The sequence below is a fragment of the Sphingobium sp. LSP13-1-1.1 genome (assembly GCF_040676415.1).
In the GTDB taxonomy this organism is placed as follows: domain Bacteria; phylum Pseudomonadota; class Alphaproteobacteria; order Sphingomonadales; family Sphingomonadaceae; genus Sphingobium.
This window is the reverse complement of record NZ_JBEGHU010000001.1, coordinates 230,687-342,932: the sequence shown is the minus strand read 5'-3', so window position 1 is coordinate 342,932 and position 112,246 is coordinate 230,687. Positions and strand designations below refer to the sequence as shown.

Annotated in this window: 102 protein-coding genes (1 of these 102 only partly in view); 52 read left to right on the top strand and 50 right to left on the bottom strand. The window is 61.8% G+C overall.

Annotated elements, in window-relative coordinates; genetic code table 11:
- A protein-coding gene (locus tag MRBLSP13_RS01435; protein ID WP_363752204.1) for a CRTAC1 family protein crosses the window boundary here: on the top strand, nt 1–367 show its end. 1,151 nt of this gene lie to the left of the window's left edge; the window shows 367 of its 1,518 coding nt (coding positions 1,152–1,518); its start codon lies off the left edge, out of view; its stop codon occupies nt 365–367.
- A gap of 335 nt (nt 368–702) precedes the next feature.
- Here the strand turns inward: MRBLSP13_RS01435 and MRBLSP13_RS01430 are convergent, their stop codons facing one another.
- From MRBLSP13_RS01430 to MRBLSP13_RS01415, 4 genes are read right to left on the bottom strand one after another with little or no spacing between them, the layout of a single operon-like run.
- Entirely contained in the window at nt 703–1,311 is a 609-nt protein-coding gene (locus tag MRBLSP13_RS01430; protein WP_363736233.1) for a glutathione S-transferase family protein, read from the bottom strand.
- Nucleotides 1,312–1,369: 58 nt separating this feature from the next.
- Nucleotides 1,370–1,798, bottom strand: a complete 429-nt coding sequence (locus MRBLSP13_RS01425) for a VOC family protein (RefSeq protein ID WP_363736231.1) — start codon at nt 1,796–1,798, stop codon at nt 1,370–1,372.
- Nucleotides 1,799–1,820: 22 nt separating this feature from the next.
- Nucleotides 1,821–2,264 (bottom strand): SRPBCC family protein, encoded by a 444-nt coding sequence (locus MRBLSP13_RS01420; protein WP_363736229.1) that lies wholly within the window; start codon nt 2,262–2,264, stop codon nt 1,821–1,823.
- 15 nt (nt 2,265–2,279) lie between these two features.
- On the bottom strand, nt 2,280–3,047 hold the full coding sequence (locus tag MRBLSP13_RS01415) for a TetR/AcrR family transcriptional regulator (protein ID WP_363752202.1): 768 nt from the start codon (nt 3,045–3,047) through the stop codon (nt 2,280–2,282).
- A 433-nt stretch (nt 3,048–3,480) separates the two neighbouring features.
- Here MRBLSP13_RS01415 and MRBLSP13_RS01410 point away from each other — a divergent pair, with 433 nt between their 5' ends.
- The 4 genes from MRBLSP13_RS01410 (at nt 3,481) to MRBLSP13_RS01395 (ending at nt 8,342) form a co-directional block, all read left to right on the top strand.
- The gene (locus tag MRBLSP13_RS01410; RefSeq protein WP_363736226.1) at nt 3,481–4,086 is read left to right on the top strand and encodes a hypothetical protein; all 606 of its coding nucleotides are present in this window, start codon (nt 3,481–3,483) and stop codon (nt 4,084–4,086) included.
- A gap of 207 nt (nt 4,087–4,293) precedes the next feature.
- On the top strand, nt 4,294–4,479 hold the full coding sequence (locus tag MRBLSP13_RS01405; protein ID WP_363736225.1) for a hypothetical protein: 186 nt from the start codon (nt 4,294–4,296) through the stop codon (nt 4,477–4,479).
- A 317-nt stretch (nt 4,480–4,796) separates the two neighbouring features.
- Nucleotides 4,797–7,151: a TonB-dependent receptor gene (locus tag MRBLSP13_RS01400; protein ID WP_363736223.1), complete on the top strand. Its 2,355-nt coding sequence runs from the start codon at nt 4,797–4,799 to the stop codon at nt 7,149–7,151.
- 105 nt (nt 7,152–7,256) lie between these two features.
- Nucleotides 7,257–8,342 (top strand): phosphotransferase family protein, encoded by a 1,086-nt coding sequence (locus MRBLSP13_RS01395; RefSeq protein WP_363736222.1) that lies wholly within the window; start codon nt 7,257–7,259, stop codon nt 8,340–8,342.
- Between the two features lie 35 nt (nt 8,343–8,377).
- Here the strand turns inward: MRBLSP13_RS01395 and MRBLSP13_RS01390 are convergent, their stop codons facing one another.
- The 3 genes from MRBLSP13_RS01390 to MRBLSP13_RS01380 all read right to left on the bottom strand — a co-directional run bounded on the left by MRBLSP13_RS01390 (nt 8,378) and on the right by MRBLSP13_RS01380 (nt 11,068).
- Nucleotides 8,378–8,869, bottom strand: a complete 492-nt coding sequence (locus MRBLSP13_RS01390) for a VOC family protein (protein ID WP_363752199.1) — start codon at nt 8,867–8,869, stop codon at nt 8,378–8,380.
- Between the two features lie 136 nt (nt 8,870–9,005).
- On the bottom strand, nt 9,006–10,625 hold the full coding sequence (locus tag MRBLSP13_RS01385; protein ID WP_363752197.1) for an AMP-binding protein: 1,620 nt from the start codon (nt 10,623–10,625) through the stop codon (nt 9,006–9,008).
- 14 nt (nt 10,626–10,639) lie between these two features.
- On the bottom strand, nt 10,640–11,068 hold the full coding sequence (locus MRBLSP13_RS01380) for a carboxymuconolactone decarboxylase family protein (RefSeq protein ID WP_363736219.1): 429 nt from the start codon (nt 11,066–11,068) through the stop codon (nt 10,640–10,642).
- A 266-nt stretch (nt 11,069–11,334) separates the two neighbouring features.
- Here MRBLSP13_RS01380 and MRBLSP13_RS01375 point away from each other — a divergent pair, with 266 nt between their 5' ends.
- Entirely contained in the window at nt 11,335–12,561 is a 1,227-nt protein-coding gene (locus MRBLSP13_RS01375) for an amidohydrolase family protein (protein ID WP_363752195.1), read from the top strand.
- Nucleotides 12,562–12,596: 35 nt separating this feature from the next.
- On the opposite strand, the gene MRBLSP13_RS01370 is transcribed toward MRBLSP13_RS01375, so the two are convergent.
- Nucleotides 12,597–13,370, bottom strand: coding sequence for an IclR family transcriptional regulator (locus MRBLSP13_RS01370; RefSeq protein ID WP_363736216.1), 774 nt, complete (start codon nt 13,368–13,370; stop codon nt 12,597–12,599).
- A 156-nt stretch (nt 13,371–13,526) separates the two neighbouring features.
- On the opposite strand from MRBLSP13_RS01370, the gene MRBLSP13_RS01365 reads away from it, so the two are divergent.
- The 4 genes from MRBLSP13_RS01365 (at nt 13,527) to MRBLSP13_RS01350 (ending at nt 17,746) form a co-directional block, all read left to right on the top strand.
- Nucleotides 13,527–14,369 (top strand): IclR family transcriptional regulator, encoded by an 843-nt coding sequence (locus MRBLSP13_RS01365; RefSeq protein WP_363736214.1) that lies wholly within the window; start codon nt 13,527–13,529, stop codon nt 14,367–14,369.
- A gap of 20 nt (nt 14,370–14,389) precedes the next feature.
- Nucleotides 14,390–15,334 carry an MDR family NADPH-dependent oxidoreductase gene (locus MRBLSP13_RS01360; protein ID WP_363736212.1) on the top strand — a complete coding sequence of 315 codons (945 nt, stop codon included), beginning with the start codon at nt 14,390–14,392 and terminating at the stop codon, nt 15,332–15,334.
- Nucleotides 15,335–15,421: 87 nt separating this feature from the next.
- Nucleotides 15,422–16,609 carry an acyl-CoA dehydrogenase family protein gene (locus tag MRBLSP13_RS01355; protein ID WP_133651306.1) on the top strand — a complete coding sequence of 396 codons (1,188 nt, stop codon included), beginning with the start codon at nt 15,422–15,424 and terminating at the stop codon, nt 16,607–16,609.
- 6 nt (nt 16,610–16,615) lie between these two features.
- The gene (locus tag MRBLSP13_RS01350; RefSeq protein WP_363736211.1) at nt 16,616–17,746 is read left to right on the top strand and encodes an acyl-CoA dehydrogenase family protein; all 1,131 of its coding nucleotides are present in this window, start codon (nt 16,616–16,618) and stop codon (nt 17,744–17,746) included.
- A gap of 41 nt (nt 17,747–17,787) precedes the next feature.
- On the opposite strand, the gene MRBLSP13_RS01345 is transcribed toward MRBLSP13_RS01350, so the two are convergent.
- The 5 genes from MRBLSP13_RS01345 to MRBLSP13_RS01325 all read right to left on the bottom strand — a co-directional run bounded on the left by MRBLSP13_RS01345 (nt 17,788) and on the right by MRBLSP13_RS01325 (nt 23,296).
- Nucleotides 17,788–18,234 carry a nuclear transport factor 2 family protein gene (locus MRBLSP13_RS01345; RefSeq protein ID WP_363752193.1) on the bottom strand — a complete coding sequence of 149 codons (447 nt, stop codon included), beginning with the start codon at nt 18,232–18,234 and terminating at the stop codon, nt 17,788–17,790.
- Between the two features lie 10 nt (nt 18,235–18,244).
- Entirely contained in the window at nt 18,245–19,231 is a 987-nt protein-coding gene (locus MRBLSP13_RS01340; protein ID WP_363736208.1) for a phytanoyl-CoA dioxygenase family protein, read from the bottom strand.
- A 111-nt stretch (nt 19,232–19,342) separates the two neighbouring features.
- The gene (locus MRBLSP13_RS01335; RefSeq protein WP_363736883.1) at nt 19,343–20,305 is read right to left on the bottom strand and encodes a 3-hydroxyacyl-CoA dehydrogenase NAD-binding domain-containing protein; all 963 of its coding nucleotides are present in this window, start codon (nt 20,303–20,305) and stop codon (nt 19,343–19,345) included.
- A gap of 5 nt (nt 20,306–20,310) precedes the next feature.
- Nucleotides 20,311–21,144 carry an enoyl-CoA hydratase/isomerase family protein gene (locus MRBLSP13_RS01330; protein ID WP_133651301.1) on the bottom strand — a complete coding sequence of 278 codons (834 nt, stop codon included), beginning with the start codon at nt 21,142–21,144 and terminating at the stop codon, nt 20,311–20,313.
- Nucleotides 21,145–21,184: 40 nt separating this feature from the next.
- Nucleotides 21,185–23,296, bottom strand: coding sequence for a 3-hydroxyacyl-CoA dehydrogenase NAD-binding domain-containing protein (locus MRBLSP13_RS01325; protein WP_363752191.1), 2,112 nt, complete (start codon nt 23,294–23,296; stop codon nt 21,185–21,187).
- Between the two features lie 217 nt (nt 23,297–23,513).
- Between MRBLSP13_RS01325 and MRBLSP13_RS01320 the strand changes: the two genes are divergently transcribed.
- Genes MRBLSP13_RS01320 through MRBLSP13_RS01310 form a run of 3 tightly spaced genes read left to right on the top strand, consistent with a single transcriptional unit; the run spans nt 23,514 to nt 27,720 of the window.
- Nucleotides 23,514–24,668: an acyl-CoA dehydrogenase family protein gene (locus MRBLSP13_RS01320; RefSeq protein ID WP_363752188.1), complete on the top strand. Its 1,155-nt coding sequence runs from the start codon at nt 23,514–23,516 to the stop codon at nt 24,666–24,668.
- Between the two features lie 58 nt (nt 24,669–24,726).
- Nucleotides 24,727–26,067 (top strand): aromatic ring-hydroxylating oxygenase subunit alpha, encoded by a 1,341-nt coding sequence (locus MRBLSP13_RS01315; protein ID WP_363736205.1) that lies wholly within the window; start codon nt 24,727–24,729, stop codon nt 26,065–26,067.
- The gene (locus tag MRBLSP13_RS01310; RefSeq protein ID WP_363752185.1) at nt 26,068–27,720 is read left to right on the top strand and encodes an FAD-binding protein; all 1,653 of its coding nucleotides are present in this window, start codon (nt 26,068–26,070) and stop codon (nt 27,718–27,720) included.
- Between the two features lie 47 nt (nt 27,721–27,767).
- Here MRBLSP13_RS01310 and MRBLSP13_RS01305 read toward each other — a convergent pair whose 3' ends face one another.
- A complete protein-coding gene (locus MRBLSP13_RS01305; RefSeq protein WP_363752183.1) occupies nt 27,768–28,736 on the bottom strand; it encodes a GlxA family transcriptional regulator in 969 nt (322 codons plus the stop codon).
- A 137-nt stretch (nt 28,737–28,873) separates the two neighbouring features.
- Between MRBLSP13_RS01305 and MRBLSP13_RS01300 the strand changes: the two genes are divergently transcribed.
- The 3 genes from MRBLSP13_RS01300 to MRBLSP13_RS01290 all read left to right on the top strand — a co-directional run bounded on the left by MRBLSP13_RS01300 (nt 28,874) and on the right by MRBLSP13_RS01290 (nt 33,198).
- The gene (locus MRBLSP13_RS01300) at nt 28,874–29,692 is read left to right on the top strand and encodes an SDR family NAD(P)-dependent oxidoreductase (protein ID WP_363752181.1); all 819 of its coding nucleotides are present in this window, start codon (nt 28,874–28,876) and stop codon (nt 29,690–29,692) included.
- A gap of 148 nt (nt 29,693–29,840) precedes the next feature.
- Entirely contained in the window at nt 29,841–32,159 is a 2,319-nt protein-coding gene (locus tag MRBLSP13_RS01295; RefSeq protein WP_363736200.1) for a TonB-dependent receptor, read from the top strand.
- Between the two features lie 160 nt (nt 32,160–32,319).
- Complete coding sequence (locus MRBLSP13_RS01290; RefSeq protein WP_363752179.1) at nt 32,320–33,198, top strand: DMT family transporter; 879 nt, start codon at nt 32,320–32,322, stop codon at nt 33,196–33,198.
- Between the two features lie 74 nt (nt 33,199–33,272).
- Here MRBLSP13_RS01290 and MRBLSP13_RS01285 read toward each other — a convergent pair whose 3' ends face one another.
- The 6 genes from MRBLSP13_RS01285 to MRBLSP13_RS01260 form a co-directional block, all read right to left on the bottom strand.
- Nucleotides 33,273–34,226: an SDR family NAD(P)-dependent oxidoreductase gene (locus MRBLSP13_RS01285; protein ID WP_363736197.1), complete on the bottom strand. Its 954-nt coding sequence runs from the start codon at nt 34,224–34,226 to the stop codon at nt 33,273–33,275.
- A complete protein-coding gene (locus MRBLSP13_RS01280; protein ID WP_363752177.1) occupies nt 34,223–35,107 on the bottom strand; it encodes an SDR family NAD(P)-dependent oxidoreductase in 885 nt (294 codons plus the stop codon). Before MRBLSP13_RS01280 ends, MRBLSP13_RS01285 begins: the two co-directional genes overlap by 4 nt.
- On the bottom strand, nt 35,104–35,862 hold the full coding sequence (locus MRBLSP13_RS01275) for an SDR family NAD(P)-dependent oxidoreductase (protein ID WP_133651291.1): 759 nt from the start codon (nt 35,860–35,862) through the stop codon (nt 35,104–35,106). Before MRBLSP13_RS01275 ends, MRBLSP13_RS01280 begins: the two co-directional genes overlap by 4 nt.
- Nucleotides 35,863–35,880: 18 nt before the next feature.
- Nucleotides 35,881–37,230: an aromatic ring-hydroxylating dioxygenase subunit alpha gene (locus tag MRBLSP13_RS01270; RefSeq protein WP_363752174.1), complete on the bottom strand. Its 1,350-nt coding sequence runs from the start codon at nt 37,228–37,230 to the stop codon at nt 35,881–35,883.
- 148 nt (nt 37,231–37,378) lie between these two features.
- The gene (locus tag MRBLSP13_RS01265; RefSeq protein WP_363752172.1) at nt 37,379–38,194 is read right to left on the bottom strand and encodes an SDR family NAD(P)-dependent oxidoreductase; all 816 of its coding nucleotides are present in this window, start codon (nt 38,192–38,194) and stop codon (nt 37,379–37,381) included.
- A gap of 10 nt (nt 38,195–38,204) precedes the next feature.
- Nucleotides 38,205–38,681: a PaaI family thioesterase gene (locus MRBLSP13_RS01260; RefSeq protein ID WP_363736192.1), complete on the bottom strand. Its 477-nt coding sequence runs from the start codon at nt 38,679–38,681 to the stop codon at nt 38,205–38,207.
- 151 nt (nt 38,682–38,832) lie between these two features.
- Here MRBLSP13_RS01260 and MRBLSP13_RS01255 point away from each other — a divergent pair, with 151 nt between their 5' ends.
- The 6 genes from MRBLSP13_RS01255 (at nt 38,833) to MRBLSP13_RS01230 (ending at nt 43,180) form a co-directional block, all read left to right on the top strand.
- Nucleotides 38,833–39,738: a crotonase/enoyl-CoA hydratase family protein gene (locus tag MRBLSP13_RS01255; RefSeq protein WP_363736191.1), complete on the top strand. Its 906-nt coding sequence runs from the start codon at nt 38,833–38,835 to the stop codon at nt 39,736–39,738.
- A gap of 122 nt (nt 39,739–39,860) precedes the next feature.
- Nucleotides 39,861–40,841, top strand: coding sequence for a thiamine pyrophosphate-dependent dehydrogenase E1 component subunit alpha (locus tag MRBLSP13_RS01250; RefSeq protein ID WP_363752169.1), 981 nt, complete (start codon nt 39,861–39,863; stop codon nt 40,839–40,841).
- A complete protein-coding gene (locus tag MRBLSP13_RS01245; protein WP_363736186.1) occupies nt 40,841–41,866 on the top strand; it encodes an alpha-ketoacid dehydrogenase subunit beta in 1,026 nt (341 codons plus the stop codon). Before MRBLSP13_RS01250 ends, MRBLSP13_RS01245 begins: the two co-directional genes overlap by 1 nt.
- A gap of 20 nt (nt 41,867–41,886) precedes the next feature.
- On the top strand, nt 41,887–42,117 hold the full coding sequence (locus MRBLSP13_RS01240; protein WP_013849477.1) for a biotin/lipoyl-containing protein: 231 nt from the start codon (nt 41,887–41,889) through the stop codon (nt 42,115–42,117).
- Between the two features lie 5 nt (nt 42,118–42,122).
- Complete coding sequence (locus tag MRBLSP13_RS01235; RefSeq protein WP_363736183.1) at nt 42,123–42,440, top strand: hypothetical protein; 318 nt, start codon at nt 42,123–42,125, stop codon at nt 42,438–42,440.
- Nucleotides 42,437–43,180, top strand: a complete 744-nt coding sequence (locus MRBLSP13_RS01230) for a 2-oxo acid dehydrogenase subunit E2 (RefSeq protein ID WP_363736181.1) — start codon at nt 42,437–42,439, stop codon at nt 43,178–43,180. Before MRBLSP13_RS01235 ends, MRBLSP13_RS01230 begins: the two co-directional genes overlap by 4 nt.
- 81 nt (nt 43,181–43,261) lie before the next feature.
- Here MRBLSP13_RS01230 and MRBLSP13_RS01225 read toward each other — a convergent pair whose 3' ends face one another.
- Nucleotides 43,262–43,912: a glutathione S-transferase family protein gene (locus MRBLSP13_RS01225; RefSeq protein WP_363736179.1), complete on the bottom strand. Its 651-nt coding sequence runs from the start codon at nt 43,910–43,912 to the stop codon at nt 43,262–43,264.
- Nucleotides 43,909–44,811 (bottom strand): SDR family NAD(P)-dependent oxidoreductase, encoded by a 903-nt coding sequence (locus tag MRBLSP13_RS01220; RefSeq protein ID WP_363736177.1) that lies wholly within the window; start codon nt 44,809–44,811, stop codon nt 43,909–43,911. Before MRBLSP13_RS01220 ends, MRBLSP13_RS01225 begins: the two co-directional genes overlap by 4 nt.
- Before the next feature lie 149 nt (nt 44,812–44,960).
- Here MRBLSP13_RS01220 and MRBLSP13_RS01215 point away from each other — a divergent pair, with 149 nt between their 5' ends.
- Entirely contained in the window at nt 44,961–45,863 is a 903-nt protein-coding gene (locus MRBLSP13_RS01215; RefSeq protein WP_363736175.1) for a LysR family transcriptional regulator, read from the top strand.
- A gap of 8 nt (nt 45,864–45,871) precedes the next feature.
- Here MRBLSP13_RS01215 and MRBLSP13_RS01210 read toward each other — a convergent pair whose 3' ends face one another.
- Nucleotides 45,872–46,732 carry a TauD/TfdA dioxygenase family protein gene (locus MRBLSP13_RS01210; protein ID WP_363736173.1) on the bottom strand — a complete coding sequence of 287 codons (861 nt, stop codon included), beginning with the start codon at nt 46,730–46,732 and terminating at the stop codon, nt 45,872–45,874.
- Nucleotides 46,733–46,844: 112 nt separating this feature from the next.
- On the opposite strand from MRBLSP13_RS01210, the gene MRBLSP13_RS01205 reads away from it, so the two are divergent.
- A complete protein-coding gene (locus tag MRBLSP13_RS01205) occupies nt 46,845–47,480 on the top strand; it encodes a TetR family transcriptional regulator (RefSeq protein WP_363736171.1) in 636 nt (211 codons plus the stop codon).
- 23 nt (nt 47,481–47,503) lie between these two features.
- On the opposite strand, the gene MRBLSP13_RS01200 is transcribed toward MRBLSP13_RS01205, so the two are convergent.
- From MRBLSP13_RS01200 to MRBLSP13_RS01190, 3 genes are read right to left on the bottom strand one after another with little or no spacing between them, the layout of a single operon-like run.
- A complete protein-coding gene (locus tag MRBLSP13_RS01200; RefSeq protein ID WP_363752167.1) occupies nt 47,504–48,664 on the bottom strand; it encodes a thiolase in 1,161 nt (386 codons plus the stop codon).
- On the bottom strand, nt 48,661–49,020 hold the full coding sequence (locus MRBLSP13_RS01195) for a Zn-ribbon domain-containing OB-fold protein (protein WP_363736881.1): 360 nt from the start codon (nt 49,018–49,020) through the stop codon (nt 48,661–48,663). The genes MRBLSP13_RS01200 and MRBLSP13_RS01195 overlap by 4 nt, the downstream gene beginning before the upstream one ends.
- A gap of 5 nt (nt 49,021–49,025) precedes the next feature.
- Entirely contained in the window at nt 49,026–49,796 is a 771-nt protein-coding gene (locus MRBLSP13_RS01190; protein WP_363736168.1) for an enoyl-CoA hydratase/isomerase family protein, read from the bottom strand.
- Between the two features lie 166 nt (nt 49,797–49,962).
- Between MRBLSP13_RS01190 and MRBLSP13_RS01185 the strand changes: the two genes are divergently transcribed.
- Complete coding sequence (locus MRBLSP13_RS01185) at nt 49,963–51,141, top strand: acetyl-CoA C-acyltransferase (RefSeq protein WP_363736166.1); 1,179 nt, start codon at nt 49,963–49,965, stop codon at nt 51,139–51,141.
- 44 nt (nt 51,142–51,185) lie between these two features.
- Here the strand turns inward: MRBLSP13_RS01185 and MRBLSP13_RS01180 are convergent, their stop codons facing one another.
- The 3 genes from MRBLSP13_RS01180 to MRBLSP13_RS01170 form a co-directional block, all read right to left on the bottom strand.
- Entirely contained in the window at nt 51,186–51,869 is a 684-nt protein-coding gene (locus MRBLSP13_RS01180) for an SDR family NAD(P)-dependent oxidoreductase (protein ID WP_363736164.1), read from the bottom strand.
- Nucleotides 51,870–51,934: 65 nt separating this feature from the next.
- Nucleotides 51,935–52,483 (bottom strand): nuclear transport factor 2 family protein, encoded by a 549-nt coding sequence (locus tag MRBLSP13_RS01175; RefSeq protein WP_363736163.1) that lies wholly within the window; start codon nt 52,481–52,483, stop codon nt 51,935–51,937.
- 67 nt (nt 52,484–52,550) lie between these two features.
- On the bottom strand, nt 52,551–54,308 hold the full coding sequence (locus MRBLSP13_RS01170) for an N-acyl-D-amino-acid deacylase family protein (protein WP_363752165.1): 1,758 nt from the start codon (nt 54,306–54,308) through the stop codon (nt 52,551–52,553).
- A gap of 241 nt (nt 54,309–54,549) precedes the next feature.
- On the opposite strand from MRBLSP13_RS01170, the gene MRBLSP13_RS01165 reads away from it, so the two are divergent.
- Together MRBLSP13_RS01165 and MRBLSP13_RS01160 are read left to right on the top strand one after the other, a co-directional pair.
- Nucleotides 54,550–55,197: a TetR/AcrR family transcriptional regulator gene (locus MRBLSP13_RS01165; protein WP_363752163.1), complete on the top strand. Its 648-nt coding sequence runs from the start codon at nt 54,550–54,552 to the stop codon at nt 55,195–55,197.
- A 171-nt stretch (nt 55,198–55,368) separates the two neighbouring features.
- Nucleotides 55,369–57,528 carry a TonB-dependent receptor gene (locus tag MRBLSP13_RS01160; RefSeq protein ID WP_363736159.1) on the top strand — a complete coding sequence of 720 codons (2,160 nt, stop codon included), beginning with the start codon at nt 55,369–55,371 and terminating at the stop codon, nt 57,526–57,528.
- Between the two features lie 75 nt (nt 57,529–57,603).
- On the opposite strand, the gene MRBLSP13_RS01155 is transcribed toward MRBLSP13_RS01160, so the two are convergent.
- From MRBLSP13_RS01155 to MRBLSP13_RS01145, 3 genes are read right to left on the bottom strand one after another with little or no spacing between them, the layout of a single operon-like run.
- Complete coding sequence (locus MRBLSP13_RS01155) at nt 57,604–59,814, bottom strand: molybdopterin-containing oxidoreductase family protein (protein WP_363752161.1); 2,211 nt, start codon at nt 59,812–59,814, stop codon at nt 57,604–57,606.
- A gap of 8 nt (nt 59,815–59,822) precedes the next feature.
- Nucleotides 59,823–60,794: a TauD/TfdA dioxygenase family protein gene (locus MRBLSP13_RS01150; protein ID WP_363752159.1), complete on the bottom strand. Its 972-nt coding sequence runs from the start codon at nt 60,792–60,794 to the stop codon at nt 59,823–59,825.
- Nucleotides 60,788–62,776, bottom strand: a complete 1,989-nt coding sequence (locus MRBLSP13_RS01145) for an FAD-dependent oxidoreductase (RefSeq protein ID WP_363752156.1) — start codon at nt 62,774–62,776, stop codon at nt 60,788–60,790. Before MRBLSP13_RS01145 ends, MRBLSP13_RS01150 begins: the two co-directional genes overlap by 7 nt.
- A gap of 104 nt (nt 62,777–62,880) precedes the next feature.
- Here MRBLSP13_RS01145 and MRBLSP13_RS01140 point away from each other — a divergent pair, with 104 nt between their 5' ends.
- A complete protein-coding gene (locus MRBLSP13_RS01140; protein ID WP_363736153.1) occupies nt 62,881–63,780 on the top strand; it encodes a LysR family transcriptional regulator in 900 nt (299 codons plus the stop codon).
- Here MRBLSP13_RS01140 and MRBLSP13_RS01135 read toward each other — a convergent pair.
- Nucleotides 63,777–64,619, bottom strand: coding sequence for a LysR family transcriptional regulator (locus tag MRBLSP13_RS01135; RefSeq protein WP_363736152.1), 843 nt, complete (start codon nt 64,617–64,619; stop codon nt 63,777–63,779). The two genes, MRBLSP13_RS01140 and MRBLSP13_RS01135, sit on opposite strands and share 4 nt — an antisense overlap.
- Nucleotides 64,620–64,704: 85 nt before the next feature.
- Between MRBLSP13_RS01135 and MRBLSP13_RS01130 the strand changes: the two genes are divergently transcribed.
- From MRBLSP13_RS01130 to MRBLSP13_RS01120, 3 genes are all read left to right on the top strand, one after another.
- Nucleotides 64,705–65,559: a sterol desaturase family protein gene (locus MRBLSP13_RS01130; protein ID WP_363752154.1), complete on the top strand. Its 855-nt coding sequence runs from the start codon at nt 64,705–64,707 to the stop codon at nt 65,557–65,559.
- Nucleotides 65,560–65,715: 156 nt separating this feature from the next.
- Complete coding sequence (locus tag MRBLSP13_RS01125; RefSeq protein WP_363752152.1) at nt 65,716–66,990, top strand: hypothetical protein; 1,275 nt, start codon at nt 65,716–65,718, stop codon at nt 66,988–66,990.
- Nucleotides 66,991–67,394: 404 nt separating this feature from the next.
- A complete protein-coding gene (locus MRBLSP13_RS01120; RefSeq protein WP_363736149.1) occupies nt 67,395–69,968 on the top strand; it encodes a TonB-dependent receptor in 2,574 nt (857 codons plus the stop codon).
- Nucleotides 69,969–70,020: 52 nt separating this feature from the next.
- Here the strand turns inward: MRBLSP13_RS01120 and MRBLSP13_RS01115 are convergent, their stop codons facing one another.
- On the bottom strand, nt 70,021–70,890 hold the full coding sequence (locus MRBLSP13_RS01115; protein WP_363752150.1) for a helix-turn-helix domain-containing protein: 870 nt from the start codon (nt 70,888–70,890) through the stop codon (nt 70,021–70,023).
- 384 nt (nt 70,891–71,274) lie between these two features.
- On the opposite strand from MRBLSP13_RS01115, the gene MRBLSP13_RS01110 reads away from it, so the two are divergent.
- The 6 genes from MRBLSP13_RS01110 to MRBLSP13_RS01085 all read left to right on the top strand — a co-directional run bounded on the left by MRBLSP13_RS01110 (nt 71,275) and on the right by MRBLSP13_RS01085 (nt 78,022).
- Complete coding sequence (locus MRBLSP13_RS01110) at nt 71,275–72,132, top strand: SDR family NAD(P)-dependent oxidoreductase (protein ID WP_363736147.1); 858 nt, start codon at nt 71,275–71,277, stop codon at nt 72,130–72,132.
- Nucleotides 72,129–72,560, top strand: a complete 432-nt coding sequence (locus tag MRBLSP13_RS01105; RefSeq protein ID WP_363736146.1) for a carboxymuconolactone decarboxylase family protein — start codon at nt 72,129–72,131, stop codon at nt 72,558–72,560. Before MRBLSP13_RS01110 ends, MRBLSP13_RS01105 begins: the two co-directional genes overlap by 4 nt.
- A gap of 79 nt (nt 72,561–72,639) precedes the next feature.
- Nucleotides 72,640–74,964 carry a TonB-dependent receptor gene (locus MRBLSP13_RS01100; protein WP_363736145.1) on the top strand — a complete coding sequence of 775 codons (2,325 nt, stop codon included), beginning with the start codon at nt 72,640–72,642 and terminating at the stop codon, nt 74,962–74,964.
- 128 nt (nt 74,965–75,092) lie between these two features.
- A complete protein-coding gene (locus MRBLSP13_RS01095; RefSeq protein WP_363752148.1) occupies nt 75,093–76,055 on the top strand; it encodes a phytanoyl-CoA dioxygenase family protein in 963 nt (320 codons plus the stop codon).
- Nucleotides 76,056–76,170: 115 nt separating this feature from the next.
- Nucleotides 76,171–76,818 (top strand): TetR/AcrR family transcriptional regulator, encoded by a 648-nt coding sequence (locus MRBLSP13_RS01090; RefSeq protein WP_363736143.1) that lies wholly within the window; start codon nt 76,171–76,173, stop codon nt 76,816–76,818.
- Nucleotides 76,819–76,939: 121 nt separating this feature from the next.
- The gene (locus MRBLSP13_RS01085; RefSeq protein ID WP_363736142.1) at nt 76,940–78,022 is read left to right on the top strand and encodes a phosphotransferase family protein; all 1,083 of its coding nucleotides are present in this window, start codon (nt 76,940–76,942) and stop codon (nt 78,020–78,022) included.
- 92 nt (nt 78,023–78,114) lie between these two features.
- Here the strand turns inward: MRBLSP13_RS01085 and MRBLSP13_RS01080 are convergent, their stop codons facing one another.
- A complete protein-coding gene (locus MRBLSP13_RS01080) occupies nt 78,115–79,053 on the bottom strand; it encodes an SDR family NAD(P)-dependent oxidoreductase (protein ID WP_363736141.1) in 939 nt (312 codons plus the stop codon).
- Nucleotides 79,054–79,192: 139 nt separating this feature from the next.
- On the opposite strand from MRBLSP13_RS01080, the gene MRBLSP13_RS01075 reads away from it, so the two are divergent.
- Complete coding sequence (locus MRBLSP13_RS01075; protein ID WP_363752146.1) at nt 79,193–79,948, top strand: tyrosine-protein phosphatase; 756 nt, start codon at nt 79,193–79,195, stop codon at nt 79,946–79,948.
- Nucleotides 79,949–79,960: 12 nt separating this feature from the next.
- Complete coding sequence (locus MRBLSP13_RS01070) at nt 79,961–80,863, top strand: NADP-dependent oxidoreductase (protein ID WP_363752144.1); 903 nt, start codon at nt 79,961–79,963, stop codon at nt 80,861–80,863.
- 35 nt (nt 80,864–80,898) lie between these two features.
- Here MRBLSP13_RS01070 and MRBLSP13_RS01065 read toward each other — a convergent pair whose 3' ends face one another.
- On the bottom strand, nt 80,899–81,690 hold the full coding sequence (locus MRBLSP13_RS01065) for an SDR family oxidoreductase (protein WP_363752141.1): 792 nt from the start codon (nt 81,688–81,690) through the stop codon (nt 80,899–80,901).
- 205 nt (nt 81,691–81,895) lie between these two features.
- Nucleotides 81,896–82,525 carry a TetR/AcrR family transcriptional regulator gene (locus MRBLSP13_RS01060; protein ID WP_363752139.1) on the bottom strand — a complete coding sequence of 210 codons (630 nt, stop codon included), beginning with the start codon at nt 82,523–82,525 and terminating at the stop codon, nt 81,896–81,898.
- A gap of 84 nt (nt 82,526–82,609) precedes the next feature.
- On the opposite strand from MRBLSP13_RS01060, the gene MRBLSP13_RS01055 reads away from it, so the two are divergent.
- From MRBLSP13_RS01055 to MRBLSP13_RS01045, 3 genes are all read left to right on the top strand, one after another.
- The gene (locus MRBLSP13_RS01055) at nt 82,610–83,224 is read left to right on the top strand and encodes an EthD family reductase (RefSeq protein WP_363752137.1); all 615 of its coding nucleotides are present in this window, start codon (nt 82,610–82,612) and stop codon (nt 83,222–83,224) included.
- Nucleotides 83,225–83,235: 11 nt separating this feature from the next.
- Nucleotides 83,236–84,030, top strand: coding sequence for an SDR family NAD(P)-dependent oxidoreductase (locus MRBLSP13_RS01050; RefSeq protein WP_363752135.1), 795 nt, complete (start codon nt 83,236–83,238; stop codon nt 84,028–84,030).
- Between the two features lie 154 nt (nt 84,031–84,184).
- Nucleotides 84,185–85,159: an SDR family NAD(P)-dependent oxidoreductase gene (locus tag MRBLSP13_RS01045; protein ID WP_363736132.1), complete on the top strand. Its 975-nt coding sequence runs from the start codon at nt 84,185–84,187 to the stop codon at nt 85,157–85,159.
- Nucleotides 85,160–85,304: 145 nt separating this feature from the next.
- Here the strand turns inward: MRBLSP13_RS01045 and MRBLSP13_RS01040 are convergent, their stop codons facing one another.
- From MRBLSP13_RS01040 to MRBLSP13_RS01015, 6 genes are all read right to left on the bottom strand, one after another.
- On the bottom strand, nt 85,305–86,540 hold the full coding sequence (locus MRBLSP13_RS01040; protein ID WP_363736131.1) for a cytochrome P450: 1,236 nt from the start codon (nt 86,538–86,540) through the stop codon (nt 85,305–85,307).
- A gap of 119 nt (nt 86,541–86,659) precedes the next feature.
- Nucleotides 86,660–86,977: a 2Fe-2S iron-sulfur cluster-binding protein gene (locus MRBLSP13_RS01035; RefSeq protein ID WP_363736130.1), complete on the bottom strand. Its 318-nt coding sequence runs from the start codon at nt 86,975–86,977 to the stop codon at nt 86,660–86,662.
- Nucleotides 86,978–86,999: 22 nt separating this feature from the next.
- Nucleotides 87,000–88,241 carry a cytochrome P450 gene (locus tag MRBLSP13_RS01030; protein ID WP_363736128.1) on the bottom strand — a complete coding sequence of 414 codons (1,242 nt, stop codon included), beginning with the start codon at nt 88,239–88,241 and terminating at the stop codon, nt 87,000–87,002.
- Between the two features lie 54 nt (nt 88,242–88,295).
- Nucleotides 88,296–88,880: a TetR/AcrR family transcriptional regulator gene (locus MRBLSP13_RS01025; RefSeq protein ID WP_363736126.1), complete on the bottom strand. Its 585-nt coding sequence runs from the start codon at nt 88,878–88,880 to the stop codon at nt 88,296–88,298.
- 73 nt (nt 88,881–88,953) lie between these two features.
- Nucleotides 88,954–90,549 carry a GMC family oxidoreductase gene (locus tag MRBLSP13_RS01020; RefSeq protein WP_363736125.1) on the bottom strand — a complete coding sequence of 532 codons (1,596 nt, stop codon included), beginning with the start codon at nt 90,547–90,549 and terminating at the stop codon, nt 88,954–88,956.
- Nucleotides 90,549–91,682 carry a serine hydrolase domain-containing protein gene (locus tag MRBLSP13_RS01015; RefSeq protein WP_363736124.1) on the bottom strand — a complete coding sequence of 378 codons (1,134 nt, stop codon included), beginning with the start codon at nt 91,680–91,682 and terminating at the stop codon, nt 90,549–90,551. Before MRBLSP13_RS01015 ends, MRBLSP13_RS01020 begins: the two co-directional genes overlap by 1 nt.
- Nucleotides 91,683–91,772: 90 nt before the next feature.
- Between MRBLSP13_RS01015 and MRBLSP13_RS01010 the strand changes: the two genes are divergently transcribed.
- Nucleotides 91,773–92,522 (top strand): enoyl-CoA hydratase/isomerase family protein, encoded by a 750-nt coding sequence (locus MRBLSP13_RS01010; protein ID WP_363736123.1) that lies wholly within the window; start codon nt 91,773–91,775, stop codon nt 92,520–92,522.
- A gap of 24 nt (nt 92,523–92,546) precedes the next feature.
- Here the strand turns inward: MRBLSP13_RS01010 and MRBLSP13_RS01005 are convergent, their stop codons facing one another.
- Together MRBLSP13_RS01005 and MRBLSP13_RS01000 are read right to left on the bottom strand one after the other, a co-directional pair.
- The gene (locus MRBLSP13_RS01005; protein WP_363736122.1) at nt 92,547–93,320 is read right to left on the bottom strand and encodes an SDR family NAD(P)-dependent oxidoreductase; all 774 of its coding nucleotides are present in this window, start codon (nt 93,318–93,320) and stop codon (nt 92,547–92,549) included.
- A gap of 77 nt (nt 93,321–93,397) precedes the next feature.
- Nucleotides 93,398–94,675, bottom strand: coding sequence for an MFS transporter (locus tag MRBLSP13_RS01000; protein WP_363752133.1), 1,278 nt, complete (start codon nt 94,673–94,675; stop codon nt 93,398–93,400).
- Between the two features lie 367 nt (nt 94,676–95,042).
- On the opposite strand from MRBLSP13_RS01000, the gene MRBLSP13_RS00995 reads away from it, so the two are divergent.
- The 3 genes from MRBLSP13_RS00995 (at nt 95,043) to MRBLSP13_RS00985 (ending at nt 98,094) form a co-directional block, all read left to right on the top strand.
- Entirely contained in the window at nt 95,043–95,771 is a 729-nt protein-coding gene (locus tag MRBLSP13_RS00995; protein ID WP_363752131.1) for a TetR/AcrR family transcriptional regulator, read from the top strand.
- A 591-nt stretch (nt 95,772–96,362) separates the two neighbouring features.
- Nucleotides 96,363–97,118 (top strand): SDR family oxidoreductase, encoded by a 756-nt coding sequence (locus MRBLSP13_RS00990; protein WP_363752129.1) that lies wholly within the window; start codon nt 96,363–96,365, stop codon nt 97,116–97,118.
- Between the two features lie 115 nt (nt 97,119–97,233).
- Nucleotides 97,234–98,094, top strand: a complete 861-nt coding sequence (locus MRBLSP13_RS00985; protein ID WP_414714686.1) for a MaoC/PaaZ C-terminal domain-containing protein — start codon at nt 97,234–97,236, stop codon at nt 98,092–98,094.
- Between the two features lie 161 nt (nt 98,095–98,255).
- Here the strand turns inward: MRBLSP13_RS00985 and MRBLSP13_RS00980 are convergent, their stop codons facing one another.
- From MRBLSP13_RS00980 to MRBLSP13_RS00960, 5 genes are all read right to left on the bottom strand, one after another.
- A complete protein-coding gene (locus MRBLSP13_RS00980; RefSeq protein WP_363736115.1) occupies nt 98,256–100,451 on the bottom strand; it encodes a molybdopterin-containing oxidoreductase family protein in 2,196 nt (731 codons plus the stop codon).
- Nucleotides 100,452–100,646: 195 nt separating this feature from the next.
- Nucleotides 100,647–101,456 carry an SDR family NAD(P)-dependent oxidoreductase gene (locus tag MRBLSP13_RS00975; protein ID WP_363752127.1) on the bottom strand — a complete coding sequence of 270 codons (810 nt, stop codon included), beginning with the start codon at nt 101,454–101,456 and terminating at the stop codon, nt 100,647–100,649.
- Between the two features lie 118 nt (nt 101,457–101,574).
- Complete coding sequence (locus tag MRBLSP13_RS00970; protein WP_363736113.1) at nt 101,575–102,762, bottom strand: CaiB/BaiF CoA transferase family protein; 1,188 nt, start codon at nt 102,760–102,762, stop codon at nt 101,575–101,577.
- A 128-nt stretch (nt 102,763–102,890) separates the two neighbouring features.
- Nucleotides 102,891–103,694, bottom strand: a complete 804-nt coding sequence (locus tag MRBLSP13_RS00965) for a crotonase/enoyl-CoA hydratase family protein (RefSeq protein WP_363736112.1) — start codon at nt 103,692–103,694, stop codon at nt 102,891–102,893.
- 226 nt (nt 103,695–103,920) lie between these two features.
- On the bottom strand, nt 103,921–104,730 hold the full coding sequence (locus MRBLSP13_RS00960) for an alpha/beta fold hydrolase (protein WP_363736110.1): 810 nt from the start codon (nt 104,728–104,730) through the stop codon (nt 103,921–103,923).
- A gap of 663 nt (nt 104,731–105,393) precedes the next feature.
- Here MRBLSP13_RS00960 and MRBLSP13_RS00955 point away from each other — a divergent pair.
- The 6 genes from MRBLSP13_RS00955 (at nt 105,394) to MRBLSP13_RS00930 (ending at nt 111,964) form a co-directional block, all read left to right on the top strand.
- A complete protein-coding gene (locus tag MRBLSP13_RS00955; protein WP_363736108.1) occupies nt 105,394–106,689 on the top strand; it encodes an aromatic ring-hydroxylating oxygenase subunit alpha in 1,296 nt (431 codons plus the stop codon).
- A 14-nt stretch (nt 106,690–106,703) separates the two neighbouring features.
- Nucleotides 106,704–107,204: an aromatic-ring-hydroxylating dioxygenase subunit beta gene (locus MRBLSP13_RS00950; RefSeq protein WP_363736106.1), complete on the top strand. Its 501-nt coding sequence runs from the start codon at nt 106,704–106,706 to the stop codon at nt 107,202–107,204.
- A gap of 88 nt (nt 107,205–107,292) precedes the next feature.
- Nucleotides 107,293–108,447 carry an acyl-CoA dehydrogenase family protein gene (locus MRBLSP13_RS00945; protein WP_363736104.1) on the top strand — a complete coding sequence of 385 codons (1,155 nt, stop codon included), beginning with the start codon at nt 107,293–107,295 and terminating at the stop codon, nt 108,445–108,447.
- A gap of 5 nt (nt 108,448–108,452) precedes the next feature.
- Complete coding sequence (locus tag MRBLSP13_RS00940; protein ID WP_363736102.1) at nt 108,453–109,427, top strand: acyl-CoA dehydrogenase family protein; 975 nt, start codon at nt 108,453–108,455, stop codon at nt 109,425–109,427.
- Between the two features lie 61 nt (nt 109,428–109,488).
- Nucleotides 109,489–111,546: a 3-hydroxyacyl-CoA dehydrogenase NAD-binding domain-containing protein gene (locus MRBLSP13_RS00935; RefSeq protein ID WP_363752125.1), complete on the top strand. Its 2,058-nt coding sequence runs from the start codon at nt 109,489–109,491 to the stop codon at nt 111,544–111,546.
- Nucleotides 111,536–111,964 (top strand): YybH family protein, encoded by a 429-nt coding sequence (locus MRBLSP13_RS00930; RefSeq protein WP_363736098.1) that lies wholly within the window; start codon nt 111,536–111,538, stop codon nt 111,962–111,964. Before MRBLSP13_RS00935 ends, MRBLSP13_RS00930 begins: the two co-directional genes overlap by 11 nt.
- Nucleotides 111,965–112,246: the final 282 nt, after the last annotated feature.

The window sequence follows — 112,246 nt, the reverse complement described above, 5'->3', positions numbered from 1 at the left end:
GATGCGCGGCTACACCAGCCAGGGCGGCCATTTCCTGTTCCACAACGATCTGGATCGTGCGGCGGCAAAGCGCAGCCTGTCGGTTACCTTGCTCGACGCCAAAGGGCGCTTCACGCGCATGGGCGCGGAAGTGCGGCTTTACGACAAGGGCGGCAAGATACTGGCAACGCGCCAGCTTTCGACTGGCGACGGCTATAATTCCGAAAATGCCGCGCCCCTGCATTTCGGGCTCAAATCGCTCGACCCGGTGAAGGTCGAAGTTACCTGGATGACGAAGAAGGGGCGCAAGCTCCAGACGTTGTCCAACGTGAAGCCATCACTCTACGTGCGAAAATCGTTGGTTATCGAGGAGCAGATAGAGCGTTAGGATGGGAGGATCACGCTCGATTATTTCTACCTTCTCTTTGCGAAACGACATCGGAAAGCGTAAGGGCAGAGGCAGATAACGAAGCCATCTGTAAATCGTATCAGTGTTAACTGCTGCCGCAAGGTCGCGGGACATTAGCGCATTTCGCGAGCATGAGCGGCAATGGCAGGATTAGGCTAAATCCGACGGTTCAGAATGAACGGTGGAATGACTTGAACTGGTCGACAGCTGCCGGGAATTTTCGTGGGAGCGATATGGTCCCTCCACACGGTATCTGAGGACGTCGGCATTAGCGCCAAAACTGGATATTCCCGGTTGGAGGCCATCCGTGACTATCATTGCGGCTGCTGGAAGACTGCCATTTGCGCCGCCAACGCCGCCTTGAAAGCAGGCCGCGCCGTGCCGCGTTTGACATAAGCCGCAAGGTTCGGATGCGCCGCAAGCAAGTCTGGCTCCGGCACATTTCGTAGCACGTCGACCATCAGCAAATCGCCGATCGTAAAACGATCCTCCAGCCAGTCGCGGTCGCCCAGCGCCGCTGCAAGCTGTGCCAGCCTCATCACCGGCAACGGTCGAACTGCCGCCTTAGCTTCCTCCTGCCACGGTTTTGCGTCTGCGAAAAAGCGCAGAAGCGTCAGCGTACCTAGAAACGGTTCGATGCTGTTGAGCGCCGCAAACGCCCAACCGATCGCCCGCGCGCGCCCGGCAGGATCGCGTGGCAGCAACCGTTCGTCCTTTTCGCCGATCCAGATCAGAATTGCCCCTGATTCAAACAGGGTCAAACCATCTTCACGGTAGGCCGGCACTTGGCCGAACGGTTGATCGGCAAGGTGTTCCGGCGACTTCTCTGTCCCTGCGCCGCCGACCAGCCGGACGCGATAGGGCAGGCCAATTTCCTCCAGCGCCCACCGCACGCGCAGATCCTTGACGCGGCCCTGCGCCATTTCGGGCACCCAGTCATAGGCAGTGACTTCGATGGCGGCATGCGGATCGACGGGCATGTCAGGCCGACCCGGTCTGCATTGCATCGGGCGCTGCTGCCATGTCCATCCACATCACTTCCCAGATATGACCATCGGGATCCTCAAAGCTGCGGCCGAACATGAAGCCGAAATCCTGTGTCGGCGTCGGGTCGCCTTTCCCGCCCGCAGCCATCGCCTTGTCGACATAGGCATCCACCTCGTCCTTGCTGTCGGCGGATAGACACAGGAGCACCTGCGCACTTGCATGCGCATCCACAATCGGTTTTGACGTGAATTGCCGCCATTTGTCGTGGGTCAGCAGCATGACATGGATCGCGTCGCTAACCACCATGCAAGCGGCAGTCTCGTCGGTAAATTGCGGATTGTTGGCGGCACCAATGGCTGCGTAAAACGCCATTGACCTTTTCAGGTCGGTGACTGGCAGATTGATGAAAATCAGTTTGGACATGGCTTCTTTCCTCTAAACCCAATCACTGATTGATTTCAGGGGTGACGAGGCGCGAAAGCTTGTCGAGCGAGTCCTGCCAGCCCAAGTAGCACATTTCTGTGGGAATGACGTCGGGAATGCCAGCCTGTTCGATGCTCAACTCGGTTCCGCACGATACCGGCTTGAAGTCGACAGTCACGACGATCTCGCCGGGCAGGTTCGGATCGTCGAACCGGTCAGTATAGCGCAGTCGTTCTCCGGGAACGAATTCCAGATATTCGCCGCCGAAACTATGTGAGCCGCCAGTCGTGAAATTCGTGAACGCCATACGAAAGCTTCCGCCTTCGCGCGCATCGAAATGTTCGACTTCGGCGGTGAAGCCGTAGGGAGGCAGCCACGCCGCCAGCGCTTGGGCATCGGTAAAGGCACGGAAAAGCTTCTCGGGTTTGACTGGCAGGACGCGGTGAAGATGGACGGTTCCGGGCATGTTATGCACTCCTTTTCAGTTCGGCTTGGGGACGCCGCACAGCATGGCGACATAAGCTTTGAGATGCGCGACGCTGGTGCGGGTATGCGCCGGGTCGCCGCTCGCTTTCGACAGGATGAAACCTCCCTGCAGGACGGCCTGGAAATGGAGCGCCAGGTCAATCGGCTCGACATCCTGCACGTTGTGGGCTGCAAATGCGGCGGCGATATCGGGGACCAAGCTTTGCGAGTGCCCGAAAATGCTCGCTTTGCACGCATTGCGAATGGCAGGGCTGGTCCCGTGCACCTCCTGCACCATCGTGCCCACCAGACAGGTGAATCCGGCAATCTCGTCCGACACGAGGTCGCGCCGGAAATCCAGGTAGGCAAACACGCGGTCGAGAGGGTCGGCGGGAAGGTGATAGGGTGCGTCGGCAAACAAGGCGGATGTCGTTTCCGCCCAGTTATTTGCGGCAGCCACGCCAAGCGCTTCTTTCGACTCGAAATGGTGAAAGAATGCACCCTTGGTCACGCCCGCTGCCGCACACAAATCGTCGACGCTTGTCGCCGTAAAGCCCTTCTCGCGGACCAGCTTGGTGGCAGCGTCAAGCAGGCGCGTCCGGGCGTTGGGCTTGTTTGGGACGGAAGGAATTCGACTCGACATGGACACTACATACCGACCGGTTGGTATGTAGTCAAATGCGGGATTTAGCCGGTGGAGCGCTTTCATCGATGCGCGCGGCGGTCCCATTGTTGGCCAGTCCATGCTGGTGAACGGCAAGGCTTGGTCCGAATGGATCAGCATTCGCTGCTTCGGTTGCGCCGCCATGCCACGATGTGAGGCGCCTGCAGCACCCACGTCGGTAGTCTCTCTGCATCGACCAACCGACCACGCAGCGGGGATAGAGACCGATCACGACGGCCAGATAGCAAAGTCGTGCCTGCCGTCCGCTTCAAAGCGTCCCACCGGCGGGTTCTGTCAGAAGCTGACGTTCATGGTGGCAGACAGGAACGGCCGGGCTTGGCCGTCTCCTTCCTGAGATGTCGAGTGCCGGTAAGCCTATGACGGTGGAGCGACGGCGGTGCAGTAAAGCAAAGCTTTCCAGCTCTGAGGGGCTGCTGGGGTACGTTTACGCGATCCCAACTTTGGCGGCTCTGGCTGGCCCATTCTTGAAAAGGCTGGCTGGCAGGGTTATGGACAAAATAGATAAGTTTGCTATATTGGACAAAAAGACGATATGGCCCAGCCGCAGATTACCACCCGCCAGGACGCCCGCGATGCCGTGGCGCACTTTCTTGACGCCTTGAGCGGTTCAACCCTGCTCAAATTGGCGAACATGCTCCAGCGTTCAAGTCCCGATCCCGAGCGTCTGGCGCGCAAGGTTCTGGAAGCGGCTAGCGATTTTACGGCAACGCGCAAGCTGGCGGACGGTGGCCTCGGCAAGCTCGTCAGCGAAGCGCAAGGGCAGTCCAGGCTCGACGCCGTCACGGTTGAGGATGATCTCAGCCACCGACTGGCAACCGAAACGCTCGGGGCAGGGGAGATGGCAATCGCGCTGGGGGTCGCTCGGGCCTCGCTGGATAATTGGCGGCGTGCGCACAAGATCCTCGCTCTGCGCAAGGGCGTTCGCAACTATGTCTATCCCACGCGGCAGTTCGATCGACGCGCGCCGGTCGAGGGGCTTGACCGTGTTCGTGTGCATTTCAGCGATGATGAAACGGCCTGGGACTGGCTCGTGACCCCCAACCCCTATACCGACGGTGCAGCGCCCTTGGATCGTTTGCGCAGAGGCAAGATCGAGGAAGTGGTTCGCGCGGCGGAAGGCGCGCTGGACTATCAGTGAAGCTCGATCTGCGGCGTATCGAAGCGCGTATCCGAGCATATCCAAGATGGTCAAAAAGATAAAAAGTGGGAGATTTTATCTCAGGTTCAATGGATAAGTAATTGCAATATAATTGTTATTCCACGGGAATCGAACCCGTGTTTCCGCCGTGCCCGATGCACGCATGGGCGGAGACAATCCGGACAACTGCTATCGGCCTGGCGGGCAATGGCGGTCGCTATCGGATTGCCGGACAAGGTACAGGGCGGGGGACCAGTCCACTGGCTCGACATCGTGCCATTGGATCAGGTTGATGCGCATCTGCCCGATGATATTGCCCGGCTGAGCCGGGAAGAACGTCTCGCGCAGATCGATGCGCGTCGCCGCGCCTGGTCTCGCAGGATCAGTATTTGATCAAAAACATCCTCATGTCCGGAAAAAAGCATCCGGTTTAAACGTTGATGCAACATTTGGCCGAAAAAATATGGATTATATAATCATCTGAAAATAAAGCCGGAAAAAATGGCGCTGGAACTGTGTCCTGAAAACAACGGACGACTTAAATCATCTTCCCTATTCCAGCGTATATGCAAGATCGCGTATCTGATGATCCATAACATCCGCCAATCAAGGGTTTGGCCGAGCGGGAAATGGCGCTAGCTGGCGTTCATCCGTTCGCCGGCTTCAGAGCAAAGCTATAGGCCGGTTCCATCAGTCCCTGAGAGGATGCAATGACCTATCGACGCTATCTTGCCGCGACTTGCGCGGTTTTGTTCGTTTCCGCACCCGCCTTTGCTCAGGATGCCGCGTCGCCGCAGACCGACGGCGTGTCGACCGGCGACATTGTGGTCACCGCGCGCCGCCGCGACGAGGCGCTGCAGGATGTTCCGATCTCTGTCTCGGCCATTTCGGGCGAGCAGCTTTCGCGGTCGGGCGTGACCGACGTTCAGGGCCTGCAATACCGCACCCCTTCGCTCTCGATCACCAGTGCGCAGAGCCAGCGCAACACCATTGCCTTTTCGCTGCGCGGCCAGCGGACGCAGGAAACGCAGCTCTTCACCGATCCGCCGGTCGGCACCTATTTCGCCGAAGTGGTGCAGCCGCGCCCCTACGGCTTTGGCAACAGCCTGTATGACCTTGAATCGGTCCAGGTTCTGAAGGGTGTGCAGGGCACGCTGTTCGGCCGCAACATGACCGGCGGCGCGGTGCTGGTCGAGCCTGCTCATCCGAAGCTGGGCGAGTTCGCGGGCGAAGTTCGTGGCCAATATGGCAATTACGACATGCACGATATCTACGGGATGGTGAACGTTCCGGTCGGCGATTCCGTTGCCCTGCGCGTTTCGGGGAAGACCCGCGAGCGTGACGGCTGGGCGCACGACATAGGCAGCGGACTGCGTCTCGATAACCAGAATTACGACACCTTCCGCGTGTCGGCGCTCGTGTCGCCGGGCAATGGCATTGAATCGCTGACCGTGTTCGATTGGTTCAAGTCGCGCGAAAACGGCACCGCGTCCTTCCTGACCTCCATCAGCTATCCCTCGGCTCTCAGCAGATATGCCAACCTGGCCGATATTCCGGGACAGTTCGCCGAAGCGCAGCGGCTTTTCCGCACGCATCGCTACACGCTCAATTCCGGTTCGGGCGACGGCAGCAATCTCGACGTGTTCGGGTTGCCGCGTGAAAGCATCAAGAATTGGGGAATCACGAACAAGACGACCTGGGAACTATCTGATAACCTGACGCTGAAGAATATCTTTGGCTACCGCAAGCAGCGTCGGGATATCGTGCAGGATTATGACGGAATCCCGGCGTTCCTGATTGCACCCTATCAATATTCGCGCTCACGCAATATTTCGGAAGAATTGCAGCTCCAGGCGAAGATGTTCGATAACCGGCTCGACCTGATCGCCGGCGGCTATTATTTCGAGGAAAAGGGTATTGACGGCTCGCTCGCCAACACCTTGCCTCAGCTGAATATCGCCGGGGCAGGCCTCAATCCCGCGACGACCGACGCGTCGCTCTTCGTCACCAGCAATCCGGGTGAAGGCTATGCACGAACCGCGGCCGCCTTTGTCGCGGGCACCTTCAAGGTCACGGATCAGGTCAGCCTGTCGGGCGGCCTTCGCTACAATTACGACAAGCGGAAAATCACCGTGTCGCCGTCGCAGCCCAACTATCCCAATGCGGACGGTACCTTCGGCCGTTGTACTTTCAACCCGGTCGTCCCGGCGGGTTATGAGACCACCGTCCGGCAGACCGGGCCGTGCGCCTTCACCAACAGCAAGTCGTTCAAGGAATGGACCTACGACGCGACCCTGCAATATGAACCTACGCCGGAAGTGACGACCTATGCGTCTTATCGTCATGGTTTCCGGGCGGGTGGCTTTTCGACTCGGGCAACCGGTGTGGTCACGCTGGCACCCTTCCTCCCCGAATTCGTCGACGAATATGAAGTCGGCCTGAAGACCAATCATCGGTTGGGTGGCGGTCGCCTGACCACCAGCACGGCGCTGTTCCGTCAGGATGGCAGCGATGTGCAGAAACAGCGCGCCACTTTCGTCGACGGCAATGTCTTCACCATCGTCGACAATACCGCCAAGCAGCGCAATGTCGGTGGCGAGTTCGAGGCGAACTTCAGCACCGACACCTTCTCGCTCGCGGCCTTCTATTCCTACACGAAGGTCAAGATCCGGGCAGGCCGCGTCGTGCTGGCCAATGGTCTGACCGAGTTCGAGCAGCGCGGCGTTCCCAAGCATCAGCTGGGTGCCACGGCGACGATTTCGCCGCCCATCAGCGAAGATGTCGGCCAGCTCAACTTCATCATGAACTACACGTGGCGCAGCAAGATCTATCTTGACGATTTCGAGATCCAGGGCGTTCAGCCAGCCTATTCGCTGATCAACCTGCGTGCCGAACTCAACAATGTCGGCGGGTCAGGCGCTTCGGTCGCCGCCTTCGTCAACAATGCGCTAAACGAAACCTATCGCATCGGCGTGCTGGGTCTCATCGCCGAAGGGTTGGGCTTCCAGAACAGCGTCTACGGTGAGCCGCGCACCTATGGCATCGAGGTGGGCTTCAAATTCTGATCCTGGATCAGGGTGAAAGCATCAAGGGGGCGCAGAGTTCTGCGCCCCCTTTTTCTTGCGCGTTGCTGTCTGGCATTCTGCGCCAAAAGGACCACGGAGAGATTCATGAACAAGGCTTATCCTGCTGACGCATTGCCGCTGCCGTTGACGCCCGAGCAGATCAACAGCGCGTGGCTGACCCGCGCTCTGCGACAGCGACTGCCCGGCGTGTCGGTGAGCGACTCGCAGATAGTCGATATCATCCTGGGGACCTCGACCAAGATCCGTGTCCGGCTGACTGTGGAGGGGGAGGGCGCCGAACAGATCGGCGAAACCCTGATCGTCAAAGGAGGCTTTGAGGAGCACAGTCCGAAGATGGCGGCGATGTACGCCAATGAAACGCGCTTCTACGCCGATATTCAGCCCTTGATCCCCATGCCTTCGCCACGTGCCTATTTTGCCGGAACGGACCCGAATTCGCACCAGTCGATCGTCATCATGGAGGATCTGAAGCGGCCCGGCGTCGATTTCTGCGATGCGCTGCGCCCGCACAGCTTCGATCAGATTGCGCGCCGCATGGAAACCATGGCCGCCTATCATGCAGCGACCTGGGCTTCACCCCATTTCCAGACGGGCGGCCGCTGGGCCGACATCGCCAGCCGGTTCGACGGCTGGGGACTGGACTATATGCGCCGTTATCTCGTTCCCGATATCTGGGCGCATTATATGGCCTCGCCGCGGGGCGCGGCGGTGTCCACGCGGCTGCACGACCGGGTCTGGATGGAACGCGCGCTGATGACCATCGGTGACATTCAGCGCGCCCAACCCCGCTGCCTCATTCATGGCGACACGCATCTGGGCAATCTGTACATATTGGAGGATGGCACGCCCGGCTATTTCGACGCACAGGTGGCGCAGACCGCCTGGCACCATGAGGTCTCCTACCACATCGTCTGTGCCGCCGACCTTGCCGATCGGGCGGAATGGGAAGGCGAGTTGCTGCGCATCTATCTCGACGCGCTGGCGCGGGAAGGTGGCCCGGTTCTGGATTGGGACGAAGCATGGCTGGATTACAGGCGTTCCATCGTCTGGGGCCTGTTCATTTTCCTCACCAATGAGGTGAGGTTCCAGACGGAGGCCGTCAACACGGCCTATGCCGCCCGCTTCGGACAGGCCGCACTCGACCATGACCTCCGCGAGCTATTGCCATAGGAAACGCTGTCTCGCGGCCCTTCGGGCGGCATTGATCAGATGCTTGCCTCTTGCGCGATGAACTGGTCGATCGTGGCGTTCAGCCGGTCGACCAGCGCGCGATCCGACAGTTCCACAAAATAGCCGAGTTGTTCCACGGTATCGAGGTGGATCACTGCCGGATCGCCATTGGGCATCCTTGCGCCCCAGCTTTCGAATACGCATTCGACGCCATCGGGCCGCTGCGAAAGATCGTCGACTGCATAGCCGAGGTGAAAAATGCCTTCGCCCCGTGTTTCCAGCCATTCTCTGGCATTGCCTTGACCGATGACCGGCTCGATCATCTCCAGATAGACATCGCCCCATCTGGTAAAGGCGTTCCTGTTGGCAAAGCGGCCGCGCCAGTCGCGATAACGGCCCTCATAATCGGTATCGAGCCGCCAGAAAGGGCCGAGCCCCAGGAGATTGCGGTAACGCGCCATGCCTGCGTCGATATCGCGAACCACCACGCCGATTTGATAAAAGTCGCCCCGGAATTCCATCGCCATCCTCTCATCTGCCTTTCCGGCGTTAGACCTGTCGCGGGGGTCGTTCAGCCGTCAGCTCTCGCGGCCTGCCGCTCTGGATTCCTTGTTTTCCGCGATTTCTTAACCAGCGATCGGTGTCGATCGCTTGGAAATCGCTCTAAGCGTCGGCCTGGGCCTTGATCCGATCACGCAACAGGAATTTCTGGATCTTTCCCAAGGGCGTGCGCGGAAAATCATCCATCAGGAACAGATGGCGCGGCACCTTGTAATTCGCCATCTGCTCGCGACTCCATGCCGTCAACTCCGCCAGCGTCAGCGCTTCGCCATCCTTCAGGATGACGCAGGCGGCGCAGACTTCGCCCATGCGATCATCGGGCCAGCCGATTATACATACATCGGCAATGGCGGGATGTTTGCGCAGGATATTCTCGACCTCGGCCGGATAAGCGTTGAAACCGCCGACGATGACGACATCCTTGAGACGATCGAGGATGCGCAGCGTGCCATCCTGCGCAATGCATCCTACATCGCCGCTGTGAAGCCAGCCGTCTGCGTCGATCGTGGCTGCGGTCTGCTCCGGCTCCTCGAAATAGCCCTGCATCACCACCGGGCCACGGATCAGCAGTTCGCCGCTCTCGCCCGCGGGCAGCGGATTGCCCTGCGCATCGATGATCCGCAGCTCCACGCCGGGCAGCGGCTTGCCGACCGTCCGCGCGATCGTTTCAAAGCTGGCATCGGGATAGTTGACGGTGGCGAGCGCCGTGCACTCGGTCTGGCCGAAGCTGGTCAGGAACAGGTCGAACCCGAATATTTCCCTTCCGGCGCGGATCAGGTCGACAGGAACATTGGAAGCGCCAGTGTGCCCAACCCGCAGCGAGGAAATGTCGAACGCGCCGAAACGGGGATGGTCCATCAGCGAGAGGAAAATCGTCGGCGGGCCCATCAACACGCTGATCCTTTCGCGTTCGATCAGTGAGAGCAGCGCCTCGGCGTCGAACGTGGACAGCGGATAGACGGTGATGCCCGCCACCAGCGCGGAAATCCAGCCCGACCTGTAGCCGAAACTGTGGAAGAAGGGATTGACGATGGCCATGCGATCGCCGGCCCGCAGGTCATTGGATTCGTTCCAGATGGCGGGCACCCACAATGCCTGGCCATGATTGTGCATCGCGCCCTTGGGCTGTCCGGTGGTGCCGCTGGTGAAAAGAATATCAGCGATCGTTTCCGGCGTCACGGCCGCAATATGTGCGGCAAGTTCCGCCTCATCGGCCTGCGTGCGCCGGAACATGTCGAAACCAGGTCCGTCCAGTGCCACGATATGGCTCAGCGCCGGCAGATCGCGCACCGGCCCGGCCGATCCCGGGCCTCCTCCCGCCTGGGTCAGCATGGCGGCATAGTCATTGCCCAGAAACCCCGTCACGGTGAACAGGATCCTGGCCCGCGTCTTGGCCAATATGTAGAGCGCCTCGCCACCCTTGAAGCGAGTGTTGATGGGCACCATGATGGCGCCGATGCTCTCCGCCGCCGCCGCCGCGATCATCCACTCCGCGCTGTTGGGCGCCCAGATCGCGACCCTGTCGCCATAAGCGACGCTATGGGCGATCAACGCACGGGCAAGATCATCGACCCGTTCCTTGAATTGCGCAAAGCTGATCCGTGTGCCGTCCTCCCCGACGATGAAGGGTGTGTCGCCATAACGTGCGGCGACATGCGCGATGACCTTCGGCAATGTGTGGCCAAGCGTCTTCGGCAGGTCGGAAAAATGTGGATTGGTCAAGGCTGTCGCGCCGATCACAGCAACCCCTTTTCCTCAGCCGTCCTGACGTCGGGAGAGACGCCGGCTTCGCGCATGGCTTCGATGACCGCCGTCGTGGCGGATGCGATGCACGGGAAGCCGACATAGGGGGTGAGTTGCACCAGCAGCCCTTCCAGCTCCTGCGGGGTCAACCCGTTGGCGATGCCGATCTTCACATGGTTTTTCAGTTCCAGCGACTGTCGCATGGCAATAAGGGCGGATATGACGGCCATGCTCTTTTCCTTGGGAGCAATGCCCTGATGCCGCCAGGCGTCATGAAAAGCCCAGCTTGCCGCCATGCGCGGGATGGCCGAGCCAAAGCCATCGGCGGTGCATGCGTCGCGAAAGGCATTGCCGAACCCTTCGCCCATGATGCCGCTGATGAAGTCGACGCCCGATTTCTGCTTCTCGTCCAACTCAGCCATCCGATGTCTCCATGCATTATGATTGTCTGGCCTATGGGCGGCGGCGTGCCCACGTCAACAATGCCGCTGCCGCTATGGCTAGGTAGCATATAGTGATCGGTCATCTGATGGTGCCGGTGCTCCATCGCCTATGTGATGGCAGGTCCGGGTCGATATTCGCGCCATCCGCTCAAGCCTATATAGGTTTGGACACTGGATGCGCGACTTTCATGGCGCATGGCCCAGACAATATCGAAATGACGTCACGACCTTGGGGAAGGAAGATTATGTCTGCACAAATCAAGGCGACGGGAACTTCGCCTGTTTATTCCGGTCCGATCTTTGATGCCGACACGCATTTCTGGGAAACGGATGAAGCCTGGACGAAATATCTGCCCCAGGACGCTGCCGAACGCTATGGCGTAACGTTCAAGACAGGATCGGACGGCGACTTCGCCATGTATGTGGGGCCGCGCAAGGTGGAAATCAGCGCCGACCATCTTTTTGAGGATGGCCGTGTCCCCGCGCCCGGCAAATTGCACGAATGGCTGCGCGCCATGAAGGAGGGCAAGGCCGAGATCGACATGCATGTGCCCAAGAGCGCGGACATGATGGAACCCGAAGCGCGGGTGAAACTGCTCGACGCCTGGGACGTGCGTTCGTCCATTCTCTTTGTCGGCAACATGATCACGGCAATAAGTTTCCTTGATGACCCGCGTTATGCCTATCCCGTGTTGAACGCCTATAATGGCTGGATGCACGACCAGTGGAAGTATAATTACAACGACCGCATCTTCTCATGCCCCATCATGACCCTCGACAATGTCGAGGAGGCCTGCAAGGCGCTGAAGGATGTGGTCGCGAAGGGCGCAAAGCTCATCCTGATGCCGATGGGCCCCTATAACGGCAAGGCGCCCGCGCATCCCGACCATGATCCCTTCTGGGCGATCGCCAATGAAGCAGGTATACGGGTCGTCTTCCATGTGTCCGAGGCTATTTACCTGAAGGATCATATGGCGTTGTGGGGGGAGGGCATGCAGCAATCGCGCATCCGCCAGTCCGCTTTCGTATGGATGCACGGCTATTCGGAACGGCCGGTGATCGAGACGCTGTCGAGCTTCATCTTCTGGAATTTCTTCGAACGCTTTCCCAATGTGAGGCTGCTGTCGGCTGAAAATGGCGCCGAATGGGTGCCGTCCATGCTGGTGAAGATGGACAAGTGCCGGGGCATTGCGAAGAACGGCTATTGGCCCGCCGGGCAGTTGAAGGATCGGCCCAGCAACATCTTTGCCCGCCATGTTTCCGTCGTCGCCTATCCGGAGGATGACCTGAAATCCATCATCGATCAGGTCGGCAACGCCGATTGGGTCTTGATGGGATCGGACTATCCGCATGCAGAGGGCGTGGAGGAACCGCGGCTGTTCGCGGAGGAAGCGTGCAAGGATCTGTCGGCCACCGATGTGCGCAAGGTTATGTATGAAAACGGCATGCGCTTCATGGGGCTGCCTGTCTGAAGCTTGTCTTCGGTCGACAAGCTATCCGCCGCGCGTCAGCTTCCCGCTGAAGCGCGGCGGCCCGCCTCCACCGTGGCGCTCAGAAGCCGGTCGAAATTCTGCTTCATCCTGGCGAGCGGAGCGGCCAGTATCAAGGCGCCGAGCATATCCCCATCGGGGCCCATGACCGGCACCGCCAGTGCCGCAGTGTCGCTCAACATTTCCCCGAAACTGGCGCAATAGCCCTGCCTGCGAATTTCCGCCAGGCTGACGCGAATGGCGTCGGGATCAGTTCGAGTGCTGTCGGTCAGTTGCCGAAGATGGGCGCGGGCCAGATAGTCCTCTACCTGCTCCGGACCGGCAAAGGCCATGAGGACGCGGCCGGCGGCGCTCGCGTACAGGGGCGCGCGCAGCCCAGCCTGCATGGCATAGCGCACCGGTTGCGGGCTGTTGCTCGCTTCGGTGTAGATGGCCTGCCCGATTTCCCAATCGGCGATGGCGAATCCCACCGATTCGCGCGTTTCGGCAGCGAGTTGCTTGACGAGGGACCGGACCAGTTCGGGCGCTGACCAGTGGCGCACGATCCGGCTCGCGAAATGATAGGCCGCCGGCCCCAAACGGTAGCGCCCTTCCTGGCAGGACAGATAATGCATGTCGCACAGGCCCCGCAGCGTATCGATGAAGGTGCTTTTGGGTACCGTCATGACCGCGCTGAGCTCGGCCAGGCTCATTCCATCCTGCTTCCCGGCCAGCAATACCAGCAGATCGAGCACACGCGTGATCGCCTTCGGTCCCCGCGCACGGGTCTCCTCGACTTTGGCCTCTTGCATCTTCCCCGCCCGTCCCCTGTTTTCTGCTCAGCCTGCATAGTCATTCGAAAAATCGAACGCAATTCGAAAAATCGTTGGACATTATATTTGTGATGCGATACGAAAATCCGTGCAGCAGATGCAATTTCATGCATCCGCGGGAGGAGAGGAAAGCCAATGGCCACCAGCGCATCCCGGACCATTAAATCCGCGCATCGAGTGCTGGAGATCCTGGAATATTTCGATCAGGATCGCCGCGTCGCCACCGTCATGGAAATGTCGCGCACGCTGAACTATCCGCAATCCAGCACATCCGAACTGCTCCGCTGCCTGACGCGGCTGGGCTATCTCCACTATAACCGCGTACGCCGGACATACAGCCCGACCGCGCGAGTCGCCCTGCTGGGCGCCTGGGTGAAACCCTCGCTGTTCCGGGGCGGGCCGGTGCTGTCCGCGATTGACGAGATCGCCAAGCTGACCGGCGAGACGGTGCTTTTGTCCACCAGCTCCAACTATGTGCTGCAGCATCTGCACGTCATCCACGGCAATAATGAAGATGCGCTGGACGCCCATGCCGGTGACCAGCTCTCCATCTTGCACAGCACCCAGGGCCGTCTGCTGCTTTCGAGCTATCGCAACGAGGGGATCCGTTCGGCGGTCCATCGCCTGAACGCGGAGGAGGCCGACCTGTCGCGCCACGTCCGTGTGGCGGAGCTGCTGTCCGAATTTGCCGTGCTGCGCGAGAAGGGCTGGACCATAGAGCAGGATCGCGACGGCGTTGGCTGCGTCGCCGTGTTGCTGCCCTTTGGCCGGAACATGGATCGCCTGACCGTCAGCGTCATCGCCCAGCCGGCAGTGATTGCCGCGCGTGGCCAGGAAATGTTGGACCTGCTGCTCAGCCGCAAGGAGAGCATTGCCGAACTGCATCTGGAGGAAGATGGCCAGGAGCAGGACAACAGCAACGTCGTGAAGATGCCGGAGACGATAAAGATCGCCAGCTACCGCCGCCATTTCGCCTGATTGCGCTGTCCGGGTTCTGCATGAACCGTGCGGTGCTGCCCGGCGGAACGGGTGAAATTCGGCTTGCGGATGCACCATTGCCACCAGCACCGCGCAAGGACGAAGTGCTGGTGCGCATGCTCTATGCGCCTGTCAACCCGGCTGACCTGTTGGCGATCGATGGTCGATATTCCTTCGATCTGCCTCAAGATCAACCGCTGGGGGCTGAAGGCGTGGGGCTGGTGGAAAGCGTGGGCGAGGCCGTTGCCGATCTCCGCCCGGGCGAATTGGTGATGCCGCTTGAGCGAGGCAATTGGTGCGCGATGCGCCTTCTGCCTCGCCGTCATCTCGTGGCGCTGCCGGGCATTGACCCGGTACAGGCGGCCATGTTGCGCATCAATCCGCCCACCGCGCATCTGCTGTTGCGCCATGCGGGCGCGCGTCCGGGCGAGGCGCTTATTCAAAATGGCGCAGGGTCGGTCGTCGCGCATTGGGTTCGCGCCTTCGCTGCCCGCATGGACATCAAGGTGATCGATGTCGTGCACAGGCCGCATCCGGCGACACCCCATGCGTTGTTGGACGGCGATCATCTGGCGGAGCGTGCGCGGGCTGCATCCGACGGTCGGCCGATCCGCGCCGCCCTGGACTGCGTGGCGGGCGCGGCAACCGGCCGGCTTGCAAGCTGCCTCGCGCCCGGTGGCCGGCTGCTGCTGTTCGGCCATCTTTCCGGCGACCCGATACAGGTGCGGTCGCAAGTGTTGACCGGCGGCGGCCTCTCGATCGCGGGTTTCAGCCTTCGCCCCGCTGAAGCGGCACTGGGGGCTGCTGGCGTGCACGCGATGTTCAAGGAACTGGCCGCACTTCATGCCGCCGATCCGCCCGCCTTGCCGGTGCGCGCCATCATTCCGCTTTCCCGCGCCGATGAAGGGATCGCGCTCGCGCGGGCGGGAGGGAGCGGGCGGATACTGTTCGATCTGGCGCAATGATATCGGGCATGTGAAGCCCTTGGCGTCGCCGTTGACTTGGAAGGCCGATGCCTGCTGGGGAGGAGGCTCTTATATGGGAACAGCGCGATGAAACTGGATTTTACGCCTGAGGAAACCGCCTTCCGCAATGAGGTGCGCGCTTTCCTCCAGCATGCCCTTCCGGACGATCTGCGGCGCAAGATGATCAACAGGGATCATCTGACCAAGGAGGATACGGTGCGGTGGCAGCGCATTCTCAATGCGCAGGGATGGGCGGTTACCCATTGGCCCGTGGAATATGGCGGTCAGGCATGGACGCCGGCCCAGCGCTATATCTTCCAGGAGGAAATGGCGCTGGCCCACGCGCCGGAAGGATCGCCGTTCAATGTGAACATGATCGGCCCGGTGCTGTGCAAATTCGGCACGGCGGCGCAAAAGGAAAAATTCCTCGCCGCCACTGCCAATATCGACATCTGGTGGTGCCAGGGTTTTTCCGAACCGGGCGCCGGCTCCGACCTTGCCAGCCTGAAGACGACGGCGGTTCGTGACGGCGATCATTATGTTCTCAACGGCCAGAAGATCTGGACGACCCAGGCCCAGCACGCCGACTGGATGTTCGGGCTTTTCCGGACCGATAGCAGCGGCAAGAAGCAGCAGGGCATAACCTTTCTGCTGCTCGACATGAAGACGCCGGGGATCACCGTCCGCCCGATCGAGACGATCGATGGCGAACATGATGCCAATGAAGTCTTTTTCGACGACGTGCGCGTGCCGGTGGACAATGTCATTGGCGAGGAAGGCCGGGGCTGGGACGTGGCCAAGCATCTGCTGGGCAGCGAACGCAGCGGCATCGCCCGCATCGGCCTGTCGAAGGAGCGCCTTTCGCAACTGCGCGCGCTGGAAACCCGGCTTGCCGAAGAAGGCACGCTGGACGAGGAAGAGCAGCGCCGTCTGGCCCACAAGCTGGCCGAGGTGGAGGTGGAATTGCGCGCGCTGGAACTGACGCAGTTGCGCGTCGTCGCGGCGGATGCCCATGGCGGCGGCGCCAATGCAGCCGCGTCCATCCTGAAGGTCAAGGGCACGGAAATGCAGCAACGCATGACCGAACTGGTTGCCGAGCTTGCCGGCCCGGCTGGGCTGGCCATGCCGGACCATGACCATGCGCGCAACGATCCGGACGACGGCTGGGTCAGCGCCGCCGCGCCCTTCTATTTCACGATGCGCAAGGTGTCGATCTTCGGCGGATCCAATGAGGTCCAGAAGAACATCATCGCCAAGACCATGCTGGGACTCTGACGCGCCATGGATTTCGACCTGAACGACGAACAGAAGATGCTGCAGGAAACCGTCACGCGCTTCGTGGCGGAAACCTATGACTTCCAGAAGCGCGAACATGCGCTCAAGACAGCCGACGGCTGGAGCCGGGAGGCCTATGCCGGGCTTGCGGAGATGGGCCTGCTCGCGCTGCCCTTCGCCGAAGAGGATGGCGGTTTCGGCGGCGGTGGCGTGGAAATGATGATCGTCATGGAAGCGCTGGGCCGCGGCCTGATGGTCGAGCCCTATTTCGCGACCGTGGTGCTGGCGGGCGGCGCGCTGCGCCATGGCGGCTCGGCGGGGCAGCGCGCGGACATTGTTCCCGGCATCGCCGCGGGCGAACGCATCCTGGCATTGGCGCATAGTGAGAAGGGACTGCCGCGCCATATACTGGCGGCGCGCACGACCGCATCGCGATCGGGCGACGGATGGACCATCGACGGTTGCAAGATTGCCGTGATCCACGGCCAGAGCGCGGACACATTCATCGTCAGCGCAATGACGGAAGAGGGGCTCTCGCTCTTCCTGGTGGACGCGGCGGCGAAGGGTGTGACGGTGGAGGGCAAGCGCGGATATGACGGCGTGCCGGTCGCCACGGTGGCCCTTTCGGGCGTCCATGTAGCGAACGAAGCCCTGATCGGCGCGCCGGGGCAGGGGGAGGACATCCTCTCCCACGTGTTCGAGGAAGCGACCGCCGCCCTGGTCGCGGAATCGGTCGGCGCCATGGCCGAGACGTTCGACGTGACCGTGGACTATCTCAAGACCCGCCAGCAATTCGGTGTCGCCATCGGCAGTTTCCAGGCGCTTCAGCATCGCGCCGTCGAAATGCTGATGCAGCTTGAACTGTCGCGCAGCATGTCGATCCTCGCGGCGCTGTCGCTCGACATCGACGCCGATCAGCGGAGCCGCAACATTTCGGCCGCCAAGGCGCAGATCGGCAAGTCCGGCCGCATCATCGGTCAGGAGGCGGTGCAGATGCACGGCGCCATCGGCATCACGGCCGAATATAAGGTGGGCCACGCCTTCAAGCGGCTGACCGCCATTGACGCGCTGCTGGGCGACAGGGACTGGCACCTTGCCCGTCTGGCGAAAATGCGCGGCGTTTATCCCGCCGCCTGAAGCAGGGTCGGTGGGGTCATGGGGCGCGCCACGCCATGACCTCAGCCGGCCGGTGCGGACCGGACCCGCGCCCAAAATGCTTGCGCTGCGGCATCCAGCATGTCGGCGCCATAGGTGATAAGCCCCTGCTCGACGCGATAGAGCATGGCCCATTCATAATGGATCGCCTCGCCGTTCGCCGCGCTCCGGCGATAAGCGCGGGCGTGGACAAAGGCGCATTCCCGATCGATGCCGTTTATGGCGATGATCTCGTCGTGCCGTTCTTCCAGCGCCTCCGCGCAGGACGCGGCGAAATGGAGAAAGGCATCGCGTCCGACCAGCGTCTCCTTCGTGCCACTCGGGCCGAACAGGCTGTGCACCACGTCCGGATGGAAATAGTCCGCCGGGGCAGGCCGGTCTTGCTCCCCGACAGGGAAAACATCGGGATGTTGCCGGCCGTCTGCCGTGAAGCCGAACATGCGCGTCAACAGCTTCACGGCATCGTTCATCACCTGGTCCTCATCCTTCGGCAGCCTTGCGAAGCATGACCGCGCGGTCGCCGTCGCGTACGACGACCAGTCGCATGCCGGCTTTCATATAATTGACGAAATCGTCGAAGCTTTCGCGCACGCCCGGATTGATCGGGCGCAGATAGCTGTCCTTGTCGATTGTCAGCGTGACTTCGCCGATCCGGTCGGCATCCACGGTCACGGTCGTCGGCGTGAAGGACTTCACCGTCGCGGCGATGGCGCTGGGATTGGCGGCCGACTGGACGCGCGAGTCGAAGGAAACGCGCAGCCGGTCGCTATTGTTGGGCAGGCCGCAATGCGGCGTGCAGGGATGCACGACCAGCACGTCGCCGGGCATATAATCCGTGGTGGCCCAGCTTTCGGCCGGGATCACGTCGCGCGGGATCGGGAAAGGATTGGGCTTGCCGACATTGTGGAAATAGCCGCGCTTGTTCTGGCCCACTGCCAGCGCCAGGCCGCCCATGTCGCGCGTGCATGGGGTCAGGGATATCCAGACCGGGCGATAGTCCTGGATGCCGGGGCTGTAAAAGCCATCCTGGTGCACTGTGCCCAGCTTGCTCCGGGGCGGATAGGTTCGATATTGCACGATGGGTACGGAGCATGCCGGCTCTCCCAGCACTTTTTCCATCACTGCCTGATTGGCCGGATCTTCGATCAGACGGGCGGCGATTCCGGCATAGAGGTCGCTTTCCTCCATGCCCCCTACCGACGGCTTGCCGGTCCATTTGCCAGTGGGATCGCCCGGCTCGACCAGTCCCATCTGGGCGGCCACGGCCAGCATTTCGTCGCGGGCGCGGGCGACACTGTCCTGATCGAACACGCCGCGCAGCAGGATATAACCCTTCTCCTCATAGAAGCGATTGAGCGCTTCGGGATCGTCCAGCAGATGGTTGCAGCTTTCCAGCTCGCCCGCCGCGACGACATCCTGTACATCCAGGTCTTCAGCTTCCGGGCGATTGATTACATCGACGCTCATTTCTTCCTTCCTCTCCACTCGGGCCGGTCAACCTTCGGAGGCGCCGGGACAGGGCCATATTAACATGGCAAGCCGTTTGAGGGTGGGATGGTTTTCGTCGACTTTCGGCTGTTATTGATCATTGCCCTGCATCAGAAGCTTCAGCATCTGCATCAACTTGTCGTCCTGCCAGGCGGCGATTTCCGCCACGCTTCGGCCGGCAGCCGCTTCTTCCATCTGTTCGACCAGCATCGCCTGCAAGGCCGGATCGGCCAGCGGCGGATCAGCCATGGTTTCCCAGCGCTTCACGATCCCCGGCGCAAATTTCGGCAGGAATTCGGCGAGGCCGCCAGCGCCGCCCGAAGTATGGAAGGTGGTGAACTGACCCTGGATGGCCCATTTCAGCGCGAAGCTGTGCTTCATCGCCTTGTCGATGTCGCCGACGCTTGCATAACCCTCTGCCACCAGCCGCACCGCTTCCCGGAACATGGCGGCGGTCAGCCGGTTGCCGATATGGCCGAATATCTCCCGCTTCAATCGGATCGGCTGTTTGCCCATCGCGGTGTAAAGCGCGTAGGCGGCGTCCACGGCTTCCCCGGCAGTGCCTTCGCCGCCGCCCACCTCCACCAGCGGGATCAGGTGCACGGGATTGAACGGATGGCCCAGTACGAAGCGATCGGCGGTCGCAAGCCCGGCCTGCAACCCGGTAATGGGCAGGCTTGACGTGCTGCTGGCGACCAGCACGTCCGCAGGCGCCAGCCGGTCGAGATCGGCGAACAGCGCCTGCTTGAGGTCGGTGCGCTCCGGCGTGCTTTCCTGCACGAAATCCGCGCCCGCCAGCGCGTCGGTCAGGCTATCGTGGACGGAAAAGCGCGTGGTCCAGTCGTCGCCTGCGCTCGCAAGGCCCAGCTCGACCATCTGGTCCCATGCCCCCGCGACATGGGCGATGGTGCGTTCGCCGGCTCCCGGCATGGGATCATGGAGGCGCGCCGCCCGGCCGCTGCCCAGAAAGGCAGCGACCCAGCCATTGCCGATCACGCCGCCGCCGATCGCGGCGACGGTGCGAATGCTGTCCGCGTCGCGATAGGCGGGCATGGCGATCAATATCCCTTGAAGACCGGCTTTTCCTTGTTGGCGAAGGCGGTGGTCGCCGCCTTGTAGTCCTGCGTCAGCATCGTCATGGCTTCATAGGCGATGGACAGTTCGCCCGTCAGGTTCACCTGATCACGGATGCACTTGTTGACCGCCGCCTTGGACCAGCGCACGGCCCACATCGGCTGCCCGGCGATCTCGCGCGCGATCTTCAGCGCTTCCTCCAGCACCTGTTCCTTGGGGAAGGCATAGTTGACCAGGCCGATTTCCTCCGCCTTCTTGCCGTTCAGCAGCTTGCCGCGCATCAGATATTCCTTGGCCTTCTGCGGCCCGACCAGCAGCGGCCACATCACGGAGCCGCCATCGCCCGTCACCAGGCCGACGCGCACATGGGTATCGCCCAGCTTCGCGTCCTCCGCGACGATGCTCATGTCGCAGAAGGCGAAGAGCGAGGTGCCAAGGCCGATGGCGTCGCCATTCACCGCCGCGATGATCGGCTGTGGCGTCATCAGGATCTGGTCCCAGATCCGCAGTGTGTTGATCGGCACGCGCAAGGCATATTTCAGGCCGTATTCGGTCTGGGCGCGCTCGGCCATCAGCTTGATGTCGCCCCCGGCGGAGAAAGCCTTGCCCGCACCGGTCAGCACGATGACCTTGATCCGCTCGTCGCGGGCCAGCTTCAGCCAGATATCCTCGAGCTGCCAATGATTATGCGGTCCCACCGCGTTCAGCTTGTCGGGATTGTTCATCGTCACGACGGCAACGCCGTCTTCGCCGATTTCGACCTTGAAGAAATCGAATTCGCTATAGTCGATGTCGCGCTGAAACTCGTTGTCGCTCATGATAGTCTCCGGAAAATCCCTGTGATATTCTCTGTTTCGTTCAGGCCGCGGCGCGGCTCTTCTGCCACTCGGCGAAGCTCTGGCCCTTGTCCGCCAGTTCCGTCAGGAGCGCGGCGGGTTGCAGCGATGGGTCGCCCGGTGTTTCGGCCGCCATCTCGCGCAACTTGGCGACGATTGTCGCCAGGCCGGTTTCATCCGCATAGAACATGGGGCCGCCCAGATGCCGGGGCCAGCCATATCCGTTGATCCATACCAGATCGACATCGGACGCCCGCAGCGCGATCCCTTCCTCCAGGATGCGCGCGCCTTCGTTGATGAGCGGGAACAGCAGCCGCTGCACCATTTCCTCTTCCGGAATGTCGCGGCGCGCGATGCCCAGCTTTTCCGATGTCGCGATGATGAGCGCTTCCGTCTCGGCATTGGGATAGGGCGTGCGATCGCCCGGTTCGTAACGGTAATAGCCCGCGCCGGTCTTCTGCCCCAGCCGTCCGCTCTCGACAATGGCATCGGCAATGGGGAAGGGGGTTCCCCGGCGCTTGCGGATCGAATAGCCGATGTCGAGGCCGGACATGTCGTTCGTGGTCAGCGGCCCCATGGGGAAGCCGAGATTGGTGAGCGCGGCGTCAACCTGCTGGGGGAACGCTCCCTGCTGCAGCAGTCGTTCAGCCTGCGCGGAACGCTTGGCGACCATGCGGTTGCCGATGAAGCCGTCGCAATTGCCCGACCAGACCGGCACCTTGCCAATGGCCTTGCCCACCGCCATCGCGGTCAGGATCGCGTCGGGGCTGCTGTGCCTGGCGACCACCACTTCCAGCAGCTTCATGACATTGGCCGGCGAGAAGAAATGCATGCCGACGAAATCCTCCGGCCGTTCCAGCACCGCCGCGATCTCGTCCACGTCGAGCGCCGAGGTGTTGGAGGCGAGGATGGTGCCCGGCTTCACCCGTTTTTCAAGGTCGGCGAAGATCTCCTTCTTGACGTCCATATCCTCGAACACCGCCTCTATCACGATGTCGGCATCGGCCGCCGCACCGCGGTCGGTGGCGCCGGTGATCAGGGCAAGGCGGTCGTCCATCTGCGCCTGCGCAATCGACCCGCGTTTGACCGATGTGGCGTAATTGCCCTGCACGCGCTCCAGGCCGCGGTCCAGCGCCTCCTGCGTCGTGTCGATCACGGTCACGGGAATGCCAGCGCCTGCAAAGCACATGGCGATGCCGCCGCCCATGGTGCCCGCGCCGATGATCGCGGCTTTCTTCACGGGCCGCGCCTTTGCACCCTCCGGCAGACCGGGGATCCGCGCAGCTTCGCGTTCGGCAAAGAAGAGGTGGCGCAAGGCGCGCGATTGGCTGCCCGCCATCAACTCGCGGTTGGCGACGGCGTCGATCGCCAGTGCTTCGTCCAGGCTCAAGGTGAAAGAACGGCGGATGGAATCGATATTGGCCTGTGGCGCCGCCTGTCCCTTGCTGCGCGCCGTCAGCTTCTTTGCCAGCGCGTCGAAGGCTGACGGATCGGCACGGGTCGCCGCCAGCTTCTCGTCACGGTCACGAACCGGCACGGCGGGCATGTTTTCATCGATCACACGGCGGGCGAAGGCGGCGCCCACTGCGGCGGGATCGCCGTCCTCCACGGCATCGACGATCCCCAGATGCAATGCCTGCGCGGCTCCCACCGGCTTGCCGGACAGCACATGTTCCAGCGCTTTTTCCGGACCGATCAGCCGGGGCAGGCGCTGCGTGCCGCCGCCGCCGGCGAACAGGCCAAGGTTGATTTCGGGCAGCCCAACCTTGGCGGACGGAATCGCCACGCGGAAGGCGCAACCCAGCGCCGTTTCCAGCCCGCCGCCCAGCGCGGTGCCGTGGATTGCCGCCACGACCGGCTTGGCTGAACTTTCCAGCGCCGCGATGACGTCCTGCAAGGTGGGTGCCTGGCGCGGCTTGCCGAATTCAGTGATGTCGGCGCCCGCGAAGAAGGTGCGGCCCGCGCAATACAACACGATCGCCTTCACCGCCGGGTCGGCGTTCAGTTCTTCCAGCGCGCCGACCAGGCCCTGCCGCACGCCGATGCCCAGCGCGTTGACGGGCGGATTGTCGCTGACGATGAAGCCGATATCGCCTTCGATGCGGGTGGAGATCTTTTCGTTGATCTGGGTCATGGCTGGATTGTGTGGCCCTGTCTTGTAAAATGCGTCTGAAATCTGTTCCCACAAGCTATTTGCCGGCCGTAACTGTCAAGCTGGCGGCGGCGGCGCAGGCGATGTATCGTGAATGTGAAGGATCGTACCTGCAATCTTCGCATCGCGGCCATCCCCGATTAGGTCGAGGATAGCAGTTTATCCGCGGCATATTGAGCCGCCCTATGGGAAGCGAGCGATGCAGTTCGACTTGAATGAAGAGCAAACCATGTTCCGCGACGCAGTAGCCGCGTTCGCGCAGCGCCATCTGGCGACTGGAGCGCTGGAACGCGCGCACAGCGACGATTATCCGTGGGACGTTGCCAGGATGATGGCCCAACAGGGGCTGATCGGGATTACCGTGCCGGAGGACAAGGGCGGTCTGGGCGGAAGCCTGATGGACGCGGTCATCGCGATCGAAACGGTCGCATCGGTGTGCCCGCGTTCTGCGGATGTTGTGCAGGCCGGCAATTTCGGCGCGATCCGCACCTTTGCCCAGTTCGCGACGGACGCGCAGAAGGAACAATATCTGGCACCCTTGCTGCGTGGCGAGGGGTTGATCTCGGTCGCCATGACGGAACCCAATGCTGGTTCCGCCGTGACCGAACTGACCACCACGGCGGTGGAGGATGGTGACGGCTATCGCATCACCGGGCAGAAGATATTCACTACCCACGGCACCCATGCGACCGTGTTCCTGGTCTATGTCCGTTATGGGCCGGGCACCGGCAATATCGGATCGGTGCTGATCGAGCGCGGGCAGGAGGGCTTCACCTTCGGCAAGCCGATACGCTTCCTGTCGGGCGAGGAATGGAATCCGCTGTTCTTCGACAATGTCTATGTGCCCAAGGACAAGGTGTTGCTGGGACCGGGCGGATTCAAGAAGCAGATGGCCGGCTTCAACGTCGAACGCATCGGCAACACGGCGCGCAGCCTGGCGCTGGGCCGTTACGCGTTCAACGCGGCGGTCGAGCATGCGAAGACGCGCAGGCAGTTCGGCAAGGCGCTATGCGAATTCCAAGGGTTGCAGTGGAAGTTTGCGGAAATGAAGCTGAAACTCGATGCGGCGCAATTGCTGTTGTATCGTGCGGCTACGAATGCGGATGCGGGCCTGCCTTCGCCGGAGGAAACCGCCATTGCCAAGGTTGCATGCAACCGCGCCGGTTTTGAATGCGCCAACGAAGCGATCCAGATCATGGGTGGCGCGGGCTATAGCCAGGACAGCCTGGTCGAATATTGCCTTCGCCGCACGCGGGGGTGGATGATTGCCGGCGGTGCGATAGAAGTGCTGCTCAACCGTATTGCGGAAGGCGTATTCGACATGCGTTTCCCCCAAGGACCCGCAAAAGGCTGACCGGCCAAGGGCTGACAGGTCGGAAGTCGAAACGTCCCGCCAAGGAGAGGATCGGACAATGAACGAGATGATCAGCATGTCGAGGCAGAAAGCCGAGGTGACGGCCGATCGCATCCCGGTCGACGCCTATGTCTCGCGCGATTATGTGCGGCTGGAAAAGGAACGGCTCTGGCCCAGGGTCTGGCAGATGGCCTGCCGCACGGAGGAAATCCCCAATGCGGGTGATTTCTACACCTACGATATCGCGGATGAGTCGATCGCGGTGGTCCGTCAGAAGGACGGGTCGATCGCGGCCTATTTCAACGTCTGTCCTCACCGGGGACGCCGCCTGACGGAAGGTTGCGGCCGGATGGGCAAGTTCCATTGCAAATATCATGGCTGGCAATGGAGCCTTGATGGAAAGCCGACCGAGATCGTCGATCGGCACGACTGGGGCGAAGCGCTGCCTGATGAGGACGTCACCCTGCAAAGGGTGAAGGTCGGGCAATGGGGCGGCTGGGTCTTCATCAATATGGACCCGTACAGCGAAAGCCTGGAGGATTTCCTGGGTGAAGCCAAGACGATCCTCGACCCGTTCGAGATCGAGCATATGCGCTATGCCTGGCGCAAGCGCATCGTCATGCCCTGCAACTGGAAGACCGCGCAGGAAGCCTTCATGGAGGGCTATCATGTGCAGACGACGCACCGGCAGCTGCTGGCCTATCAGGACGACTACACCTATTCGAAGGCCTATGGGAAACATGCGATGTTCGGCTATGCGCCGACCGCGCTTTTCGGCCTGCCCAGTCCGCGCATCAGCGACCAGAGCGGCGACATCCGCAAGGGTTTCTACGAATTCAACAAGGAAATCTGGGACACGTTGCAGGCGACCACCACGCAGGAGATGCTTGCAGCGGGGCGGCGGTTGATGGAATTGCCCGAAGGGGTCGACCCGTTCACCATGTACGGGGCATTCGCTCAGTTCCATGCGGAGGAATCGGCCAAGAGCGGGCGTCCCTTCCCGGCGATCACCGGCGAACAACTGATGAAGGCGGGGACGGACTGGAACATCTTCCCCAACCTCGTCTTCCTGCAACAGGCGACGAACGTGCTGTTCTACCGCGCACGTCCTTATGGCGACGATCCCGACAAGTGCATCTTCGAGGTCAATGTGCTGGAGCGCTACGCACCCGGCGCCGAACCCAAGGTCGAGGTGGAAGATGGCGGCGACGGCAGTGACGGCAAGTGGCGCGCCCTCAACTGGGGCCTCATCCTGGAGCAGGACTTCCAGAATATGGAGGAAGTGCAGAAGGGCATGAAGTCGCAGGCCTTCAAGGCGGCTCGGACCAATCCGGTGCAGGAGGTGGAGATCAGCAATTTCCACCGCGTCTATCACGAATATGTCGGGAAGGTGGACTGAATGGATGAGACGAAGTTCGACGAGGTCGCCGACTTCGTCATCATCGGATCGGGCGGCGGTGCGTTGGCGGCCGGGCTGTATCTGAAATCGATCGGCAAGACGCCGCTGATCCTGGAGAAGACCGACAAGCTGGGCGGTTCGACCGCGATGTCCGGTGGCGTGTTGTGGGTGCCCAACAACCACATCATCAAGGCCAAGGGCATCAAGGACAGCCATGAGATGGCGCGCACCTATATGGATGCGACCGTCGGTAATGATGGCGGGCCGGGCGCCACGCCGGAACGGAAGGAAGCCTATCTGCGCAACGGCCCGGTCATGCTGAAGTGGCTGGAAGAGCAGGGCATGAAATGGCTCCACACCGAAGGCTGGTCGGACTATTATGACGACCGGCCCGGCGGCGTGACGCGCAGCCGCTCCATCGGTGCGCCGATGCTGGACGCGCGCGAGATGGGGCCGCTGTTCGACAAGCTGCGTCTGGGGCCGATGGTGATGCCGCTGCCGACGGACAAGGCAGGCATTATCGGCCTCGCCACGCGCACCCCCCGCGGAATGTGGGAGGGATTGAAGCTGCTGTGGCGCATGCGGATCGTGGCAAGGCGCGGGAAGCCGATACTCAGCTTCGGCGGCGCGCTGCAGGGTCGCCTGCTGATGCTGGCGGACAAGGCCGGCGTCGATATGCGCACCGACTACCCCATCACCGAACTGATCGAGGAGGACGGCAGGATCGTCGGCGTCCTTGCCGAGCATGGCGGCAGGACTCTGCGCATAGGCGCCCGCGACGGTGTGCTGATCAATGCGGGCGGTTTTTCGCGCAATGCGGAGATGCGCAAGAAATATGGGCCGCAGCCCAGTTCGGTCGAATGGACAAACGCCAATCCCGGCGACACCGGGGAATTGATCCAGATCGCCGAAAAACATGGCGCCGCGCTGGATCTGATGGACCAGGCCTGGTGGGTTCCGGGGACGATGCTGCCCGAAGGCGGCCCGGCGAACATGCACAATACCGACATTTCCAAGCCGCATTGCATCATCGTCAACCGTCATGGTCGCCGCATCCTGAACGAAAGCGGCTCCTATATGGAGAATGGCCAGCGTCTGTACCGGAATGACGTGCCGGCCTATGTCATCCTCGATAGTCGCCACCGCAAGCGCTATGCCTGGGGCTATTATCCGCCCGGCAAGACGCCTCAGTCCTGGCTGGACAGCGGCATGATGAAGAAGGCGGAATCGATAGAGGAACTGGCGCGCATGACCGGCATCGATCCGATTGGCCTGAAGGCGGAAATCGAGAAGTTCAACGGCTATTGCGAAACCGGCAAGGATCTGGACTTCAATCGCGGCGGGCGTGGTTATGACAATTGTTTCGGCGATCCGACGGTCAAGCCCAATCCCAATCTGGGCAAGATCGACAAGCCGCCTTTCTATGTCATGGAGATCGTGCCGGGTGATGTCGGTACGTCGGGCGGCATTGTTACCGACGAGAATGCGCGAGTCCTGCGCGCTGACGGATCGGTGATCGATGGTCTCTACGCCACCGGCAATTCGACGGCATCGGTGATGGGCCGCTGCTACCCTGCGGCGGGCGCCAGCATAGGCGCCTCCTTCATCTTCGGATGGATCGCCGCCCACCATGCCGTGGGCAGCAACAGCTGATCAGGGTCAGGCCCCTTCCCATCGGTAAGGGGCCTGTCAGTCGGGCTTCACGTCTGCCGCGGTTTCGCCCGCCATTCACTTGCGGTCATGCCGGCATGTTGACGGAACATTGCCCGGAACAGCCGGCTGTCCGAATAGCCGACCAGTTGCGCGATCCGATCGACCGAGCGCGTGGACTTTTCCAGCATTCGCACCGCCGCCTGGAAGCGGAGCTGCCCCACATAAGCCTTGGGCGAGAGGCCTAGCGCCTTGTGGAATCGGCGATTGAGGGTGGCGGGGCTCGTCGACAGATGCCTGGCCAGTTCGGCCATGTTGATCGGTCCGGTGAAACGCTGCTCGATCCATAATTGCGCCCTGGCGACCATCGGATCGGGCGCCAGCAGTTCCTTCTCCTCATAATCCTGCCCTATGATCGAGGAGAGCCAGCGGGCGATATCGGGGGAGATCATGCGCTCCAGCACCCGGATGATCAACGGCAGATCGTTGCCCATGCCGTTGCCGATCAGCAGATGGCCGTGATCGACCATCCCGAACCGCTCCTCGAAAGGTTGGCGCGGGAACAGGGTGCGCGTGAGCGGCTGCATCGCCCTTGCGACGGGCACTGCGAGATCGGCAGTGAAGCCCCCTGCCATCAGCAGGGTTGACGCTGCCCCGCTCGCCCCGATCACTGCCCCCTGTTCCGACTGGCGATGGAGCCAGTCGATCAATGGGCCTGCCTCCGCCAGGCGGCGCTCCAGCAGTTCGCGTCCACCGGCACGGAAGGCAGGCAGCCAGATGAACGCCATCGGATCGTCCCTGTTCGCCGGACCGTCGACCGGGAAGGAGCGGCCGTCGCCCAGCACCACTGGCCCACCATCTGCGGAAAGAATGTGAAGCTGCGTCTCCATGCGCAACTGCTCTTCCCCGGCGAAAACATGCTCCACCCGATCGCGGGCGATCATGAAGCTGTCCACCAGCGCACCGACGCTGCTGGAATAGGCGCCGGGCAGCGCGACAAGAGCAAAATCAAAAGCCATGATTGAGAGAAAACAGCCGGTATATGCGCAAATTCTCCCTGTCAATCTTTCGCGCCCTGCGCGAACAGCGGCATAGCACGCTGGACGGGTCGGGCCCTTTGGGTCCATCTGCTTGGCAGACTGAGGAGAGAGGCCGCATGCCGGAACCGTTACGCCATTATGACCGTCTGGCCGGCAAGGTCGCCATAGTGACCGGCGCGGGCGCGGAAGGCGATGATATCGGCATTGGCCGTTCCATCGCCCTGCTGATGGGTGCGGAAGGTGCGCGGATCGTTTGCGCCGATCTTGACCTGGCGCGGGCGCAGGCCACTGCCGAGCGGATCGAAGCCAATGGCGGAAATGCCCTGGCGGTGGACGGCGATGTCGCCGATCCGGCAGTGTGCGCCAGGCTGGTCGATGCGGCGGTCACCGCATTCGGCAGGCTGGACATTCTGGTCAACAATGTCGGCATATCCGGTCCCGCCACGCTCGAAACGATGACGCTGGACCAGTGGAACCGGACGATGACCACCAATCTGACCAGCGCGATGTTGATGAGCCAGGCGGCGGTCCCGCATCTGGCGCGCAACGGCGGCGGGTCGATCGTCAACATCTCCTCTCTGGCCGGAATCAGGGCCATGGGCGCCATCGCATATGGGCCGTCCAAGGCAGCGATGGCGCAGCTATCCCGGGAAATTGGCGTCCTGCATGGCCGCGACGGCATCCGCGTCAACACCGTGGCGCCTGGTCATGTCATGACCCCCCACGCGGCCCGTTACATGTCGGACGAGATGCGGGAAATGCGCCGAAGGGTCAGCCCTCTCGGCATCGAGGGCGATGCCTGGGACGTGGCGCAGGCCGTGCTGTTCCTGGCGAGCGACGAGGCCCGCTTCGTCAACGGTGTGGAACTGGCGGTCGACGGCGGCGTGGTGGGGATCGGGCCCTTGGCGGGTCATGCCCTGATCGTCGAACGCTGAGGGCGTGGCCCTCAAAATATCATGACTGCGATGAATGTTGCTCAGGCCATCGTAACGATTGAGTAAAACTATCCTTTCTACATGATCCTTTTCCAGAGCCGCAAAAGCGGCCGTGCCGGCGTGGTGCCGGACGATCAGGAGAGGAAGGATGACCATGTTTCGGTCCGCATTGCTTGCCGCTACATCGATCTTCGCTACAGCCGCCGCTGCACAGGATGCCGCGCCGCAGGCTTCGGGCGTCCAGGTGCCCGACATCGTCGTGACAGCACGCAGGCGCGAGGAAGCTTTGCAGGACGTGCCGATTTCGATCACCGCCGTGAGCGGCGACTCGCTCGCGCGAAGCGGCGTCAGCGACGCGCTCGGGCTGCAAAGCCGCGTACCTTCACTCAGCCTGACCAACCAGGGCACAAGCCGCAACGAACTGGGCTTTGCCATTCGCGGTCAGCGTACCCAGGAATCGCAACTGCTCACCGACCCGCCGGTCGGCACCTATTTCGCCGAAGTGGTCCAGGCCCGCAGCGTCGGCTTTGCCTATGCGCTCTACGATCTTCAATCGACCCAGGTGCTGAAGGGCGTGCAGGGTACATTGTTCGGTCGGAACATGACTGGCGGCGCCGTGCTGATCGAACCCAACAAGCCGGTGGACGAATTTCATGCCGAACTGCGTGGGCAGGTCGGCAATTATGACATGCACGACATTTACGGCATGGTGAACGTGCCCCTGACGGAAGGCCTGGCGGTACGTTTCGCGGGCAAGATCAGGAAACGCGACGGCTTCACGACGGATGTGCTGACCGGCCGCGACTATGACGACCAGAATTACAAGACTTTCCGTGCATCAATCCGCTTCGCGCCGACGCCCGAATTCGAATCCAATACGATCGTCGACTATATCAAGACGAACGAGCATGGCACGGCGCTGGTGGGTACGGCCGCCAATCCTGCCGCGCCAGCCATCGCCGGATATACGGTGCTGCGCGGGTTCGGCTTTCCCGTCTCGGATGTCGTGGGGCAGTTCGCGGCGCAGCAGGCGCGTCCGCATTATACCTTCGCTTCCGGATCGGGCACTGGCGGCACGCTCGACGCCTACCAGACCCAGCCGTTTGAAAGGCTGAAGAACAGGGGCGTCACCAATCGCACGACATACAGCCTGGACAATATCACGTTCAAGAATATCATCGGCTACCGCAAACTGGACTTTGATCAGGTCATGGATCTGGACGGCGTGCCCGCCTATCTTATCAATTCCAATCGCTACCGCAGTATCGAGCAGTTCAGCGAAGAGTTCCAGGTCCAGGGGAAGGCGATAGAGAACCGGCTCGATTATGTGCTGGGCGCTTATTATTTCGTGGAAAAGGGGAAGGACGGTTCCACGTCCAGCCAGTTCCCGGAACTGGCTATCGTCGGTGCGGGACTGCCGCTCAATACGCCCGCGGCGACTTTCCTCAACGCTTATGCTGGTAGCGGCAAGGCGAAGACGTTCGCGCTGTTCGCGGCGGGCACCTACGCCTTTACCGATCAGTTCAAGCTGTCCGCCGGTCTTCGCTATACGACCGACAAGCGCAATGCGCGCATTTTTGCCTATTATCCCAATCTGGGCAGATGCCTGTTCCGCGTGGATACCGGCACGACCTCCTTCGTGCCTTCGTCGCTGGCCGATTGTCCGCAGACGAACAGCAAGAAATGGGACGCCGTCACCTGGGACGTTACCCTGCAATATGAACCGAATGCCAATCTGACGACCTATATTTCAACCCGTCGCGGCTTCCGCTCCGGCGGTTTCTCGTTGCGCGCGGCATCCACCGAAGAATTGAAGCCCTTTGATCCGGAAACGGTGCAGGAATATGAGGTGGGGCTCAAGACGCGCCATGCCCTGGGCGGCGCCACGCTGACCAGCAATCTTGCCATCTTCTACCAGGATTACAAGAACGTCCAGAAGCAGACATCGTCGATCGACAGTGCCGGCAATGTCAACACCGTCATCGACAATACCGCTCGTCAGAAGAACTATGGCGGAGAACTGGAACTGGGCCTTATCGCTGGTCCGCTCAATATCAGCGCCTTCTATTCCTATGTCGGGGTCGATATCACCAGCGGCCGTCAGCCGGGCGAATTTGAACTGGTCGGCTCGCCCCATCATCAGATGGGCGCCAATGTCAGCTATGAAATCCCGCTGTCGGGCGATGCCGGCGCGATCAACCTCAATGCCAATATCAGCTATCGGACCAAGCAGCACCTCGACAAGAATGACGTGCAGGGCGCGGAACCGGGTTATGAGCTGGTGAACTTGCGTGCCGGCTGGGACAATATCTTCGGCACCGGGCTGGGCGCTGCGGCTTTCGTTAACAATCTTACCAAGAGCTATTATCGGGTGGGCGTGATTGGCATCTACAATGAGGCCGGTTATATTTCCTCGGTCTATGGTGAACCGCGCACCTATGGTGCGGAATTGTCCTATAAATTTTAAGCCGGGGGATCGGCGCCGGACTTTCGGGTCCGGCGCCGATGACTGTCGGCAGGGGCGAACAGGGCGATTCCGTCTGTCGGTCCCTTCCGCCACGCCATCAACGGACCGATGCTTGCCGAATAATCTGTCCACCCCGTGCGAGAGGTTCTAACGCGGCGGAATGGACAGCAGCAGACAAGGCTATCACGACAATGCGCGCGGCGCGCTGTGGATGCTGGCCTCCGGCTTCGCCTACAGCATCGCCATGGCTCTGGTGAAACTGCTGGGCGACGACTATTCCTCGGCAACGCAGAATTTCGTGCGGCAAGGGGTCGGCCTGATGGCGCTTTCCCCTTTCATCCTGCGGCAACCCCGCAACGCGTTCACGCTACGTCGACCGATGCTGATGATCCTGCGTTGCGCGGCGACCAGCCTGTCGATCATCCTCGCCTTCAACAGCTTTCATCTTCTGGGCCTGGCCGAAGCCAACGCGCTGTCCTTCACCCGCACCCTGTTCCTCGTCCCGCTGGCCGCCCTTTTGCTGGGCGAAAGGCTGGACCGGCAACGGCTCTTCGCCACGCTCGTCGGTTTTGCAGGAGTGCTGATCATCATCGCGCCCGGCTCCGCTCATTCGCTGATCGGCTGGGCGGCCGTTCAGGGCTTGCTTGCCGCATTGCTCGTCTCCTGGTCAGTGATCAGCGTGAAGCAGATGTCGCGGGATCATAGCGACCTGGCACTGCTGACCTGGTCAACATTGCTGGGCCTGATCTTCACCGCGCCCTTGGCCTTCAGCAGTTGGCGGACCCCCACGGCAGAGGATGCGCTGCTGCTGGTCGTCATGGGCGTGCTCGGCGTCGTGACGCAGGCCTGCTATATTCGCGGCATGACTTTGGGAGAGGCGAGCCTGATGGGGCCGCTCGACTATGTCCGCATCCTCTTCACCACGGCGCTGGGTTATCTGATGTTCAGCGAATGGCCGCAGCCCGGAACCTATCTGGGTTCTGCCCTTATCATCGGCACAGCCATCTACATCACCCTGCATGGACGCCGGCGCGCCTGATCCTGCCGCATTCGCAATGCGCAAATGCGGCGTCGAAGGACGGGGCCTTTCTACCCTAGGGAAAAGGCGCCAGCTCAGCCTCGCTCGACGTCCGGGCCAAAATCAGGCGTGGCGGCCGCCGTCCAGGGCAGGTGGCGGAAATAGCGCGCGCCTGCCTCCGCCTGGTTATGCACGGGGGTGAGCGGGTTTTCGTCCCATATCTCCCCGATCCGCTGGGCGACCCGTTCAGCGCTGATCTCCGGATCGAAAATCTCTGCGGTCTCGGCAAAGATCAGGCTCGACAGGCGGCCGCCGCCGGTCAGCAGGATGCGGCCCGTTGCCGCACAATCGCGGCTCAGGAACCAGGCCATCGCCGCCGCCACCTTTTCCGGCGGCAGATTGTCGCGGAACCAGGCGACCGTGGTAGCATCAGGGATCTGCTCTACCAGTCGCGAATAGGATGTCGGCATCACGGCATTCACCAAAATGCCGAGCGGCTTGCCCTCGATCGCGGCATCCAGAGTGAGGCCCAGCATGCCTGCTTTTGCCGCGCCATAGGGGGCATTGCCGCCCACGCCCAGTGCGCCGTTGGAACTGACGTTGAGGATCCGGCCATAGCGGTTTTCCGCCATGTGCGGCCATGCTGCGCGCATCAGATGATGGCCGCCAATGAGGTTGGTTGCATAATGGCGCTCGATCGCGTCGTCATCATACGCGGTGAAGGGGCCGGCAATGGCAGTACCGGCATTGTTGACGAGAATGTCGATCCGTCCGAACGCGTCCAGCGCCGCCCGGGTGATCGCTCGCGCATTGCCCGCCGTACCCACCGCCAGCCCATTGGCAATGGCCTGTCCGCCAGCCGCGATTATTTCATCCACCACGGCCTGGGCCGGCGCAGCACTGCCATTCTGCTCGCCCAGAACGCCTCCGCCATAGTCATTGACGACGACGGCAGCGCCGCGGCGCGCCAGTTCCAGCGCATAGGCGCGCCCCATGCCGCCGCCTGCTCCCGTCACGATGGCCACCTGGCCGGAGAAATCTATGGTCATGCTGTCATCGCCTTCACCAGTTCCGGCATGATCTCCGCGCCGGAAGCAAAAGAGCTGGTCCATTCGGGTTGCGCGGTCAAACCGCGCATCACGCTGTCTATATCGCCCTCGGACAATTTATGAACGGGGCCTTCCAATATCTGCACACGGCGGACATTGCCTGCGCCCGCATGGTAGATGCCGCCCGAAGTGCTGCATCGATCGCTGCACAGCCAGCCGACGACCGGCGCGACATGATCCGGTGAGGCATAGCCGGCCCACTCGGCTGGAATGCTGCCTGCCGACATGGGCGTGTAGGCGGCGGGAGCGATCACATTGACGCATATGTCCGCGCCCGTGGGGACGTCGATGGTCAGCGAACGCGCAATGCCGACCATCGCCGCCTTGGACGCCGCATAATCGGCCGAGCCGACCTGTCCCCACAACCCCGCGCTGGAACCGGTCAGCACGATACGCCCATATCCCGCCTCCGCCATCGCCGGCCATATGGCCTTCAACCCCACCAGCACGCCGTGAAGGTTGATCTCCAGCAGCGCATTCATTTCGTCCAGCGTGACGCTGCCGAAGTCACGGAACGCCTGAACGCCGGCATTGCTGATGAAAATGTCGGGTGTACCGAAATGCTGGCGGGCGATCCGCACCATCTCCTCGGCGGCTTCCGGCGTCTGTACCGGTCCGTCATGCACGACCGCCCGGCCACCCGCCGCCACGATTTCCTCGCAGACCGTCCGGGCTGAGGAGGAGCCGTCGGGTGCCTTGCGGTTGCTGACCACGACGGCGCAACCATGCGCCGCGAGCCAATGCGCATAGGCGCGGCCAAGGCCCTTGGTCGCGCCGGTGACAATCGCGGTGCGGCCCGCGAAATCAAGTGCGCCGCTCATAACATCATCTGTCCGCCGTCGACGTTGATCGTCTGTCCCGTCACATAGCGGCTGTCGTCACTCGCCAGGAACAGCGCGGCGGGCCCGATGTCCTCCATGCAGTCCCCGAGATAGCCGAGCGCGACCAGCTTCATCACCTTCTCCGCCTCTTCCGGGAAATCCTTGACCCATTGCTGGGCAATCGGGCTGAGCGCGGCCGGGCAGATCACATTGACCCGGATCTTGTACTTGCCCAGTTCCCGGGCCGCGGTGCGGGAAAGGCCGCGAATGGCCTCCTTCGTCGCGGCATAGGCGGCAAAGCCGATGCCGCCGTGAATGCCCTCATAGGAACCGAAGTTGATGATCGTGCCGCCCTTCTCCTTCATATGGGGGACGGCCGCCTGCATATGCTGGAAGGTTCCATAGAGACCGGATTCGATCGTCATCGCGAAAAGGGCGTCGTCCGTATCCTCGAACAGGGTGCCGGGTTTCGACGTCTGGGCATTGTTCACCAGAATGTCGATCCCGCCGAACAGTTCGACCGCCTTCGCCACGGCGGCCTCCGCATCCGCCCGCACGCCTGCGGTTCCGGCGATCCATGCTGCCTCTCCGCCGTCGGCTGCAAGGCCGGCGACGGCTGCTTCCAGCTTGTCGGGGGTACGGCCGGTGATCAGCACCCTCGCCCCTTCACGCAGGAAAACCTGCGCGATGCCCAGACCCACGCCCTGGCCGCCGCCGGTGACGATCGCGACCCTGCCGCTTAATCTGCCCGCCATATTCTCTCCTTTTGATCTTCATGTTCCGGGGTCGATGAACTCCCGCAGCGCGCGGTGGAAATTCGACACGCTGCGCTCCTGCACCGGATTTGTGCGTGAACCCTTGAAGCCCGTGGAACGCATGCCCCGCTGCACTTCGGTCATATTCTCAAAGTCCTGGGTCAGGATCAGGCCCCAGCCGTCATGATCGCGCCAATCCTCAAAGGTCTGCCGCTCCAGCGGCGGTTCCTGCCCTTCAGGATAGAGGACCAGCGAATAGACTTCGAAGATGCATCGTTCAGGATCATTCCGGTCCGGCCGTGCGCGATAGGCCAGCATCGCGTCGGGCGCAGGCAGGAACACCATGTTGGGGAACAGATGCCAGTCGGCTCCCGCGCGCGCGATCTCCTCCGGCGTAAGCGAAGGGAAGGGGATGCCCCGTTCCTGCGCTGCCTCGAAGGCGATCTGCCCATATTTCATCAGCACGTCGAGCAGGGATGCGTTCTCGGGCAACTCATCAACAAGCCGGTCTGCCAGTTCCGACATATGTGGCGGGATGGAGGCTTTCAGATCCTCCTCCAGCATCAGGACGAAATCCCGGACATTACGTCGATAATCGACCCGCACGCTGGCCAGACGTGGCGATCGTTCGCCCAGCGAAATGCGCCCCGGCGCAAGCTGGTAGCTGCCATGGCGCCCTTCGGCGAAGGACAGTGCCTCATCATCGTGGACCGGCAGCAATTGGCTGTGGGTGGTCTGGACATGATAGCCTTCGTTGAAGGCTTCCAGCGCTGTCTTCCAGTTGCAATCGATTCCGGTGCGCTTGTACCAGCGATAGCGCATCTTCTCGAAGGGATAGTTGCGGAAAACCTCAGGAATGGGGGAGAGGAAATCGAGCAGGGGCTCGGCATCCCCGTCCATGCAGATGAAGACGAAACCGCCCCAGCGATCGACCCTGACCTGCGGCAGGGCGACGTCCTCGTCCTTCAGGCTGCCGTCCCAATTGTCCCGGTCGACGACATGGGCGATCGTTCCGTCGAGCTTCCAGGACCAGCCGTGAAAGCGGCAGAACAGACGGGCCGCGTGGCCGCACCCCTCCGTCAGCCGGCGTCCACGATGTTGGCACGCATTATGATAGGCCGCTATCCGTTCAGGCGCGACTCGCACGACGATGATGGATTCATCCAGTATGTCGTAAGTGACATAATCACCGACGCGGGGGATTTCCTCTTCCCGACAGGCCATCTGCCATGCGCGGGGCCAGAGCCGCTGCTGTTCCAGACGAGCGAAATCGCGGCTGACATAATCTTCTTTCGGGATGAAATCCTCCGGTCCCGACTTCTTCCTGCATAAGATCTTCGGCTGCACCGTGCCGGATGGCTGGTTCACGATTCCCGCCCTCTCCTGTGATTGGACATCAGCTTCCCGCCTGCGCATGGCGCAAGTCAATGTCGCCGCCGCCTCGCCCTCAGATCATCGCCAGTCTGATCCCTCGCCGTCGGCCCACCAGGGCTGCGGCGCGACCCTGCACTACCGTTCACATGGGTGCCGTCGTGTCGCCATGGGCGGCGATGGAGGCCATGATCTCCTCCGTCGTGGGATTGCGGCGCAGCGTCAGGCCGCCGGTCACATGGAAGGTCTGGCCCGTCATGAAACATTCGTCGCTGGCCATGAACAGGGCCGCATTGGCGATGTCCTCCACCGTCGTGATCCGCCCCAGCGGGTATTCCCTTGCATAGGCTTCCACCATGCCCGGCACGTTGAAGCCGCCCAGCATCGGCGTGATGGTGAGGCCCGGCGCAAGGATGTTGGCGCGGATGCCATGCCTGCCATATTCATATGCGACAAAGCGCGTCATATGGTTGAGCGCGGCCTTGGCGCCCATATAGCTGCAATGATCGTCGGACATGATGTCGGCCACGGCCGAGGAGATATTGATGATCGCGCCGCCCCGTCCGTTCCGGCGTTCGCGCTTCATGGCCCCGACCATCACCTGCATGAAGAACATTCCGCCCTTGAAGATGATGGAGAGCATCGAATCGATCTGCTCCTCCGTCTCCTCCTCGAAGGGTGCGAGAAAGCCGATCGCGGCCGCATTGACGGCGATGTCGATCGCACCATGCTGCGCCAGTACAGCATCGGCCAGCGACTGGATCTGATCGCGGCTGCGGATGTCGCACGGGATGGCGGTGGCTCCGGTCGCGGCGGCGAACGCGTCCAGTCCCTCCCTGCCGCGACCTGACACGACGACATGCGCGCCTTCCTCAAGGAAGCGTTTGGCGATCGCTTGCCCCATATTGCCTTCGCGGGTCGCGCCCATGATCACTGCGACCTTGCCTGTCAGACGGCTCATGATGCTCTCCTTATTCCATATCGTTCGATGAATGCGCGATCAGCGACTCAAAGTCGGAATAGGCCAGGGACTTGCGGCGGAAGACCGCATTGGCGCGCAACGCTGTCTCGCCGTCCGCGCTGAAGCGGCATTGCGCGAAGGCAAGGTTGGGCGTCCAGCGCAGGATTTCCGCCCGCCCTTCGACCCACTGTCCCTCGACGGCGGCGCCCAGGAAATCGATGCCGAGCGAAACGGTCGGTCCACTAAGCCCGGTGATGAAGCCGACATTCAGGCCCATGACGACATCGGCCATCGTCGCCCAGGTGCCGCCATGACAATTGCCGCGCGGATTGCAGTGCTGGGGTCCGACGCGAAAGCCCATGGTGACATAGCCGTCCGCTTCCTGGCGCACGTAGACGGGATCGAAGGCCCGCATGACTTCGTCCAATTGCTTCAGCCGACGGAAGCCCGCCACCATCTTCGCCTGCTCTACCCCGATGTTCCGCATGATCCGGCAGGACTGCCCCGGACACCCCTCGGGAGCAAGATGGACGGAGGGCAAGGATCACATGACCGATAGACCGGCTGGAAGGCATCGCCAGCGTGGTACATGGCGCGCTATGTTGGGTCATGATGACCTTGGAGAGCGGAATATGGGCATGAAATGGCTGAAATCGACGGACTGCATTAGCTTTGCGGTGCGCGACAATGTGGCCCGCATCACCCTGAATCGCCCTGAAAAGCGCAATGCCCTGTCGGGTCAGACGCTCAAGGAACTGCATCAGGCGCTGCTGGAAGCGGACGACCGGCGCGACGCCAACGTCATCATGCTTTCGGGGGAAGGGCGCGATTTTTGCGCTGGCTATGATCTGACGGACAGCTATGGCGGTGCAGCCGACGCGGCGACGGAATATGATCCGGCCGATTACCGCAGCCGTGCAGGAACGATCGACGACGACATCTGGAACCTGGAACGGCAACAGGAACTGACCTCCATCATGCTGGACCTGCACAAGCCGATCGTGGCGAAGGTCCAGGGCAATTGCCTGGCTGGCGGCACGGACCTGGCCTTCTCCTGCGACATCGTGCTGGCGGCTGATGATGCGAAGATCGGCTTTCCCGCCGCCCGCGCGAATGGCACGCCGCCCACGAACCTGTGGTTCTACCATTGCGGACCGCAGTGGACCAAGCGCATGCTGTTCACGGGCGACACGATCAGCGGCATCGACGCGGCGCGCATCGGCCTGGTGCTGGAGGCCTATCCGGCGGCGGAACTGGATTTCGAGGCGGATGAAATGGTGCGCCGCATCGGCAGCGTCGACGCCGAGATACTCGCCACGCACAAGCGCGTCGTCAATGCGCAGATGGAACTGGCCGGCGCGAAGCAGTCCCTGCGCTATGCCGCCGAACTGGACGCCCGCGCGCATCTCAGCACTGGTCCACGCCGCAGCCAGTTCCGCAAGGACATGGCGGAAAAAGGGTTGAAGGAGGCGCTGACCAATCGCGATGCGCCATTCGGCAAGGGGCGGATCGAACTGCGCGCGCGGCGCCCCCAATCGGAATGACGGTGCCGCCGCATCCTTCACAATTGCGATATGGATCGGCCGGGGCTTTCATGCCGGGCAAAACATGGCAGATGCTGGACGCCGTATAGCAAGAATCCGGCCTTTCGAAAGGACGTCTGAAAATGACCAACAGGGCAACCCCCGATGCGGCGACCCAGATAGAAATCTACCGCCGCATGGCGCTGATCAAGGCGAATGACGAACGGTCGCGGAAGGTCATCATGAACGGGCGGCTGGTCATGCCCTATTACAGCCCGCGCGGTCAGGAGGTGATCCCCAGCGCCATTTCGGTCAATCTGACCGATGAGGATTATATCTGCACCATCTATCGCGGCAGCCATGACCAGCTTGCCAAGGGCCTGCCGCTCAAGGATCTGTGGGCGGAAGTCGCCGGTCGCACGACCGGCACCTGCAAGGGCAAGGGCGGTCCGATGCACGTCACCTATCCCACCAAGGGCATCATGGTGACGACCGGCATCGTCGGATCCACCATGCCGATCGCCAATGGCCTGGCCTGGGGCTCCCAATTGCGCGGCGATGGCCGCGTGACGGTCGCTTCCTTCGGCGATGGCGCCGCCAATATCGGCGCATTCCACGAATCGCTCAATCTGGCCGCCGTCTGGAAATTGCCGGTGATCTTCGTTTGCCAGAACAATGAATGGGGCGAGCATACCGCCTATGACAAGACCAGCAACGTCAAGGTAGCCGATCGCGCCGCCGCCTATGGCATGCCGGGCGTGCGGGTGGACGGCAACGACCCATTCGAAATGTACGCCGTCGCCAACGAGGCGATCGCCCGCGCCCGCGCCGGCGAGGGGCCGACCCTGATCGAGGCGATGACCTATCGCTTCTTTGGCCACGTCTTCGGCGATGTCGACGCCTATATGGACAAGGCGCGCAAGGCCGATGCAATGGCGAACGATCCCGTTCCCCGCTTCCGCGCGTCGCTGATCGAAAGAGGCGTCGCGAGCGAGGAGCAACTGGCCGAGATGGAAGCCGCCATCGAGAAGGAGATCGACGAGGCGGTCGAATTCGCTCTGGCGAGCGACTTCCCCGGCGTGGAGGAACTGAAGCGCGACGTGTTCGCGGAGGAGATGGCCTGATGAACGCCGAGACCACAATGGCCCCTGAAAATACCGTGAAGGCCGCCAAGGCAAATATCCTCCAGGGCATCAACGCCGCCATTGCCGACGCGATGGAAGAGGATGACAATGTCATCGCGCTTGGCGAGGATCTGGCCGACCCCGAGGAGGGCGGCGTGTGCGGCGTCACCAGGGGGCTTTCCTCGCGCTTTGGCGAACATCGGGTGCGCTCCACGCCCATTTCCGAACAGGCGATCATCGGCGCGGCCATCGGTGCGAGCCTGGTGGGCTTCAAGCCCATTGCAGAGATCATGCTGATGAACTTCACGACCGTGGCGATGGACATGATCGTGAACCATGCCGCGAAGCTGCGTTTCATGTCGGGTGGCCAGACCCATGTGCCTATCGTCATCCGCACCATGACGGGGACGGGATTCGCCAGCGGCGGGCAGCATTGCGACTATCTGGAAGCCTGGTTCGCGCATACCGCGGGCATCAAGGTCGTCGCGCCTTCCAGCCCGAAGGATGCCTATGGCCTGATGCGCAGCGCCATCGATGATCCTGATCCGGTGCTGTTCATCGAGAATCTGCCGTCCTACTGGACACCTGCCGAAGCGCCGGAAAGGGGCCATCGCGTACCCATCGGCAAGGCCAATGTGCTGAGCGAAGGCAGCGATGTCACCATCATCGCCTATGCGCGCATGATCCAGGAGGCGATGCCCGCCGTCGCGAAGCTGAAGGAGGCGGGCATTTCCGCCGAGCTGATCGACCTGCGCACCATCGCGCCCTGGGACAAGGAAACGGTGGTGAACTCCGTCGCCCGGACCGGCCGCGCCATCATCGTGCATGAGGCGGTGACGCCCTTTGGCGCCGGCGCGGAAATCGCGGCCGTGCTGAACGAGGAACTGTTCGGCAAGCTCAAGGCTCCGGTCAAGCGGCTGGGCGGCGCATTCTGCCCGGTTCCGTTCTCCAAGCCGCTGGAAACCGCATTTGCCCCGCAGACCGCGGACATCGTCGCGGCTGCTGAAGCCATCATCAAATCCTAATATCGCGCAGGGAGTTTTCCATGGCTGTTGAAGTATTGCTGCCCAAGATCGGTTTCTCGATGAACGAAGGCACGCTGGCCGAATGGCTGGTGGAAGATGGCGGCCAGGCCGTCGAGGGCCAGCCGCTCTATGCGCTGGAATCGGAAAAATCCACGCAGGAAGTGGAAAGCCCCGCCAGCGGCACTCTCAAGATCATTGCCCAGATCGGGGAAACCTATGAGGTCGGCACCCTTCTGGCGACGATCGAGTAATCGGCATGCGTTATATCCTGCATGTGACCTCGCGCGCGGTACCCGGGCGCGAGGCGGAATATGACCGCTGGTACGAAGATGTTCACTCCGCCGAGATGTGCCGGTTGCCGGGCATATTGTCCTGCACCCGGTACAGGGAACTGGACATGAGCGGCGTCGAAACCGGCCTGTTCGTTGCCGATTACGAGGTCGAGACGAATGATCCAGCGGCCTTGCTGGAAAGCGTTTTCGCGGCGGCCCCGACCATGCAGTTGACCGACTCCATAGATTTGGAAAGCCCCCGCTTCACATTCCTCAAGCCGACGGGATCCCAGCACATATGAGCGATTTGCTCGCAGGTCTTGCGCCCTGGCCGACGGGCGATTTCTCGGTCTTCGGCGAGGTCGAGCAGCGGCCTCTCAGCAAGATCCAGAAGTTCGTCGCGGCGTTCCTGGGTCGTAACTGGGTCGCCATTCCGCACGTCACTCATCAGGATGAGGCGGACATCACGGCTCTGGAGGAAAGGCGCAAGGCCCATAATGCCGGCGGCGGTACAAAGCTGACGGCGGTGCCGCTGCTTGTGAAGGCGCTGGCCGATGGCCTGGCTGCCTTTCCGCAGTTCAACGCCTCGCTCGATCCGGCGAGCGCCACGCTGACGCTCAAGAAATATGTGCATGTCGGCGTGGCGGTCGATACGCCCGGCGGCCTGCTGGTGCCTGTCATCCGCGACTGCGACCGTAAGTCCGTGACGCAGATTGCGGAGGAAATCGTCGCCTTGTCGGAGAAGGCACGAACGAAGGGCCTGTCCATGGCGGAAATGTCCGGCGGCTGTATCACCCTGACCTCACTGGGGCATATCGGCGGAACCGGGTTCACGCCTATCGTCAATGCGCCGGAAGTCGCGATCCTGGGCGTCACCCGCGCGCGGCCCGTTCCGGTTCCGGCTGACGACGGGGGGATTGCCTGGCGGCAGATGCTGCCTTTGTCTCTCAGCTACGATCATCGCGTCATCAACGGCGCCGATGCGGCGCGCTTCTGCCGCTTCATTGCCGACAGGCTGGCCTCCGCCGAACTTTTCGCCTGAAGCCTGATCGCGATTTTGACGACTGCCTGCTTTTGGCGGATCGACATGGGGCGGAACTGCCTCATGTCGATCCGCCGAATATCACCGGCCCGCTCTCATGGCCGCAAGTGCGGCCGCCGTTTCGTTCCAGATCGTTCCCATATCCGGGTGCTGGCGCGCCTTTTCCTGGTAGCCGGCAAGATTGCGACGGTCAGCAAGTGGATCGTCCAGTTCAAAGATGCTGGCGACGACCTCGCAGAGCAAAAGGCTGGGCAGCAGGACGCAGTCCGCCTTGCTGATGGCGCCGCCCACGGCGAACATGGCGTCGGTCACGAATTGATCGCAAAGCCCCAGGCCGTTGCGCCAGTTGGCGATCTCAGCCGCGGTCACCGCTTCGTCCCTGGTTGCTGGATCCATCTGTTTGAACAGGCGGGACATGGCGGGCGTCGCATAGAGTTCGAAACTGCGGATGATGTTTCGCATCCGCACCCGTTCAGCCGGGTCCGAGGGCATCAGGGAAGGCGCCGGGAACTGTTCGTCCAGATAGTCCAGGATAGTTTCGGACTCGGCGATCGCCAGCCCTTCGTCTGTCACCAGCACCGGCAATTTGCCGATGGGATTGATCGCAAGATATTCGGGCGACCGCGTGCTGCCGCCCGGTGGCGGTTGCATGTCATAGCCCAGCTTCTTGACGCGCAGGGCCAGCCGGACGCGCGCCGCGAAGGGCGAAAGAGTGACGGCGTAGAGGATCATGCGTCGTCTCCTTCGTGATAGAGGTGCGCCAGCGTTCCGGCGAGCGGCGTCGGAACGAAGCCATCGCCAAAGGGCCATTCGATCATGCCCGCCGCCGCCATGGTGCCGCCGTCGACGTGCATTGTCATGCCCGACACGAAAGTCGACAGGTCCGAACCCAGAAACAGAACGGCGTTCGCCAGGGCGTCGACCGGCGGTTGCTCTCCCCTGGGGATGTACATCTCCATCCCCTTGCCCCTGACATGGGCAGGCAGTTTCGCAAAGCCCTCCGCGAAGGAGGGAGGCATGGCAGCCACATTGCCCTGGCTCAGGGTCGTGTCCGGGGCGATGCAACTGACGCGGATCCTGTCCTTGCCCAGTTCGACCGCCATCGAGCGGGTGAAGTTGGTGGTCGCCGCCTTGGCGCCTGCATAGACAGAGAAGCTGGCGGCGCCGCGATGCGCCTCTATCGTGGTGAAATTGATGATGCTGCCGCCGTCGCCGGAACGCTTGATCAGCGGCACTGCACGCTGCACCGACTGGACCACATAGCCGTAATTGCGGTGAATATCGCGCGCGATGTCGGCCCGACTCGCTTCGGAAAGCAATTGCCTTCTGGTTCCGCCCGCCACGTTCACCACTATGTCGAGGCGCGGATAGGCGCGTTCGACATTGTCGTAAAAGGCGTCGAGCGCCGCTTCGTCGGTGGCATCCGCGGTCATGGCCGTGACCCGACGGCCCACCGCCTTGATCGCGCGCTCTGTGTCGGTCAGCGCCGCCGCATCGATGTCGCAGATCGCCAGGTCCACACCCGCCTTGGCCAATGCCAGCGAAATGCCGGCGCCAATGCCGCCGCCACCGCCGATAATGGCGGCCACTTTCCCTGCCAGATTGGCGCGCTCATCCAGAAAACCGCTCATTCCAGGCTCCTCTCTCTGCAGGGTTGTTGCAAGGTTGCATGCAAAACGGCAAGGCCGCCGCCACAGGCATCAAAAGGCCGATGGGACGGGCAGGATGCCTGTGTCGCGCGCGATTTCGATGTAGGATGCATGCGAAGCGGGAGCTGAAGATGGATCGACTGACGGCGATGGAGGCCTTTGTGGCGGTGGCCGAGGCCGGCTCCTTCACGAGGGCTGCGCTGCGCCTCAACATCTCCACGCCCATGGTCACCCTGCATGTGAGGAGGCTGGAGGAACATCTGGGCGTGCGCTTGTTCAACCGGTCGACCCGCCGGGTAGATCTGACCGTGGAGGGCGGCCATTATCTGACCTATGCGCATGCCGCGCTGGACGCGGTGGCCACGGCGGACATGGCGGTACGGCCGGGGGCTGGCATAGCGGGGCGCGTGCGACTGGACGCTCCGGCCTCCATGGGACAAGCGTTCATCATGCCGGCGCTCGCGGAATTCCAGCGGCTCCATCCCCGATTGATCCTGGACCTGACGCTGGGCGACCGGGGGACGCTCTTTCGCGTCGACGGTTTTGATTTGGTCATACGGGCGGGCGAGGTGCCGCCGACTGGATGGAAGACCGTGAAGCTGGGCACGACGCGGCTCGTCTGCCTTGCATCGCCCGATTATATCGCACAGCACGGGCAGCCGACGAAAGCCGACGATCTGGCCCATCACCGGACGATCCTCTATGCCAGCGTGGAGACGCCGGGCGGCAATCCGCTGCAACTGCGGCAGGGTGACCGCACGATAAGGGTGCGGTCGCCCACGGCTTTCACCTTCAACGATGGCGCGGCGATACTTTCGGCCACTCTGGCGGGCCTGGGGATCGGCCAGACATTGGAGATGCTGGCGCGCGATCATATCCATGCCGGTCGCCTGATCCCCCTGCTGCCCGAAGCGAACTGGCCCCGGCTGCCCGTCGTGCTGATGGGCGCGCCGGATCGTATCGCCCTGCCGCATGTTCAAGCCGCGCTTGCCTTCCTGACCAACCGGATCGACTGGAACATCGATCCGGATTGATACGCCTCTCAGGCGGCGAGGTCGGCCGCCTTGCACAGTGCGGGCACGCCCTTTGTACTGATCCGGTAGAGCAGTCGGCGCTTGCCGATTTCGTCGGAATATTCGATCGGCGTGGCGCTGTGCAGGACCTGGAAATTGTCCCACAGGAAGATGTCGCCCGTTTCCACCTTGTAGCGCGTCACGAACTGGGGCTGGGTGCAATGGGCACGCAATTCATTGATCAGCGCGCGTCCCTCGTCGGTTTCCAGTCCCTCGGCCCCGAAGGCCGAACCGGACGTGTAGAGTGCCTTTCGCGCCGTGACCGGATGGCGCATCACCAGCGGATGCGAAACAATGCCGTGGCGGGCCGTATTTTCGGGAATGAACGGGATCTTCTCACCTGGCAGGGCAGGCGATCCGCCCAGGCAATGCAAGCCGGTAAGACCGTCGATCCGGGCCTTCATGTCTTCGTCCAGCGCATCATAGGCCAGAGCGGTGCTGGCGATCAGCGTTTCGCCGCCCTCGGCGGGCGTTTCCACGCCATAGAGCATCGTCACGCTGGCAGGCACAGCCTCATAACTGCTGTCCTGGTGCCAGAATTTGGCGCCGTCGCGATAGCGTTCAGGCGTGGCGGCAGCATTGGTGATCCGGATCATCTCCGGAAAATCATCTTTCCTGTGGGTTGGCAGGTGGAACATCAGCGGTTGGCCCCATTGATGGCCAAAGGCGACATAGTCCGCATCCGCCAGCTGCTGGCCGCGTATCGCGAGAATCTGATGTTCATGCAGCGCCCCGATCAATGCCCGCAGGGTTTCCTCGCCCTGCGGCTTGGAGAGGTCGACGCCTTCAACGATGGCGCCGAAGGGACCGGGCATGGCGGTGATGATCACGGGAATACTCCTCTCAACTTTCTTCCCCGCCATTATAGCTTTGCTTCGAAATAAAGCAAATGATTTAATTGAGGGGCTGGTCATAAGGGGCAAGCAGGCTACAAGGCCTTCCATGACGTCAACCCCCCGCAGCGAGAGCACCAAAAGGCAGCTCTGCCTTGCCGCGGAAACGCTGGTGGCCGAAGCAGGGATCGGGGTGGCGACCCTGCGGGCGATCGCGCTTGCCGCCGGGCAGAAAAATACTGCCGCCGTCAGCTATCATTTCGGCAGCGTGGAAGAGTTGCTGCGCGCTGTCGTCGATATGCGGCTGCGGGATACGGAGGCGGACCGCGCCCGGATGATCGGGGAAAGCGGGCCGTCGCTGGAACATCTCGACGCCTTCACCGCCTGGCGCTGCATGATGCGGCCCTATTTCCTGCTCCGTGACGAACAGGCGCCCCATGCCCATATCCGCTTCATGATGCACATGAGCGCGGCCGGCCTGCTCAGCGATCCGTTTGACGCGGCCGTCCCGCGACCCGGCGCGCCCAGCATAGCGGCCCTGCTGGAACGGCTGCACGCTGCGCTGGCCTGGCTGCCGCCGCAACTGGGTCGGGCGCGGATAGCATTGGCTGGCACGATGATGTGGAACGCCGTCGCGCTGTTCGACAAGAACAGCTTTGGCGAGGAACAGCCCGCCCTGGAGATGGAGGCGTTGCTTGCAGATGTGGAAAATCTGGTCAGCCTGGTCCTGAGCGCGCCCGCCTGAAGGAGGGCAGGCGCGGGCTCCCCTTACAGGGTTTCGGGCGTTCCCAGCACGACCGTCGCTTCACTGGACAGCACCCCGCCATTGCCATGGGCGAGGGCAAGCCGGGCATTTTCGACCTGCCGCTCGCCGCATTCGCCGCGAAGTTGCCGCGTGGCCTCCACCAGCAGGAACAGGCCATACATGCCCGGATGCACACAGGACAGGCCGCCGCCATTGGTGTTGAGCGCCAGACCGCCGCCCGGCGCGACATGCCCGTTTGAGACAAACCGCCCACCTTCGCCCTTGGGACAGAAGCCAAGATCCTCCAGGAACAGGATGGGCGTGATGGTGAATGCATCGTAGAGCATCACCACATCCATGTCGGCGGGTCCGACGCCGGCCTGGGCGAAGGCCTGCGGGCCGGAAATTGCGGCTCCCGTCACGGTAAGATCGGGCATGGAGCTGATTTCGCGATGGGTGACGGCATGGGCCGCGCCCAGCACATGGACCGGCGCCCTGGCGCAATCCCTTGCCCGGTCGGCGCGGACCATCACCACGGCCGCCGCGCCGTCGTTGAACAGGCAGCAATCGCGCACCGTCAGGGGATCGGACACCATGCGCGCCTTCAGCACATCCTCCACGCTCAACGGATCCCGTACCGCGGCCTCAGGATTCAGTTGCGCCCATTGCCGCGCCGCGACCGCCACTTCGGCCAGTTGCTCGCGGGTGGTGTCGTAAAGATGCATGTGCCGGCTTGCAGCCAGCGCATAGGAGGAGAGGGGAGCCAGCGGCTTATAAAGCGCTTCCCACGGGCTTTGGCGCGTCATGCCGACGCCCGGGGGCGGATTGCTGGCGGGATTGGACCCATAGGCGATCAGCGCGCAATCGATCAGACCGGCCTCAAGTGCCAGTGCCGCCTGCTGGACATAGACCTCGAAAGCGGAACCGCCCGTGCGGTTGCAGTCGGTGACCTTGGGCGTCAGGCCCAGATATTCGGCCAGCTCCATGCCACCCAGCGCCTCATAGGGCGCGGAGGTGTAGACCGCATCCACTTCCGCCAGGGAAATGCCCGCGTCGGCCAGCGCCAGCAGCGCGGCCCTGGCCGCCATGTCCACGGCCGAAACGCCGGGACACAGGCCAATGCCATAGGTGGACGCGCCGACGATCGCGGCGCGACCGCGCGGGAAACCGTTTCTCATGTTCATGCGGGCACGAAGACGAGCAAAGGCTTGTCCCCCTCGTTGATGATGCTGGCCTTGACCGCCATGCCGATATGAATGTCGTCGACCGGCACGCCGTCGACACGGCTCATCAGCCGCGGTCCTTCGGCGAGGTCGACCAGCACGACGCTGTAGCTGTCGGCCGGATCCTTCTTGCGCACGATGGTGACCGCATGCACCGTTCCCGCCCCCGACGCGGGCACCCATTCCAGATCTTCGGCGCCCGTGCCGGGCTCCGCCACGCGGGGATAGAAGACATGGCCCCCGGTCGACCGGCTGCGCTGTATCATGAAACGCCCCTCTGCCAGGTGCGCGCGCCATTCCGCTTCGGGCTGGAGCATCTGCGTCACTCGCCCCTGAACTGCGGCTTGCGCTTTTCGCGGAAGGCGAGCAGCCCTTCCTCATGGTCTTCCGTCCGGCTCATCAGAGGCTGGATCGAAGCTTCCAGTTCCAGATATTGCTCAAAGCCGGTGTTCCAGCTCAGTTCGAACTGCCGCTTGGCCATCCCCATGGCAATGGTGGGTCCGGATGCGAAGCTTTGCGCCAGTTCCATGGCCCGGTCCATCAGCGAATCCTGGGCGACCTTTTCATAGGCGATGCCCGCCGCCACCGCTTCGTCGGCGCGGACGATACGGCCGGAATAGACCAGTTCCTTGGCCTTCTGCACGCCCAGCAACTGGCGGAGGTGCCAGACAAGACCACCATCGGGCGCCAGCGCGATGTTGCGGAATATCGCGGCGAAGCGGGCCTGTTCACCGGCGAGCACGATGTCGCAGGCAAGCGCATAGGAGAAGCCGACGCCCACGCACACGCCCGGCACCGCAGCGATCGTGGGCTTCTTGAGCGAATAAATGGCCTTGGCGATCCGATTGAGGGTGTACATCCGGTCCATCGAGCCGGTGACGCCGCCCTTGCCCATGCCGGTCACGTCCATGCCCGAACAGAAGTCGCCGCCGGCGCCCGTCAGGATTACGGCGCGGACGTCATGGTCCATGGCGATATCTTCGAACGCGCCATATAGCTGTCCGCGCATTTCCTGGGTGATGGCATTTTTCGTCTCTGGGCGGTTCAGCGTGACGATCGCGACCGGACCCTGCTTTTCGACGGTAATGGTCATTGTGAAGCGCTCCCTGCTTCGGAATCAACCATGCTTTGTGAACCTGCGCGGGCTGGGTCAAGCACGTTCGCCTGCTTCATCAAAGACGTGATGAGGCCGACGCGTTATGGAAAGCGGCCGGCCCAAACCCTATCTGCTCGTCAGCTTCTGACGGGAGATTTCGGGCATGAAGGATGCAGCGATCGTCGCGACGGCGCGTACGCCGATCGGCAAGGCGCACCGGGGCGCGCTCAATAATATTCATGGCGCGACGCTGGCGGCGCACTCGATCCGCGCGGCTGTGGAACGTGCCGGGATCGACCCGGCGGAGATCGATGACGTGCTGCTGGGCTCTGCCCGATGCGAAGGCGCGGTGGGATCGAACATCGCACGGCAGGCCGCGTTGCGCGCGGGGCTGCCGATCAGCGTGTGCGGCATGACGCTTGACCGCAAATGTTCGTCCGGGCTCCAGACCATTGCGATCGCCGCGCAACGGATCCGGGGCGGGGAAGGGGGCGTCTATGTGGCAGGAGGCGTCGAAACGGTCAGCCTTGTCGACCCGCACCGCAATGTCTTCCGCAACAAGGACGAGTGGCTGCTCGAACACAAGCCCGAAATCTATATGGCAATGAACCTGACGGGCGATATCGTGGCCCGGCGCTATGGCGTCAGCCGCGAAGCGCAGGATGCATTCGCCATGACGAGCCAGGCGCGCACGGCGACGGCCCAGGAAAAGGGCTGGTTCGATGATGAGATAGTGCCGATCACCGCGACGAAGAATGTCGTGGACAAGGCTCTTGCCGTCACGGGCCAGGAAGAGGTCACGCTGACGCAGGACGAATGCAACCGGCCCGGCACGGATATGGACGGGCTTGCACGCCTCAAGCCCCTGTTCGAAGGGGGATCGGTGACGGCGGGCAATTGCAGCCAGCTGTCCGACGGTTCCAGTGCGTGCGTCATCATGGACGCGGATGAGGCCGCGCGGCGCGGCTTGCCGATCCTGGGCCTTTACAAGGGCATGCAGGTCGCCGGTTGCGAGCCGGACGAAATGGGCATCGGCCCGGTCTTCGCAGTGCCGAAGCTGCTCGACCGGATGGGACTTTCCGTGTCGGACGTGGACATTTGGGAACTGAATGAGGCTTATGCCAGCCAGGCGCTCTATTGCATCGACCGGCTGGGCATCGATCCCGCCAGGGTCAATGTCGACGGGGGTGCCATTTCGATTGGGCATCCGTTCGGCATGACCGGATCGCGCATGACCGGCCATGCCCTGCTGGCGGGCAAGCGGCTGGGCGCGAAGAACGCCGTCGTCACCATGTGCATCGGCGGCGGCATGGGCGCGGCGGCGTTGTTCGAGATCGTCTGACGGACCAGCGTGCAGCCTGCCCGACGGCCGTCAAATGGGGCGTTTCAGCCGCCCTTTGCCACGGGGATCAACGCGCCGCTGATGGATCGCGCGGCCGGGGAAGCCAGGAACTGGATGACCTCTGCGATGGCGGCCGGTTGCACCCATTGGCTGAAGTCCGCGTCGGGCATGTCCGCCCGGTTGGTCGGCGTGTCGATGATGCTGGGCAGGATCGCGTTCACCGTGATGTCCTTGCCGGACAGTTCAGCCGCCAAGCTCTCGGTCAGCTTGTGCACGGCCATTTTCGACGCGGCATAGCCGCCCATGCCTGCCGCTGCGACCACGGCGCCGCCCGCGCCGATGTTGATGATGCGGGCTTGCCGCGCCTTCTCCAGTTCCGGTAGAGCAGCCTTGGTCATGTTGACGCAGGTCGTTGCGTTCATCGCGAACATGCGGTTCCACGTCGCGCTGCCCCCATCGGCCAGCGTCTCCCATATGAATCCGCCCGCGACATTGACCAGTACGTCGATCGACCCCATCGCGCCCACGATTTCCACCACCAGCTTCTGCGTCGCGGCATAGTCGGTCAGATCGACGCCGCCGAAATCGCGGCAGCCCGTCGGAGTTTCGGCGGGAGCGGGGGCATAATCGACCCGCGCCACCCTGTCGCCAGCGGCCGCGAAGGCGGCAGCGACGGCGCCGCCCAATATCCCGAAAGCGCCGGTAACGACGACGGTCCGTGATGTCATGCAATATCCCTCGATCTGATGTTGAACTTGTCCTGCCTATATCCTCAGCGGAGCAGGAACGACAATCATTCGTCCCTTGCCTTGCGGACCAGTGGCCGGACATAGGAAATGTCCCCTTTGTCGCGCCGGTTCGGCCCCGTGCTGAAAATACGGGCTTTCCATTCGTCCGGAATCTCGGCGGCCGTCAGCGTCGCCGTCATTTCATTGACGCAGACCCTGTCGGCGATGCGCCATTCACCGTTGCGCTTTTCAAACCGATCCACATAGCGGCCGAAACTGAGCTGCGGCGGCGCGCCCTTATTCTCGCCCCAGAAAGTGTAATAGGTTTCGCCATGCGCCGTGTCGCCGTCGATCTCGACCGTATGGTTGCTGATCGCATGGTGATGCTTCGTCTGGAATTCGCCATGCCATCCGATTGCCCAGTCGACGAAATCGGCGGCATAGCCCTCCGCAACGCCATGGTCGTCGAAGGCGTCCGGCCAATAGGCGGAAAGCATCAGTTCGCGGTCATGCCGGTCGACGCCCCGCGTATAGCGCAGCAGGCAGTCCTGGATGGCGGTGCGATCCTTCATTTCCTGAAGGAAGGCGAACATGTCGGGCGTAAGTTCTGTCATGGCGATTCCCTCTGCGCTGGCGGTTCATGGCGGGCGAGACGGTTGATCCGCATCGCCCGCCAGGCCGTCAGGCGGGTTCCAGTGTCTGTGCGGAAGCGATCTTCGGCGCTTCCTTGCCCCCGCGCACGAGGCGGCCGGGCAGGGCGCCTGTGGAACGGCCGTTGCGATAGGTCACTACCCCGCTCACGATGGTCGCATCATAGCCGTCTGCCCGCTGTTGCAGGCGGCGGCCGCCAGTCGGCAGGTTGTAGACCACATGGGGCGCGTAGAGGTGGAGCCTTTCCATGTCGATGACATTGAGGTCCGCCTTGTACCCCGGCCTGATCAGGCCGCGGTCATGCAGCCCGACGGCATAGGAGGGTTCGTAGGTCAGCTTTCGCACGGCGTAGGGCAACTCAATCTTCTTGTCGTCCCTCGCGTCGCGCACCCAATAGGTCAGGAAATAGGTCGTATAGGCCGCATCGCAGATCATGCTGTAATGCGCACCGCCATCGCCCAGCGCCGGGAAGGTCCGGTCGTTCCTCACCAGATTGCGGCCGGAACTTTCGAACTTATCCCCCTCCGAATTGCCGAGAGGCCGATAAAGTACCTCCCGCCCGTCGCGCTGGAGCAAGGCGTCATAGATCAGCTCCCTGGGGTCGACGCCCATGGCACGGGCGCGGGCGCCGATGCTCTCGTCGCTGCGGGGATTATAGTTCGGCGGATTGCCCAGGACGAACATGGAATCCAGATCGGAGATGACATAGACGAAAAAGGCCTGCGGGTCGGTCGGTTCCTCGGCGATCAGCTTCTTGCGGAAGGCGGGATCGCGCATCCGCTCCACCTTTTCCTCCAGCGGCAGATGTTCGATCTCGCGGAAGCTGGGGTTGAAGGAGAAGGGGTGCATGGACAGTTCAAGGCCCAGCAGAGCGCCGGTCGGGCGCGGGATGATCTGGCCGCGCACCTCCAGCCCCTGTTCCTTGGAACGCTCCAGCCGGGACACCATTTCCTGCCAGTCGCCCTCGCCCACGGGTGTCTGCATGAAGGTGAAGGAAACCGGCCGTCCCGACGTCCGCGCAATGTCGTCCAGCAGGTCCATGCGTTCGGCCGCCGTCACGTCATAGCTGGGCACCATCTGGAAAACGCCCTTGCCGGCGTCGCGCAGCCCCTGGGCAAGCGCCAGCACTTCCTGATCCTCGCTCTTGACCGAAGGGGCCGGGCGACCGTCGCGGAACTGGTGCGCATAGCTGCGCGAGGTGGTGACGCCAAGGGCGCCCGCCTCGATCGCTTCTGCCGTCAGGCGACGCATTTCCGCCAGATCCTCTTGCGTCGGCGGCTCCAGATTGGCGCCGCGCTCGCCCATGACGTAGACGCGGAGCGGGCTGTGTGGCAATTGCGCGGCGAAGTCGATGTCGCTTTCGCGTTGTTCGAGCGCGTCCAGATATTCCGGGAAGGTTTCCCAGTTGAACGGCACGCCTTCGGCCATGACGACTTCGGGAATGTCCTCAACGCCCTCCATCAGTTTGATCATCAGCTTGCGATGTTCAGGGCGGGAGGGGGCAAAGCCGACGCCGCAATTGCCCATGACCACCGTTGTCACGCCATGATCGGATGACGGGGCCAACCTGTTTTCCCAGGTGATCTGCCCGTCATAATGGGTGTGCACGTCGACAAAGCCCGGAGTGACGATGCGGTCCGACGCGTCGATCTCCTCCCTTCCGCTGCCCTCCACGTCGCCGACCGCGACGATCACCCCGCCATTGATGGCGATGTCGGCGAGGAAGGGCTCTCCACCGCTGCCATCATATATCTTACCCCCCCGGATGATCAGGTCATAATCGGGCATAGCGATTCCTCTCAGCTTGGTCTCGGCGGTGCGTGATTGGGCAATATGATCGCAACGCCTGCTTCGCGCGGCCGTTGCATCCTTTCACGTGCCGGAAAGTGACTCATGGCAGTTCCTGTGCCAAGCGAACTCCTCCCTTTTTATAGCACATTTCAGATAAGCGATGCTTCATCTTCTGCATCGCGTGGCAATAACGGACTGCCCTCTTGGTTTGGCCGCTCCGCCGGGCTATCCGCGCAGGATGAGCGAGGAAACCATGGCGGCAGGGCAGGGGGCAGGCGGGCGCTGGCAGGGCGGGAGGCTGCCGCGTGCCGAAGTGGACCGGCGCATCGACCATCTGCTTGACATCGCGTTGGAGGAATTTGCGCTGACCGGCTTCGGCGGAACCAGCCTCGACCGGCTGGTGGAGCGCTCCGGCGTCAGCAAGACAACCATTTACCGGCGCTTCGCCAGCAAGGAGGGGCTGTTCACTGCCCTGATCCACCGCAGCATGGAGTCGGTGCGTTCCGGCCTGTGGGCGCTGGAACTCGACCTCGACGATCCGCTGGGCACGATAGAGCGGTTCGTCATCACCTATACGGATGTGGCGGTGTGTCATCCACTGGGCAGAACCCTGCTCCAGATCGCCGTGGCGGAGGGGCGCGATTTCCCCCATCTGGGCGCGCAGCTTCTGACCAATGCCTATATGGGTTTCCGGCCGATCAGCGATTATTTCGAGGAGTTGATGGCAAGGGGAATCTTGCGCCCGGGCGATCCGCAGGACGCCGCTTTCGACCTGCAGGGCCTCATCACCCATGGCTTCCGCGTGATGGTGGACGATATCGCCTTTGTCCGCCGCCCGGGCCGCGCCCGCGAAATTGCCGAACGGTTCCTGCGCGGCTGGGCCTGAGACGCCCGCGCGGCTTCGGCCGGGCCGTCAGATCATACCCATGATGCATGCAGAGTTCATGTGATTTCTGCATGCAAAACCATTCCCTGCGGCATAGGCATTGTGCGAGCTTTCGGGGCGTTCGCCCTTGTGTCGACAATCCAGTCGACAATCCAGATGAGCGGGGAACCCATGACCAGATTCAGCCTGATCCTGCAATTGCTTGGCACCGGAACGGCCGTCATCGGCATCATCGGTGCCGCGTCCGCTCAAACCGACACAGCGCCCCAGACGGGGCAGGGGAGCGACGACATCATCGTTACGGCGCAGCGCCGGGCTGAACGGTTGCAGGATGTGCCCGTGGCGGTGACGGCGCAAAGCGCGGAACAGTTGCAGAGCGCCAATATCAGCAACGCGCGCGACCTGACGCTGGTGACGCCGGGCCTGCGGGTCGAGGCGAACGGCATCAACGCACAGCCGGCGTTGCGCGGCGTTTCGTCCACCCTGGGTTCCTCCAATGCGGAAAACAATGTCGCGACCTATGTCGACGGCGTCTATCAACCCAATATCACCGGCGCGTTCTTTTCCCTGCCGGATGTCGAGAATGTCCAGGTGCTCAAGGGGCCTCAGGGTTCGCTTTATGGCCGTAACGCAACCGGCGGTGTCATCCTTATCAACAGCAAGTCGCCGTCCTTCACGCCGCATATGGATCTGGGCCTGTCCTGGGCTCATTATGGCCATGGCAGTGAAGGCGAGCTCAATGCCCAGGCGTTCGTCACTGGCCCGATCATCGACGATGTCCTCGCCGCCAGCCTGACGCTCAGCAGCCGGGAACTGGGCAGCTATGTCCGCAATATCGCGACGGGCCGGAACACGCCGGACAATCACAACCGCTTCCTGCGCGCGAAACTGCTGTTTCAGCCGACCGACCGGATACGACTGGAAGGCAGCTTCAGCTATAATCGCGAAAAGAACGCCATCGACCTTGCCTATACCAGTTACAGGGGCGTGAACGCGTTTGCCGGGCTGCCGGGCGTGGTCATCGCTGACCAGCCGTGGCAGACCTCATCGGATATCGACAGCTATATCGATATCGACATGAAGACCTATTCCCTCAAGGCAGACTTTGAGACGGACATGGGCACTTTCACCAGCATGACGGGCTATATCGACTACAGCACGCCGATCCTGCAGGAGGCCGACTACAGCAACTTCGCGGGCGGCGTGTACGACATCTTCAGCTATTCGAAGTCCTTTTCGCAGGATGTCTATTTTACGTCCAAGCCGATCGGCCCCGTTTCGGTCATCGTCGGGCTCAACTATTATCGGCGGAAGGTGGGCGACGACCCTGCCTTCATCAACATTCCCGCCTTCGGCTATATCGACCGAATTTACGATCACAGCGTCAACAAGTCGCTTTCCGGCTTCTTCGAAGTGACCTGGAAACTGTCCGACAGGCTCAAGGTCATCGGTGGCGGCCGATATACCAGGGACAAGAATAATGGTTTCGCGAACGGCTTCAACAATGTGACGCCACAAGCCTTTCTGGGCGAGGTGAAGTCCAGGAAGTTTACGCCCCGCGCCGCGGTCATGTTCGACGTGACGGACAGCCTCAATCTCTATTACAACTATGCGCAGGGCTTCAAGGCGGGCCTGTTCAACGCCATCGCCCGCCAGGCGACGCCGGTTCGCCCGGAACTGTTGAAGTCGCATGAGGTGGGCGCAAAGTTCAAGTCGGGCGCCATGGCGCTTAACGTTGCGGGCTTCCATTATGATTACAAGAACCTGCAGGCGACGACAACCGTCGGCGGTGTCAGCACCCTGCAGAATGCCGGATCGGCGGAGATCTACGGCATCGACGCCGATGCGAGTTTGCGAGCCAGCGAAGACCTGACCCTGACCCTGGGCGCGGCCTGGCTGCATGCGAAATATAAGAGTTTTCCCAATGCCAGCCTGGTGGAAATGGCGACGGATCCCGATTTCGACGGCACGTTGGACGGCCGGGCAGACGTCAGTGGCCAGCGAATGATCCGCGCGCCCAGGTTCACGCTGAATGGCCTTGTCGATTATCATCATGACTTCGACGCCGGGCGCCTGGCCCTGTCGCTCAATGGCTATTATTCGACGAAGGTGCGCATGGCGCTGGAAAGCCGGGTGAGCCAGAAGGCTTATTTCACCGGCAATGCCCGTCTGGCCTTCACTCCCGCCGGTACCGGGCTGACATTGTCGGTGTTCACGCGCAACTTCACCAATGCGAAGGTGATCGGATCGACCTTCGTCAATCCCAGCGCGGACGCAGTCATCTATTCGCCGCCGCGGCAGATCGGCGTCGGCCTGAACTACAGCTTCTGACGGGCGCAAGGGCGCGCGCCTGCGGCAGGCGCGCTTTGCCCTGCCGGGATATGTTCCGGTGAACGCCGGCTGCGATCAAAGAGTCTGCACGTCGCCCACGAGCATTGCGGATTGCCGCGGCAATATCTGGACAGGAATGCCGCCCATGCGGGGCAGGCCGGTCACGGGATCATAGCCGTCTTCCACCGAAATCAGCCGCCCGGTGTTAGCACCCAGTGTCAACGGATCGTCGGATCCGGGATTGGCGCCGAAACCATGCGCCATGGATATGGTACCGCGTCGCAGGTTTGCCTCAGCCGCCACGATACCCTGGATTTCGCCATGCGGGGACCGGATCGTCACGCAATCACCCTCGCCAAGGGCCAGATCGGTCAGATCGTCGGGATGCATATAGGCGGGGTTCACCCCGCTGCCGGCCAGCCTGCCGATCCGCCGGCCGAAGCTGTTGAGGATATTGTTCGTGCGCCGGGGCAGCAGCCGGAACGGATAATCCGCTTCAATGGCGCGGCTATCCTCGGCCAGCAACTCAGCCAGTTCCTCCACCATGGGCCGGGCGGCCAGTTCAAGGCGGTCGTCATTGCCGGCGGCGCGGGGCAGCACGCGCTGGTCGCTTTCGAAAATCTGACCGTCGGGATATTGCTTCACCCGGTCGAGCGGAATGCGCGAACCCCGGCATGACAATTCGATCAGCTCGTCCGTGGTTGGTTTCGGGCCTGCGGGGTCGAGCGTGAAGGTCATGGGCGGCGCCTCGGCCTGCGGACCGTTGCCATAGCGCAGCGTGGCGTCGATGCGCGTGCCCATGCGTTCGGCCAGTCCCCAGAAAAATTCCCAGTCCTCCATGACGTCGCTGTCGGTGGGCGGCTTGATCAGCGCCGAGGTATAGGCGGCATAGGGGTCGGGGAAGCCGCGCGTCGTTCCATAATATTTGACGCTCTCGGGCATATAGGTCGTCATCGGCGTTTCCAGCGTCAGCTTGGGCGCGATCACATAATGGGATAGCTCGGCCGTGGCGGTCATCTCCGTATCCATGGTGACCAGCAGATCGAGCGCATTGAGCGCCGCGAAGGCGCGATTCTGGTCGGGCCAGGCCATCATCGGGTTTCCACCCGCCACGATCAGCGCCTTCACCTGGCCCGGTCCGGGCAGCAGGATCTCATCGGCTAGCGCGGCGGCCGACAGGCCGCTAGCGCAGCCGCCCAGGCCCCGGACGCGCAGGCGCGGTTCGAAACCCCAGGCCTGGAAGGGCGCCCAGGGCTGGGCCCGCGCCTCATAGGCGGGCAGCAGAACATTGGGCTTGGCCAGCAAGTCTCCCTCCCGCGCCCAATGTCCGCAAAGGCTGGCAAGGCAAAGCGCGAGATATTCGGTCAGCGTGGAATGGGTCGCGAAACTGGGTCCGGTACCGCAACTCACCCCGGCATTGCGCGCGCCCGCGAATATGCGCGCCGCCGCAACCAGATCCGCTTCCGGAATATCCGCGCGCCGGGCGACATAGTCGGCGGTGAATGGCTCGACGGCTTCCCTCAACGCGGCGACGCCCTGCGTGTTGGCGGCAACGAATTCGCTGTCCTCCAGCCCTTCCGCCAGAATGATGCGGATCATTCCCGCCAATATGGCGGCATCCTCTCCCGGCCGGGCCTGCATGTGGATGTGGGCGCGCTTGGCCGTTTCGGTGAGGCGCGGATCGATGACGATCAGCTTTGCCTGCGCCTTTTCCATGTCCTTCAGCACCCGTCCGGGATTTTGCCCCGGAAAGCCCGGCGATTTGCTGATCACCGGATTGATGCCGACCAGCAGCCAGGCATCGGCCGTATCGAAATGCGGTTGCCCGGCCTGCCACATGCCATGATGGGCGAGCGCGATCAGTATGCCCGGCTTGTCGATCGAACCCGCGGTGAAGAACATGGGCGATCCGATGCCGTTCAGCCATCCCGCAGCGATGGCCGTGGATGCAACGAAGGGGACTAGTCCCATCCCGACATACATGGCGACCGAACGGGGGCCATGCTCGGCAATGATCGCGTTCAGCCTTTCGGCGATCTCATCCATCGCCTGTGCGGAGGGGATCGCGCCAAAACCCTCCGGGCCGCGCTTCAGGCTGTGGAGCAGGCGTTGCTCGCCATGATGCTGTTCGGGCAGGGCCCGCCCCTTGGGGCAGCTATAGCCGCCATAGAGAGGCGCGCGCGGATTGCCCGTGACCTTGGTCGCGCGGCCATTTTCAACGGTCACCTGGATCGGGCAATAGGCCGTGCACAGGCGGCAGATGCTCGGATAGACCTGTGCGCTCATATCGCCGTTCAGTCCACCAGCCGCTTCACTTCGCGATCCCGGTCTAGGGTTGGGTCGAGATAGCGTCCGACCTTGTAGTCGCCGGCTATGGTCGTGCGCCGGGCGGTCCGCTTGCAATCCAGCGGAACGCCGTTGGCGGAATGCACGATCCGCCAATTGTCCCAGACGACCATGTCATTTTCCTGCCATTTATGGAAATAGGCATGGGCCGGATCGCCCAGATGCAGCGCAAGTTCCGTCAGCAGCGCATCGCTTTCCGCCTTGTCCATGCCCAGCACATAGCGGGCATGCATGGGCGAGAGCTTCAGCACCTTCCTGCCCGTTTCCATCTGGGTGATCACCAGCGGATGGACGACCGGCGGGAAGTTGTACTTCGCTCCCGCCTTGACCGTCGCGCCGACGTTGAGCCGCTCTATGTCCTTGGGGAAGCCGAATTGGCCGGAACAGAAATCCGGGTTGAATTCGTAGACGACCTCCAGCCCCTCAATGCGTTTCTGCATGTCGGACGACAGCCGGTCATAGGCCTGAATGGCATCGATGAAGCCGGTTTCTCCCATGACGCGCGCCGGTTCGGTCATGCGCAGCACGGCGCCGCGCACGATGGTGGGCATGAAGCTCTGGTCCCAATGCCAGCCGAGCCAGCCCGCGCGATCGATGCCGTTCACGCGATAGAAGGGATTGGGGCGTCCTGACGGATCCTCCGGATCATAGGCCAGCGTCATCATGAACTGGTTGATGGGATCGTTCAGATCGGCCGTCGCGGCGGGCTCCATTTCTCCGAAAATGGCGCTGAGGCGCATCTGCGCCATGTCGTCATTGCGCATATCGCGGAAGAGCAGGATGCCGGCATCGATCCAGGCGTCGCGGATCGCCTTCCGCGTGCCTTCATCGATGTCGCGCGTCAGGTCCGCGCCGACTATTTCCAGGCCGAATGGCCCGTCCAGCGGGCGGCGTTCGATGGTGTTGGCTAGGTTCAGCATGCGATCGGCTCCGGTTGCAGGATGAGGCGGCGCAGATCCTGCACCGCACGATAGGCGTCGCGCACCGCTTCGCCGATCCGCGCGACCTGCGCGGAGTCGCCGATGCGGATCATCGGAATATCGAGACCGCCGAGAGCATCGGGCAGTTCGCTGTCGGGGACCAGGCCATGGGCAAGCAGGAGCGCCGCCGCCGGCTGATCGGTCAACCCGCCCGCGGCCGAAAGCGTGACATGCTCGCCATCGACGGCATGCAGCGTCGTATTGTCCAGGATACGGATGGATGCATTGCCGTGTAGCCTCTGCAACAGCGCAATGCGATAGAGCGCCTCGGCATTGCGGGCGAGGAACTTGGCGTCGGACCGGGTCACAAGCAGGACATGATGCCCGCCCTGGGCCAGATATTCCGCTGTTTCCGTGCCCGTTTCACCTCCGCCATAGATGACGATCGGCCGCTCAGGGGTCGATGGTGGGACATCCGTTTCCCCCATCAGCACCTCATAGGCAGGTGCGGTCGGCAGATTGCCCCAGCCGGCGAGGTCGAGCGGCGCCAATCGCGAGCCGTTGGCGAGGATCAGGACGTCGGGCTGGTCCTTTTCAATCACGTCTCTGGTCACCTGCGTCCCGGTGCGCACGTCGATGGTGCTGCGCTCGACCCGGTTCAGCAGGAACTTGTGATACCAGAACAGCTTGTCCTTCCCAGGAGGCACGGCCGAAGTGATCAGGTTTCCGCCCAGACGCTGGCGTTTCTCATAGAGCGTGACGGAAAAGCCGACCTGGTCAAGCAACAGCGCCGCCGCCATGCCGCCTGGTCCCGCACCGATCACGGCCGCCTTCATGCCATTGGCGAAGCGATCCAGTTCCGGCTCGGTCTCCTTGCCGCAACGCGGGTTTTCCGCGCATGCGACCGATCGGCTTTGCGCCAGTTCGCGAATGCACCAGTTGCATGAGGTGCATGGCCGGATGTCGTCGACAAGGCCCCGCTGCGCCTTGATCGGCCACATCGGATCGGCCAGCAGCGCGCGGCCTAGCGACACTATGTCGGTGTCGCCATTGATAACCGCCTGTTCGCATTTGTCGGGCCAGCGCATCACGCCGGCGGTGATGACGGGCCGGCCGGTCGCCTCGCGGATGCGGCGGGCATAGGGCAGGCGGTCCCCTTCCTCGACGGACATTGGTTCCAATATGAGATGGGCGCTTTCCAGAAAGCCCCAGCTGATGTCGATCGCATCCACGCCAGCCTCGCAAAGGCGCGGCGCGATCTTCTCGCTGTCCTCGATGGTGATGCCGCCTTCGACGCCGTCGACCACGGACATGCGGTACATCAACGGCTTGTTTCCGATCTGCGCCTTCACCGCCTTGATGACCTCGGTCGGGAAGCGCAGCCGCCGTTCAAAGTCGCCGCCCCATTCATCCTCGCGATGATTCATCAACGGCGAAAGAAATTGCTGGAGCAGATAGCCGTGGGCGCCGTGCAGCATCACGCCGTCATAGCCCGCGAGCATCGCAAGCCGCGCCGTATTCGCATAGCGCCCGATGAGGTGATGGATCTCCGCATCCTCCAGCGGCCGGGGAACCGCGTTCATATAGATGCTGTTGAGAGGAATCGCGCTGGCTGAGACCGGCTGGCGTCCGATGACGCTTTCCTTGGTCTGCCGGCCGGCATGGGAGATCTGGATGACCGCCTTTGCGCCCGCCGCGTGGATGGCCGCGACCAGCCGGGCATGCCCTGCCTTGAACCTGTCATTGTCCAGGCGCAATTGCGGAACGTTGGAGCTGAATCCCGTCTCCGCGTCGACGCAGGTGAATTCAGTGATGATAAGGCCGGCGCCGCCGCGTGCGCGCTCGCTGTAATAGGCGATGATCGCGTCGTTCACGCCGCCGTCGGGTGCGCCCAGATGCGTTTCCATGGGTGCCATGGAAATACGGTTCTTGAGCGTCAGGTTGCCGATGCTGAACGGCTCGAACAAGCGTGGATAAGCCATGCATCCTCTCAATTGATGATTTGAATTGAATCCCTTTTACCATTGCGTTGTGATTGGATAATCACCACATTTCGAGACGCATTATACGATAAGAAGAGATAATCATGGACAGGTTGACTGGCTTCGAGGTGTTCGTGGCAATCGTGGATTCGGGCAGCTTCAGCCGAGCGGCCGAGCGGCTTGCCCTTTCCCCCACCATGGTTTCGACCCATCTGGCCCGGCTTGAGGATAGGCTGGGTACGCGACTGATAAACCGGACCACCCGCCGCTTTGGCCTGACACCCCATGGTCATATGTTTCTGGAGCAGGCGCGCGCCATTCTGGAAGCGGTGGAGCAGGCCGAAAGCCTGGTGCAGATGCGCGACATGGGGCCAAGCGGGCGCGTTGCCCTGGATGCGCCCGGCGCGATCGGATTACGATTCGTCGTGCCCGCGCTGCCGCAATTGCGTGCCCTGCATCCTCGTATTGCCCTGGACCTCAGCGTTGGGGACCGCAGTATGATGTTTCGGCCAGAGGGGTTCGACATGCTCATCCGTGTCGGCGTGCCGGCGGAAGGAAAGGGGGAGGTCATCAATCTTGGGCACACGCGCTTCGTGCAGGTCGCCTCGCCCGATTATCTGGCGCGGCGCGGAGAGCCGGTCACGCCCGATGATCTGCATGATCATGATTGCGTCCTCTATGCGACGGTTGATCGGCCGGTGGGCCAGTGGCGCTTCGTGCGGGGGAAGGAGCGGCGATCGCTCCGCCCCGCCAGCGTCGCGACCTTCAACCATGGGGATGCGATCGCGGCTGCCGCTGTTGCCGGTGTGGGCATAGGGCAGACGCTGGAGATGCTGGTCGCGCCCGAACTGGCGTCGGGCCGCCTGAAGCCGGTGCTGACGGAATGGAACCGGGAAAGCGTGGATGTTCAGCTTTTCATTCCGCAGGACCGCGTGAAGCGCCAGGCCGTCCGCGCCGTCGCGCAATTCCTGCGGGACCAGGTCGACTGGTTGCATGCTTCCTAAGACTGCCGCCTCCGCAGGGCCGCGACGATCAGATCGATGGTCAGCAGTGCCTGGACAGATAATGTCCGCCGCGCAAGGGACGCCACGACCAGTTCCAGCGGTTGCGCGACAGGCAGGCCGTGGACCATTGCATATCGGTCATCCGCGAGGGATTCCGCTGTGATCCATATGGCATCGCTCGCCAGCGTGACCTGGCCTGCGATCTCGAAATTGTCGCAGCTGATCGTCGGCGCGTAGACCGGACTGGCGCCTGTCCCGCCGATGATGGGAAAGGCGGCGATTTCATCCTCATGCACCGTGCGGCCGGCAAGCGGATGGCCACGCCGCACCAATGCACCGAGCCGGATCTGGCCGATTCGACGAAAGCTGAGGTCAGGCCTGTCCTCGACAAGCAAATGCGCCAGAACGGCGAAGTCCAGTTCGCCGTCTTGGAGCAGCGACAGCAATTCCGCCACGTCCCCCAGTTTCGTGCGGACGCGCAGCGCGCCGTGTTCCTGAACGACATGCGACAGCATGTCTTCAAGCATCAGTGCCGCGGCGAGCGGGCCGAAGCCGCAGCGCACCTCCCCGCTCCCATGGTGGGAAAGCAAGGCCATGTTTCGTTCGAGTATCTCCATCTGGCGGAGCAAAGGCGCCGCGTCGGCCAGCAGCGCTTCGCCGGCGCGCGTCGGATGCACCCCGTCGCGTCCGCGGTCGAACAGTCGCACGCCCAGCTCCGCCTCCGCGGCCTGGATGCTCCGCGTCAGAGCCGACTGCGTGAGGCCCAGGCGATCAGCAGCGAGGCGATAATGCCGATCCTGCCCCAATGCGACGATATGGCGAAGCTTGCGGATATCCATGCATGATACTCATCAAAATTGCCATATCAATGAACTGGAAGCCCTTTCCGCGCCAGCGTAAAACTGACGGACAAGGAGAGGAACAATGTCCTATTACGGTCCAGTGCTTGCCGTGACGGCGATCATCCTGTTGACGGAAATCCTGACCGGCCGCCACCGCGGCATCTATCGCCGCGACGACATATTGGTGATCGGGCTATGCGCGCTGCTTAATCCGCTGATCACGCGGTCCCTGGCCGGGCTGCTGATCGCCGGTGCGGCAGCGCTGTTGCTGCCGCAGGGAAAAGGCGCCCTCGCGCATCTACCGCTGCTGCCATCCTATATCGTTCTGTTCCTGCTCGTGGAGTTCGCCTTTTATTGGGGTCACAGATGGGCGCATGAAGGGCAACGACGTCCCGCGCTTCGCTGGCTCTGGAAGATTCACAGGACGCACCACGCCGGCCGGTACATGAATGTGCTCGTGACCCAGCGCGTCAATCTCTTCTGGTCCTTTGTCGTGCCGACCGCCTGGATCACCGGTTTCGCCGTCTATCTGGGGCAGGGGGTTGCGGCCGGGCTCGTCATCCTCACCATTTTCTGGTGGAACCTCATCACCCACAGTCATTTTCGCTGGGATGATGCGATCCGGCGCCATCCCCGTTTCGGCAGCCTGTTTCGCGCGGTGGAACATCTGCTGATCAGCCCCGGCATGCATCACACTCATCACGGCTATGGCAAGGATGGCGCTTCCTACCGCAACTATGCCGTGACTTTCGCCTTTCTCGACTGGATGTTCGGGACGCTCCACATCCCGGAGGGGCGCCCCTGGCGCTATGGCATTCCGGGCGCGCAGCCGCATTGGGCCGAGGAAATTTTCTATCCGCTCGTACGCATCCCCGGCAAGGCGCAGGATGAGGGGAAAGCCCAGCCCCCTGATCCCACGGAAACGGCAGCGGCCTGAGAGACCGTTCACGATTTGGTGCCAAGCTTGCCAAAATAATTTACTGGGTGCATCATGTCTTCGATAAAAGGCCAATATTGATCAATATAGAGAACAATCGTTCGATTATTGGATGATGGCGGAGGACGCTGCCGGCCTACTTGGGAGAAGGATGCGATGCCCCTTGATATCGGCGATTACTTCCTGTCCGCGATCAATCCGGTCGCCAATGTCGACCAGCGCGATCTTGAACGATTGGCGATCCGGCTGTTCGAGCGGCCGGACGTAAAGGCTGCCCGCGATCGCGCGGAAATCATGTGGCGACGCGTCACGGACAGGCTCATGCCCGCCGACCAGATGGCGCTGTTCGATGATCATGTCGCCGATTACTGTTTCAAATGTACGTTGGTCGCTGCGAATACCGATGCCAATTACCCCCGTGTGCTCAGGGTGTATAGCGAGGGTGCCCAATGGCTCGGTCATAAGGTGCCGGGTGCCAAATGGGGAGGAGACAATCCCAACAACGCCTACCGTATCATTCCTGTTGCGGCAGGCGGGCGCTATGAAGTGACGGGGCAACGACAAGTTGACCCCTCGACTTATGTCACGTTCCAGCTTGTCGGCAACAGCACGACGTCGGCCACCCTGGCATCTCTCGAACAACTCGACATGGAAATCGGCGAAGATGGCCGCTATGTCCTGACCCTCGACGATAATCCGGCGGAGGGGCGGCGGAACCATCTTCAGATAGTGCCGGGAACGCTCTATCTTTTTATCCGCGATTCCATGGGCGACTGGGCGCGACAGCATCCCGACGCGCTGCGGGTGCGCCGGCTCGATCCGCCGACCCGCGTGCCGCTGACGGAGGATGAACTGGCGACCAGAGCTATTCGCAACATCCTTTCCGACGTCTTCTACGCCTATTACGCCCAGCGCCTCTTCTTCAACGGGCCGCAGATGATGACGCCGCCCGAGGGCGCTGGATCGGTGGGCGGCCTGGTAACCCAGCAAGGCAGTCTGGGCCATTTCACGCTGCGCGACGATGAAGCGGTGATCATCACCGCCAATGCGGCGGGTGCGACCTATCGTGACATCGTGCTGCATGACCTTTGGTTGCGCAGCCTGCCCAATCGCGACCGCCAGATCAGCCTGACCAATGCCCAGATGGCTCCGGATGCAGATGGACGCTTCACCTATGTGCTCTCCATCGCGGATCCCGGCGTGCATAATTGGCTCGACCCATGCGGTCTTCACGACGTGCTGATCCTGCATCGCTGGCAAGGTTTTCCTGATCCCGACGCGGGATCGCCGGCAATAGAGAGCCGCAAGGTAGCGCTCGCGGGCCTGGTGGATGCCTTGCCGCGCGGCGTTGTCAGGATAACGCCAGAAGAGCGGGCGGCGCAGATCGCGCGCCGACAGGCGGCCTTCGATCGCCGATTTGCCGCCGATTGATCAGCCAGCCGTCTTCATCGTCCAGCCTTATCGCAAGCATCACAAATACGATCAAAATTCATCTACTTGCATGTAATATGCGCAGAGATTAGCTTTGCATTGATCTGGCGGAACATAGGCCAGGCAGGGGACAGAGGCTCGACTGCCGACATCAAAGCCGGGAAAACCGGCGGATGTCCTGTCCGGAGGGGAGGGACGATGCGATTTGCGCGACGCCTGAACATTTTGACGGATTTGATCCGTTTGCGCGGATGCCCTTGGGCTGTGAGCGCATTACCCTCATCACATCGTGACGTGATCAGGCCGTGGGCACCGGTTGTGCCATTGCGTGCATCCTGCCGCTCATCGGGAAGAAGGGTCCCATTCGCCTGCACATAAGACAAAATCATGGGGAGAGAGACGTGATGAAGAAGCAGATATTTTTCGCGAGTGTGGCACTTTCCGCACTGTCCATGCCGTCGCTGGCTTCCGCGCAGGAGCCCGCGCAGCGGCCTGCCGCCGGAGATGCGGACATCGTCGTCACCGCCACCCGGCGTGAGCAGAGGCTCCAGGAAGTCCCGCTGGCGGTTACGGCGCTGAGCGGTGAAACGCTGCGAAGCCGGGGTATCGAAAATCTGAATGATCTCGGCCCCGGCAAGATCGCCGGTCTTACTTCCTATCCCCTCAACGGTACGGAAACCGGCGTGGCGCTTCAGATGCGCGGCTATGGCACGTCCGACGCATCGCAGGGCACGCAGGATAATGCGGTTGCCTTCTACATCGACGGCATCAACATACCTCGCGCCCAGGGCGGCGCTCTCGACCTTATCACACCCGAACGCATCGAAGTGCTGCGCGGTCCGCAGGGGCAGCTGTTCGGCCGCAATGCGGAGGCAGGCGTGGTGCAGATCGTTTCCCGCCGACCAAGCGGCGTGCTGGGAGGGGATTTCCGCGCCGGCATCGGCAATTTCGATGCCTATGAGCTCAAGGGACGGCTCGATCTTCCTGAACTGGCCGGATTCCGTATCCAATTGTCGGGTATGTATCGGAAAAGAGGCGGCTATTTTCAGAACGTAAAGAGCAGCCTTCTGGAAAATATCACGCCTGTTTCAAGTCCATATTCGTCCTTCCATTGGAAGACCGGCGATTATGACAATGATTTTCGTCAGCTCAAGACCTATGGCGGCCGCATAGCGGTTGAGAGGGATTTTGGCGATCTCAACATATTCTATGCCTATGACAATGTCTGGGCAAAGGATGACCAGGCTTTCCCGCAGATCCTGGTATCGCCCAATACCGGCACGATAGAAAATCCCAATGGCGGCATCACTGTTCCGCCAAGCGGTCCCGCCACCATATTCACCACCGACGGCGGACGATATCAGCAATTTCCCCTGGATCTGGATAAATATCCCGACAGCGCGCCCTTTGCGATACCCTCTCTCTACTTCATCACCAAGAATCGCGGACATGTGCTGAACCTGACCTACGGCGCCAGCGATAATCTGACGCTGAAATCAATCACCGGTCTGCGCCGATCCATCAACTATGGCGGCGCGGTCACCTCTCTTGGCACTTCGCCTGTCCAGGCATGGGCCAGCAATTACCTGGATTCCAAGGTTTTCAGCCAGGAACTTCAGGCCATCTACACGACCACAAACTTCAACATCACGGTCGGCGGCATCTATTTCCACGAAGACGTGCGGGATGAACGGGATTCCGGTTTCTCGACCAACTGCCCGGCGGGCATACCCGGCGCACCCTGCACCCCCGGCGGCGGCCCCAGCCGCGCGCCCTATTATAGCCCGTTCGCGCCCAATGGGGGCTTTATCCGCCAGTTCTCCAAGACGAACGCCTATGCGGCCTATGGTCAGGCAAGCTGGACTCCCCCGGTTCTGGAGGAGCGGCTGGAGCTCACCGCAGGCCTTCGCTACAGCGACGACACCAAGAGGGCCCGGCGCGATATCTTCAACGGCGTCATCCTGCCGACCGAGCTTCGCAACGAGGCGAAGGAAAAGCGCGTCGATCCGGCATTTACGGCCAAGCTCAAGTTGACCGAGGACATAAACACCTATGTTCGTTATGCTTCGGGCTTCCGTGACGGCGGCGCCAACGTCCGGTCGCAGACATTCACCGCCTATGACACCGAAGTGCTGAAGTCCTGGGAAGTTGGCATCAAGTCGCAATGGTTCGACCGGCGCGTCACGCTCAACATCGCGGCGTTCAAATACAAGGTCGATGACCAGCAACAGTCCATTCAGACCAGCCCCGCCACCAATCCCAGCATATCGGACACGTTCAATGTTTCGGTTCCTTACAAGGCAAAGGGCCTGGAGGTCGAGTTGAGCGCCAGGATCGTGCCCGGCCTCACCATATCGGGCAACTATACCTATGTGGACAGCAACAAGCGTTTGATCGGTATCGATCCGAGGACGCTGACAACGTTCAAGCCCAATGGGACGTCCATTCTGGCATCCGGCCCATGCACGGCGGCGCCGGCGGGCAATTGCGCGGGTGCATTGGTTGTATCGCCCGCGGACATCGCCGCCCATCCCGGCGCGTCCTTCCTTCAGTTGCTGGGTGTAGGCGCGGCGAAACATGCCGGTTCCGTCTCCGTGGACTTCAGCCGGCCGCTGGATCCGGGCGTCTTCAACATCCACTTCGACTGGACGCGCAGTTCCAACATGACCTGCTGCGCGCCCTACAGGTTGCTGACGGTGGTCAACTCGACCGGCACTGCGGCTTCGCCAGCACCACGCTACAATCCCGGCGTGTTCACGAACCGTATCAACATGCGCGCGGGCATTTCCGAAATCCCGCTCGCCAACGGGGTGAAGGGCGAACTGGCCTTCTGGGTCAAGAACCTGCTGAACCATGTCGATCTGGGCCAGCTGTTCCCGGCGGGTAACGGGCTCACCGCGTCGCAGCCCTATCCGCAGGCGGCGACATATCTGCAACCACCCCGGACGATGGGCGGCGAATTCCGCATCCAGTTCTGAAATCTCGGGGGAACGGCGGTCTGCCGTTCCCCTATTCTCGCGCTGATATATCTCAGTCGATCGGCATGATATCCAACGCAGTGGGCCGGGATCCGTCGGCGGAGTCATATGGTGAGGAAGCCATGTCTGTACGGTTGCGGACGAACGCACGATAATGACTTGCACTCATGCCGGCATGTTGGCGGAATACCTGTTGGAAGGATTTGAGATCATTATATCCGATCAGTGTTGCGATCTGCGACACGGGTCGATTGGTGTCGCGTAGCTGCGATTGCGCGCTGCGCATGCGGACTAGCCGCAAATAGTTGCTCGGCGTCATGCCGAGTCTGGAGCGGAACCGACGGATCAGGGTCTGCGGGCTGACCGCCAGATGCGCGGCAAGCGCACCGATATGCAGCCCGCGGGACGCTCGTTCGGAAAGCCATAATTGCGCCGCAGCCACCAGTGGATCGTCCGACAGACCGGGCCGATCCGACTCCATGCCCATCGCATCCGCCAGCGTGCCAGCCATGTTTGGTGATAGCAGCCGGCCGATCTGACGCGTGAGCAGGCTCATTTCATGCGCCATGCCGCGTGCCATCACGATGCGATCGACTTCTGCAATCGGTTCGCTCGTGTTGACGCGCACATGCGGATAGCGCCGACGAAATTCGGCGGCGGCGCCTCTCGTCACCGGAACAGGGCCGCTTCCAACCAACCCTGCCTCGACCAGCAACTCTATGCCCCGCCCCGTCGCGGAGAGATGCGCGCCACCTGCATATTGGCTGCGAAGCCAGTCCATGACCGGCTGGAGCTTGGCGAGATGATCCGGCGTCGTTTCTTCCGAACAATAGAAGTCAGGCACATGGATGTAGAGATGGGGTAATGCGTCCAACCCATCTTCCACTTGCAGCAGCCCCCCTCCCAAGACCTGAACAGGCATTGGACTTGGTCCCAGCAATTTAGCACGTGTGTGCATGCCGATATCATCACGTGTCCGAAACTGATCCGCGACGCGAAGTCGCATTTGCCCGAACAGATCAAGGAACAGACCGATGCTGGCGAGGCATGCGCCGTCAAATCCGATCACTGCAACATCGCGGGCCATGAGGGATGATAATTTAACCCCCCCATGATGTCAAAATCACCCCTGACGCCAGAGCGTGGAGCATCGCATGATGCATGTATATAGAAGCGGCTGCACAGGTAGCTGTCGGGAGAGTTTGGCATGATCCGGCAAATGACCGGGCGCGCAACGGGCGCGCCTGAGACGGTATTCTCTTATCTTCCATTCAGCGCGCGGTCGGGTCGGGAAGGGGCCTGATCCATGCCGGAACCCACCGAATTCTATGCTCGCCTGAGAGGGCGTTCGGCCATGGTCACGGGCGCGGGTACACAGGGCGACGGGGTCGGGACCGGGCGCGCCATCGCCATGCTCCTCGCGGCGGAGGGCGCGCATGTGGCGCTGATCGACCGCGACAGGGACAGTGTCGAGGAAACGCGTCGTCGCATCGTTGCGGCCGGCGGCAAGGCGTTCACTCTGACAGGCGACGTCGCCGTCAATGCTGATTGCCGTCATTTCGTGGAACAGACCGTCGCCGAAACGGGGCGGCTGGATATATTGGTCAACAATGTCGGCATTTCCGATCCCGTCGCGCTGGATGCTGTGGATGAGAGCGCCTGGACGCGCGTCATCGACGTAAATCTCAAAAGCGCGATGCTGATGATCCGTCATGCCGTGCCCGCCATGAAGGACACAGGTGGGGGATCGATCATCAACATTTCCTCGATCGCCGGGATGCGCGCCCATGGTTCGATAGCCTATGGTCCATCGAAGGCGGCCATGGCGCAACTTTCCGCGGAGATCGCGGTCTTGCACGGCCGCGACGGCATTCGCGCCAACACGGTCGCGCCAGGCCACATCATGACCCCGCACGCGATGCATGTGTTGCCGCAAGGGCTGCGCGCGCTGCGTCGTGCCATAGCGCCGCTCGGCATCGAGGGGGACGCCTGGGACGTCGCCCGGGCCGTCGCTTTCCTTGCCAGCGAGGATGCGCGCTTCATCACCGGGATTCTGCTGCCCGTGGACGGCGGCGTGACCCAGATCGGACCCATCTCCGCCCATTTCCTGGCCGAAGCCGAACTGGCGACGGCGAACCATGAGACTGAAGGACAGCATCAATGAACCAGCTGGATGAAAAGCAGAAATCGGGCGTGGATTTCATAACGGGCGTCATGGGCGATCGCTTTGGCGGCGCCTTCAACGAAGCAGCGACGTCGAACCGTTTCGGATCGGATATCACGCGCATGGCGGCGGCCTGGGCGTTTCACGACGCGTGGCGGCATGAAGGCATTACCCGCAAGGAAAAGAGCATCGCCGTCATTTCCGCGCTGATTGCCTCGCGCCAGGCGCTGGAACTGAAAAATCATGTGAAGATCGGTCTGGCCAACGGCCTGACGGTGGAGGAGCTGGAAGGGCTGCTGGTGCAATTGACGCCCTATGTGGGGTTTCCATGCATTGCCTCTGCCCAGACGGCGGTGATCACCGCCATGCGAGAGGCGAATATATTGCCAGAGGATGTGCCGACATCGGAAGAGCGGGGTCTGCTGTGATGAGGCAGCGATCGGGAGCCGCCTATGCCGGGCCGGTTTCACGACGAGAGTGAACATCGATACTACAGGGGAGGTTATCATGAAAATTTCGAGTTTCTGGATGTCGTCTTGCGCCTGTCTGCTTGCGACGGTGCCATCATTTGCATCGGCTCAGGCCGTACCCGAACAGGAACCGCAACATGCGCAGTCCGCTTTTTCGAGCGACGATATCGTCGTGACCGCGCGGCGGCGTGAGGAAAGGTTGCAGGATGTGCCGCTTTCGGTCAGCGCGGTGTCCGGCGCCGCGCTTGAACGCGCCAATATCGCAAATGTCGCCGGCCTGAGCCGCGTAGTTCCCAGTCTGGTGTCCGTCCCTGGCCAGGGAGGCAGCCGGTCGCTGCCGAGTTTCGCGATCCGCGGCCTCAGCCAGCAGGAACTCACCCTGCTCGCGGACCAGTCGGTTTCCACCTATATGGGCGATATCGTGCTCGCCCGTACGCAGGGGGTCAATGGCGCCCTCTTCGATATCGGATCGGTGGAAGTGCTGCGGGGGCCGCAGGGCACGCTGTTCGGCCGCAACACGACCGGCGGCGCGATCATTATCCGGCCGAACCGCCCGACCGACAATTTCGAAGGCCGCGTGGGCGTCACTTACGGCAATCTGGACAGCTTCATCGTGGAAGGCATGCTGAACGTACCATTGTCGCCCAATATATTGGTGCGCGTCGCCGGGCAGCGCCAGCGGGACGATGGCTTCGTCTATGACGAGATATTGGGACGCAACGTCAACGACACCGCTCAGGAGGGCGCGCGGGCATCCGTGTTGATGAAGAATGACAGCGGCGTTGAATCGCTGACCGTCTATAATTATTTCCATGAAGATGACGGCGGCACGGCGAGCTTCATTGCCAAGGTCCGGCCCACCGGGTCACTGAACGGCGCTGCTGTCCGCGCGGCGCGCGGCTATCGTCCGCTCGAGCAGTTGCTGGCTGAGCAGCAGGCGCGCGGACCCTATCGGATCGCCAATGGATCAAACACCTTCACCAAGGTGGAAACGCACGACATCGCGAACACCACGACCATTCCGCTCAACGACATGCTGACGGTCAAGAACATCGTCGGTTATCGCCACGTCAAAGACAATATCTTCGACGACATGGACGGCACGATGAATTCGCTGCACCCGCAGCAGCGTATAGACCGGACCTCTCAGTTTTCGGAGGAGCTGCAGCTGCTGGGCGAAACCGGGAATTTCAACTGGATCACGGGCCTTTATTATTTCTGGGAAAAGGGCCGAAACCAGGGCCTTTCCACCGTAGGCAGCGTCGATCCGGGACTGGTCGAACCGCAGGATATCTTCGGTTACCCCAAGGCCGCCTTCAGCAATACCGACGTGGCCGCCCGCAACCGCAGCTACGCTGCGTTCGCGCAAGGCACCTACCGCTTCACCGACAGCCTCAGCCTGACGGCCGGCCTGCGCTACAATCGCGACAAGCGGGAAGCCACGATCCGCAACCGCACGGCCACGGCATGTCGTTTCACCCGTGACCTGGACAATAATCCGGCGACGCCGGAAACCGCAGTGCCGCTTTCCCAGTGCGAACTGAACGTGAGCGACAGCTTCTCCGAAGTGACCTATAATCTCAGCCTGGAATATAAGGTCGCGCAGGACAAGTTGATCTATCTCGCGCATCGGCATGGCTACCGCACTGGCGGCTTTGGCGCACGCGCCTCGACCGAGGCCGGCCTGCGCCGGACTTTCCGGCCGGAAACCGTGGACGATGTCGAATTGGGCGTGAAGGCCGACTGGCGCATGGGCGACATGTTCCTGCGTACCAATCTGGCCGCCTATTACGCCAAGTATAACGATATCCAGCGGCTGCTGTCCGACCCGACGGTCCTGCCGCCCACCACAGTCACCACCAATGCGGGCAAGGCGCGCATCTGGGGTGTCGAGGCGGACATATTGTTCCGTCCGGTTTCGATGCTGGAGTTGTCGGCCAATTATGCCTATACCAACGCGAAGTTCACCGAATTCATCTATCCTGACGGCAGCGATCACAGCAACGATCCCTTCGCCCGTGCTCCTCGCAATGTCTATACGCTGGGGGCGCGGCTGATTGCGCCGCTGGACAGTTCCCAGGGGGACGCGTCCGTCGGCATCAGCTATTATCATACTGACGATTATATCGGTAACGACACGTACGTACCCGGCTATACGGATGCCGATGGCTATAATCTGGTGAATCTCGACGCAAGCTGGAACCGGGTGATGGGGTCAGGCTTCGACCTCGCGCTTTATGTCAACAATCTGACAAAGACGAAGTACGAGTTCCTGCTTATCAACCTCGACAGCTTGGGTTACACCAGTCACACGCCCGGTCTACCCAGGACTTATGGGGTGACACTGCGTTACCATTTCTGACACGGGAGGCGGCTGTCATGCATCGTTCCCGATCAGCGGAACGGATGCGGGCAGCCCCACTCACCGACTTTGATAGGAAGACCGACATGGCCGACATGATTACTTCCAGCTCTCCGGATACGCAGCCCATGCGTGAGCTGAAAACCGCCAATCATCTGCTGGGGGATCGTGCCGCACTTGATGCCGCTTGGGAAAGGGATGGCTACTGGTTCTTCCGCGATGTGCTGGACAAGGGTGCCGTCGGCCGGTTGCGCGCGGTCTATCTCGACGTCCTGCGCGATCTGGGCGTGGTCGACCCCGATCGCGACGATGCAGCCGTGTATAATGGCGCGCCGCTCGACAATTTCCCGATCCGTAATGACGGGACGCCGGCGACCGATCCGCTGCTCGCGCGCTATCCACGGGATCAGTTCGTCGCTGAACCCGCGATCCGCGCCTTTTTTGAGGAATTGTTCGGTGAAGAGGTCTTCTGGGTGCCCAACACCGAATATCACGCTTTGCCTCCCGGCACAGGCCGTCCCGGCTCGCGCTTCAATTTCGTCCATTGCGACGGACCCAATAACAAGGGGTTGCCGCTGAAGATCTGCTGGATGCCGCTCGCCCCCATCGATGAGGAAACCGGCGGTCTGGCAGTGGCGGAGGGTCTGCATCGGCCGCGGATGAATGATTTTCCCCGGCCCCCGCAGGGCATAGGCGATGATGTGATCCCGACCGATGCCTGGCGCCGCGCCCTTTACCAGCCCGGCGATCTGCTGGTTTTCAGTCTGGAAACGCCGCATAGCGGGCTGGCCAATCGGTCGGATCGCTTTTTCCGCCTGTCGATGGACATTCGCGGCATGCCGAAATCGGGCAATATCCCCACTGTGGGCACGATAGCTGCGCTCGATTCCTGCGCCATCACCGTTGAAACGCAAACGGGCGAGCAGCGCGTCTTCCGCATCGATGAGGACAGTTTCTGCCGGATCGCCCGTGGCAGGCTGACCGGCATGCCATTGACGCTGGAGGAAATTCCCCAGCTGATGAAGATCGGTGATCCCGTCTATGTGGCATCCGACCATGGCACCGCCATGTTTGTTCGCCCGCAGCACTGATTGGCCGGCCTACGGGCTTGTGATGCATTGCCAGCCCTGCGGGAAAGCCATTGCCGGAATGGGATCAATCCTCTCTACCTGAGCCTGAACCGGCGACAGGCAGGGAAAGAAGCGCATGGAGGTGATGGCAAGCGATCCTTTGGCGGCGGGCACCAAGGAAGATGCGATCGCACCGTCCGCCGCGCCGCAGAAGCGGGACAGTTCGACCTCTGACGCGTGCTCTCGCATTCTGGAGGCCGCAGCGCATCTGTTCCGGCGCGACGGATTTTCCGGCACATCGATGGACGCCATCGCTGCCTTGGCGCGCATGTCGAAACGGACCCTTTATGCCAACTTTCCGGACAAGCGCGCCGTGCTGCAGGCGGTGCTTGAGCAGTTCATTGCCGGCCGCTTCGCCATGATCGAGAGGATCGGTCGCACGGCCGGGAACAATGAGGCGATATTGACCAGCATGGTCGGCAGTCTCAATGCGATGGCGACGGATGAGGATGCGTTGACCATGTACCGGCTTCTTCTGGCCGAAGCCGCGAACCTGTCGACCCTTGTCCTTGCTGCACATCGGAACAGCCTGGCGCAGGCAGAGGCGCTGTTGCGCCAGCCGCTGCTCAATTGCGGCGTGCGCGATCCGGACATGACCGCGCGCGTCCTCTATGATCTCGCCGTGCTGGCACCGATGCATCGCCGGCTGGTGGGTTCGGGCAATCTGCACATGGACGTGGCCGCCATGACCCGGATGGTTCTTCAGGGCATGAAGGGGATGTGAGACAGACCCTCGCGCAAATTGTCCACCGCCGGGCGCGCCTGTCGCTGGCGCCTGATGCATCGCCGATCTCGGGCGCTGGATGGGCGAACATGGTCGGGAAACTATATAAGGAGGAGGCTGCATGAACGAACCCTGGTTGCCGCTCGTCGCGGAGGATGTCACCGCGCAATGGCTGAGCGATGCGTTGGCGCTGGGCTATCCCGGGACGCGGGTGGAGCAGCTCGACGTCAACGAAATTCTGTGGGGCACCGGCACCAAGATGATGGTGACCGCCACCTACAATGACGCGGGCAAGGCGCATGGCCTTCCTCCGGCGCTGTGCATCAAGGCGGGCCTTGCCGAGCATCGGGAACTGGTGAAATTCTGCTATCAGACGGAGGCGCGCTTTTTCGCTGAGTTGGCGCCGCGCTTGACGCTGGGATTGCCCAAAATCCTCTACGCAGTGGCGAACGCCGACCAGGGAATGGTGGTCATGGAGGATCTGAGGCCGGCAGGTGCCCATATCTGCCGCGTCCAGCAGCCGCTGACCCGTGATCAGGCGGCATCGTTCCTTGACGATATGGCGGCATTGCACGCCCGCTGGTGGGACAGTCCGGCGCTGGAGGATGATGGCGAACTGGGCTGGCTGATGCGTCATGATCCCTTGCCGGATGAAGCTTGGGGAGATTTTGGCCGTGGCCAGCTCCAGCCAGAGACATGGGCGCATTATATGGGACTGCCCCGGTCGCTGGGAATTCCGGCGGCGTGCCGTGATCGGGAGAAGGTCCATGCCGCGCTGTTGGAACTGCGGCGCTTCGGCGACCAGGGGCCGCGTTGCGTCATTCATGGCGACGCGCATCTGGGCAATATGTATCTCACCCGCGAACATAAACCGGGCTTTCTTGATTGGCAGACCACCCGTCGGGGTCACTGGGCGCATGATGTGACCTATTTCTACATCTCCGCGCTGGACCCCCTGGATCGACGGGCATGGGAAAGGGATCTGGTGGCGGGCTATCTTGCCGCGCTTGGCCGCTACGGCGTCCCCAATCCGCCGTCGGAGGAGGAGGCCTGGCGCGCCATCCGCGCCCATATCGTCTATGGCCTGTTTTACTGGATGGTGAATCCCGTCGAATGGCAGGCGGAGGAGAACAACGCCGCCACCGCCCCACGCTTCGGCTGGGCCGCGGTCGACCATGCCGCCCCGCCAGTGGGTCCGCTATAGAGCGATTTCCAAGCGATCGGAACCGATCGCTGATCAAGAACCCGCTTTGGAACATGGGAGTTCAGTCCGGTTGCGGACTGAACTCCTGCAGGTCAGGACGGATCCTGCGACTTCACGAACCGGTTCTGGATCGACCCGAACAGATAGTCGCGGTTCGCCTGTTCGTCGAATGCATCCAGCGTCCAACCGCCGGGATGGATGCTGGTGCGGATCGCTTCCGGTTCAGGGATCAGCGCCACTTCATCGCCCTGGATGTAGAAGTCCCTTCCGCTGACATGCGCCGCGGCATCGGTGCACAGCCACACAACCAGCGCCGCGACATGGGCGGGCAGGGCGGTCATGCGCGGCTGAGCCATCGGCTTGTTCCACAGCAGCGGAATGCCGAGTCGCGCTGATTCGGCAATGGTCTGATCGATTTCGGGCGTATGCGTGCCCGTCAGGTGCGACACCGGCCGGATCAGGTTCGCGCGAATGCCGTATTCGCCCAGATCGCGCGCAATGGTGCGGGTAAAGCCCAGAAGCCCCTCCTTGGCCGCGGAATAATTGGCCATGCCCCAATGGCCAAAGCCCGACGGCGAGCCGGTATTGACGATCACGCCGGACCGCTGCGCGATCATATGGGCCGCCGCGACCCGGCAGGTGTAGAAGCTGGACGTCAGGCTGACGTCCATGCAGAGATTCCAGTCCTGGTCCGTCATCCGGTCGATCCGGGCCGGGCGGACGATCCCGGCATTGTTGACGAGAATGTCTATCCGGCCGAAGGCGTCGAGCGCCGCCTGCACCGCCGCCTCCCCGCCTTCGCGAGTCGCGACGCTGGAACATTGGCCCACCGCGTCGCCGCCGGCGTCGCGGATCTCCTGCGCCACGGCCTCGGCGAGCGATGCGTCGCCCTTCTCCGTGCCGTAGGGGCCGCCACCCAGATCGTTCACCACCACCTTCGCGCCCTGCTCCGCCAGCAGCATCGCTTCGGCCCGGCCGATATTGCGGCCTGCACCAGTGACGACGGCGACTTTGCCCTTCAGTCTCTCCATATTCCTGCTCCCGTTGAATGTGCCGGAAGATTAGCCGCTCGCTTCCTCGGACCCTAATCACCGACGTGATGATTGCGCCCCGCGCGCTTCCCGATGAAGCCCGGATTCGTCACAAGATCAGCGGCAAGGGAGCGCCTCTATGATCCTTACATGTGCCCCAAATTTCCGCGATCTCGGCGGGCAACCAGCCGCAGAGGGCAGGCGGGTTCGTCATGGCCGGCTGTACCGTTCCGAAGCCATACCGACGCTCGCGCCGCAGGAGGCGGAAAGGCTCGCCACGCTGGGCATCCGGACCGTGTGCGACCTGCGGAGCGAAGCCGAAAGGACGCATGCGGCTGGCCATTGGCCCAGCAGCAGCGCGACGGTGTTGCCGATGGATGTCGTCGCTGATTTCCGCGCCGATGCCGATCCGCTGGCCGCCATGCGCGAAAATCCGGGGGAGGCGGGCGCCGTCGCCCTGATGATCGATACCTATGAGGCATTGCCGGCCGCTTGCGCTCCGCATCTCGCCCTGCTGTTCGATCGCCTCGCCCAGGGGGAGACGCCCCTGCTGGTCCATTGCACGGCGGGCAAGGACCGCACCGGCTTTGTCGTTGCGATGCTGCTGCACGCGCTCGGCGTGCCGGAAGACGCGATCATGGCGGACTATCTGCGCAGCGGCGACTGCCCCAATCCGGCTGTCGTGGCGGCAACGCGCCGGATCATGAAGGCGGCACTGGGCAAGGAGGTTCAGGAAAGTGCGTTGATCGCGCTGGCCGGGGTGCGGCCCTCCTATCTTGCGGCAAGTCACGCCCGGATCAGTCGGGATCATGGGTCTGTCGCCCATTATCTGCGCGAGGCGGCGGGCTTGAATGAAGAAAGGCAGGCGCGGCTGATCGCGACCCTGACCGAGTGAGGAGATGAGAGGGTGAAAGCAATCGTCATCAACCGTCATGGCGGGCCGGAAGTCCTGGAACCTGCCGATCTGCCGGTGCCGCAGCCCCAACCGGGACAGGTGCTGGTGCGCATCGCGGCGGCGGCCGTCAATCCGGCGGATGGAAAATGGCGGAGCGGCATGTTCAAGGATTTCGCGCCCGTCGGCTTTCCTCATATTCTGGGTTACGACATTGCGGGCGAAGTCGTGGGCGGAAAGGGTTTTGCACCCGGCGATCGCGTCTTCGGTATGCTCGATCCCTTTCTGAAGGGCGGCTATGCCGAGCAGGTGGCTGTCGCCGCCGACCATCTCGCCCTGGTGCCGGATGCACTCGACCTGCCCACCGCCGCTGCAATCCCAACCGCTGGCCTTACCGGCTTGCAGATGGTCGAGAGGGGCTTGAACCTCCAAGCAGGACAGAGAGTTCTGCTGACCGGGGCGCTGGGCTCTGTCGGCCGTTTTGCCCTGTTCGCGGCGAAGGAGCGTGGCGCGGACGTGATCGCTGCCGTCCGTCCGGCCCATGTGAAGCAAGTCCGCGCTTTGGGCGCTGACGACGTCATCGTGCTGGGGGAAGAGGATTGGACCGGCGCGCCCTTCGATCATGTCATAGACACGGTCGGTGGCGCGGCGGTCGGTGCGCTCTGCCGACATCTGAAAGCCGGCGGCCGCGTCCTGACCGCCGCCACGACGCCGATCCCTACCGATGAATTGTCCGTCGCACCCGAATTTTTCGCCGTGCAGCCCGATGGGGCGGATGCCGCCCGTCTGGCCGCCGCCGTTGCGACAGGCAGGATTGCCGTACCCATCGCCCGGATTTTGCCGCTCGATCAGGCGACGGAAGCGCATCGGCTGGTGGAAGCGGGCGGATTGAACGGCAAAATCATTCTCACGACCTGAAAATCCGGCGGGTGCTGCCGGTCGTCAGCGCGGGATCACCCCTCTGCCAGTGCCGCCAGCGCCGCCGCTTTTTGCGCGAGCGCGCCGCGCATATCCTCGCCCACGGGCAGGCGCAAAGGCAGCGCGTCGCTTTCCAGCGCCGACAAAATCGCCTCCGCGACTTTTTCAGGCGGGCTCGCCGCCTGAGCATAGTAGCCGTCGAGCACGGCTTTGCCTTGTCCGGACAGCATTTCATAATCGGCCAGGCGGACCTTCGCCTCGCGGGTGCCGTGGCTGATGAAGCGGGTGGCGATCGCGCCCGGTTCGACCAGCATGGCGCGGATGCCGAAAGCCGCGACCTCCAGCGCCAGCGTCTCGGTCAAGCCTTCCAGCGCAAATTTGCTGGCGCAATAAGCGCCAAGCCCCGGCGTACCAATCAGACCGCAGCCCGAAGATATCTGGATGATAACGCCCGATCGACGGGACCGAAAATGCGGTAGCAGCGCCTGGGTCAGCGCCCATGGTCCGAAGAAATTGACCTCGAAGAGACCGCGCGCCTCCTCCAGGTCGACTTCTTCAACGGCACCGAACAGGCTTTGGCCGGCATTGTTGACCAATATGTCCACGGGGCCGGCCGCCAGCGCTTCCTTCGCAAGCCTTGCGACCTGCACGGCATCGCCCATGTCAGCGACGATAGCGGTGGTCCGGCCCGCGCCCGAACTCTCAAATGCGGTCAACGCGTCCCGGTTGCGGGCGACGCCGATCACATGGTCGCCCCGCGCCAGTACAGCTTTGGCCAGGGCTGCGCCGATACCGCTCGAAATGCCCGTGATCAACCAGCGTTTCATGCCCGTCTCCTTGATCGTCCGTATCGTGTGGCGCGCATGCGGCGCTGCCCGGCAGCGGGATGGCCTGCCTCCCCTGAGCAGTCTTCGCTCCGTTGTCGTCCGGCGTTCCATAAATAGCCGCGATCGGCAATTGTGGGGGCGAGACGCGGCCGCAAGACAGCATATTCGTGATGTCCGCCCTGGCGGCCAATGCGCCGATGCTCCTTCACGCTTCAATCCCCCGCAGGAACAGGGCGACCACGCCGTTCACCCATTGCCGGCGGAAAGCGGCATCCGCAAAGTCGTCGGTCAACAGAAATCGCAGTCCGCCATTGGCAAGGTTGATGAAATGCTGCGCCAATCGCGCGGGATCGTCGATTCTGTATCCTGCCTCGCGCAGAGTGTGGAGATATTCGGTAATCGGCGCCACCGTATCGGCGATATGGCCGTGCAGCCGCCGGGCGATATCAGGGAAGCTGTCCTTTGCCGCGATGGCCAGCCGAAGCACGGCGATCCGCTCCGCGTCCGCCACCTCGCTGGTGATGCGTAGGGCAAAATCCGTCAGCACATCGACGGGCCGTCGTCCCTCGGTCGCGATAATCCGTACATCGCTGCGCATGGATGCGACGCTGTGGAGCGCGACGGCTTCGAACAAGGCGGCCTTGTTGCCGAACCGGGCATAGATGGTCGCCTTGCTGACACGGGCGGCGACGGCGATATGATCCATGCTCGCACCTGCATAGCCGCGCAGCAGAAAGGCGCGGGCGGCCGCATCGATCAGTTCAGCCTCGCGCAGGGGCGCATCCGCATTGGTGGGCCTGCCTCGGCGTGGCTTCTCGATGGCATTTTGCGGCACGCTTGCTCCGGAATAATAAAACTGTACCGTTTATTTCTAATCGGTGCGATTCGTACGCGCAAGACCAGTTGAGGAGAGGAAAAGATGAAGCGCGTCATTCTTTTGCGCGGTCCGCGGTCGACCATGGCGGCATCCCCGTCCGAATGGGCTGAGGCGCAACCTTGGGCCGGAATGGCCGAGCGGATCGTGGTTCATGTGGGGCAGCATACCCCAAGTGAGGAAGGCGGTCCGCCATCGCCGCCGGTTTATGATGCGGTGATCGAACTTTGGACCGACGCCGCCTTCGATGCGGACAGCCTGCGTTCGGATTGGGAACAGGTGGAAGTGCGTTCGTCGACGCAGGTCGTCGGCAAGGCCGCGACGGAAGCTCCGGCAGTCGGCGTCACGCCGGGCCTTTCGCAGCTTTCCTTCATCCGCGCCCTTGCCGATTTGTCGCGGCAGGAGGTGGAACGGCACTGGGACGAGCATATTCCGCTCGCCTGCGAGATCCATGTCGGCATGAACCGCTATGTGCAGGATCGCCTGTCGCCGGCTGATCCGTGGTTCGGCATGGCGCACCTTCATTTCCCCAGCGAAGCCGCGTTGCGCGGCGGCCTGTTCAGGACGCCGGAGGATATTGCCGTGATCGGGGCTGATGTCGCCGAATTCGTCAGCGATTACGCGACCATGCTCGCCATAGAGCATGTCGTTAAAGCATAGGAGAGACAGAAATGGACCTTGGACTGGCAGGGAAGCGCGCGCTGGTAACGGGCAGCAGTTCGGGAATCGGCGCGGGGATAGCGCGCATGCTGTCGGCGGAAGGCTGCACCGTCGTGGTGCATGGCCGCGATGCCGGAAAGGCGCAGTCGGTAGCGGACTCCATTGGCGGCGACACCCGGGTGGCTGTCGGCGATCTCTCCACCAATGCGGGTGCGGACGCGGTTGTCGAGACCGGGGGGGAGATCGACATTCTGGTCAATAATGCGGGAGGTGCCGTGGGGACATCGGCCATGCATTGGACGGAGGTGGATGAGGCAGGCTGGGAGGGCACCTACCAGCTTAACGCCATTGCCGCGGCGCGCATGATCCGTCGCCTTCTGCCGGGGATGCAGGCGAGGGGATGGGGTCGCATCATCAACGTCGCCAGCGCGGCAGCCACGCAGCCCATAGCGCTTGGCCCGGATTATGGCGCGGCAAAGGCTGCCATGCTGAACATGACGGTCAGCCTGGCGAAATCGCTGGGCCCTTGCGGCGTCACGGCGAACAGCGTCAGCCCCGGCATGATCCTTACTCCAGCGGTCGAGGCCTGGCTCGGCAATCTCAAGCGCAACATGGGCTGGGGCGACATATCGCTGGAGGAAGCGGAAGCCCGCGCCGCGCGCGAGTTGACGCCCATACCCGTCGGCCGCATCGGCCGGGTGGAGGAAATCGCGCATGTGGTCTGCATGATCGCCAGCCCGAACGCGGGTTATATGACCGGGGCCAATGTGCGGATGGACGGCGGGCAGGTGCAGAGCGTGAATTGAGCCTGGCGGCCATTTCATCGAATAGCCGATCTTTCGTCCTCGCGCTGGCGCCCTTCGGGCGAATGGATAGGATCGAACCCGCTGCCGCCATGGATGATGGCCCGTTCGCGCGGAACGAGTGCGGGGCGAATGAGAGCTGAGGAAGAGGATGAGCATGACCGATTTGCGTTTCGACGGCCGCGTGGCGATCATCACCGGCGCAGGCAATGGCCTGGGCAAGGATTATGCGCTGGAACTTGCCCGGCGCGGTGCGAAGGTCGTCATCAACGATCTGGGAGGCAGCGGATCGGGGCAGGGGCAATCGCATAATGCCGCGGACCTGGTCGTTCAGGAAATCCGCGACCAGGGCGGGGAAGCCGTCGCCAATTATGACAGCGTATCGACCCGTCAGGGGGGGGCGGCCATTGTCCAGGCCGCTCTGGACGCGTTCGGCAAGGTCGACATCTGCATCAACAATGCCGGGTTCCTGCGCAATGGCCGTTTCGAGGATCTGACCGACGAGCAGATCGACGCCATCATCGACGTGCATCTGAAGGGCGCCATCTATGTGGCCCAGCCGGCCTATCGCGCGATGCGCCAGAACGGCTATGGACGCTTCCTTTTCACCGGTTCCGCCTCGGCGATGTTCGGCCATGCCTGGCAGGCCAACTACGCCGCGGCAAAGGGTGGCCTGATGGGTCTCAGCCATATCGTCGCGATAGAGGGTTCGGCCTATGGCATCACGTCGAACCTCCTGCTGCCTACCGCCCAATCCCGGCTGGCAGCGGAAATGGATGCCGGTTTCATGGAAATACCGGCCTTTGCCGACGCGGTTAAGGGCGCTGACTATGCCGCCAGCCAGGGCCGCATCGAAGTGCCGTTCAATACGCCTCTTGCCGTGTATCTCGTCAGCGAAAAATGCACCTCTACCCACGGCATCTATTCGCAGAACAGCGGCCGCTACGCAAAGGTCCGCATCTGCGCTGCTGACGGCTGGGTCGCGCCCTTGGGAACCACCCCCCCCAGCGTTGAAGATATTGCAGCGCATTGGGACAGCATCACGGACGGCGCGATCGCTCATGAACCGTTGACCGTCTATGATGAATTCACCGCCGTCGCCAAGGCGGCGCGTCGCCAGGGCCTGATCTGACCCGCTTTTGACGCGCCCCGCAGGGCGCGTCATTCGCCTTGTTCAAATGTTGGAGGGCGCGCGCGCGACGAGCGCGCGTCTTTTGCTATCAGGGTATTTTGCGCCATTCGCCAACCAGCATGTCAGCGGTGGATGGCGGGGCGGCTCAGGGCCAGCACAGATCCAGGCGCAGGACGCCGTTCACTAACCCCGTGGCCAGAACGGGCTTCGTTCCCGGCTTGATCCGGAAGTCCGGGACGCGGCTCAACCATTCCTGAAGGAAGATGCGGATTTCCCGTCGCGCCAATACCGCCCCGGGGCAGGCATGGGCGCCATTTCCGAACGCCGCATGCACCGGCTTTTCCCGGTTGAAATCAACGACCAACGGATTTTCGTTGATGCGGTCGTCCAGGCCCACCCAAAGATTGCCAGGCAATATTCGATCACCGGCGTGGAACTCCACGCCTTTATAATCAAAATTCTCGGCGATCACGCGGCATGTATTGGCAAGGCCATGCCGGCGAATCATCTCTTCTATGGCATGCTTGACGAAATCCTCGTCATCCAGCCTCTGGACCAATTGCTTGCGGTGTCCCGGATTCATCGCAAGGAAACGCGCAATGAAACCGATCATGCCTGCTACAGTGTCGAGCCCGCCGAACAATACCAATGTCGCATAGCTGACGGCCTCATCCTCCGAAATCCGCCCATCGCCAACATTGACATTGACCAGCTTGCTCAGCAGATCCTCGCCCGGATTGTCGCGGCGGGCACGGATCTTGTCCAGCAGATATCCGCCCATTTCCTGCTGCGCCCGCAGCCTTATCTCGGCCGTGTGACCGCGCACCGAACGTTCCGCAATCGGCAAAAGCTGATGTTTGTCGGATAATGGCAGCTCGACCAGTTCCAGGAACACGTGGATCGGCAAAACCTTGGCGAAATCCTCGATAAATTCGCATTCGCCCTGCGGCAGGACGCGCTCTATCGCTTGCACCGCCACGTCGCGCACCGTGCTTTCCAGTTCTGAAACAACTGCCGGCATCAATGACTGCATCAGGGGGCGGCGGTATCGGGCGTGTTCCGGTGGGTCCATCTCCAACGGAATCTGACGCGGCGTACCCTCCGGCATGGGAGGCAGGACGATATGCTTGTGCGAAAAATGATGATAGTCGCGCTGCATCGCGACGATGTCGTCACCCCGCGTCGCAACCCAGTGACCGCCATTATAGGGCGTCCAGAAAATATCGGGGTTGGCCTGCTGCACCGCTGCATAAGCGGCTTGAACGTCCTCGGCCGAACCAGGGACGTCGTAGATGTTGAAATCGCGTACCAATTCGGGCGGCACATGGTCCGGGCGCGGAGCCAACTCGATTTCGGGCATGATTGTCACGTCAGCGCTCATAGTCGTCCTCTCTGAAACTGTTTCGACCCTGCGGACGAGCGGAGCAAGAACATGCCCGTGGGCAGATAAGGATTTCACACATGCGATGGAATTCGCCGTCCATTAACGTCCACTGCCCTTCAATCCTCCGGCGCTATCGCAACCCGCAGGCCGTCCAGTTCGCTCGTGAGCGGGATCTGGCATGACAGCCGTGAATATTCATCGCGATGGTCTGAACTGTCGAGGAGGTCGCTCTCATCCTCGCTGATGGGGGGCAGAAGGCCGGCAAAGGCGGGATCGACCTTCACATGGCAGGTGGCGCAGGAACAGCAGCCGCCGCACAGCGCCAACATTTCATCGACGCCGGCGTCCCGGATTGCCTCCATCAGGGAAAGCCCCGTAGCGGCGGCAATTTCCCGTTCCGTGCCATCGCGCGTCGTTACGATCAGATTTGGCATGATAATTCCTTTGGGACGAAGTTCAGTCGCCGAAGCGGACATGGAGATGCCTGGGCACACGCATCATGGTGCCGCGTATTTCCGGTCGCGGCTTGTCGGGATCGAAGTGCAGATTGGGTAGATTATCGAGCACCGCATGGAGCGCGCGGGTCATCTCCACGCGCGCAAGATGCTGTCCCACGCATATATGCGGCCCGCGGGAAAAGGAAAAATGCGCCTTGCGTTCGCGAAATATGTCGAACCTGTCCGGGTCGGGGAATATTGCAGGGTCGCGATTGGCCGCGCCAGCCACCACGTCGAGCAACGACCCGGCCGGGATTTCCATGCCGCCCAGAACGACGTCCTGCTTCGCCATGCGGAGCTGAACAGCCACGGGACCGTCCCAGCGCAGCGCTTCCTCGATTGCGAAAGGAATGAGTTTGCGATCCGTCCGGATAGCGTCGAGCTGGTCGGGATGTTCCAGCAGCGCGGTCAGCAGCACGCTGGTGCCGCGATAGGTCGTGTCGCCCGCCGCGTTCATCAGCTGCCGCAGGAAGGAAATCAGCACCAGAGGCGGCAGATAATCGCCATCCACTTCGGTATTGGCGAGCAGACTGACGAGATCCTCACCGGGATTGCGCCGCCGTTCCTCAACCAGGGCGGTGAAATATTCCCCCAGCTTGCGTGACGCCTCCTGCGCCTTGTCGATGTGCATGTAATCGGTCTGGCCGATCGCCAGGCGCTGGAAGGTCCGGACGTCGGACGCCGGCAGATCCAGTTGCCGGTAGATCACCTCGAAAGGATAGAGCAGCGTGAATTGTTCGACCAGATCGGCGCGACCCTTGCCCACGAACTTGTCCATCAACTTGTGGACAACGGGGTCCACGATGGTTTCGCCCCATAATTTCACATATTGAGGCAGAAAGATCTTCTGGAAGATTTTGCGCCAGCGGCCATGTTCGGGGTTATCCATGACGCTGATGCTGCCATGGCCGAAGGTTTCGCCGATGTTGAACTTGTAGCCATGGTTGGAGAAGCGATCCGTGTCGGTGAGAACGGTCAATATCTCGTCGGAACCGACAATGGTGAACATCTTGCGATCGGGATAGGTGGCGGACTGCAGACCCATTTTAGGGCGGTAATCGCCCTCCAGCACCGGCGCCTGTGCGCGCCATTGCGCGATCTGGGGATAGGGATCGAGCATATCTCCGAAATTGATGTCGTCCGCACTGAACGGATCATAGCTCGGATCGTCATATTCCTGGATTCTGACGGCGGCTTCCATGATTGGAATCTCTCCTATGTAGTATATGCTACATAATTTGACCCGCGTGCGCTGTCAATCAAGTGGTGGTCCCACCAGCGATTGCGCGATCAGCTGCTCCAGCACGTCCAGCACGGCCCCGCGTCCGGGAGGGTCGGGAAACAGGGCGTCTCGCAAGATCACGCTGGCAGCGATCATGCCGAAGCCCAGCCGAACGCCGATGCTGAGGTCGAAGGGCGGATCGATCCCGGCGAGTGCATAGCGTTTCCTGACCTGATCGACGGACTGTTCGAAGAAGGGGGCAAGCCCGCGCAACCCCGGCGGCGCATCCTCGCCGCTGGCTGGCGTTCCTGCGAGCAGGGCTCGGAACATTGCCTCGTTCCCCTCGAACAGCTCATAGACCTGCCGGGTAAAACGGCGCGTTTCCGCCTGTTTGGGATAGGGGGCGGTGGGATCGGGATGCAGTTCGACGAAATCCGCCATCAGCACGTGGAACGGCGCGATGACCACTTCATTGAACAGTCCGGCCTTGTCGCCATAATAGCGGAACAGCAACGTCTCGCTGACGTCTGCCAGGCGGGCGATTTCGCGTGTTGCCGTGCCGCCATAGCCGCGTTCGGCGAATAATTGCCGCGCGGCATCGCAGATGCGCTGGACCACGTCCTCGCGCGTGCGCCGCCGCCGGCGTACCCGCCCCCCATCCTCGGCGGAGGCAGCTTCGTCTGTCAGGATTTTAGCGATTGCGTCCCTCCAGGATAATGTCGGCCGCGTTCCATGCCGCCGCCATGATCGGACCGTTGGTATTGGCCGAAACCATCGTGGGCATGATCGATCCGTCCATGACGCGCAAGCCGTCCACGCCCTTGACGCGCAGTTTTTCGTCCAGCACCGCATCGTGGAAATCGCCCATGCGGCAGGTTCCGCAGGCATGATAGCCGGCCTGTCCGATCTGGCGGAAGGCGGAGAGGATTTCATCGTCGGTCTGAAGCGAACGGGTCGGCTCGCGTTCGCACGCGATCATCGGGGCAATGGCGGGACGGGACATCCAGTCGCGCAGATAGCGATGCATCGCGACCGTGACGGCGCAATCATAAGGATCGGTCAGATAGCCCGCCCGGATCTTCGCCGGAGCCGTCGGGTCGGCCGCCGTGATACTGACCGCCCCCTCGCTGCGCGAGCGCAGGGGATAGCCGAACAGGGTGACGCTGTGCGCCGCATCCGCGACCATATTTCCCTTGGCGTCCGGCGCAGCGACAGCGGGCGATAGCAATATTTCTATATCGGGGGTTTCCGATTCCGGCAGCACGGTCGCAAAGGCGCCGACATTGCCATAGCCCGCCGCCATCGGCCCGGTGCGCGTGAGATAATAGCGCAGCACATTGCCGACGAGTTTCAGGCCGGCCAGGTCCTTGTTGTGGCTGTGCGGAACGGCAAGGTCATAGACCATCGAAAGCAGCCGATGCTCCAGCATATGTTCGCCGACCCCGGGGCTATCGGCAACAACCGGGATGCCGAGTCCGCGCAAATGCTCGGCGGCGCCGACGCCTGACCGCTGGAGGATTTGCGGCGACATCAGCGCGCCAGCGCTGACGATGACCTCACGCCCGCTGGCGAAGTCCTGAACAACCCCGTTCACATTGGCGCGGACGCCGGTTGCGCGCTGCCCCGTGAAGAGGATCTTGTCTACCACCGCGCCCGTGACGATGCGCAGATTCGCCCTGCCGCGGGCTCGCTTGAGGAAAGTCTGGGCGGAACTCTGTCGTTTTCCCTTCCAGATGGTGCGCGGTGTGTACCCCACGCCAGCTCGGCCCGAACGGTTGAGATCGGCAACCCGCGGTACGCCCATCTGCTCGCCCGCCGCGATAAAGGCCTCGGTCAGGGGATCGCGCATGGGTTCGACCGAGATTTTCAACGGCCCTTCGCCGCCACGCACCCCGTCGCTGCCCAGTTCATGCCCCTCCATTGCCCGGAAGGCGGCGCCGATCCTGTCCCATCCCCAACCTTTTGCGCCCAGCGCCTCCCACCCGTCATAATCTTCGGGCTGGCCGCGAAAATACATCATGCCGTTGACGGAAGAGGAGCCGCCCAGCATCTTGCCGCGTATCCAGGTTTCGGCCGGAACGCTGTCATGTCCTTCGGTCTGGAAATACCAGACATGCCTTGGGTCGGTGTAGAGCTTCGCGGCGCCCCTGGGCATGTGGATGAAGGGGTTTCGATCCTCGGGTCCCGCTTCCAGCAGCAGCACGCTGTTCGCCGGATTTTCCGACAGACGGTCGGCCAGCACGCAGCCGGCGGAGCCACCGCCCACGATAATATAGTCGTGTGTCATCACAGCGCCGCCCGGATGACATCACCAATGATGGTGCGGCTGTCTTCCGCGATATTGATCGTGTCGAACATCCGATTGTGGCAGATGCCGACCGCCAGCTTCAGGTCGGGGTCGGCCCAGCCGATATTGCCGCCCATGCCCGGATGGCAGAGCGCCCGCATGTTCCGAGGGGCTGAGACGGGCGGGTTTTCCGCGCCGCCCAACCAGAATCCGGACCAGGCGATGGGAACGACCATGCCGAAGAAGACGGGGTCCGCATCCTCGAAATGCGGGCGTGGCGCGGCGAAACTGGCGACGCGCTCCTCGGACAGGAGGCGGACGCCGTTGAATTGCCCGCCATTGGCCAACATCGCCCAGAAACGGGCGTTGCTCCGCGCACTGAAAATGCCGCCCACAGCCGGAATGCAGGCGCGGCGCACATAGGGGCGTTCGAAGGGGTCGGGCATCAGGTCGACGATCAGCGGTTGCGCCTCCCGCATCATATTGTTGTCGGGCGCGACATAGACGGCGGCGGCATCCAGCTTCGCGATGCGCGGTTCGACGGCATCGGCAATGCCCAGCCAAAGATCGGTGGCGCCCAGCGGGTCCGCTATCTCTTCCTTGATGAACTGACCGAAGGGGCGGCGTTTGGGATCGGTCCGGCGCACTACTTCGCCCACCATCCAGCCAAAGGTCATCGACTGGTAGGAAGAACGGCTACCGGCAGGATAGACACCTTCCATCTCCGCGATGCGGCGGCACATCCAGTCCCAATTGGTCATCAGTTCGGGCGTCACGTCCGGTGGCATGCGCAGCACGCCCGAAACATGGGAAAGGACGTGGCGAATGGTGACGTCGCCCTTTCCGGCCTGCGCGAATTCCGGCCAATAGGTCGCGACGGGCGCGTCATAGTCGACCAGGCCGCGTTCGACCTGGATATGCAGGGCGGTGGCGCTCACCGCCTTAGACACGGAATAGACGTTGAACAGTGTGTCGCCGTCGACGGGCCGGCCGGTGGCGGCATCGGCGAGGCCCGACCAGCAATCGACAATCTGTTCCTCGCCCAGCCACGCGTTGACCTGAATCCCGATTTCCTTGCCTTCCGCGACAAGCCGGTCGAGCGTGTCCTGAACCGCGTCGTTGACCTTCGTCATCCTTCCATTCGCCTTTCCTGCTTGCCACGGCGTCGACGCCGGCTATCAAGTGTGTGCTTGATAGCACGGAAAAGGACGAGGGGAAGAGAGATGGCAGAGCAGTTCGACAATATCACGATGACGCAGGATGACGGCATTGTGGAACTGCGTATCCATCACCATGGGGGGCCGGCCAAATGGGCGCTATGGGGTGGACTGCACAAGGAACTGGGCATCGCTTTCGCGCAAATCGCGGCTGATCCCGACGCTCGCCTGCTGTTGATCACCGGAACGGGCGACACCTTCTGCGCTGAGTTCGACATGGACTGCGACATGCCGCCGATGAATGGCGCGACATGGGACGTGATCTTCCGGGAGGGCAGGGCGCTGCTCAACAATCTGCTGGCGATCGAGATTCCTGTGGTGGCCGCCGTCAATGGCCCCGCCTTCATCCATGCTGAAATCGCCCTGCTTGCCGATGTCGTGCTGGCGGCCGAGGGCGCTGCCTTCGCCGACAAGCCGCACGCGCTGGCCGGCGTGGTGCCTGGCGATGGCGTGCAGAGCATCTGGCCGATGCTGCTGGGGCCGAACCGTGGACGGTATTTCCTGATGACGGGACAGGAGATCGGCGCAACCGAAGCCCTGGCCCTTGGACTGGTCGGCGAGGTACTGGCACCTGATGCGCTGATGCCGCGCGCGCGCGAGATCGCCCGCACCATAGTCGCGCGTCCCGCCCTGGCCAATCGCTATACCCGCATCCTTCTGACGCGGGATATCAAGGCGCGACTGGCCAGGGAGCTTGACCAGGGGCTGGCGATGGAGGGGCTGGCGATCCTTGCCGGGTTGCAGGAAAAGGCCTGACGGCGTTCGGACGGTGCCGATGGGTCAGGAGACGCTGTAGCCCCCGTCCACCGTCAGATGATGGCCAGTGATGTAGCTTGCTGCATCGCTGGCTAGGAACAGGATAGCTCGTGCCTGTTCTACTGGATCGGACATTCTGCCGAGTGGAATGCGTCCCGGAGCCGTCATGGGTCCGCGCATCGGCATATCGCTTCCCATCCTTTTCGCGCCACCGCTTGCGGTGCCGCCGGGCTGCACCGAATTGACGCGGATCCTGTGTTCGGCGAATTCGACGGCGGCTGCGCGGGTCATCGCGTCGACGCCGGCCTTGGCGGAATCATAATGGGTGTTGTTGAAGATCGTCGGATGATCCGCGCTTACGGACGACACGTTGACGATGGAGCCGCCGCTGCCCTGATCGCGCATGATCCTGATGGCTTCGCGCATCATCAGGAACGTGCCGCGCGTGGTGACCGCATGCATGATATCCCATTCAGAGGCAGGCATCGTCATGGTATCCGCCTTGCGCCGATAGGCTGCGACATTGGCCAATATGTCCAGCCTGCCCAATAGCCTCTTCGCTTCACCGAACGTGGCGATGACCTGCGCTTCGTCCGCAATATCGCAGACCGCATAGGGCGACTGGCTTGCTTTGGCGGCTTCGCGAACGGCTGCCTCGTCGATGTCGACGAACAGGACGCGGGCGCCAACCTGCGTGAACAGCGTGGCAGTGGCCTGGCCGATACCGGACCCCGCCCCGGTGACAATGGCCAATTTGCCTTGAAGCCCGAAGACGGAAAGAGGCGTAGGATCGGACATGATGTTCTCCGATAGATGATGATGCTGTGCTACCCGCGGCTGAAGGCAACAAAATAGAGCGGCACGTCGGCTCGCATTCAGTCCTTATGCTGAGGATAGCGGCCCAGCATGAGATAAACGCAGCCCGCCGCCATGAAACTGGCAGCGATGACCAGCAGGGCCGCGTCATAATTGCCGTGCCGGTCAAACGCGGTTCCCAGCATCGATGCGCCCAGTGCGCCGGAAAAAGCGATGAAGAACACAGCCATTCCATAGATGGTGGAGAAGGAGCGGATGCCGAAATAGCGCGCCACCATATAAGCCACCACGTCGATTTCCGCACCCAGGCCGAAGCCGATCAGCAATATGGCTAATCCCGCCATCGGTCCTTCGATCGCGCCGTGCCACGCCAGCAGGCATGTTCCGATCGCCGAACCGCAGGCGAAGAGGAAAGCGATGCCCGGCGCCCAGAACCGATCGACCAGGCTGCCGGTGATGATCGCGCCGGCAAAACTGGCAATTCCGGCCATGCCCACCAGCGCGGCGGCGCTGCCTGCCTCCACGCCCTTGCTGATGAGGAGCGGTTGCAGTTGCGTCATGATCGCGGTGGCAGGGGCGTAGCCCAGGCCAGCGCCCAGGCAAAGTAGCCATACGCGCCGTTCCCGCAGCAAATGCAGCCAGGTTGGAAGATCGGCATCCATGTGTCGATGCTGAACGTTTGCGGGCGTGCGTGAACGACCTATCCAGAACCAGGCGGCAGGCAATGCGACCACCAGCACGAGCAGCGCTTCGGTCATATAGCCAGCGCGCCAGCCATAACGCGCGATGATGGCGAAGAGGATGGTCGGTAAAGCTGCGCTGGCGAGCGCCAGGCCGCTGCGCGCGATTGCGAGCGAAACGCCGCGCGAACGTACGAAGGATTGACTGACGACGCGGGAGCAGGTGAGTCCGCTCGCCGACAGGCCAATGACGCCGGCTAGCACGCTGAGCAGGTAGAACAGCGCCAGGGAGCCGTTCATCGATGCCAGGCCCAGATAGATGAGGATGGAAAGGGCCATGCCGCCCAGCATGATCCGGCGTGGTCCGAACCTGTCTATTGCGCGACCTATGAAGGGCGCAGCGAAGGCCACCATCAGCGATGAATAATGCGCAAAGGCGATCTGGCCGCGCGACCAGCCAAATGCTTCCTGCAGGGGCAGGACGAACAGGCTGGACAGCGATTGATATGCGCCATGAGACAAGCCGATCACCAGGAACGCAGCAAGGCCGACCCGCCAGTTCCGCCGCCATTCGTCCGCAGCAGATTGCCAGCCATGATCGGCGTCTTGCGCGCTGGCCTGACCTGCGTCGGGAAGGTCCTGCGCCTTTTCCATCATGACAGCGCCTCTCTTGCTATGGTTTTGAGGGCTGTGAGTGGCAGCGGTTCCATGATGCGTCAATAAGAGGTCATGGGTCATCACATTCGCAATGCGGAGCATAGGGAAGGCATGGTTCACGCCGCACCGTTTTATCACGCGCGCTGACGGCTGGTCCGCAGGCAGGACGTCAAGAGGCTCGCGCGCCATGAGCTGGAAATCCGGTCAGGAAGCCGAGACATGATCGAGCGATGATGTACGCCGCTGCTTTCGTGCAGAGGATGGGGCGCAACGCAAAATTAATGCCGTTTTGTCATTCCATTTTACTCGGAGCTCGGCTAATCGCTATATCGCGCGCAAGCGCGTTTTTCTGACCCGCGCCCAAACAATGGTTCATGTGAAGATGCCACGTTCGACTAAAGTAGCCCAGGATGTGCTCGACGAGCGTACGGACACGCGAAAAAACATAAAGGTTGCGGCACGCCGGCTGTTTGCCGAGCATGGCCTGGAAGCAGTCACGGTTCGTGAGATCGTCGCGGCGGCGGGTGCGAAGAATGGCGGCTCGCTCAACTATTATTTCAAGTCGAAAGAGGGACTCGTCCTTGAACTGATCAACGAGATTTTCAATGATCTGAGCGTCGTCTGGTTCGAGCGCATTTCCGAACTGGATCGAAAAGGTGGTCCGACCAGCGTTCGTGAAGTCGTGGATATCATCGTTCGCGCGCCAAATCCCGATATCTACACGGACCCTTCGCCCACCGCGATCCGATTTCTTGCCAGCGTGATGTTTGTGCGCCGCAAGGACGTCGCATCCTATCTGGATAGAATGAATATCCTGGTGTACCGGCGGCTGCTGCAACTGATCAGTGGCCTTTGCCAGCACATTCCGGCGCCGGTATTGCGTCAACGGCTGATCTTCTTCGCGTGGTATACTCTCTCGGTCGAGGCAGCGCGTGAGGCCTGGCTGGCCAGCCGCCGGCGTAGCGATTTGTGGACGGAGACCGATCCGCAGCTCAACCTTGTCGAAACCGCGACAGCTCTGATCGAGGCGGGCATTCCGCAGGCTGCTCCAGATCCTGCACCGCCAAAAAGAGGCAGGACCAAGCGGAGCGACTAGACGGGGTCGCCGCAGTCGGCGCATATATCAAGATGCATGACGCTGATGCATCAGCATACTGGTAACAATCGGGGCGTGGCACGCGGGTTTACCAACTGCTGATGAGTCAAGCTCATCGCACCTTGATATAGGGGCGATCGCGACGCACGGGGCACGGGTTGCTGGTGCTCCAAGAGGAAGCGGCAGCACGTAACGATTTCAACAGGCGGCGCCTGAAAGCACGTTCACTCAACGGCGGGATTTGACGTAACGCAACGCGCCCAAGCTTGTGCTTGTGCTCGATCTTTGCATTGGGTGCACGTGTGTCGTGCGCAGGGAATGGATGATCTCTATTTTGTCGCAGGCCTGACCCTTGCTGTGGGCGGAACGCCTTTTCGCAACAATCAACCAGAGTTCCGCGGCATGCATTCTGCGCTGCGTTGCTATGCGCCATCAGCGCCATGCCATCCCCGCCAACAAGAGTCTGCATCTTGCCAATTAGAACAAATGAACTACCATGGGGTGGCAGGTTTCCTTGCGGGACTCCTTTGTCCCTGATCATCGCTTCCCATTATAGAAATTGAGAGGATCGACATGTCCGACTTGTTTGCGTTGACAAATAAGCATGTGCTCATCACTGGCGGCGCTCAAGGTCTGGGGCACATGATCGCTCAGGAATTTCTGCGGCGCGGCGCGAGCGTCACGATCACCTCGCGCAAGGCGGAGGTCAGTCAACAGGCTGTAGAGGAACTCAGCGCATTCGGTCATTGCACCGGCCTGGTCGCCGATCTGTCTCACTCCGACGGCGCCGTGGCGCTTGCCGATCAGGTCAAGGCGAAGGGTGAGCCTTTGCATGTGCTGATCAACAACGCGGGCAAGAGCGCCGGAGGCCCGATCGAAACACTGGCTGACCAGAGCTGGCCCGACCTCATGTCGATCAATGTCCAATCGCCTTTCACGCTCATCCGCGAATTGCTGCCGCTGTTGCGCGACGCAGCGACGCCCGATGACCCGGCCCGGATCGTCAACCTGGGTTCGTTCGCGGGTCATGCCTTGCCATTGCGACCGACCTTTTCCTATTCGGCGAGCAAGGCTGCGGTGCATCATCTGACGCGGATGTTGGCGGCGGAACTGGCCGCATCGCATATCGCGGTCAACGCGATCGCGCCGGGATATTTTTCGACGCGAATGACGGCCGCCATCGACAGGGCGCATATGGCAGAGATGCCCGAACTGATACCCTTGGGCCGATTGGGCCAGCCCGACGACATTGCCGGTGCCTGCGTCTATCTGTGTTCCAGGGCCGGGGCGTACCTGACTGGGGTTCTCCTTCCGGTCGACGGCGGGCTCAGCCGTGCTCGCAGATAGCGGTAAAAGGGGCGAGGCATGCCAGGCGCAAACTGGTGGCATCTGTCCGTCCGTTTCGCTTGCGCGATCCCGCTTGCCAAGAGCGATCACTGTCTTTCAGGAGGGGTAGGGCCTGATGATCATGGATTACCACAGGCTGATGGGCATGGCGCCTATCGTCATGGAGCAGCGCTATTCGGCCAAGGAGAGCTGCATCTACGCCCTGGGCGTTGGCTGCGGCCTGGACCCGTCCGACGATTGGACGCGTCGGCACCTTGGACCGCTTCCGCCGGGACGTGCCCTGCCAGCGATGGCCATCGTGCTTGCCGCTCCACGGCCTCATGCGATGGGACTTGGAGCGACGCTTTCGGGAATGCTGCACGGCAGTCAAGGGATGCTTTTGCATGCGCCGCTGCCGGTCGAAGGGGCGGTCAGGAGCGAAACGCGCGTGAGCGGCGTGTTCGATCGCGGAGAGGGCCGCGGTTGCGTGATCGCTATGACCCGCGAATTATATGATGCGCAGACGCAAACCCATTATGCATCCATGCAGATGACCTTTGTTTGCCGGTCCGATCAGGTTGCCGGTGCCCCGCCCTATGCAAAAGCGGAACCGGTCAGCGTCAAGGAGCGCGCGCCAGATCTGGTCGTCAATGTGCCGACATCGCCGCAGGCCGCCCAGATATTTGCGCTCACCGGGGACCAGAATCCTCTTCACCTGATACCCGAAGCGGCAGTGCAGGCTGGATTTCCGCAGCCGATCCTGCACGGCGTGGCAACATATGGACTGTGCGCGGCCTTTGCGGAAAAGACGTTGTGCAGCGAAGGCGGCCGGCTTGTCGGAATTTCGGGCAGGTTCAGCGCCCCGGTTTTCCCCGGCGACACCATCCAGTTGGCATTCTGGAGAGAGACAGACGGCGCTCATATCGAGGCCCGCGTGCCGAAGCGAGACGCATGCGTGTTTGCTGATGGCCGCGTTGTGATCCGGGCGGGTGCGTGAGATTTCCTTGGCGGTGCATTGGGCGAGATGATCCATGGCCCAGCGTTGCCAGCATAGAGCAGGGTTCGATGTGGACCTGGAGCCGTAAGGACCCTTGGCGCCGCCGCGGACCAGGACGTTGAATGAATGGCAAACGGCTTATCGTCGCCGCGCGGCGCGTGTCATGCCGCGGCTTTGGCTTTTTGCGGCGATGGTTCGAAACGGACGGGGACCGACGACATGTGCGGCATCGCGTTGATGCTCTCGAAATGCGTATCGGTGTCGATCAGAGCATTGACGCAGCTTCCGTCAACCATGACGTCTTCTTTTCCCGGCGTGCCGCCCCAGCATTGGCTCAACGCCACCACTCCAGACCGCATCGTATCATCGCATTTGAGGATTGCCTGGGTTCGGCCATGGGCTGAAATGATTTCGACCAACTGGCCATCCGCCAATCCCAACTGCTCCAGATCTTCGCTGTTGAGATAGGCCGGATTATATTTGTTGCGCTTTCTTACCGTCGGCATGAGGACGCCATAGCTGTTGTAGAGATCGCGCATGCGTCGCGACGACAATAAATGGGTGAATTCGCGATCGGGCCCGGCACGGTGCTGCGCTACGGGTTCGGCTCGATAACGGTGCAGTTCGTCGAGCACGTCGGCCGGCATGACGTCGAATCTTGCATTATGACCCTGGCGAGGCGGTTTGACGACGGCATCCGTGATCGGGAACTGATGCCCGTGCGGATAGGCGCGCAACTCGTCAAGCGAAGTCTGACTGCGCTCGAGCAGGATCTCTATCAGATCCTCCGTGGAAGGGGGCTGATCGCTATCCATGGAGCGGATGCCGGCAAAATTGATCGTGACGCCCAGCCGCCGGGCCAGCGCCCAGAACACATACCAGTCATCGACGACCTCGGCGTCTTTCGGAGGCGCGACGATCGCCGGCGTGAACTGGGCCCACGCGCCTGGATAGAATTTGAGCGCCGGATGTCCCGGCGACATATCCGGTCGCTCATATTGAAGCTTTGCTGGCAGGACGTAGTCGGCAAGCTGGGTCGTGGGGGTGTGCCATGTGTCGATCGCGACGAGCATGTCGAGGGAGCGCAACGCGCTATAGGCTTTGTCGCGATCCGGTAGCGATGTCATCGGGTTGGCGCCATCGACGATCAGGGTGCGGATCTGGTCCGGCCCGGCTGTCAATATTTCGTCCGTCAGCGTACCCGATACGCGTTCGCCGAAGAAATTACCTGCGCCGCGAATGCGGCTGGCGGGATGCTTTTCCCACGGACGCGATGCGGGAACGACTTCCGCGTACATGTCCCTGGCAGGATTGAGCATGTCGACAGAGGTGACTTTTTGACCCGCCCGAGGAAAACGGCCGCAGATCACGTTCAGCAACTGGACCATGTGAACGGCCAGATTCGAATATTGCGACATGTTGGGGCCGGTACCGGTCATGGCGGGGCCGCGCTTGTTCTGGCATGCGAACATGTCCGCGATCGCCCACAGCGCCCCCGGTTCCAATCCAGCCCGTGCTTCCACAATGTGTGGTGTAAACGGATCGACCGCGTCGCGAAGCGCCGCCAAGCGTTCCTCGCCGACATATTGCCGGCAAAATTCTGCATCATGCCAACCTTCCGCGAGGATCAGTCGGATCAGGCCCGATGCGATGGCGGCGTCCTCACCCGGATAGGGTTGAAAGGAAAGGTCCGATTGCGCAGCCGTTTCCGTGCGCCGTGGATCCACCACGACCAGCTTCAAACCGCGTTGCCGCGCGCGCTTCAGCCGCTTGATCGGATCGACTCCCAATACCGACATGGTGGAATGCGCGATGAACGGATTCACCCCGAACAGCAACAGCACATCCATGTCATCGAGATCGACCGCACCGGCGCCCCATGTGCCTGTTCGGCCCGCCGCGACCATCTTCCCGGACTGATCGATCGTGATCGTCGTGAAATATTGCTCCGATCCTATTGCGTGCAGGAAATGGCGGTTCATGCCGACTGCGGACTGGTTCATCATGGAACCGTTGCCTGCGAACAGCGCAATCGCATTGGGCCCGGACTGACCCATCAAATCGGCAATACGGACCGCGATCTCGTCGAGCGCCTGCTCGATCCCGATCTCGCGGAAGCTGCCATCGGGTTGCCGTTTTAGCGGGCGCCGGATGCGTTGCGGATCGCGGTGCGCAAGACCGGACTGGAGCCCCTTGAAGCATGCATAGCCGGATGACAGTTCATTCTGGTCGTCACCTACGATACGGATGATATGCCCTTTTTCATCGACCGTCAGGCGGACGCCGCAGCCGGCAGTGCAGATTCGGCAGAACGAGGCATATTCGCCTGGCCCATGCGTCAAGGAGAGCGCTTCCATCGTCGGGCATCCTCATATTGCACCGATCCTGCATGGGACTCGGCCTGTGCATAATCTGTCGTGATTTCCGCTGTAAAACAAGTGATCTAATCGCCCAGCCCAGCCGATCGCCTTGTTTAACGGATGCTCGTCATGATCGGGCGTTCGGGCATCGCACCGCAATGAGCGACGCCAGGCGCCGCCGATAGTCGGGGTTCAACCGTCCGTTGGATTCCACGCCCAATAACGGGCGACAGCACCGCCATCGATCCGCAAATCCGTTCCGGTGATCATCGCTGCATCGTCTGAAGCGAGGAAGACCGCTGCAGCCCCATAATGGCTGGGCTTGGGTAAACGCTTCATGGGAATTCTTCTGGCGAACATCGCTGTGATCTCGGTGTAATCCGGCAGCGGGCCAAGGTCCATTTTCCATCGCTCGGCGCGCTCCACCATTTCGCCCGTCTCGGTTGCCGTAGGCGTCAGGCTGACCACCCGGATGCCATGAGCGGCAAGTTCCATCGCGGCCGCCTGCGTGAAGTTCAACATGCCGGCCTTGGCCGTCGTATAGGCGATATTCCCCGGCTGGCCTTGATGGCCTGCTGTCGAGATCACGTTGATGACGACACCGGTCCGACGCGGCATCATTTCGGCCGTGGCATATTTCGTAAAGAGGAACGCGCCGTCGAGGATGACCGAGTTCTGCTTGCGCCATTCAGCATAGGGCATGTCGGCAATGGATTTTTGATTGAAGAAGGCGGCGTTATTCACAAGAATGTCGATCTGACCGAAAGCGGCTACGGCTCGCTGTACGGCGGCGCGGACTTCGTCCTCGTTCGTCACGTCGGCGGTGATGCCGATCGCGCGACCACCTGCAGCGATGATCGCCGCGGCACAACAGTCCGCATTTTCGCTCTTTGCATCCACGGCCACGATCGCGGCACCGGCGCCGGCGAGCGCCTCGACGATCCCGCCGCCGATGTTGGGGCTGGTCCCCGTGACGATCGCCACTTTCCCTTCCAGCTTCATGGCCTACTCCCGATATTGCCGTCGTTCGATATATAGTAAATCGATCGTATTATGTTCATGCAGACGGGCCGATGTGCGATTGAGCTTCTGCATGGTGATTGCGCAAGTTGTGGATCGGTCAACGCACGACTCCTGCTTCGCGCAGGCGGGCAATGCCGTCATCGTCAAACCCGACTTCACGAAGAACCTGATCTGTGTGCTCGCCCGGACGGGGGGCGGTACCCTTTACGACCGCTGGGCTTTCGGAAAAGTCCACCGGATAAGAGGCGGCGCGAACAGGGCCATATTCGTCGGTGTCATATTCCTTTACGCATTCCAGGTAGCGAGCCTGCTCGTCCTCGAGGAATTCATCGACGGATTTGACCTTGGCGATGGGCAAGCCATGCTCGATCGCCAGCGCTTCCAGTTCGTCGGAAGTGATTTTGATCGAGCCCTTTTCCAATTCCTGCCAGACGGCACCAATATTTCGGACCCGCATGATAGGGTTCGTAAAGCGTTCATCCTCCAGCAGATGCGGAACGCCGAGAACGCGGCAAATCAGTTCGAACTGGGCATCGGTTTGGAAATAGCCCATGAACGTGCCATCGGCGCTTCTGATAGGCCGCATCGCGTTGATGTGCGGCGATTGCTGGTCGCCATTGACGAAACAGTGATTGTACAAATTGTCCACGAGATTGAGGAAGCCGAAGGTCTTCATCAAAGGTACCGAGACAAACTGGCCTTTGCCTCCGTTTTTCTCGCGACGATACAGGGCTGTCGTTATCGCGCTGGCGGCCGCCGTGGCGGCGAACTTGTCGACGAAGAAGGAACGGAGAGGCATGGGTGGCCCCTCCGGATTTTGAAGATACATGGCGCCGGTAATTGCCTGGATCACCTGGTCGTAGGCGGGGCGATCGGCATAGGGGCCGTCCAGACCGAAGCCGCTGATGAGAACGTAGATAATGCCGGGATTTAACATCCGGAGACTTTCATAATCGAGCTTCAGGCGCTTCATTGCCTCCGGCCGGGAATTCACCAGGAAGACATCGCAATCCTTGGCCAGGGACCGCGCGATCTCGTGCCCTTCCTCGCTCCTCAGATCGAGTTGTATGCTTCGTTTATGACGATTGACCGCGAAGAAGCGCGAGCACATTCCCTTATATTGCGGTTCGACATTCCGATAGGGATCCCCGCGGAAATCCTCCATCTTGATGACGGACGCGCCCAAATCGGCAAGCATGGTTCCCGCCAAAGGGCCGGCCACCATTTGAGAGATCTCCAGGACCTTGATGCCTGAAAGCGGCCCCTCGTCGACTCCGTCAGCCATGTTGCGTGCCTTTCACCTTTATTTTTTCCCTGTCAGGCGACGAGTGGCCCGACGATAACGACGCTGCCATCATCGATCGCCAGATGGCAGCCGATGACGCGCGGACAAGAAAATCCGTTCACCGACCCTCAAACATTCCTGAATGACGGCTTCCGCTTCTCAAGCAGCGCATCCAGGGCCTCTCGATGATCCTCGGTCTCATGGATAATGGACTGGAACGCCCCCGCCATTTCCAGATGGTGGTCCAGTGACAGCTGACTGCTGTCGCGGATAAGGCGCTTCGTGATGCGCAGTGTTCGACCGGGATTGGCGTCGATACGCGATGCCAGGGCGCGGGCGGCGCTCATCAGTTCGCTATCTTCGACCACGCGCGAGACGAGGCCGATGCGTTCGGCCTCCTGAGCGTCGATCATATCGCCTGTGAAAGCCAGTTCGCTGGCCCTGGAAATACCGATTATCCTGGGAAGGAACCATGCGCCACCATCGCCGGGGATGATGCCCACCTTGATGAAGGATTCTGCGAATCGTGCAGACTGTGCTGCGATCCGCATGTCGCACATGCATGCCAGGTCAAGGCCCGCACCGATTGCGGGGCCGTTGATCGCCGCAATGACCGCCACCTCCAGCCCATTGAACATCTTTGCGACGAGATGGATGGTGTTGCGATAGCTGTCGCGGGTGTCGATGACCGTTTTCATCGGAGCAAAGCCGGAACGGTCACGCATCTTCTTGATGTCGCCGCCAGCGCAGAAAGCCGGGCCAGCCCCCGTCAGAATGACGACGTTTGCGGATGGGTCACGTTCGATCGCCTTGAGCTGATCGACGAATTCGGCGCAGATCTCGGGCGTCGAGAGTGCATTGCGCGTTTCGGGCCGATTCATTGTCAGGGTAACGACGCCGCCGCTTTTTTCGTAAAGCAGAAAATCTTCCATTGAAGCCTCTTGGTCCCGGGGGCCATGATCGAAATTGCATGCACCCGCCCATTGGTTACGCGGTCCGGCGAATGAAAAGCTGAGGTGCCAATCCCAGGTAACTGGCGAGCGATTCACGGCCCATGACCCGTGGCAGCGTTCGCATCGGACACATGAAAGGGATCAAGGTCACACGCGTCGTAAGGGAGCCCGCCAGAAGCGCACTCCCTTAGGTAACAGATGGGCGTTAATTGCGGTCGAAGAACCACGCCACCAGCTTGTTGAAATCGTCGGGCTTCTCCCACTGTACCCAGTGGCCGCAATTAGGCAGGAGGTGGAGCGACGCGTTGGGGAATGCCTTGATGATGCCCGGCGCCATGTCGACGGGGCAGACCCGGTCCTCGAGACCCCACATCACCAGGATTTCATTCTTCACGCTGCCCAGATCCTCGCGCCACATTTCCCCGAACGAACGGGCGAACGGCTTGAACCGATTCGGATTCGACGCCGCCTTGACGCGTTCATCAAGCAATTCGTCGGTGATGAACGAGCTGTCATTCACGAGTAGTTCGATCACGCCGCGCATTTGCTCGCGCGTAGGATTGTCGCTGGCGTTGACGACCCCCATCCGGCGCATGCCCTCTGTCGGCATCGGCGTGAAGACGGGTTGGAAGCCACCCGGCCCCATGAGGACCGCCTTGTTGATGCGGTGCGAGGAATGCAGCAATGCGCCCACGGTCGTCATGCCGCCCAGCGAATTGCCGACGCAATCGACCTTGTCGAGGCCCAGCGCATCCAGGAAATGGATCAGGAATTCTCCAAGGGCCTTGTAGATTTCATGGAAGCCAAGCTTGTCCTCGCTGTCGCCATAGCCCGGCAGATCGGGGATGATCAGTCTGCGGCTCTTCGACAGTTCGTCGACATTGCGGCGATAGTTGCTGATGCCGCTGGCGCCAGGGCCGCCACCTTGTAGCAGGATTGTCGGCTTGCCTTCGCCTATGTCCACATAAGCGATGCGGGCACCGTCCACCTGAACGAACTTCTTTTCAAATTCCATGATAAGCTCCTACTTTTATCCCTGTTATCTTGCGCGCTACGGATTACTGTGCCTGACCGAACTTTCGTGACTGACGAATCGGCCGATCGTCGGCAACTGCGCCAGCGGCAGTGATGCGGAGACATAGTCGGGGCACGGGGTTGCAAACCCCAGTCTCTCGTCATGTCGAGATGCTTCGACTAAGCTGGAATGCCCTTGCGAGCCTTCAAGATCCTCCGCCTCCATTCGATAGGTCGTATGTTTTATCCGAGGGCACTTTCTCTTGTAGGTCACCAAATGACAAGTGTTTTTTTGAAATCTATTTCCGATGCATAATCGCGCGCCCTGCCGCCTTGCGCGCGCTCTGCCTCCATTGGCATGTGAGAGACGGCCGATTTCTGGTTGCCTCTGTGCGAAAGCTGTTTTCAGGGTCGATATGTTCTGCCTGCGGTCCGCCGCGCCAGCGTGCATGGGAATGCGATGATCCGATCTGTCGGTTACGGCTCGCTATCGGGTCGTTTGACGAGCGATCTTCCGGCGGAGGGATTGACGAACAGTTCAACAGGGTTCAAGAAAGGCACAGAAAGAACAAGCGTTCTAGAAATGGTTTCGATCGGGCGGTATGCGATTGTTCTGGCAGTGCCGCAAAGCGTGAGGCCGCAGCGGTGATAGTTGGAGAGGAATATGTCGGGTGTTGTGAAACCTGATGAGCACAATGGCCGCTGGATCGTGGACGATCCGGCCGCGGGTGTCTTCAAGGTCAACCGTAACGCATTTACCAGCCAGGAAGTGCTGGAACTGGAGCGGGAGCGAATCTTCGATCGTGCATGGCTCTATCTGGGTCATGCTTCGGAACTTGCGAAGCCCAATGACTTCCTGACCCGGAGCGTCGCCGGGCGGGAGCTGATTTTCAATCGCAACCGCAAGGGCGAGTTTCAGGCCTTCTTCAATACCTGTCCGCATCGTGGGGCGCAGGTCGTTCGCGAACCAACAGGTAATGCGATCAGCTTCAAATGCTTTTATCACGGCTGGGCGTTCAACAATAACGGGAAGTTCGCGACCAGGTCCACTCCCGGTACCTATCCTGAATCGTTCAACTGTGCGGGCGACGTCGATCTGCCGAAGGTACCAAGGCTCGAATCCCATCGTGGCTTCTTCTTCATCAACTATGATGTCGACGCCGAGCCGCTGGCGGATTTCCTGGGCGATGCCATCCAGATCCTCGACATCGTGTCCGACCATTCGCCCAATGGGATGGAGATTGTTGGCGGAACGCACGAATATTCTATCCGGGCCAACTGGAAGCTGCTGCTCGAGAACAGTTATGACGGCTATCACGCGGCAGAGACTCATGAGACCTATTTCGATTATCTGATGGCCGAGCTGGGTCCGGAAACGCTCGCCGACATCAAGACCCTTCAGGAGATCAACCGGGCGCACACGTTCCCGAAAGGCCATGCTTTCACGGAAGCAAGGGCACCTTGGGGCCGGCCGGTCGCCCGATCGATTCCCACCTGGGGGGAAGAGGGGAAGGCGCAGGAAGCCGCGATGGTGGCTGAGTTGAACGAGCGGGTCGGCCCCGAACTTGCGTTGCGCATCGCGGATCGCGACAGAAATGCGGGGTTTTTCCCCAATCTGGTCATCAACGATATCATGGCGATCACGGTGCGCACCTTTTATCCGGTCCAGCCCGATCTGATGCTGGTCCGTTCCTGGGCGCTCGCGCCAGTCGGGGAAGCGCCGGAGGCGCGCCATCGCCGTCTTAACAATTTTCTCGAATTTCTCGGGCCGGGCGGTTTTGCCACGCCGGACGATGTCGAGGCGCTGGAATGCGCGCAACGTGGCTACGCCTCGGCAAAGTTTGCGCCCTGGAATGATATCTCCCGCGGAATGTTGCGTGATCAACCGCGCGCCGACGACGAGTCGCAGATGCGAACCTTCTGGCGCGAGTGGAACCGTCGCATCCAGGGTGGGCGATGATCATGGGGGATGTTATGGCAGATGCGGTTCAGCGGCCGCGCACGCGTGCGGATTATGAGGACTTTCTTTATCGGGAAGCCGCGCTTCTCGACCAATGGCGGCTTGAGGAGTGGTTTGCGCTCTTTGCGCCGGATGCGACATATGAGGTGCCGACATTCGGCAAGGGGCTCGACGCCCGACCGGACAGCAGCCTGTTCTATATTGCGGATGATCATGCACGGCTGCGCCACCGGGTCGACCGTCTGCTGAAGATGACCGCGTATGCCGAGTGGCCGCGCTCGGCCCATGTTCGGATGATCGGTAACGTCCGGATCGAAGGGGGCGACGAAAGCGGCACGCAGGTGATGTGCAGCTTTGTCACCTATCGCTCGAAAAACAATATAACCGATACCTATATCGGCCATGCTGCCTACACATTCGTCGATGAAGGCGAGGATCTTTTGATCCGGGCCAAGCGGATCATGCTTGGCATGAACAGTCTTCAGCCCCACGGCAAGATCAGCATCATTCTTTGACGCGACCGTGGTACGTCCTTTCAGTGTGTCGGATGAGTTGTTCTGACACCTGTTCGGACTGGCAGCGGGACGCGATGGAACCGGCCTTATGACGACCATTCTGGACGCCTTTCCGCTAACCGCGGTGCCGCCTGAGGCCGAGGCGCTGCGCGCGCCGATCAAGGAATTTCTTGCCGACGCGCTGGCGAATATGCCCCCGCACCGACGTGCGCGGACATGGACGGGTTTCGATGCGAATTTTAGTCGCGCACTGGCGCAGCGTGGCTGGCTGGGCCTGACCTTGCCGAAGGAATATGGCGGCGCGGGAAAGGATAGCTTCAGCCGCTTCGTCCTGGTCGAGGAGCTGCTGGCGGCAGGCGCGCCGATCGCGGCGCACTGGATCGCCGATCGCCAGAGCGGGCCGCTCCTGATCAAGTTCGGCAGCGAAGCGCAGCGCCAGACTTTTCTGCCGCGCATCTGCCGTGGCGAAATATTCTTCTGCATCGGCATGAGCGAACCAAATGCGGGGTCGGACCTTGCCAGCGTGCGAACCCGGGCGGTGAAAGAACCCGGTGGATGGCGCCTGAACGGATCGAAGATCTGGACGACCTACGCGCATGAATCGCAGTACATGATCGCGCTGGTACGTACGTCCGGCACGCCGGAAGACCGCCAGAAGGGGCTCTCGCAGTTCATCATCGATCTGTCGCAGCCGGGCGTCTCTGTGCGTCCGATCAAGCTGGGGACTGGAGAAAGCGATTTCAGCGAAGTGCATTTCGAGGATGTTCTGCTGTCCGACGACGCGTTGGTCGGTCTCGAAGGAAATGGTTGGACGCAGGTCAACGCGGAACTGGCGTTCGAGCGCAGCGGCCCCGAACGCATCTATTCCAGCCTGGTTCTTCTTGACTTGTGGGCATCGATGCTGGGCGCGGATGCAGACCCCGCAGACATAGCCTTGTTGGGCAGTCTGATTTCCCGGCTGGCGGTGCTCCGCGCCATGTCGGTCGCGATCACGGGCCAGCTGGCGATCGGCGAATCGCCGCTCATCGAGGCCGCCCTGTTCAAGGATGCCGGAACGGAGTTGGAGCAGCTTATCCCGAACGTCATCGCCGACGCCATCGCATCGACGCCGGAGCGAACGGTCGATCCGGAATTGCTGCGAACGCTCGCGGTTCTGCTTCAGCTGAATCATGTTTTCTCGCTCCGCGGCGGCACGCGGGAAATTCTGCGGGGAATGATTGCGCGGGGGCTGGGACTGCGATGATGGATATGGACATTCTGGTTGAGCCGTTCCGGCGGATGCTCGCGGACCTGTCCACGCCCGCGCAGGTGCGTGCCGTTCAGGCGAGCGGCGACATTTCGCAAATCTGGCAGGAAATCGAGCGATCAGGCTTCCTGGACGCATTGCTGCCGGAAGATGTGGGCGGCAGCGCGCTGACATTGGCGGATATCTTCCCGCTTGTTGCCGAGTGCGGTGCCTTTTGTCTGCCCGTACCCTTTGCGGAGACGGTCGTCGCCCGAGCGCTGCTTCACGCGCGTGGAGTAGCCGCGCCGGAAGGGGCAATAATCGTCTTGGCGCCGCCCTCGCCGATTGTTCCGCTTGCAGCCGTCGCGACACATGTCCTGGCAATGCGGGAGGCGGCGATCATTCTTCTGCCCAGGCAGGTGATCCAGCCGGATCCGTTTGACGCGCTGGGCGGGCAGGTGACGACGGAATCTGATCCGATCGCCACGATCGAGGCCGGCGGCATTGACCTCGAAGTGATTGCTGCCGGTCTCACCGCGGCGAAGATGGCGGGGGCGATGCGCAGGCTGCTCGATCTCTCACTGCAATATGCCGAGCAGCGGCAGCAGTTCGGGCGCTCGCTCGGGAAGTTCCAGGCGATCCAGCAACAATTGGCTATAATGGCGGAACAGGTGGTTTCCGCGAAGGTCGCGGCCAATCTGGGAATGAGCGGCGCACATTTCGATCCGCTCAAGGTGGCTCTTGCCAAGTGCCGCACCAGCGAGGCCTCGCATCAGGTCAGTGCCATCGCTCACGCCGTTCACGGTGCAATCGGGGTGACAGAGGAATATGATCTCCAGTTGCTGACCAGGCGCGTCAAGCAGTGGCAGCTTGCATTCGGCTCTGAAAGATACTGGGCCACGCGGGTCGGTGCGGCGCGGATTTCACAATGCGGCGGCACGAGCGCGGACTTTGTCCGTACTCACTTGCAGGCAGATGGCGCTGCAATGGCTGCGTAGGGAGCGGTTGTTCACCCGCCCTGTGCCTTGCGTCCTGTGTCGAATTTCGTGAGGAGCTTACATGCAGATCAATGAGGTGACGACCCTGACCCGGGAAGGTGACGTGGCCGTCATCACCGTCGACTCGCCTCCGGTCAACGCGCTCGGTGCGCCGGTGCGGGCAGGTATTGCGGCTGCAATGCGCCAGGCTGTCGCTGATGTGGCCGTGGCTGCCATTGTTCTGCTGTGCACCGGCCGTACCTTTTTTGCGGGCGCCGACATCAGAGAGTTCGGCAAACCTCCGATCCAGCCCCTCTTGCCTGAAGTGCAGTCGATCATCGAGAATGCGACCAAGCCGATCGTGGCCGCGATCCATGGCACCGCACTCGGCGGTGGGCTGGAGCTCGCGCTCGTGGCACATTACCGCGTCGCAGTGCCGACGGCAAAACTTGGCCTGCCCGAGGTCAAGATCGGCCTGCTGCCGGGGGCGGGCGGCACGCAGCGGCTGCCACGAGTGGCTGGGGTCGAACGTGCCCTCCAGATGATCACTTCTGGCGACCCAATTACGGCCGACGTTGCCGCCGAGATCGGACTGGTCGATGCTCTGATACCGGGGGACGACCTGCGCGGTGAAGCGATTGCGTTTGCACGCGGCAAGATCGGTGCGCCGCTGGTGAAAATTCGCGACCGGCCATTGGAGGCCGAGGCTGGCATTTTTGACGCCTTCCGAAAGGCCAATCATCGGACGTTCCGAAATCTGGAAGCGCCAGAGGCGATCATCCGCGCAATCGAGGCGGCGGCCACCCTTCCGTTCGACGATGCGCTGGTGCGAGAGCGCGAGCTGTGCAATGGATTGATCAGCGGCCAGCAATCTGCCGCGCTCCGCTACCTATTCTTCGCGGAACGGCAGGCGGCCAAGATAGACGGACTGACGACCGACGGATCGACGTTGCCGATCAGGAAAGTGGGTGTGGTCGGCGCCGGCACCATGGGCGGTGGCATCGCGATGAACTTCGCCAATGTCGGCATCCCCGTGATCCTCGTTGACTCGCGGCAGGAGTCGCTGGATCGCGGTCTCGCCACGGTCCGCCGCAACTATGAGACGAGCGCGAAGAAGGGCCGGCTTACTACTGAGCAGGTGGAAAAGCGGATGGGGCTGCTATCCGGTTCGCTTGATCTGCAGGCGCTTGCCGATTGCGACCTCGTGATCGAGGCGGTGTTCGAGCAGATGACGGTCAAACAGGAGGTGATGAGCCAGCTCGACGCGGTCGTGAAGCCTCACGCAATCCTTGCCACCAATACCTCCTATCTCGACATTGATGCGATCGCGTCCGCTACGAGCCGGCCAGAGTGGGTGGTGGGTCTCCATTTCTTTTCACCCGCCAACGTCATGCGGCTGTTGGAGATTGTGCGCGGCGAAAAGACTGGCGCCGATGTGCTGCTCACCGCCATCGATCTCGCTCGGCGGATCGGCAAGGTGGGCGTGGTCGTCAACAATGGATATGGCTTCGTCGGCAACCGGATGCTCGCGGCTCGCCATGTGCAGGCCGACTCGCTCGTCGCGGAAGGGGCGATGCCGTGGGACGTCGATCGGGTCATTCAGGAATTCGGCTTTGCCATGGGGCCTTTTGCGATGCGCGACCTTGCCGGCCTTGATGTAGGCTGGCAACGCGAAACATCGGCCTCATCGACGCTGCGCGAAGTGTTGAACGAGGCCGGTCGCCATGGCCAGAAGAGCGGCGGCGGCTATTACGACTATGATGCCGATCGTCGTGCCACGCCGTCACCCGCCGCCGAGCGGGCGGCGATCGATTTCTCGCGAAAACAGGGCATAAGCCGCCGCGCGGTCGATGACGCGGAGATATTCGATCGCTGCCTGCTGGCAATGGTGAACGAGGGCGCGAAGATTCTTGACGAAGGCATCGCGCAGCGAGCCTCCGACATCGATACGGTATGGATCAATGGCTATGGCTGGCCGCGATACCGCGGTGGGCCAATGTTCTGGGCCGATGAGCAGGGTCTGCCGCAAATCCTCGCCAAGCTGCAGGCATTTGAGGCAAGGCATGGGGCAGCATTTGCACCATCGCCGCTGATCGAGCGATTGATCGTCGGGAATAAGGGCTTCACCGATGTGCGCTGAAGCTTCTCTTCCGGTTAATCCCGATGTCGACGCTGAGGCGATAGTCAAGCAAATGGCCGCAGATTGGGCAAGACTTGGCCTCGGGGGAGATCGCGCCGGATTGATCGATCTCTACACGCAGGACGCGATTTTCTTCGGGTCGCTGCCGGAGATGTACATCGGCCAGCGGGGCGTGGCAGAATATTTCGAGCTTGCACCGCTGTCGTCATTGAAAACGATCAGTTTCGATTGGCAGGAATTCAGAGTCATTACGCCATCGGTTATAAGTGCCGGCGGCCTGGCCTATTTCGGCCTGGAGCTAGAAGGGGAGCTGGTTCGCTGGCGCTTCGGCATAAGTTGGGTACTCGTCGGATCCAACGCGAAATGGCAAATCGCATCACATCATGCGTCGCGCCGGGAGCTGCCCACGCAAGAATGATCACCTCGACGGCTTGCTGATAACGCTTTGGCGCATGCGGCGCTTGATACGGTATGTGACCTGACCCGCTGTCCGACAATCGCGCAATATAGGACAAATGAACTAGATATGATGATCTGTCCCGGTCATGTCCTAAATGTGGCTTGTTACCTTAAGGTGTGAACCTGCTGGGACGGGAGATGGATTTGGTTTGCCTGATCAGCTGATGGATGAGCAGAAGCCTGACAAGGTCTATGGAGCAGCCGCAGCGACACTCGCCGAAAGAGGCGCGCCTCACTTTCA

What these genes read in the sequence shown, in the direction of transcription:
- MRBLSP13_RS01430 (WP_363736233.1), bottom strand. Translation starts at nt 1,311, where the DNA reads ATGGCGCAGGGCCGCGTCAAGGATCTGCGCGTGCGGTGGGCGCTGGAG.
- MRBLSP13_RS01425 (WP_363736231.1), bottom strand. Translation starts at nt 1,798, where the DNA reads ATGTCCAAACTGATTTTCATCAATCTGCCAGTCACCGACCTGAAAAGG.
- MRBLSP13_RS01420 (WP_363736229.1), bottom strand. Translation starts at nt 2,264, where the DNA reads ATGCCCGGAACCGTCCATCTTCACCGCGTCCTGCCAGTCAAACCCGAG.
- MRBLSP13_RS01415 (WP_363752202.1), bottom strand. Translation starts at nt 3,047, where the DNA reads ATGCTGATCCATTCGGACCAAGCCTTGCCGTTCACCAGCATGGACTGG.
- MRBLSP13_RS01410 (WP_363736226.1), top strand. Translation starts at nt 3,481, where the DNA reads ATGGCCCAGCCGCAGATTACCACCCGCCAGGACGCCCGCGATGCCGTG.
- MRBLSP13_RS01405 (WP_363736225.1), top strand. Translation starts at nt 4,294, where the DNA reads ATGGCGGTCGCTATCGGATTGCCGGACAAGGTACAGGGCGGGGGACCA.
- MRBLSP13_RS01400 (WP_363736223.1), top strand. Translation starts at nt 4,797, where the DNA reads ATGACCTATCGACGCTATCTTGCCGCGACTTGCGCGGTTTTGTTCGTT.
- MRBLSP13_RS01395 (WP_363736222.1), top strand. Translation starts at nt 7,257, where the DNA reads ATGAACAAGGCTTATCCTGCTGACGCATTGCCGCTGCCGTTGACGCCC.
- MRBLSP13_RS01390 (WP_363752199.1), bottom strand. Translation starts at nt 8,869, where the DNA reads ATGGCGATGGAATTCCGGGGCGACTTTTATCAAATCGGCGTGGTGGTT.
- MRBLSP13_RS01380 (WP_363736219.1), bottom strand. Translation starts at nt 11,068, where the DNA reads ATGGCTGAGTTGGACGAGAAGCAGAAATCGGGCGTCGACTTCATCAGC.
- MRBLSP13_RS01375 (WP_363752195.1), top strand. Translation starts at nt 11,335, where the DNA reads ATGTCTGCACAAATCAAGGCGACGGGAACTTCGCCTGTTTATTCCGGT.
- MRBLSP13_RS01370 (WP_363736216.1), bottom strand. Translation starts at nt 13,370, where the DNA reads ATGCAAGAGGCCAAAGTCGAGGAGACCCGTGCGCGGGGACCGAAGGCG.
- MRBLSP13_RS01365 (WP_363736214.1), top strand. Translation starts at nt 13,527, where the DNA reads ATGGCCACCAGCGCATCCCGGACCATTAAATCCGCGCATCGAGTGCTG.
- MRBLSP13_RS01360 (WP_363736212.1), top strand. Translation starts at nt 14,390, where the DNA reads ATGAACCGTGCGGTGCTGCCCGGCGGAACGGGTGAAATTCGGCTTGCG.
- MRBLSP13_RS01355 (WP_133651306.1), top strand. Translation starts at nt 15,422, where the DNA reads ATGAAACTGGATTTTACGCCTGAGGAAACCGCCTTCCGCAATGAGGTG.
- MRBLSP13_RS01350 (WP_363736211.1), top strand. Translation starts at nt 16,616, where the DNA reads ATGGATTTCGACCTGAACGACGAACAGAAGATGCTGCAGGAAACCGTC.
- MRBLSP13_RS01345 (WP_363752193.1), bottom strand. Translation starts at nt 18,234, where the DNA reads ATGAACGATGCCGTGAAGCTGTTGACGCGCATGTTCGGCTTCACGGCA.
- MRBLSP13_RS01340 (WP_363736208.1), bottom strand. Translation starts at nt 19,231, where the DNA reads ATGAGCGTCGATGTAATCAATCGCCCGGAAGCTGAAGACCTGGATGTA.
- MRBLSP13_RS01335 (WP_363736883.1), bottom strand. Translation starts at nt 20,305, where the DNA reads ATGCCCGCCTATCGCGACGCGGACAGCATTCGCACCGTCGCCGCGATC.
- MRBLSP13_RS01330 (WP_133651301.1), bottom strand. Translation starts at nt 21,144, where the DNA reads ATGAGCGACAACGAGTTTCAGCGCGACATCGACTATAGCGAATTCGAT.
- MRBLSP13_RS01325 (WP_363752191.1), bottom strand. Translation starts at nt 23,296, where the DNA reads ATGACCCAGATCAACGAAAAGATCTCCACCCGCATCGAAGGCGATATC.
- MRBLSP13_RS01320 (WP_363752188.1), top strand. Translation starts at nt 23,514, where the DNA reads ATGCAGTTCGACTTGAATGAAGAGCAAACCATGTTCCGCGACGCAGTA.
- MRBLSP13_RS01315 (WP_363736205.1), top strand. Translation starts at nt 24,727, where the DNA reads ATGAACGAGATGATCAGCATGTCGAGGCAGAAAGCCGAGGTGACGGCC.
- MRBLSP13_RS01310 (WP_363752185.1), top strand. Translation starts at nt 26,068, where the DNA reads ATGGATGAGACGAAGTTCGACGAGGTCGCCGACTTCGTCATCATCGGA.
- MRBLSP13_RS01305 (WP_363752183.1), bottom strand. Translation starts at nt 28,736, where the DNA reads ATGGCTTTTGATTTTGCTCTTGTCGCGCTGCCCGGCGCCTATTCCAGC.
- MRBLSP13_RS01300 (WP_363752181.1), top strand. Translation starts at nt 28,874, where the DNA reads ATGCCGGAACCGTTACGCCATTATGACCGTCTGGCCGGCAAGGTCGCC.
- MRBLSP13_RS01295 (WP_363736200.1), top strand. Translation starts at nt 29,841, where the DNA reads ATGACCATGTTTCGGTCCGCATTGCTTGCCGCTACATCGATCTTCGCT.
- MRBLSP13_RS01290 (WP_363752179.1), top strand. Translation starts at nt 32,320, where the DNA reads ATGGACAGCAGCAGACAAGGCTATCACGACAATGCGCGCGGCGCGCTG.
- MRBLSP13_RS01285 (WP_363736197.1), bottom strand. Translation starts at nt 34,226, where the DNA reads ATGACCATAGATTTCTCCGGCCAGGTGGCCATCGTGACGGGAGCAGGC.
- MRBLSP13_RS01280 (WP_363752177.1), bottom strand. Translation starts at nt 35,107, where the DNA reads ATGAGCGGCGCACTTGATTTCGCGGGCCGCACCGCGATTGTCACCGGC.
- MRBLSP13_RS01275 (WP_133651291.1), bottom strand. Translation starts at nt 35,862, where the DNA reads ATGGCGGGCAGATTAAGCGGCAGGGTCGCGATCGTCACCGGCGGCGGC.
- MRBLSP13_RS01265 (WP_363752172.1), bottom strand. Translation starts at nt 38,194, where the DNA reads ATGAGCCGTCTGACAGGCAAGGTCGCAGTGATCATGGGCGCGACCCGC.
- MRBLSP13_RS01260 (WP_363736192.1), bottom strand. Translation starts at nt 38,681, where the DNA reads ATGCGGAACATCGGGGTAGAGCAGGCGAAGATGGTGGCGGGCTTCCGT.
- MRBLSP13_RS01255 (WP_363736191.1), top strand. Translation starts at nt 38,833, where the DNA reads ATGAAATGGCTGAAATCGACGGACTGCATTAGCTTTGCGGTGCGCGAC.
- MRBLSP13_RS01250 (WP_363752169.1), top strand. Translation starts at nt 39,861, where the DNA reads ATGACCAACAGGGCAACCCCCGATGCGGCGACCCAGATAGAAATCTAC.
- MRBLSP13_RS01245 (WP_363736186.1), top strand. Translation starts at nt 40,841, where the DNA reads ATGAACGCCGAGACCACAATGGCCCCTGAAAATACCGTGAAGGCCGCC.
- MRBLSP13_RS01240 (WP_013849477.1), top strand. Translation starts at nt 41,887, where the DNA reads ATGGCTGTTGAAGTATTGCTGCCCAAGATCGGTTTCTCGATGAACGAA.
- MRBLSP13_RS01235 (WP_363736183.1), top strand. Translation starts at nt 42,123, where the DNA reads ATGCGTTATATCCTGCATGTGACCTCGCGCGCGGTACCCGGGCGCGAG.
- MRBLSP13_RS01230 (WP_363736181.1), top strand. Translation starts at nt 42,437, where the DNA reads ATGAGCGATTTGCTCGCAGGTCTTGCGCCCTGGCCGACGGGCGATTTC.
- MRBLSP13_RS01225 (WP_363736179.1), bottom strand. Translation starts at nt 43,912, where the DNA reads ATGATCCTCTACGCCGTCACTCTTTCGCCCTTCGCGGCGCGCGTCCGG.
- MRBLSP13_RS01220 (WP_363736177.1), bottom strand. Translation starts at nt 44,811, where the DNA reads ATGAGCGGTTTTCTGGATGAGCGCGCCAATCTGGCAGGGAAAGTGGCC.
- MRBLSP13_RS01215 (WP_363736175.1), top strand. Translation starts at nt 44,961, where the DNA reads ATGGATCGACTGACGGCGATGGAGGCCTTTGTGGCGGTGGCCGAGGCC.
- MRBLSP13_RS01205 (WP_363736171.1), top strand. Translation starts at nt 46,845, where the DNA reads ATGACGTCAACCCCCCGCAGCGAGAGCACCAAAAGGCAGCTCTGCCTT.
- MRBLSP13_RS01200 (WP_363752167.1), bottom strand. Translation starts at nt 48,664, where the DNA reads ATGAACATGAGAAACGGTTTCCCGCGCGGTCGCGCCGCGATCGTCGGC.
- MRBLSP13_RS01195 (WP_363736881.1), bottom strand. Translation starts at nt 49,020, where the DNA reads ATGCTCCAGCCCGAAGCGGAATGGCGCGCGCACCTGGCAGAGGGGCGT.
- MRBLSP13_RS01190 (WP_363736168.1), bottom strand. Translation starts at nt 49,796, where the DNA reads ATGACCATTACCGTCGAAAAGCAGGGTCCGGTCGCGATCGTCACGCTG.
- MRBLSP13_RS01185 (WP_363736166.1), top strand. Translation starts at nt 49,963, where the DNA reads ATGAAGGATGCAGCGATCGTCGCGACGGCGCGTACGCCGATCGGCAAG.
- MRBLSP13_RS01180 (WP_363736164.1), bottom strand. Translation starts at nt 51,869, where the DNA reads ATGACATCACGGACCGTCGTCGTTACCGGCGCTTTCGGGATATTGGGC.
- MRBLSP13_RS01175 (WP_363736163.1), bottom strand. Translation starts at nt 52,483, where the DNA reads ATGACAGAACTTACGCCCGACATGTTCGCCTTCCTTCAGGAAATGAAG.
- MRBLSP13_RS01170 (WP_363752165.1), bottom strand. Translation starts at nt 54,308, where the DNA reads ATGCCCGATTATGACCTGATCATCCGGGGGGGTAAGATATATGATGGC.
- MRBLSP13_RS01165 (WP_363752163.1), top strand. Translation starts at nt 54,550, where the DNA reads ATGAGCGAGGAAACCATGGCGGCAGGGCAGGGGGCAGGCGGGCGCTGG.
- MRBLSP13_RS01160 (WP_363736159.1), top strand. Translation starts at nt 55,369, where the DNA reads ATGACCAGATTCAGCCTGATCCTGCAATTGCTTGGCACCGGAACGGCC.
- MRBLSP13_RS01155 (WP_363752161.1), bottom strand. Translation starts at nt 59,814, where the DNA reads ATGAGCGCACAGGTCTATCCGAGCATCTGCCGCCTGTGCACGGCCTAT.
- MRBLSP13_RS01150 (WP_363752159.1), bottom strand. Translation starts at nt 60,794, where the DNA reads ATGCTGAACCTAGCCAACACCATCGAACGCCGCCCGCTGGACGGGCCA.
- MRBLSP13_RS01145 (WP_363752156.1), bottom strand. Translation starts at nt 62,776, where the DNA reads ATGGCTTATCCACGCTTGTTCGAGCCGTTCAGCATCGGCAACCTGACG.
- MRBLSP13_RS01140 (WP_363736153.1), top strand. Translation starts at nt 62,881, where the DNA reads ATGGACAGGTTGACTGGCTTCGAGGTGTTCGTGGCAATCGTGGATTCG.
- MRBLSP13_RS01135 (WP_363736152.1), bottom strand. Translation starts at nt 64,619, where the DNA reads ATGGATATCCGCAAGCTTCGCCATATCGTCGCATTGGGGCAGGATCGG.
- MRBLSP13_RS01130 (WP_363752154.1), top strand. Translation starts at nt 64,705, where the DNA reads ATGTCCTATTACGGTCCAGTGCTTGCCGTGACGGCGATCATCCTGTTG.
- MRBLSP13_RS01125 (WP_363752152.1), top strand. Translation starts at nt 65,716, where the DNA reads ATGCCCCTTGATATCGGCGATTACTTCCTGTCCGCGATCAATCCGGTC.
- MRBLSP13_RS01120 (WP_363736149.1), top strand. Translation starts at nt 67,395, where the DNA reads ATGAAGAAGCAGATATTTTTCGCGAGTGTGGCACTTTCCGCACTGTCC.
- MRBLSP13_RS01115 (WP_363752150.1), bottom strand. Translation starts at nt 70,890, where the DNA reads ATGCCTGTTCAGGTCTTGGGAGGGGGGCTGCTGCAAGTGGAAGATGGG.
- MRBLSP13_RS01110 (WP_363736147.1), top strand. Translation starts at nt 71,275, where the DNA reads ATGCCGGAACCCACCGAATTCTATGCTCGCCTGAGAGGGCGTTCGGCC.
- MRBLSP13_RS01105 (WP_363736146.1), top strand. Translation starts at nt 72,129, where the DNA reads ATGAACCAGCTGGATGAAAAGCAGAAATCGGGCGTGGATTTCATAACG.
- MRBLSP13_RS01100 (WP_363736145.1), top strand. Translation starts at nt 72,640, where the DNA reads ATGAAAATTTCGAGTTTCTGGATGTCGTCTTGCGCCTGTCTGCTTGCG.
- MRBLSP13_RS01095 (WP_363752148.1), top strand. Translation starts at nt 75,093, where the DNA reads ATGCGTGAGCTGAAAACCGCCAATCATCTGCTGGGGGATCGTGCCGCA.
- MRBLSP13_RS01090 (WP_363736143.1), top strand. Translation starts at nt 76,171, where the DNA reads ATGGAGGTGATGGCAAGCGATCCTTTGGCGGCGGGCACCAAGGAAGAT.
- MRBLSP13_RS01085 (WP_363736142.1), top strand. Translation starts at nt 76,940, where the DNA reads ATGAACGAACCCTGGTTGCCGCTCGTCGCGGAGGATGTCACCGCGCAA.
- MRBLSP13_RS01080 (WP_363736141.1), bottom strand. Translation starts at nt 79,053, where the DNA reads ATGGAGAGACTGAAGGGCAAAGTCGCCGTCGTCACTGGTGCAGGCCGC.
- MRBLSP13_RS01075 (WP_363752146.1), top strand. Translation starts at nt 79,193, where the DNA reads ATGATCCTTACATGTGCCCCAAATTTCCGCGATCTCGGCGGGCAACCA.
- MRBLSP13_RS01065 (WP_363752141.1), bottom strand. Translation starts at nt 81,690, where the DNA reads ATGAAACGCTGGTTGATCACGGGCATTTCGAGCGGTATCGGCGCAGCC.
- MRBLSP13_RS01055 (WP_363752137.1), top strand. Translation starts at nt 82,610, where the DNA reads ATGAAGCGCGTCATTCTTTTGCGCGGTCCGCGGTCGACCATGGCGGCA.
- MRBLSP13_RS01050 (WP_363752135.1), top strand. Translation starts at nt 83,236, where the DNA reads ATGGACCTTGGACTGGCAGGGAAGCGCGCGCTGGTAACGGGCAGCAGT.
- MRBLSP13_RS01045 (WP_363736132.1), top strand. Translation starts at nt 84,185, where the DNA reads ATGACCGATTTGCGTTTCGACGGCCGCGTGGCGATCATCACCGGCGCA.
- MRBLSP13_RS01040 (WP_363736131.1), bottom strand. Translation starts at nt 86,540, where the DNA reads ATGAGCGCTGACGTGACAATCATGCCCGAAATCGAGTTGGCTCCGCGC.
- MRBLSP13_RS01035 (WP_363736130.1), bottom strand. Translation starts at nt 86,977, where the DNA reads ATGCCAAATCTGATCGTAACGACGCGCGATGGCACGGAACGGGAAATT.
- MRBLSP13_RS01030 (WP_363736128.1), bottom strand. Translation starts at nt 88,241, where the DNA reads ATGGAAGCCGCCGTCAGAATCCAGGAATATGACGATCCGAGCTATGAT.
- MRBLSP13_RS01020 (WP_363736125.1), bottom strand. Translation starts at nt 90,549, where the DNA reads ATGACACACGACTATATTATCGTGGGCGGTGGCTCCGCCGGCTGCGTG.
- MRBLSP13_RS01015 (WP_363736124.1), bottom strand. Translation starts at nt 91,682, where the DNA reads ATGACGAAGGTCAACGACGCGGTTCAGGACACGCTCGACCGGCTTGTC.
- MRBLSP13_RS01010 (WP_363736123.1), top strand. Translation starts at nt 91,773, where the DNA reads ATGGCAGAGCAGTTCGACAATATCACGATGACGCAGGATGACGGCATT.
- MRBLSP13_RS01005 (WP_363736122.1), bottom strand. Translation starts at nt 93,320, where the DNA reads ATGTCCGATCCTACGCCTCTTTCCGTCTTCGGGCTTCAAGGCAAATTG.
- MRBLSP13_RS01000 (WP_363752133.1), bottom strand. Translation starts at nt 94,675, where the DNA reads ATGATGGAAAAGGCGCAGGACCTTCCCGACGCAGGTCAGGCCAGCGCG.
- MRBLSP13_RS00995 (WP_363752131.1), top strand. Translation starts at nt 95,043, where the DNA reads ATGGTTCATGTGAAGATGCCACGTTCGACTAAAGTAGCCCAGGATGTG.
- MRBLSP13_RS00985 (WP_414714686.1), top strand. Translation starts at nt 97,234, where the DNA reads ATGATCATGGATTACCACAGGCTGATGGGCATGGCGCCTATCGTCATG.
- MRBLSP13_RS00980 (WP_363736115.1), bottom strand. Translation starts at nt 100,451, where the DNA reads ATGGAAGCGCTCTCCTTGACGCATGGGCCAGGCGAATATGCCTCGTTC.
- MRBLSP13_RS00975 (WP_363752127.1), bottom strand. Translation starts at nt 101,456, where the DNA reads ATGAAGCTGGAAGGGAAAGTGGCGATCGTCACGGGGACCAGCCCCAAC.
- MRBLSP13_RS00970 (WP_363736113.1), bottom strand. Translation starts at nt 102,762, where the DNA reads ATGGCTGACGGAGTCGACGAGGGGCCGCTTTCAGGCATCAAGGTCCTG.
- MRBLSP13_RS00965 (WP_363736112.1), bottom strand. Translation starts at nt 103,694, where the DNA reads ATGGAAGATTTTCTGCTTTACGAAAAAAGCGGCGGCGTCGTTACCCTG.
- MRBLSP13_RS00960 (WP_363736110.1), bottom strand. Translation starts at nt 104,730, where the DNA reads ATGGAATTTGAAAAGAAGTTCGTTCAGGTGGACGGTGCCCGCATCGCT.
- MRBLSP13_RS00955 (WP_363736108.1), top strand. Translation starts at nt 105,394, where the DNA reads ATGTCGGGTGTTGTGAAACCTGATGAGCACAATGGCCGCTGGATCGTG.
- MRBLSP13_RS00950 (WP_363736106.1), top strand. Translation starts at nt 106,704, where the DNA reads ATGGCAGATGCGGTTCAGCGGCCGCGCACGCGTGCGGATTATGAGGAC.
- MRBLSP13_RS00945 (WP_363736104.1), top strand. Translation starts at nt 107,293, where the DNA reads ATGACGACCATTCTGGACGCCTTTCCGCTAACCGCGGTGCCGCCTGAG.
- MRBLSP13_RS00940 (WP_363736102.1), top strand. Translation starts at nt 108,453, where the DNA reads ATGGACATTCTGGTTGAGCCGTTCCGGCGGATGCTCGCGGACCTGTCC.
- MRBLSP13_RS00935 (WP_363752125.1), top strand. Translation starts at nt 109,489, where the DNA reads ATGCAGATCAATGAGGTGACGACCCTGACCCGGGAAGGTGACGTGGCC.
- MRBLSP13_RS00930 (WP_363736098.1), top strand. Translation starts at nt 111,536, where the DNA reads ATGTGCGCTGAAGCTTCTCTTCCGGTTAATCCCGATGTCGACGCTGAG.